Genomic DNA, 115,343 nt, shown 5'->3' with positions numbered 1-115,343 from the left:
AGAATGTTCAAACCGCTAATACCGCTTTAGAACAAGCTAGAGAAGCTCTACGTTTAGCGCGTTTGCGATTCCAAGCTGGTGTAGGCACTCAAACTGATGTTATTAACTCTGAAAACGACCTCACACAAGCTGAAGGTAATCGAGTTACAGCAATTTTGGATTACAACCGTGCTTTAGCTCAGTTACAACGGTCTGTTACCCTCAGGGCATTACGCTAGTACTGCAAGGCGGAAGTTAAAAGTCACCCATGCTTTAATTTTGGGCTTTCTGGCTGTAATGAAATGGTAAGTTTATTTCCGCCGACCTGTACTTTCAATTAAAAATTCTAAAAGCCTCATTTTTCAATAATTACATTGAAGAATGGGGCTTTTTGGTAAAAAAACCTATTTTTAACAGGAATTTTGTGAAATGATGTAGCATAACTGAGTGTCCGTAGTTTACCTCCGTAGGCATCGCTCGCCTTTTCAAAGACTCATGACTAAAGTAACATCTCAAGAAATTGCACAGTTTCGCTCTCAATTGGCAGATGATCCTAGCGATATGGAAGCGCTGGATTTGATTGAAGACTGTGATGGAGATTTAGAAGATGCGGCGATGACGCTAGCTATTCGGGCGGGACAGCAACCAGAAAGAGCAAATTCCGAGTGGTTAGATGCCTTGGCTAGAAAATGGCGTGTGGTCATTTGCGAACAAGAATATCGGGAAGATTTGCTTAATACTTCACCTCAAAAGATGATGGAACATCTAAAAGCAATGCCGACGTTTCCTAAAATTTTGGCAACACCAGTTTTGATTTATGTCCTCAAGCAAGGCGTGAACAATTTTTGTGAGCCACTAGATTCGCTAAAGTGAGGGGATGTACATTTAACTTGTACTATAGCGTTTCCCGGCCTAGTGACGTACACTCGTAGGGGCACGGCACTGCTGTGCCCCTACACCTTGCGATATAATTTTGTACCTCATTTGAATGGGAACCGCTATAACTTGTGCGATCGCGGTTTGCAGTTGAGTTCAATACAGACCTAACCCCCAGCCCCTTCCCTGCAAGGGAAGGGGAGTAAGACTCCTAACTCTTGTACAGACGCGATTAATCGCGTCTCTCTTGTAGAGACGCGATTAATCGCGTCTCTACTCCCAATGCAAGATGATTTGACAAGGACTGATACGCTGTTAATTAAGGCAAAACTTCTATTAGACAAATTGTACAATCAATGAATTACCTTGTTGCTGTATTACCAGACCGCATTCAAGCCGAAGCTGCTTACTTAGCTTTAGAAGAACAAGGCATAAATAGCACTATCCTTGGGAAAGGATATAAAACAGCTGACGAGTTTGGCTTAATTGACCCCAAAGACCAAGCCAAAAAGCAAGCACAACTGATGGCAACCTGGCTGATACCATTTGGATTTTTTGCAGGTTTTACATTCAGCCTGATCACTGGTTTAGATACTTTTGCCTGGGCGGGTGAAATTGGCAATCACATCGTTGGCGGACTGCTGGGGGCTGCTAGTGGTGCTATGGGTGGTGTGCTTGTCGGTGGCGGAGTCGGTTTACTCGTAGGAAGTGGTGATGCTTTACCTTATCGCAACCGCTTAGATGCGGGTAAATACTTAGTTGCCGTTCAAGGTTCCGAAACTCTCACTCGGCAAGCAACCCGAATATTACGTCAGTTTGATCCAGAAAATATCCAAGGTTATGCTGACACAAATACTGTGTATTGAATGAATCATAGTTTACACATCACAACACAGCGACTTGAGTTACTTCCATGTTCTTTGGAGGTGGCGCAAGCCGTTGTGACAAGAAATAAACCCCAAGTAGAGAGCCTTTTGGGGGTACGGGTTCCTGATGATTGGTATGGATCTGAGGTGCTAGATATTTTCCCAATGTATGCTCAGATGCTAATAGATGATCCTTCCCAGTTGGGTTGGGGTGTCTGGCTAATGATTCACATTGCCGATTCTACTTTAATTGGCGATTTAGGTTTTATTGGCAAACCCGATCAGACAGGAACTGTAGAAATGGGTTATGAAGTGCTATCAGCTTATCGCCAGCAGGGATTTGCTTTTGAAGCAGTAGAAGCACTGGTCGATTTTGCTTTTACTCAGCCAGAACTCAAAAGAATTATCGCTCATTCTCCAGACGATCATGTTGCCTCGATTCGCATTTTGGAAAAACTGGGAATGCAACAAATTGCTAAGGATGAAAACCTGCTGGAATGGGAATTAAAGTTAGAATCAAGATACTTATAGCAGATTAATTCTCAATTCATAACTCATAATTTTTAAGAATGTTGCCACGAGAAGAACTTTTAAAAGGCGTTGAAAATCGAGATAGTGTAGCTCGTGTAATCGACCAAGCGGAGCAAGCCATCAAAACTTGGGAAGTGGTTTTGACTGATTTTCTGTCTCCCCCAGAATTGGCAGAAATTCAACGGGTGTTTAACCGATTAACAGAAGTGCAATTAGTTGCGTGGGGCGGATATCCGCAAGCTGAACGCCAAAGAATAGCGATCGCTCGTTCAGAACTTCCCTTAGATCAATCTCAAGTCAGCCTTGTAGCTGTAGAAATTGCTGGTAATTTCCTGTTTGATACCGCCTCTCACCGCGACTTTTTAGGCGCAATGTTGGGGACGGGAATTGTTCGTGAAAAGACGGGAGATGTTATTGTCTTGGGAGAACGAGGGGCGCAGGCGATTGTTGCACCAGAGTTGGTGGAATTTTTGGAATTGAGCCTGAAACAGGTGCGATCGGTTCCTGTGAAAACTCAGCGAATTGAGGTAAGTGAATTAAGGGTTAGGGAACCAAAGAAAAAAGAATTAACTACTGTGGAGGCTTCTTTAAGATTAGATGCGATCGCATCTGCTGGTTTTGGCATGTCCCGCAGCAAAATGGTTGATTTCATTGATGCTGGTGATGTCCGCGTCAATTGGAAGGAAGTTACTCAAGCTAGTTCTCAAGTCAAATCAGGCGACTTAATCGCCATTCGCTCTAAAGGACGTTTAGAAGTTGGGGAAATCGCCGTTACAAAAAAAGACCGTTACCGAGTTCAATTAACAAGGTATATCTAATAAGTGAGGAGTTAGGAGTTAGGAGTTAGGAGTTAGGAGTGAAAAGTTAGGAGTTAGGAGTTAGGAGTTAGGAGTTAGGAGTTAGGAGTTAGGAGTGAAAAGTTAGGAGTTAGGAGTTAGGAGTTAGGAGTTAGGAGTGAAAAGTTAGGATTTTTAAATTCCCCCCTTTCTTTAACTCCAAACCCCCAACTCCCAACTTTTGTACAGACGCGATTAATCGCGTCTCTCCTAACGCGATTAATCGCGTCTCTCCTAACTTTTAAACATATACTTAGGATTTGAAGTGTTTTGCTAACATATTCAACAGAAGTTTGCGCGGTACAAGTCGAGATAATTTGCTTCTAATTTGAGTGCTAGTATCAGAACTAATAACAGTTGGATAGCCTTTTTCCAAAGCGTCTAAACACTCCCAAACAACTTTTTGGGAAGAATACACTTTATCTGTAGTACTTGCCAGCGCTGGAGGAAAATTAGCTTCTGCAAAAAAGTTTGTTTCTATTGGCCCTGGACAAGTTACTAAAATACGGACGCCATATTGATTATTTTCTGCCCATAGTGCTTCACTAAAGCTGAGAATAAAAGCTTTACTGGCAGCATAAACAGAAAGGTATGGTATCGGTTGAAATGCGGTAATAGAGGATACGTTAATAATACTTCCAGAACGACGTTGCCGCATCAAGGGGAGAAATTTATGGGTTAAATCTACCAATGCCAAAATGTTTAATTGTACAATTTTGACTTGTCTTTCTCCATCCCCTTCGGCAAAGTCGCCATAGTAACCAAAACCAGCATTATTGATTAATAAGTCAATGGTTAATCCCCTTTCTTTAGTGACATCAAATACAGCAGATGCTGAATTAGGTTCTGTGAGGTCTTTGACTATAACCTCTACTTGAATTTTGTGTTGTTCTTCTAGTTGTTTAGCTAATTGGCTTAGTTTCTCTTCCGAACGAGCAACGAGTACAAGATTTGTCTTGCGTGCAGCTAGTTCCTCGGCAAAAGCTTTACCAATACCACTAGAAGCACCAGTAATTAAAGCAGTAGGCATTATACATATTCAGATAGTTTTTAACCAGCATTAAAATCTTAGCTATGCTGGCTATAAGTTTTAACTACCCAAAGTGATATACTCAAAAGGTGAAAAGTAGTATTTAGTACTAAAAAGAGGGTCGTAACCAAACTCATAATTTTTATCATGGCGATTCAAATTCAAAATGAAATTGTTAATTACCATTTTTCAGACCAATAGATAATTTCTGAGGCGGAACTATTAATAGCGACGCCGTAGCTATTTCCATGATTCCACTTGAAACTAGGTCTACCTTTATCCTCTGTATTTAATACCAATATTTCATAACTAGGTGGAAAAGATTCTGTATGAGAGTCACTGGTGTAGAAAAAAGTTGTCGGCACACCATTAGGTTGATTTATGTGGTCGTTTGTGCTACCACCCCTATATTTGTGCTTTGCACTACTTCTATATTGTGAAAGTAATTTTTCTATCTTGTTTGGCGGCTGTTTCAGTCTAATTTGAAAAAAACTACTTCCTTGCGAAAATTCGGGAGAGTAAGCAATGCGAACATCTTTGCCATCAGTGGGAATCTCATTAGGAAAATGTTTTACTTGGTCATTATCAGACCATAGTTGATTACGAATTTCTTTGTAACGTGATGTATCAGTTATTATTTTAGGTTCCCTAGTACTGCTAAAAGTTCTTCTCAGAAAAAAGCTTCCCCCGACAATACTAAAACTAGCAAGGGCTAATAGAAACTGCGATCGCTTCATTAAGTTGGGTGCGTCTAACTTTCATAGTCATATACCCAACTAATAAACTAAATTAGTACTATTGCGGATATCCCATCAGAGATATTAACAGAAACTTTGTGTATCTAAAGGAAATTCGGGATATTTGTAAAATTACTGTAAAGTTGGTCAATGATTACCTAGTCAAATACCGTAGGTTATCCTCGTTGATATCAGTACTAACTTTGTAGCTAACGAAATCAATTCTACAGCCATCTATTTTTTTCAATTCTTCCTGATGCAGCAAGAACTAAGACGGATATATAAATAGTAGATGCACCTTAATTAAATCACAGCCCTCAGCTTTTAGTTGGGGGCTTTTTTTGTTATTGACATTTTCTGATTTGAAATTAAAATATTTTTTTATAACGTTAAATCTTCCCGGATATGGCAACCAATAAAGCGGATTAATAAATGGTAGATGCACCCTAATAATTCATAGCCCTCAGCTTTTAGTTGAAGGCTTTTTTATTGTTTATGTTTTTTTAATTTAATAATAAAATAAATTTGCTCAGAGGTTAAATCTTCCCGGATATGGCAATTAATAAAGCGGAGTAATAAATAGTAGATGCACCCTAATAAATTACAGCCTTCAGCCTAAAGCTGGGGGCTTTTATTATTTAAATATAGATGGCAGCAAACCGGGAGCTAACCATACTGCGTAACCAATAAATCCAAAGAACAAGGTAATTAGGACAGTAATACCGTAGCTGATGCAAATTAATAAACCGTCAGATTCAATGGTGGCAACAGTCAAAAGTAAAATACCTACAGTGGGGATGGGATTTGTCAAGGGAATTGGTAATATTAGTAATATTGTTAACAAAGAGATACAAAACCCATTAATTCGCCAAATCAAAGGATTATGGGCTATTTTTGCCAATCGGGGACGGGCGATTTTCTGTAACACTTTGGTAAGACGTCCCAAATTTTGCAAAAGTAACTGGGCAAAGGGACGAGGAAATTTGTAGTTAGCAATTCTTTTTGGCAGCCAAGGCTCACGCCTCCCTAAAACCATTTGGGCTGACAACAGTAAACAAGCAGCACCAAAAGGGCCAGTTAATCCCGGTGGCATAGGAAATAAAAAAGGCAAAATTAATAATGTAATTACCAGGCAGAACCCCCGTTCTGAGGTTTCTGCCAAAATATCACCTAGAGTTAGCGGTTGTTGAGCTAGGCGTTGCAACAGGGACTTTATATCTTGAGAAAATCTCAGATGCATTTGGTGCGAGTTCCCACATTTTTAGCAGAGGAAGATAAGAGAGAATAATACTCCTAACTCCTAATTTCTGGGGGTACTAAAACAGCTATAGCTTTAGGTATAACCCGAAAATGAGCAGGAGTGTAGGTAGTGATTTCACCATCTGTATTGATAGGGCGCGGTTTGCGAGTATGCACCTCTATTTCTTGACCTTGAAGAGAGCGTACACTCTCCCAATGTATATGTCGCCCTTGTCGCATTGCAGGGAGTAATAGTATAATCTGCCACCAGTGTTTAATCTCCAAGCTATAGAGGTCTAACCTTTGGTCATCTATTGCCGCATCGTCAGCCACTGCCATACCACCGCCGTAATAGCGGCCGTTACCCACAGCAATTTGCACTGTTTTCACGCGAACTGATTCACCATTGATTAAAATCTCCGCAGTAAAAGGTCTAGCTTCCCAAATCACTTGCAATGCAGTGGCGGCATAAGCAAATATTCCCCAACGGCGTTTGGCTTCTTTGGTAAGTCGCTGGGTAATTTTTACACTCAATCCCAGACTGGCAACGTTAAAAAAGTGCTTGCCGTTCACGCAACCCAAGTCGATGCGGTGTAAATTTCTATATGAAATAATTTTGCAAGCTTCGCTGAGGGAATTCGGGATTTTCAAAGTTCTCGCTAGGTCGTTGGCAGTTCCTAAAGGCAAAATTCCCAAGGGTAACTGAGTATCAACTAAAGCATCTACTGCGGCATTAAGAGTCCCATCTCCCCCACCAATGATTACCAAGTCAACTTGATGCTGATAGCGAAGTATAACTTCAGCAAGATGTTTAGGGTCTTCTGTAGACTCCTCAATTAAATCAAAGCCAAGTGTCTTCAGATATTCAATCGCTTCCGATAGACCCTTTTGCCCCTGGCGGGCATGACGATTTACTAACAGCAGTGCGCGAGAACTCATGGGTAGTACCTTTTGTAGTTGATATGTCCAATTATCCGCATCCATATATTCTGCTTCAAGTTGACTATCAAAAAGTGTTTAATTTGTTATGACAGTTATCAAAAAATCATTTCGTCAATAGTTATTATGTTGTGCTTACGAATTTTTAATTTCTATTTTATCTCTATTAGCCGTCGGTGTGTTGATAGTCAGTAAATATGCTTTTTACTTACTAAATGACTGGATTTACGTATTTTGTTTCTAAAATAGATATTTATGCTATTATAGCCAGGAAATAATGCCTAACAATACAATAAAATATTTTTTATTAGTATAGATAAGATACATATTTTTAGATAAATTTTGTATAACTACTATTAACAAGTTCCGTGGGTTTAAGTTACTTGAGCTTCTGATAAGCTGCAAGTATGTCATTCTGGTTCTAAATTCCCATTAAAAAACTTAATTACTAATTACGAGCTACGAATTATTTTAATGGCTGAAATCGCTAGTGCATATTTAGTATTTTATGTCCAAAAGCAAGATTTATATTATTTAACTAAAGAAAATTGATGTATAGTTCCAACTCGAAATCTTTGCTTGAAGAGGCATTCCGAATAGAGGCTGATTTTTATTTTTTAAAAGAATAAAAGCCAGATCAAATATGTAGCTGAAGTGGTAAGATTTTCTGGAATAGGCTTTTCTGCATTTGTAGCTTTATACAGATAGTAAATAGTTGAAAGGCATAAAATTATGGAAAAACTTAGTTCAGTTGTTCTGGCAGTATTTTTGTTTATCAGTACATTGTTTTTTGGAACTCCGAATGCAAACGCTCAAACTACCTTTCCCCTTATTTATGGAGGAACTTACTTAGTTCAAAATGGCTATAACAACTGGGAAGGAGGCTATTTAGATACTAATGGTATAGACTGTGAAGGAAACTTACTTTGTGTATCCACAGCTGGTAGCTCCGACAGAGCGAACGTACAGACTAGGACGTGGAAAATAGTTTCCGCAACTGGCAAGCAAAATGGTACTGCTGTTCTAGTCAATGATGAGATATACTCGCAGAATTTATATCCATATCGTATTAAACCAATTAAAACGGATTCTATAGCGTTCTCAAAAGCCATAGCCCAGGCCCAAGCTACATTGGATAACTTTGCTGCTGCTAATTCAAGCACTACTAGTGACTCCTGTAAAAAGGATGTAGCTAAGGCCCAATCTTTTTTAGAGGATGCTCTTACTTCTATAAGTGGCAAACAAGCAATTCTTGATTCGCTACTCAATGCAGAAAAAACCATTGATAAACTGTCTCTGTCTATTCTTTGTGTTCCTGAAATAGGGGACCCTCGTCCTCTCCGCACTAGAACTCTTGCTCAATTACTAGCCGCAAAAAAATCCGTGGGCAATGCGACTGCTATTGCTAAGAGCATTGCAGAATAAAAATAAGAGAATGTTTTCAAATCATAAAACAGCAATTCCCTTATGAGAATGTTTTAGATCCCCCTAAATCCCCCGATAAATTGGGGGACTTTGATTCCGGTTTTCCCCTTTTTGAAGGGGAGCCAGCGCAGGGACAGGGGTCTCCCCAAGTGGAGCCAATACGGTTCGGTTAACGTTTTCATATTTTGAAGATCCCCCCAACCCTCCTTAAAAAGGGGGGCTTCCAAGCCTCTTTTACCCCCTTAAAAAGCAGGTCGCCGTAGGCGGGGGGATCTTAACCGAACCGTATTGCAAGTGGAGCGACTGGCGTGGGTTAGGGGGGATCAATAAGTGCTTGAAATCACAGCTAACCACTTTTCAAACAACCTCTTAGGCTTCATCTATTATTTTCACCTCTAACGTATTGATAACCATTATCATAATGAGAATTGCAAGTATTCTTTGTTTATGCCTAATATCCACTGCATTCAGCCAAGCTTTACCAGCGAGAGCAGAAATTATACCCGATAACACACTCGGTGCAGAAACTTCTCAACTCAATCAAAATAAAATTGAGGGTGGTGCAGTACGAGGAAGCAATTTGTTTCATAGTTTCAGTGAGTTTAATATTCCAAATGGGGGACGAGTGGATTTTATCAACCCTACTGGAATAGAAAATATATTCACACGGGTAACAGGTGGAAATGCGTCAAATATAGAAGGGACATTGGGAGTATTGGGTACAGCAAATTTGTTTTTAATTAATCCCAATGGAATTGTATTTGGGAAAAATGCGCGGTTAGATGTAAAGGGGAGTTTTGTCGGGACAACAGCCAATGGAGTGCAATTTGGCAATCAGGGTATTTTCAGTGCTACAAACCCCCAAGCACCGCCATTGTTAACGGTAAATCCTTCAGCATTGTGGTTTAATCAGCTTAACCAAAATGCAGAGATTAAAAATAACTCAGTAGTACCATCAGGAAAAGATCCTACAGATTTCGATGCATTTGGTTTAAAAGTAGGAGATGGTAAAAGTTTGCTACTAGTGGGCGGTAATGTCAGCATGGAAGGGGGAGGATTAAATGCTTATGGTGGACGAGTTGAGTTAGGAGGATTGGCGGAACCTGGAAATGTCAATCTTCTTTTGAATGGAGATAATCTCAGCTTGAAATTTCCTCTTAATGTGACTCGTGGTTCGGTATCGCTTACCAATCAAGCGCGTGTGTATGTAGAAGCAGCTGGTGGCGGTGATATTGCGATTAATGCCCATAACATAAATATTTTGGGAGGAAGTCTGCTTTCGGCTGGTATTGCTGATTCATCTGAAACCGTTGCGGGGGATATTACCCTTAATGCTACAGAGGACATCAAAGTTGCTAGCTTCGATAGTAATATTAGTAGGATTCGCAATCGTGTGAATAAGGGTTTAAAAGGCAATGGAGGTAACATTTTTATCAATGCTCGTGACTTCTCATTAGATGACGCTAGAGTTGCTGCTTTCACTTCTGGACAGGGGAATGTAGGGAATGTGACAGTGCGGGCACTTGATGCTGTTAACCTTTCAAATAGTGACATCCTCAGCTCAGTGGAACCAGGAGGCAAAGGTAAAGCAGGCAATATCGACATCAATGCTGCAACACTGTCACTACGAGATGGCGCTCAATTATTAACCATTATTCGTAAAGCACCTGATAACCAATCTACCCAAGCAGCAGGACAGGGGGATGCCGGGAATATCAATATTAAAGTTACTGACGCTGTTGATATTACTGGAAAGAAAATGAATTTTCTCAGTGGCATTCAGACTACTGTGGGAAAGGGGACTGTTGGCAATGGTGGTAATATTACCATCGATTCTGGCTCATTCTCCTTACGAGACGGCGCTCAACTTGCTGCCTCAACTTCTGGACAGGGGAATGCAGGGAATGTGACAGTGCGTGCAAAAAATGCTGTTGACCTTGCAGGTTATCCAACTGCCATCTTCAGCAGCGTGGAACGAGGAGGTGTAGGTCAAGGAGGTAATATCGACATCAATGCTGCAACACTGTCACTACGAGATGGCGCTCAACTAGTAACCATTATTCGTGAAGCACTTGATAACCAATCTACCCAAGCAGCAGGACGGGGAAATGCAGGCAATGTCAATGTTTTGGTAACAGGTGCTGTTCATATTACTGGGGTGAAAAACGTTGATATTCCTGGGGTCAAACAGGATTCTCCCAGTGGGATTAACAGCAGTGTGCTAAAGGGGACAGAAGGTAATGGTGGTAAGATTTTTATTGACTCTGGTGACTTCTATTTAAGTGATGGCGCTCTAATTGAAACTTCAAGTTCTGGACAGGGAAAAGCAGGCAATATCGAAATCAACTCACCCAAAATTACCCTAGACAACCAAGCTAAACTCAACGCTGAATCTGCATCTGGTAACGGTGGTAACATAAACTTTGTCAATAACGACTTACTCTTACTCCGTCATGGCGCTCAAATCTCCACCAACGCAGGCACAGCCGAAAAAAGTGGCGATGGCGGTAACATCAATATCAACTCCAAATTTATTGTCGCCATCCCCGAAGAAAACAGCGACATCAGTGCTAACGCATACACTGGCACAGGTGGAAACATCCAAATCAAATCCCAAGGTATCTTTGGTATTGAGTCCCGTCCAGAATCAACCGACAAAAGCGATATCACTGCAAGTTCTAAATTCGGCGTTAACGGTGTAATCAATATTAATGTACCTGATACTAGCTCTATTCAAAACAGCTTTACCCAATTCTCACCAAACGTCCTCGATACTAATGCACTGATTGCTAATAGTTGCATTTCACGCGGCATCAAGGGACAAGAAAACTCTTTTAGAATTACAGGTTCTGGTGCTTTGACCACTAATCGTCCTGGTGTTGCGGTTTCTACCTACACGACAGGTGAGGTTAGAGGTGTCGAACCAACATCGCGCCCCTGGAAAAAAGGCGACCCAATAATTGAGCCACAGGGAGTATTTCGATTACCCAATGGGCAATTAATTTTGAGTCGAGGTTGTTAAATAGCAAGATTGCAGATATCAGAACTAGAATTATGCAGTTTTCTGCATCATATACATAGTCATGCGATCGCAGTTATATTTTTGATCAAGTATTTGAACTTCTTTGTTTTGGCATCGGTACAGCTTGGAACAATCGCGGTATCAATGCTGATAGGCAAACTCTTGCTAGTTTGGGGTTAGTTTGCATTGGCAATCTTACAAGGGCTTGGTATTGCCTCCGTACTAAAGTGTAGCATTGATGGAGACAAGCGATCGCGGTAGTTCACTGCAAGATAATGGCTTTAATTTTTCAGTCCGCTATCAGCCGTTTTGATATTAAGTAGGTCAGCGTAAATAATTAAAGCCTTGTACTCATGTTTCAGTCCTGATTACAAGCAAATTTTCCGATTTTTATATTACAAAACAATAGATAATTATGCAGTTTTCTGCATTTTCGAGGTATGAAAACTGCACTCAAATATACAGAAAAGGTGGATGTGTGGCATGAAGATGTCGGATATTCTGTAACTCATCGGCAACAGTAAAACTTCGGCATTGAACCGAGATATGAGCGAACGAATCACACTAAAACACATATCTCGGCTCAATGCCGGGTAGAGCTAGCGAGGCGTTTTATAGAAAAAAAGGCGTTGCTGATTGCGGTATGAAAAATAATTTTGCGTAATTTCAAAATCCTTGTGAAGACGTTGCATTACAACGTCTCTACATCCAGATTCATACCTCTATTTAGCAACACCGAAAAAAAGTAGGCAAAAAATCAAAAAAATAGGAATCAAAACCAATGTTCAACAAACTGGGTTTCTTAAAATCATTTGGATTCTTTACTACAACAGTCGTTTCTATTGTATTTGGCTCTGTTCCCAATGCTTTAGCTTTAAATGTAAACGCAGGACCAATCTGGAACAATGATGATGCACAAATCAAATGTCCTGTAGTTGCTGCTGTTTATGGTACTCAATGGACTGGAAGATGGACAACGACAATTTGGAATAAAATGTCTGTTTGTGATCTTAACTTGAGCTCTTTACCCGTTATATATTTACCAACAGATGTAAAGGCAGGACCAATCTGGAGCAATAATGATGCACAGTTCAAATGTCCTGTAGCTGCCACAGCTGCCAATGGAGTTTGGAATGGAGGGTGGACAACGACAGTTTGGGGACTAATGTCTGTTTGTCGTGTTGACCCACGTTAGGGCTATTGAGAGCGAAACGAACCGACGAATCCCTGCTGTCCTAGTCACATCTTATCCTTGTCGATCTGAGAGGATGTTTGAAAAGTATTTTTGGTAACATCAAAGCCTCGGAAACCTAACCCCCCTAGCCCCCTTCCCTACAAGGGAATGGGCGTTTCAAAGCCTCTCTCCGCTTCGGGGAGAGGTTTGGAGAGGGGTTTTTAGTATACTTTGCGACTTTTCAAACATTCTCTGACAATAGATATGTTCAAAAGTGTTATATCTCTACGTTATCGAACAGAATACAGGAAAGGTATTTTGTACGACTGGCTCCAGATAGGGTAATAAGAATACAGATTTTCATAGGAGAATTAAACATGTACATGAATAACTATGGGAATTGAAGCTGACGGAGCGATTAAAGGTTGTCCCTCACTGCCGACTACCGCTTACACAGGTGGTAATATTCGAGAGCGAATCGCTCCATGACATCATTGAAAATACAGCCGAATTGAGTTTCAATCTGGGAGCCGGAACATCTGAAGGCACAAAACACCTGTGGGGTTTCTGTAAAACCTGCGAATACGCTGAACTTTGTCGTGGGGGTTGCAGTTGGACTTAATTTGCATTAGCAATTATCAATTAAAGTAAGTCGGAAAAATCATGGAAAAATTATTAGGTATCGTACTTCCTGTGCCGTTTCACTGGATTCATCCAGACTTCTAAGCGACTAAATGCTTGTGAAGAAAGTAGCGTCAAACATAAATAAACCACCGCTACACCTGTGTAAATTTCAAAGGCGCGATAGTTATCAGCAACAATTAACTGTCCTTTACGTACTAATTCTTCAAACCCAATCACAGAAACTAAGCTAGTATCTTTCAACAAACTGATAAATTCATTACCTAAAGGTGGAATCATCCGCCGGAAAGCCTGGGGAAAAATTATATAACTCATTGTTTGTACAGAACTCAAACCTAATGACTGTGCTGCTTCTGCTTGTCCTGGTTCAATTGATTGAATCCCAGCACGAACAACTTCGGCAATGTATGCGGCGCTATTCAAACTTAAGGCAATTACCCCAGCAGTTAAGCGATCAAAACTAAATGTCAAACCAAGTTCTTGCAAAATTGCAGGTAATCCAAAATAAATCATAAAAATTTGCACCAACAAAGGCGTTCCCCGGAAAAAATCTACATACGCCCTCGCCAACCAACGCACAGGTGCAATATGAGAAAGGCGGACAATACCAATCAGGGAACCCCCAATTAAACCAAACACTACAGAAAGTATCGTCAATTGCAACGTTACCAACGCACCTTGTAATAAAGTTGGAAAAGCTTGCAAAATCACGCCAAATGAGGTATATATTTTAGGCGTATTAGTGTTAGTTTGATTCTCAAATAGTGATTTAGCTGGTAGTGATGGCGGTTAAACTTTAAACCATTTCTGGTAAATTTGAGCATAAGTGCCATTTTTCAGCACCCTATCCAAGCCATCATTTATCAATGCCAAATTCGGCGAGTTTTTAGGTGTAGCAATTCCATAAAACTCCTCCGTCAGCAATTTTTGTACTATTTTAATTCCCTGAAGATTGCCCGTATTAATGGCATATACAGTCATAGGTGCATCATTAATTACTGCATCTACATTGCCATTGAGCAATTCTTGCAAGGCTATGGGCGCAGAATCAAAGCTGCGAATTTGCGCCCCAGGAATACTTTTAGCCTTGATAGCCCCAGTTGTACCAATTTGTACAGCAATTTTTTTATTTTTGAGACTGTCAAAACCAGTAATATCTTGATTGTCTGCACGAATTGCGATCGCTAACCCAGACTTAAAATAAGGGCGGGAAAAAGAAATAGTCTTCGCCCTCTCCTCTGTAATCGTAATGGAACTAATCGCCGCATCTACCGTTTTGGCTCCTAAAGCTGAGATCATGCCATCAAAAGGCAGACTTTTAAAATTGAATTTAAAGTTAGCAGCAACCGCGATCGCCCCTGGTGTGCTGGAAGCAATCGCATTCATCAAATCAATAGAAAAACCTTGCAACTCACCACTTTGTGTTTGAAACTCAAAAGGTGGAAACGTCGGATCTGTAGCAATTTGCAGAGTTTTACCCGCGCTAGAGTTCACAGCACAGCCAGTCAATAACAAACAGCTAAAACCTACAACCACACACCAGCGCACAAAACTAAATTTAACCATATTATTTTCTCTCCCTCTCTGCGCCCTTGGCGTCTTGGCGGTTCGTTCAAGTTATATTTTGCAACTGTTCAATCTCCCGTCAAGAAATAAATTTCACAGGCTAATAGCTTAAATCTACTTCCAGTAGACTTAATCTATTAGCCTGTGAATTAATTCTGAGGCGTTTTTTAGGACTGCTGCGCATCTACCTTAAAACCTTACAATCAACTGTACAGCCAATACTGCTCGGTTAAGCCTCTCTTCGGCATTATAGACAACGATATTTCAAGGGTTTCAGCCTACTTTTTTTCCTTAACCGAGCAGTATTGGTTGTCACCCATGAAATGCAATTTGCAAAAGAAGTAGCCCATCAGGTGATATTTTTAGACAACGGTATTGTGACAGAACAAGGCCCAGCCTATGAACTGCTGACTAATCCCCAAAGCGATCGCCTACGTATTTTCCTTAGTCGCCTTCAAATAATTCGTAATACCTCGACTTCGCTCGGCACAAGTTCGTAATGCCTCGACTTCGCTCGGCACAAGTTCGTAATTGGGCATTGAGCATTTGCTTATTTCTGCCCCTGCCTCTCTTGCTCCTCATCCCCCATTCCCCACTCCCCACTCCCCACTCCCCACGATTCAAAGATATTCGCGCAAGAAATCAAAGGGATCATCTTCCCAACAAGGTTCAGGTATCAGCCAAAACAAACTTCTGTGGATATCCGCTTCAATTTCATCACCGTCATCTCTATCAAATAGTTCTATCAAAGCTGTCCAATCACGTTCTCTCAGAGATGTTAACGATGGGGGATATACCTGGAGATTATTTGAGTAATTCACGCGCAAAGTTGTGCTTTAGTGCCGTAAAAATTTAGTATAGAAATTTGTCAATAATCAAATTTTAGGTTAGACAACTGTAGGGGACTTCCAAGTAAAAAAAATATTCCATTGCTATTGTTGACTGTTGACCGTTGACGGTTCACGAGTTTTCAGTCAACAGTCAACAGTCAACGACTTGAATGTGGAATAATTTCTTTTTTGGAGTTCCCTAGTTAAATAGTTATTTTCATCCTATTAAATATGGGCTACTCTCATTAGTGTCTCACAATTTAAGTAGGACTGCTATAGTATTTATTACATAATTACAAGCTGAATTTACTCAGAACCGAAAAATCATTGAGGCTGCGACTCGACTAATTCCACACCAAAGACTTCAGCAAAGGACTGTGCTACATAAAAACGCACTTCTTCGCAGGTGATACCTGGAATCCATTCGGCTAAACTGCCTACAGGTTTATCAGAAATACCGCAGGGTACAATGCGCTCAAAGCCTGTCATGTCTGGACAAACATTTAATGCAAAGCCGTGCATAGTAATCCAACGGCTGACTTTAATCCCAATAGCCGCAACTTTTCGCCCTTGTAACCAAACGCCAGTAAAAGCCGGAATTCTTTCTCCCTGCAATCCATAAACTGTCAATACGCGAATTATGACTTCTTCGAGTTCGCGTAAGTACCAATGGAGGTCTTTACGATAACGTTGCAGATTTAAAATTGGATACCCCACCAGTTGACCGGGACAATGGTAAGTAACCTCGCCACCTCGTTCAACTCGATGCACATCATATATACCTTTGTCAATATCAAATTTGAGAAAATCTGAGTTGCTTCCTTGTCCCAGAGTGTAGACGGGTGGATGTTCTAGCAAAATTAACACGTCGTCTAGACTGGGATTATGGATACGCTCAGTCAGGAGCGATCGCTGCCATCCATGAGCTTCTAAGTAAGGCATCAATCCTTGGTTATACAGCAAACAACGGTTTTTGTGTGGTTCCATACTATGGATTATGCCAAAAATCAACTCTATTAAGGGCTAAATATATTTCAAATTCCACGATTGGAATCAACAAATGTCAAGATTTGCAAAGGATTTTAAAGGAAAGTCAAGGGAACATGCATTAGAAAATACAAAGTGCTAGGTTGAATATATAACCTCAATAGGTTTTTAGGAGGAATTCTCTGCAATAAGCATCATGCCAAGACGATAAAGACAAATGTACTGGCTGATGACTCTCATAACAATAGTTTGCATTTCAAACAGAATCAAATTTGCACAAAGACTTGTATTATTGAACAACAGCAAGCAAACTTCAACCGAACACAGAAGGAGCAACTATCAACAGTTTTGTAAGCGTTGTTTTAACACAGAAGGCAGTTACAGGAGCTACTGCTCAATTTTCCTCACCAAAGATTTCTAGGTGGATATCCAATTGGATATCAGCGCAGAGATAAGGAGGAAAATCAAGGGTATAATGAGCAAAAGCCTAGATGCAGTGAGTTTAGAAAAGCTTACTAGCAGTACATAGAAAGAGTTCACAATTTGTTTTGGCGGGAGTAATAGACCTTACCGCAATTTCTTTTCATACAAAGCAAATTCACACATTAAATATTCAGTGGGAGAGTTTACATGAAGCTTGTCATCCACGGCAAAAATATTGAAATCACCGATGCGATTCGGGAATATGTACATCAAAAGATTGAAAAAGCAGTTAGTCACTTTCAGAGCCTTACAAATGAAGTAGATGTGCATCTTAGCGTAGCCCGTAATCCTCGAATTAATACAAGACAAGCGGCTGAAGTAACAATTTATGCTAATGGTAGCGTTATCCGTGCAGAGGAAAGCAGCGAAAACCTCTATGCCAGCATTGACTTAGTTGCAGATAAAATTGCCCGTCAACTGCGGAAATATAAAGAACGGCGTCAAGACCAGAAAACTCAGTCCCAACCAGAAGAAGTAGTTGTTGTAGAATCGGTAGTCACAGATTTAATTGGCGATCGCACCCCCGAATTACCCAACGAAGTCGTTCGCACCAAATATTTTTCTATGCCGCCGATGACCCTTGCAGAAGCCCTAGAACAACTGCAACTCGTAGGGCACGACTTTTATATGTTCCGCAATTCTGAAACTGGAGAGATTAATGTAATTTACGAACGCAACCACGGCGGTTATGGTGTGATCCATCCCCGCAATAGTAACGGTCATACTAACGGCAAGAATGGTAAGGCAACCCACGCTAATATTGTCATGCCGGAAAAGTCGCATTCTAAATAGGGAGATGAGGGAGATGAGGGAGATGAGGGAGAAATAACTCCTAACTCCTCACTCCTAACTCCTCACTCCTAACTCCTACTTAGCCGCAATCTGTTGCAAAGTTTTCAATGCTTCCTCAACGTGACCTTTAAAGTTAAACATTGAATCAAACACGTATTGCACAACTCCTTGTTGGTCAATAACGTAAGTAACGCGACCGGGGAATAAGCCAAAGGCTGCTGTTGCGCCATATAGCTTCCGCACTTGGTCGCCTTTGTCAGTTAACAGGGTAAAAGGTAGATTATATTTCGCAGCAAATCTTTGGTGAGATTCGATGGAGTCAGAACTCACGCCGACAACTTCAGCGCCAGCACTTTTAAACACTTCATACTGATCGCGAAAGGCGCAAGATTCAGCCGTACATCCTGGTGTGTCGTCCTTGGGGTAAAAATATAGGACAACATTTTTGCCGCGAAAATTTTGGAGGCTAATTGTTGAGCCGTTTTGAGCAGGTAGAGTGAAATTAGGAGCAGTATCTCCAACTTTGATTGGCATAGCGAGTTGTGGTAATTACTATTCTGTATGAATATACGCTAAACCATATTAGGACTTAAGTATAAAGTAGTAATATTTACTCCCCCCTGCAAAATGCTCGAAATCCTTGATTTATGGTTGAGAGTTGAGGGGGAGTGTGAAAGGTTATCTAGAAGCCTGATGGAGTAGCAAGATTGCAAGACAAAAATACACTAGGATTATTTCCAACAAAGCGACAGTAATCAGCACGTTTATCCCCATTCACATCAGCAAGAAGACGAGGCAAAGTTTCATATCCCTGATCTATTCCTCCTATTGAGCTAAACTCATATTGGTTTAGACTAAAGCCTGATGGAGTAGCAAGATTGCAAGACAAAAATACATTAGGACTATTTCCAACAAAGCGACAGTAATCAGCACGTTTATCCCCATTTACATCAGCAAGAAAACGAGGCAAAGTTTCATATCCCTGATCTATTCCTGTTATGGAGTTAAACTCATATTGGTTTAGACTAAAGCCGGATGCAGTCGCAAGATTGCAAGACAAAAATACATTAGGACTATTTCCAACAAAGCGGCAGTAATCAGCGCGATTATCGCCATTCACATCAGCAAGAAAGCGAGGCAAATTTTCATATCCCTGATCTATTCCTGCTATTGAGCTAAACTCATATTGGTATGGACTAAAGCCTGATGGAGTAGCAAGATTGCAAGACAAAAATACATTAGGACTATTTCCAGCAAAGCGACAGTAATCAGCACGTTTATCCCCATTTACATCAGCAAGAAAGCGAGGCAAATTTTGATATCCCTGATCTATTCCTCTTATTGAGTTAAACTCATATTGGTTTGGACTAAAGCCAGATGCAGTCGCAAGATTGCAAGACAAAAATATACTAGGACTATCTCCAACAAAGCGACAGTAATCAGCGCGATTATCCCCATTCACATCAGCAAGAAAACGAGGCAAATTTTGATATCCCTGATCTATTCCTCTTATTGAGTTAAACTCATATTGGTTTGGACTAAAGCCAGATGCAGTCGCAAGATTGCAAGACAAAAATATACTAGGACTATTTCCAACAAAGCGACAGTAATCAGCGCGATTATCCCCATTGACATCAGCAAGAAAACGAGGCAAATTTTCATACCCCTGATCTATTCCTGTTATTGAGTTTGAAGTTGCAGTCAAGGCTGGAGAACTTGCAGTAACTATGAAAAAAATAACTGGGAGAGTAATAAAGGTAAAGTTCAATGGTTTCAGTACATTCATTTTCAGAAAGCCTTTTGGTTCATAACCTGTTTGTGTATCTGTAGCTTTAGCCTGCATCTGGTGCCACCAGAATAAATTCGTGACAGGTTAAGGCAAAATAAATTTTGATTCAATAAATTGCGATCGCTAGGTTAAAACTTGTGTTTTATAACGCAATTTTCGCCAATATTTTAAGCATTATTGGTTATTGAAAAATTGTTTATTACCTTAGAGGTTGTTTGAAAAGTCTAATTTGTTACTAGCCCTGGCACAGGTGTGCCTACACAGACGAAACCCACCAACTTGGGTAAAAATCCTTCATTGGTATTAGTCCACGCAGGCGGTCACTGAGCTTGTCGAAGTGTGGACTAAGTTTTGTGTAGTAGCGAATTTTATTCGCCCAATACTTTTCAAACAACCTCTTAACCTGTCACTAGTACAGCATGGCGGAAATAAACCCACCATTACAAACCCTGAAAAAATCAACCTTTGCAGTCTTTGAAAATGGTAGGCGTATTTACGCCGACTTGTACTAGATATTTATCACTAAATCAAGGTCATGTAAACATCTTTACTTGTAACTAATTGTAAAATATAATACATTATAAAATTAATATAATCTGAACTTTAGTCTTCGCACAGATATATTTTGTTCGCTTATTAAATATTTGATATTTTATGAAATTCCGTGTCTTTGTTGAGGAAAACACATTTTCTTTTTGTGCTAAAAATTATTATGTGATAAAGATTTTTGCAGAAATATATAAGTAGATTTTATCAATATAAGATGAGGGTATGGTATTAGATACTCATCTAACAGAAAATTCTGCTTATGCGCCTGACTTCACTGGATGTTTTTCGCGGCATTACCATCGCTGCGATGATTCTCGTCAATATGGCGGGTGTCGCAGATGATGTATATCCTCCCTTAGCCCACGCCGATTGGCAAGGTTGCACACCAACTGATTTGGTATTCCCCTTTTTTCTCTTCATTGTCGGTGTGGCGATGACTTTCTCGCTGTCAAAGTACACCGAAGATAACAAACCAACCTCAGCTGTTTATTGGCGCATCTTACGCCGCGCTGCCATTCTCTTTGCCTTGGGATTGCTACTAAATGGCTTTTGGAATCAAGGTGTTTGGACTTTTGACTTGGGTAGTATCCGCATTATGGGAGTGTTGCAGCGCATCAGCATTACCTATCTGCTGGCTTCCTTGATTGTTCTCAACCTTCCGCGCAAAGGTCAATGGATACTGGCAGCAGTGATACTCATCGGCTACTGGTTAACGATGATGTATGTACCAGTACCCGATTATGGCGCGGGAGTTTTGACACGGGAAGGTAATTTCGGCGCTTATGTTGACCGTTTGATTATTCCCAAAGCACATCTATATAAAGGTGATAGTTTCAACTTTATGGGAGATCCAGAGGGACTATTCAGTACTATTCCTGCGATAGTAAGTGTCCTCGCTGGCTACTTCACCGGTCAATGGATACGCAGTCAACCTGTACAGTCACGCACAAGTATCGGGTTAGCATTATTTGGAGTTGGTTGTTTAATTATCGGTTGGGCGTGGGGATGGACATTTCCCATCAACAAAAAGCTGTGGACAAGTTCTTATGTAATCTTTACTAGCGGTTGGGCGTTACTATTGCTAGCAGCTTGTTATGAACTTATTGAAGTCCGGGCGAATCGTCGCTGGAGTAAACCTTTTGAAATTATGGGCTTAAATGCGATCGCACTTTTCGTTCCATCCGTTTTATTGATTAAAATCTTAGTGAAAACCACTATCGGCACAGGTAAAGAGGCTCCCAGTACTTACAATTGGGTTTACCAGAATTTTTTCGTATCTTGGGCGGGAGTGCTGAATGGTTCTCTATTGTTTGCCATAGTCACCGTGTTGTTGTGGTGGGCTGTCGGCGTTCTGATGTATCGGCAACGTTGGTTTCTCAAAGTGTAAATTTGCAAGCAGACAATTATGTTTTAGTGTTATCGAGGTTACAATCTGCTACAGAAGCTTTTGCAGATTTATTTTGTCTAATTCACTCAAACTATTAATCCACAGAAAAATTGTGAGGTAATGGATGCGTCGCCTTAAATCTTGGGTGTTTTTGCCAATTGCGTTGATATTTGGCTACTCAGACCAACTGTTTCAATCTAACCAGTCTGTAGCCTACTCTAACCCAGCAGTAGTTTCACAAACTAGTCCGACATCAAAAGCGAGTTACCTTTCATCGTTGGAACAAGAGGTAATTGTTGAAACAAATAAGGTACGAACAAATCCCCAGTCATATCTCCCGATTTTAGAAAACTATAGAAAGCGCTTTGAGGGAAACCTAGTCAACATTTCTAATAATACCTATTGGCAAACTCAAGAAGGAGTCAAAGCAGTTGATGAAGCGATCGCATTTTTGAAATCAGCACCTCCTGTAGGAACATTGAGTCCATCTAAGGGTATGTCTTTAGGAGCAAAAGACCATGTTAAAGACCAAGGCCCAAAAGGTGCTACAGGTCATGATGGTAGCGATGGTAGCACCCCCTATACTCGCATCAGCCGCTATGGTAGATGGCAAACAACCGCAGGCGAAAATATCATTTATGGCTATAACACTGCTCAAGATATGGTCATGCAATTAATTATTGATGATAGTGTGCGCGATCGCAGTCATAGAAAAAACATTTTTAACGGCGCTTTTAAAGTGTCTGGTGTTGCTTGTGGAATTCACAAATCATATAGGACAATTTGTGTAATTAACTATGCTGATGGGTATAGGGATAAATAATTTTAGTTAGGAAGTGGGGACAAATACCGAAGGTTCTGAATTATTGCACATTTGGGATGCTCGCGGTTACAACAGGTATTAAGTAATCCTTTTTTAACAATCGAGGAACAAACACGAGCGCAGCGTTATCTATACTCTTGATCAACTCATTTCCGTTCTTGTTAGGGGAATGATTCAAGTTCTGATGTCTGATAATTCTGAATCAAGAAGCGTCTACAAACTTCTGTGTGTGTTGAAAATTATTATTTCTTCTAATTCACTAAATTAATCCATAGAAAAAATTGTGAGGTAATGAATGCATCGCATTAAATTTTGGTTACTTTTGCCAGTAGCCCTGATATTCGGTTGCTCAAATCAACTGTTGCAATCTAACCCATCTGTGGCAAACTCTAACCCAGCAGTAGTTAAACCTAGCAGTCCAACTTTATTAGCAAAGGCAAGTTATCTTTCACCGCTAGAACAACAGGTAATTGTTGAAACAAATAAGGTACGAACAAATCCCAAGTCATATCTCCCAATTTTGGAAAACTATAGAAAGCGCTTTGAGGGGAACCGAGTCAAAATTTCTAATAATACCTATTTGCGAACTCAAGAAGGAGTCAAAGCAGTTGATGAAGCGATCGCATTTTTGAAATCAGCACGTCCTGTGGGAAGGTTGCGTACATCTAAAGGTATGTCTTTAGGCGCAAAAGACCATGTTAAAGACCAAGGCCCAAAAGGTGCTACAGGTCATGATGGTAGCGATGGTAGCAACCCCTTTACTCGCATCAACCGCTATGGTAAATGGCAAACAACCGCAGGCGAAAATATTAGTTATGGCCCAAACACCGCCCAAGATATCGTCATGCAGTTAATTATTGATGATGGTGTGCGCGATCGCGGTCATCGAACAAACATTTTTAACGGCGCTTTTAAAGTGTCTGGTGTTGCTTATGGAACTCACAAAGTATATAGAACAATCTGTGTAATTGACTACGCTGGTGGGTATAGGGAAAAATAATTTGAGATGAGGGAATGGGAGAACAGGGGGCACAGAAGCAGAAAAGCAGGGGGAGAATTAACCAATGCCCAATGCTCAATGCCCAACAATGTTGAGATTATCCTAAACTGAATAGCTTGGCGATCGCAGGCAATAATTTATTACCCGGTCAAACGCTCACTGTTATAAATTTAGGAATGGCCGCATCATTTTAGATTGTGGCAATCATTTTTCAAATTGGTATTAGTTATTTTTCACTGTCGAGGTTCAAAGACGCGATAAATCGCCGTCTCTACAATAATTAGTCGTTTGTAGAGACGGCGATTCATCGCGTCTCTTGCCTTACGATTCATCGCGTCTGTTGCCTTAAGCGAATAGTATTGTCTACCTAACTTATTCTCCCGCAACCCAGGCACCATGAAATCCATAAGGCACTCGTTGAGGAATTATCACCCGCGCTACAGGTTCAGCCGTTATATCTTGGGCATTCACCACTACTAATTCTGAAGTATCTGAACCCTCATCGTGAACGAAAGTCATCAACCAACCATCATCCTCAGCCGTTGCACCAGGACGCGGCGCAAACACAGCTTCACCGCTATAGCGCCCCTGTCCAAATTCGTGGGTTTGGGACTTTCCATTGCTGAAGTCGTACTTAATGATACCTTCAAATAAAGGTAGCGGATTGTTTGCCGCTTTGTTAGTGTAGCCATATCGGTTTTGCCGCCCCAACAAATTTTCGTTGACGCGGGGAAATTCAGAAGCGACATCATCCAACATCTCCTCACGCACTGTCCCTGTGTTGAGGTTAAATCGCCAGCGATACAAGCGCGGGATATTTGCATCTGGGTCGGGTTGCGAATCATCTAAACTTAAAACAGTAGTAGAACTCATGCGACAGGCAATCAGCACTACTTCGTCTCCCTCTTCGTAAGCGTTGAGGGTATGGAAGACGTAGCAAGCGGGACTCTCAAACCATCGGATATTACTGTTGTTACCGTGACGTGGTAGAATGCCAAAACGACTTGGGCGATCGCGCTCAAACATCATGACAGGTTCTCCCCGTTGCGCTCTTTCTGGGTTAATAGTCAACGGCAAATCCATAAAAATGGTGTAGTTTTCAGTAATAGCGAAATCGTGCATCATCACCCCCATTGGCAGGTCAATTGGCACTGTCCACAACAGTTCGCCTTGTGCTGAAACCAGACTATATTGCAGGTAAGGTGGCGCAAAGAAAGAGTAGCCAAAGAAGATCATTTCACCTGTAACCGGGTCTACTTTGGGATGGGCTGTGAAGGCAGAAACCAGCTTGCCATTGTAGGTATACTCGCCAATGGTATCTAATTCAGGAAGCTTGATGGCGTGAGGTTTACCCCCCTCATTCAGCGCCAACATCTGTCCAGCGTGCCACACTAAAGCAGTATTGGCAGTATTTTTGTAGCCACCGTAGGGGTTATCTATTCGTGGTGGTTCTAACAACCCACTCCAGAGAGCCTTACCTGCAACTCGTTCTTTTTTCCATCCGGCTGTCTGGACGTAACGGTTGCGATAAGTAGCTACGCCGTTGCTAATTTGCACACCATGCAACATCCCATCTCCATCAAACCAGTGATATTCACCGATGGGTTTCCATTGAGGGTTAGGGCCATTTCGGACAAACATCCCCGATAAGTCAAGGGGTAATTCACCGATGACTGGCAATTTGTCGGTGGTGATTTCTTCATGAACTGGAGCAAAATTGCGATCGAGATAAGGATTGACTGCTGTTGTTACCATTACCTTGATTTATCAGAGTTACACAAAAACAAGCTAGTGGTCTGTCCCATTAGTTATGAAGGGTTTGTAGTGGGCGATTTATCGCTCAAATCAAGGACTAAAGTCCTTACTACGAACTTTTTTACCCATCCTAACTCAATACGGTTCAGTTAAGCGCTACTTCTACAAAATCGTGGGTTTTGAGACGCGATAAATCGCCGTCTCTATAAGACGCGATAAATCGCCGTCTCTATAAGACGCGATAAATCGCCGTCTCTACAAGTGTTTTGGTCTTATCTGAACTGTATTGCATCCTAACTTAATGGGACAGACCACTAGAGCCAACGGTTTACTGTCTTTGAGATGCTGGAGGTTCTGGTGAAAACGCCCTATAGTATAATTTTGAGCCTGTGGACGTATCTAAACAAAAGATACCCAATCATCCGAAAGAAGCCTGTTGAAACAGGAATGCCCGTCGCTTTAGTGCTAGGGAGTGTCAAAAAATTTGATAATTTGATGCATAAGGCTTTTGGTGAGTGATAACATTGAGCGCTATCTTCAACCAATCAATATAAGTCTGTTCTCTTCGGATCACCAACTCCAGCACAAGCCTTTGCATTACTTGCTCGCGGTTGGCAGACTCATCACCAAGTGAGGGTAAATCAATAATTTCACATTCAGCAAGCTTTTTGCTTCGAGCCGCTAATTGTTGCTCTAGTAAATAAATGATAGTTTCATTCGGCAACTGATCTGCAAAATGCAACTGCACTAGCATTGGTTCTCGTACAGTCGGTAAAGGCTGATGAGTTCCAAGCCATCGGGCGAATTCGGCTTTCCCTGGCTCCGTTACGCTATAGACTTTTCGGTTGGGGCGATCGCGCCCAATCTCAATTGTACAGGTAATCCAGCCTTGCTCAACTAGCTTATCGAGAGTTCTGTAAATTTGTGCCTGGTCTGCTGGCCACAAATGGGCAATACATTGATCAAAGCAGCTCGTTTTGAGGTCGTAGCCCGTCATTTCCTGCTGCTGAAGAAGACCTAGAATTACGTATGCTAGCGACATTAAGACAGTTTTCCCATAATTGATATTTTCCCGATAGGTTCTACACTATGTACTTGTTATAAGTTTATGCTAATATATGAGTAATCAAATATAAGATACAACAGTTATAAAAAGATATGTTGATTGTCATGCGTCTTAACAAGGAAACCGAATACATGAACTGAGGTTGGGCAGATGGCTAATGATGCTGTTTGCACAAGACAGTGAGGAAGTGGCGATGGATTTTGAGTGCTGCTCCCGTAAACCTGCGGGGAGCTTGCTACGCCATCATTGGATATGCTCCTCATCGCTAGCGTATCGCTCAACAAACCAGTTGTTCGCTACAGTCTATTCGTGATGAATACTGACGCAGCAATTATTTAAGCCATTGAAGACTATCGTAACGAAAGGATGGGTAACATTGACTTCTAACACACTTTCACAAAGAATCCGTCAACATCAATATCTGCGTGATTTACGAAATAAATTACTCCACCTTCATAAGATGTTGCTGGATACAGAACGCATTGCCTACGAACAGGTTAGTGGACGAGTATCAAGCGGAGAACTACTTCAGCTAGTTATCGCTCATGAACAATTTGCTTGGCTACATCGCATTTCTGAGATGGTTGTGCAAGTTGATGAAATGCTCGAAGCAGATGAACCGATAGCAATAGAGGATTTTGAAAAGTTGATTGCTGATGTCCGTACGCTGATTATACCCTTAGAGACGGGCAATACCTTCGAGAGAAAGTATTACAACGCTCTCCAGCGTGAACCTGCTGCTGTGTTGGCACATGCGGAGATATCAAGATTTCTCACGTCTAAAGTTTAAGGTAGTTCTTTCAAGGTGACATGGCAAGACTTGGGGCTTAAGCCCCAAGTTCTTAAGTTTTCTGGCGTTAGTTTCGGTAATTTAGGTAATCTGCATCGACTGCATTACCCGCCTGGGATTGAAATCCCAGTCTAATAGATTTCAACATATCCTTGGGTAAAGACGCGATGAATCGCGTCTCTACAAATGGTCTATTTGTCGGACAAATTAATTGCGATCGCACCGTGGCAATCTCAAACTTTACCATTGCGATCGCAACACCTGCTGTTTAGATTTATTTCCCCTGTCTCCGTTGTTTAACAGCATAGCCGTAAGGCAAAGCCCAGTTAGGTTCCTCATCCAAATGGGAACGCGCATGAATTGACCAATATGGATCGCGGAGCATTTCTCGACCGATGAGAACTAAATCCGCACATCCACGAGTAATTACTTGGTTGGCATACTCAGCCTCCTTGATCATCCCCACAGCACCAGTCCTAATCCCAGCCTCTTCTCGGATTTTGGCAGCAAAAGGCACTTGATAACCTGTCTGCACGGGAATTCTGGCATGAGGGACTAAGCCTCCTGTGGAAACATCGATTAAATCAACGCCTAATTCCTTTAGTTCACGGGATAATATAACTGACTGCTTGAGATCCCAACCTCCCTCCACCCAATCGGTAGCAGAGAGGCGCACAAAAAGCGGCATCCCTGTTGGCAGAATCTCTCGGATTCGTCTTGTCACTTCCAGTAACAAACGCATTCGGTTTTCCAACGAACCTCCGTAACGATCTGTTCGTTGATTACTTAGCGGCGAAAGAAAAGAATGCAGTAGGTATCCGTGAGCCGCGTGGATTTCGATAATCTGAAAGCCCGCTTGAACGGCACGCTGGGTTGTGGCAACAAAGGCTTCAATCACCTCTCCAATCCCAGCATCATCAAGGGCTATGGGAACGGGGCCGCCCTCTTGAAACGGAATTGGGCTTGGCCCAATTACAGGCCAACCGCCTTCTTCAGGTGTTAACGGTGTACCACCCAGCCAGGGAAGATTGCAACTCGCCTTCCGGCCAGCATGGGCTAATTGAATCCCTGCGATCGCTCCCTGCTCACGAAGAAAGCGGACAATACGAGCTAGTGGCTCGATGTGCATGTCGTCCCAAAGACCAAGATCGCCGGGGGTGATTCGCCCTTGGGCTGTCACGGCTGTAGCTTCCACTACAATCAGATGAGTGCCTCCAGTAGCCCGACTCCCCAAATGGACAAAGTGCCAATCGTTTGCGAATCCATTTTCTGCCGAATATTGACACATTGGTGACATTGCGATGCGATCGGGCAGGGTGATATCTCGAATTTTCAGTGGACTAAACAAGTCCACTTCCGGTACATCCGAATCGTGCAGACTTGTTGATTGACAACCGGGCGAATCTATGAATTCTAATTCGGTCTGGGCTGGAGATGATGGCAAGGTAGTTAGGTTCTCTGTAGTCATGCTGTTACTTTTCCGTACTTTGTGGACTAAAACCCGTGTCCTTTGAGCTTTTGCAAAATCAATTCTAGATAAGGAGTTTCAGATATTGGGTGTCTGATTTTTTGTCACTTCCCAAACGATTTTTAACTAATTCCCATAATTCCCCATCCCTCTATAGTGTAGAGATGTAAGGAACTTCCAAATAAAAACATCCCATTGCAAAGAGACAACGGGGATAAGGAGAACAAGGTAAAATTTTCTTCCTCATTTCCCCCTGCCTTCCCTGCTCCCCCTACGGTGTACACACAAGTCGGAAATAGGGGACTTCCAAGTAAAACAATATTCCATTGCTATTGTTCACTGTTGACCGTTGACGGTTCACGAGTTTTCAGTCAACAGTCAACAGTCAACAGTCAACGACTTGAATCTGGAATAATTTATTTTTTGGAGTTCCCTAGTAGTCTGTCAAGGAATAATTGATGAGTACATTCTCTCTCAGGACGGCGATTTATCGCGTCTCTCTAACGTGTCAGTCTTTTAGACGCGATAAATCGCGTCTCTACATGAGGGCTTTATGGCTTATGCCAAGCGTATTAGGATAACATTGGATCTGACTTCATAGCCTGCTCCCCTCATAACCCTGCAAACCACTCATAGCCCTGATCCTCCCAATAGCCTTTACGAGGTAACAAATTGCTGACGAATGTAATTTGAGTCACCCACTTGCTTTGCTTGTAGCCCAGTTTAATTGGGGATGCTAGACGCATAGGCGCACCATTATCAACTGATAAAGGTTGTCCATTCTTTTGATAAGCCATGAGAGTTTGGGGATGTACAGCAGAGGCAATATCCCAGCTTTCATAGTAGCCATCAGCAGATTTGAAGTAGACATAGCGGACATTTGACTTAGGCTGTACCAGCGCTACTAAGTCTCGTAATCGCACGCCTCCCCATTGAGCGATCGCAGCCCAGCCTTCAACACACACATGGCGAATTACCATTGAAGTTAAGGGAAGTTTTTGAATATCTGCCATACTCAATTGCATCGGGTTACTCACCTCGCCATCAATCTTCAGGCGAAACTGTGCTGGATCAATTTGCGGCGTGAAGTCAAAGGTATTAATCAGCAATTTGTCTGGTTCTATGGCACTGACAGGAAATTCTGGTACTGGTTTTTGATTTAGCAGGAGTGCTTCAAGACTTTGATTTAGTGGCTCAGATATTTGCCGCAGATTATCTGAGAACAAATTTGTCCCACAGCCACCTAAAAGAAAGCCTACCCCTGAAAGTCCAGATACTTGCAGTAACCGCCGACGGGATAGGGTGCGTTTGGGAAGAATCAGACTCATAAGTACCTCTACAGGAACATAGACTTAATTAGACGGATGCTTCCTATCTTCAGGACAAGTAAGGAATGAGCAATGTAATATTTTGTTGTTGAAGAATATCTGCGCTTTGATGCTCCTGATACTATAGCGGTGTGCAGTTCAGTGAGATACAAAAAAAATGCTGGAATGATTTGACAGCAAGGACTTTGGTGTTCTCATCCAATCGATAACCGCTATAATCTATGGGCAACAGAGGAACAAAGCGACTTTTAAGCAACGCCTGGGACATGCGATCGCTAACTAGCTATTAGGGTGGGCATTGTTACCCACCCTAAACACTCTAACTTGCTACTGCCTCAGCAGGGGCTGGTTCAGCAGCAGTTATGGGTAAATAAACACTAACTTTTTTACGGGTTTTGCCCTTTCTCTCAAACATTACAACACCGTCGATTAAGGCAAACAGAGTGTCATCGCTACCAATACCGACGTTGTTACCAGGGTGGAATTTGGTACCACGCTGACGCACGAGAATGTTTCCTGCACGTACAACTTGACCACCATAACGCTTGACACCCAGACGTTGGGCATTAGAATCACGACCGTTGCGTGTACTACCTGTTCCTTTCTTATGAGCCATGATTTCCTCTTGTGTATCTTCTTATTATTATTCAGCAGCAGTTTCAACTTCTTCGGCAGGAGTCTCATCTAAAACGGGGGTTTCCTTCTCCGTTTCTCCTTCAAAAGCAAATACTTCGCCGTTAAGGGTGATGGAGTCAATCATAAGTCTGGTAATTTCCTGACGATGCCCCCGCTTTTTGCGGGTTTTCTTTTTAGGCTTCATCTTGTATACCAGAACTTTACGACCTCTGTAATGTCGCATTACAGTCCCTTCTACAGTCGCACCTGTCACTAGTGGCTGTCCAATGGTGACTTCACCATCGTGCTGCACGAGTAATACGGAGTCTATTGTAACTTTTTCATCTGGTTCGATCGCAAGCAGTTCAATATCATAAAACCGGCCTGGCTCTACTCGTATTTGTTTGCCGCCAGTTTCAATAATCGCGTAGGTCATGGAATTGTCCTTGAGGTTGCCGTACAGGTAGCTGGTTTTTATCTCGTGTAGAGACGATGCAGCCAGCTTTTGTAATATGTCTACCTGATCCGAGCAGGAATTAGACAGACAATCTAATATATTATTTTATGAACAGGTGCTAAGTCAAGCTTTTATTTGCTAAAAATCGTTATGGCTGAATCACCCACCCAAAGAATCTAAAATGCATTTATAATTCAAACTCAATGTTATTTAGTTAAATACTGCTTCCATCTTAGGGCTGACTTTTATAAATTAGCAGAAATATTTAGACTCAAACTTATATTTTCTTATCAGAATCTACACATTTTTCTTCTTTGTTTTAAAATTAAACTTATACTCTTAAATCGTAAGGTTCTTCAGAAAATTTAGTGATTCCACAGGAGTCAAATTACTAGATTGAAACCTGATATTAAAACAGGAGATAAACTGTCATGACACAGCAAAATGCTACCCGACTTTTTCAAGCCGTAAAACAAGATCAAGCACTACAGCAAAGACTCAAAGCAACAGCTAATCCAGAAGCCTTCGTCAAGATTGCTCAAGAGCGTGGCTATGATTTCAGCGTCGAAGAACTGGAAAGTGAAATCAGCAAATTGTCTGAAGAAGATTTAGCCGCCATTGTTAATCCAGGATGGGGAAATAGACGGCACATTTATCCTAGATAATTCCTGTTCTAGCAAAGCGAAAGTATAGGAACAACTAAATTGACAAGTTTTGCTCCTTAAGGGGATATCGTTGCATCATCTCTTTTAGGGGCATTTTCTTAGACTAAGCAACTCTTGGTATTATACCAATTCACAAAAATCCTGATACATATAGATTTCTCGTAGGGGCAAGGCGCAATGCCCATAGGTGTCAACTTAACGTGAAAGCTATGTCCCGCAAGGAACTAAAGTTCCTTGGCTTTTAGCGAAAGTCATCTGAAGATGACTAAATATATATCCAAAAATCTTTAGTCTACTTGAGTAGACTTTAGCTATTAGCCTAGAACTTCAGTTCGAGGCGGGCGAGTCAGCTAACCTGAGTTGACACCAATGGGCAAAGACAAGCCCCAAAAGAGTGTATTTGTATCATTATTAAAGTGAAATGGTATTAGTCATTGGGTATGGGATTGTTATTATTATTCTGCTCCTCTGCATCCCCATTGCCCACTTCCCACCTGCTTAACTCATGAGTTAGGATGACTATATTTTAATCAGATGATATGAAAAGAATAGAAGTTGAGCAAAGAACTATTTTAATTGGTTTGGCGGGTAGCCACGGCTATGGTTTAAATCGTCCTGATTCAGACTTTGATTATCGGGGAGTATTTATCGCACCCAAAAGGTATTACTTGGGATTTGATCACATAGAACAAAAAGATGCTGGTTGGGATGAACCAGGTATATTTCCATTCGTTGATGGCAACAAAGACACAGTTATATATGAATTAAGAAAAATCCTCCAGTTATTAGCGGGCGCAAATCCCAATGTTTTAGAATTGCTCTGGTTAAATAACTATCCTTTTGTAAACGCAGTCGGACAGCATTTAATTAATCATAAGCAGTTATTTTTGAGCAAGAAGGTAAAACATACTTACACTGGTTATGCCTTTGCCCAAATCAAAAAGATGGAAACTCATCGGAAATGGTTGTTAAAGCCACCGCAAAAAAAGCCAATACCATCTGATTTCGGCATAGAAGACGAAGCACCCTTAAGCAAAGATGAACTAAATGCTTTTCTGGAATATCTTTATAACTTAATCAGAGGACGGATTGAGTTTTTGGAAGAAGCGGAACAATTATACCAATTGCTGACGGCAGATATTGATTTTAAAGGTGTGTTGAAACAATACACTTTACCAGATGAAACTTTGGAATATACCCAAAAGTTAACCAATAGCCGTAAAGATTTTATCCGCCTGCTTCAGAAAAGCCAAAGTTATCAAATAGCTTTAAGAGAATGGAAGGCTTACTTATCTTGGCAGGAAAATAGGAATCCGGCTAGGGCAGAAATGGAAAGAAAATCGGGTTTTGACCTCAAACATGGGATGCACTGCATTAGATTGTTACGCAGTGGAGTAGAAATATTGCGGCGAGGTGAAGTGATTGTAGATAGGAGAATAGCTGGTGATTTTGAGGATTTAAAAGCTATTTTAAAAGGTGAGTATTCTTATGAGGAGGTGATGAAAAAGGCAGAAGATTTGGTAGCCGAAATGGAAATTGTTTACGAACAATCTACCCTACCTCACAAACCCGATTTAGAGCAAATTAATGATTTATGTATGGAATTGGTGGAAATGCAAAATTGGTAAATTATTGGGCATGGGGCACTTGTACTGAGCGACTTGTACCGAGCGAAGTCGAGGTAAGCCGAAGTATTGGGCATTGGGCATGGGAAATTGTTGATTAAGTTTCTTCGCTATTCCCTATTCCCTATTCCCCACTCCCCACTCCCCATTAAAGAGCGTACATTAAATCAGCAAAACCATAGAGGCTGATGACGAGCAATAGAGATGCTGTGAGTTGGGTAATTCGCGTCTGGGGTGAAGGCGCGATCGCTTCTCGCACTAAGATAGAAATAGATGCCCCAACTACTAAGCTCAAGCCTAAAATTAAATAAGGTCTATCGGGTAAAATACTGGCTATTGCAAGCATAGCGATCGCTAATAAGAGCATCAATAATTCTACAAATCTGGGCGGGTTGTATTGACTAGATAGAACAAAGCTGTTAAACCAAAAAGACCAAAATCTCATAATCAGTTTTGAGTACTAAATGTTGAGTTAGACTCTGCCAATTTTAGATTTTGAATTTTCGATTTTGGATTGAAGGAAAAATCCAAAATCGTTCGACTGAGCGAAGTCGAAGTCCAAAATCTAAAATCGTTCGACTGAGCGAAGTCGAAGTCCAAAATTAATTAGCTCCTAGCCCCTAATTTTTGACCTGTGCCGTTTTTTTGTGCAACATCACTTTCTGGTAGTTCGACACCGAAGATGCGGCTAAAAACTTTGGCGACTTTGTAGCCAGAATCAATCGATTCTAAGGGGTCTTTCCGCAGTCTGTGACGCAAGCATAGCGTAATTACCCGGTGGATATCATCAACTGTAACTTCTGTACGTCCTTCATAAGCTGTTAAGGCTTTGGCGGCGCGGTTACTAACAATGTCACCCCGCAAACCATCTACATCTAGTTCTGAGCAGACTTCAGAAATTTTTACCCGCAGTTCATAGTCAAGCTTCACTTCTGGCAAAAGCTGTTGAGCATTGACAATTTGCTGTTGTAGTGCTTCTTGCTGGGGTTTGTAGTTTTCGAGAAATACTAGAGGATTTTGGTCAAAATCTGCCCGTTGTTCTACGATTTGCACCCGCAAGGCTGGTTCCTTTACAGTGTGAATTTCTGCGTGCATCCCAAAGCGATCGAGCAATTGCGGGCGTAGTTCGCCTTCTTCCGGGTTTCCAGAACCCACAAGAACAAAACGCGCTGGGTGACGAATAGAAATACCTTCTCGTTCTACAGTGTTCCATCCACTCGCGGCGGAATCTAGTAGCACGTCTACGAGGTGGTCATCTAGTAAGTTGACTTCATCCACATAAAGAATGCCCCGGTTAGCCTTTGCCAGCAGTCCCGGTTCAAAAGCTTTGACACCTTCCGATAAAGCTTTCTCAATGTCGATTGTGCCACAAACTCGGTCTTCTGTAGCTCCTAGCGGCAGGTCTACCATTTGGACTTTTTTGTGAGCTACAGGAATTTCGGCCCCTTGTTCTAACAATTGGCGGACTTCATCGCTCATCAAGTCGGGGTCGCTAGGATCGCTACTGAAGGGATCATTGGCAACCACAGAAATTTCTGGCAGCAGATCCGCCAGCGCCCGGATAGTTGTGGATTTCCCGGTGCCGCGATCGCCCATAATCATTACACCACCAATTTTGGGGTCAATCACGTTCAATAGGAGCGCCAGTTTCATTTCTTCCTGGCCCACAATTGCCGTAAAAGGAAATACCACGCGACGCGCACTTGCCGTGGATTGAGCAGTTGGACTCACTAAATTACCTTAACAATATTTTTCTTATTACAGTTCTCTATTGTGACACAGGTGGGGTGTGGGGGAGTGTGAAGATCGGGGGCAGGGGGAGATGAGGGAGATGAGGGAGTGAGGGAGTGAGGGACAAGAATTAATAACCATTCCGCATTCCCTATTCCCCATTCCCCATTCCCCATTCCAATATCTATTGGGCACAAATGCTTATTAGCTGCGTCAACTATCTTAATTTGTCTGCTTTAGTTTTTCTGGTGCAAAAGTTCCATAAGCAGGGAACGAACAACTACCAACTCATCAATTATGTACTAAGCATAAATACTTGTAGACTATATGGTTAGTAGATTCAATCGTAAAAACGAGCAATGGCGTGTGTGGGTAGTTAATGCATCATTCAAATTTATGAAATCACCTTTTATTGTTCAAAGTTGGCGGCGACTACTCAAGTTTCTTTTTCCGATTCTCATTTTAATATCCTTTTTTACTGTATTATTGGTGGACAGTTTCACTCCTGCGATCACCGAAGGTGGGCGCTTGGGCGCGATCGCACAGATACCCCGTCAGGAAATTCGCGGGGTTTGGATGACCACTAATGATTTTGACACCCTTAAAAATCGGGACAAAGTGCAGGATGCGGTGAGTCAATTACGGCGGATGAACTTCAACACCATCTATCCTGTGGTGTGGAATTCTGGCTATGTGATGTATCCTAGCGCGATCGCACAACGTGCAAATATTCAACCTTTTGTCTACAAAGGTTTAGATGGACATGATATTCTTGCAGACCTGATTACCCAAGCCCATCGCCAAGGATTGCTAGTAATTCCCTGGTTTGAATTTGGTTTTATGGCTCCCCCAACCTCAGAATTGGCAATGAATTATCCTGATTGGTTCACACAAAAGCGGGATGGTAGCCAAACTTCGATTAGTGCGGCGGGTGAAGTTATGTGGCTCAATCCGTTCCTTCCAAAAGTGCAACAGTTCATCACTAATCTAGTGCTAGAAACTGTTACCCAATATGATGCCGATGGTATTCAATTTGACGATCACATGAGTTTGCCTCACGAATTTGGTTACGACAAATATACAGTTGCTTTGTACACCAAAGAAACGAAGAATCCTCCCCCAACTAATTCCCAAGATGCGGCATGGGTAAAGTGGCGGGCAGATAAAATTACGGCGTTCATGGTACAACTTAACCAAGCTGTGAAGCAGAGAAAACCCCAGGCAATTTTCTCTGTTTCTCCTAATTACTATGATTTTGCTTATAAGTTTCACTTGCAAGATTGGCTGAGTTGGATACGGCAAAATATTGTGGATGAGTTAATTGTGCAAATTTATCGTCCGAATCTACAAAGTTTTGTGGCTAATATTTCTCGTGCAGAAATTCAAGAAGCGCAAAAAATAATTCCAACTGGAATTGGCGTTATGACAGGGTTACGAAATAATCCAGTTCCCATGCAGCAAATTAAGTCTCAGGTGCGGGCTGCTCAAGAACGCGGTTTAGGCGTAACTTTCTTTTATTATGAAAGTCTTTGGAACGATGCTCTAGAACCTTTAAATGAGCGCCAAGCTGGATTTGCAACTCTCTTTCGCTCTCCCGCACTCCGCGCCAAAGTTGAATAACTTTTCTGTTGAAAATGATGTTATAGCAAGTAGGGGCATGGCATTGCCATGCCCCTACGATAATCTAGTTATGTATCGGGGTTTTCGTAAATTGGTATAAGAGGATGTTTGAAAAGTCCTTCAGCGTGTGTTTCACTACCCTGGCTACCGAGAAACTGCTACGAGAGAATAGGAGTTTTGGGATTTGAGATCCCACCCCTGAGTCGCACTTGAGGCTCAAGCCGACCCTTTTCAAACATCCTCTAAACAGCAAGGGCTTTCTGTTGAAACATATACTTTGCAGATATTACAAGAATATATTCTGCTAAAAGAGAAACAGTCTAAATTGGACAACTCAAAAATCTATTCATCGTTCACATCTGCAAATATAGATTTTAAATCTCGATAACCGCTAATTACCCGCACAATCACAACACTATCTTCAAAAACTCGATAAAAAATAATGTAGCCATCTAAGGGTATTCCTCTAAGGCTTGGATCAAACTTGGCGTAGCTTCGTCCTATATTCGGGAATTGGGCTATATTTTGGCACTTCTTATTAAATTCTTGAATAAATCTTTCCCCTGCGTTGATATTGCGAACTAAAAAATAATCCAAAATTTCATCTAAATCTTGGCTTGCTTCTTTGGCAATAAAATATTCCATTATCCTTGAGTCTCACGCGCTTTGCGTAATTTTTCTGACAGTCGCGCCATCACCACTTCACCATCTATTACGTCTCCACGTTCAATAGAAGCAAGCCCAACAGCTATTTTTTTATGGGTTTCTTCTTCCCATTCCTGATAACCCTTCTCCCATTCTTCCAGCAGTTTCAATGCTTTAGCAATAACATCTTCAGCATTTTCATATCTACCTGTAGCAATTCGGGTTTGTATAAATTGCTCGTATTCAGCCTTAAGTTGGATGTTCATAATTTTTATCCCTAGTTAGTTAAGAGCATTCCCCCAAACTATGCTCTAAAATTTATCTAAATTCATTAAAGCCTTAACTTATGCTTCTTACCGAACTCATGCCGCTAATTAAAGAATTATCCCACACTGATAAACTCTTACTAATACATTTCCTAGCAGGCGAATTATTGAAGGAATCAAGTTTAGTCCCATTGGATGCTGAGGACAAAGTAGCAAGTCTTGGCTTATATGATTCTTTTGAAGCTGCTGCTGTTTTAGCGAAGGCATTAGCAGAAGAAAAAGCGGCAACACATGGTTGATAAAGTTAGATTTGCATTTACTGAGGAAAATCCAGATTAGCGTTTGATGTGTGCTTCTATCGTTCTGAATTAGTGTTTGAGATTAGCCCTAAAATAGTCTGATGGAAATAGTGAAACCCAACATTATATTAGGTTAACGCTGGGTTTCACTACATTCAACTAGTTTGATTAGGCTGTATTTCTTCAGGTGGTACTTCCGCAGGGGGAGCGAGTACCGCATCGGGAGCAATTTCTTCTACGGGAATCGGTTGCTTCTCCTCAATTTCAAAATCTGGTTGCGCTGCTTCCACCAATTCAGGAGATGGGGGATGTGGTGGAATCGCTTCCGGTACACTCTCGGTTTTGGCTTCGGTGTCAGTAGTAACTGTCTCCTCTGCTGGTTTGTCTGGTATGGGAGTAGTTGTGTCGATAATCTCAACAGTAGGTTTCTCTGCTATTACAGAGGTAATGTTTTCAGGTTTGGGGGTTGTGGGTGTTTTTTTACTCCCAGTCTGTTGCACCTTGTCTTTCACGCCACTGAAGGTACTACCAAGACCTTTTTGCAACTGGCCCAGCCGTTCCTGAATAGACAACTTATTCACCTGTTCTTGAATGCCAGTTTTCACCGTCTCAGCACTGGGTACTTGGGTTTGTTGTGCTTGGGGGGTCAATTGGCGACGTAATGATAGAGTTTGCCAGCCAAACCAGACCAAAAGAGCCACACTAGCCACATGACCCAGCAACAAACCTCCAGTAATGCGTGGTGCAAACACCCATAAGACTAATGCATAGAACAATCCTACACCACTCCAGATAAAGTCATTCTTGCGGTGGATTTCTGGAAAAAAGAAAGCTGATATATAAATGGCTAAACTACCAACACCGACCACTAAAGCTAGGACAAATGCCAGCATTCTTTGGTTACTCCTTACTACGTCCTTTGATTATTTCAATTTTGCAAATTTTGCCAGTCAATTGTTGATTTAGATACAATTTAAAATTAATTATCCGTGTTAGTTGTGGATTTTTGTCATTTATTCAAGTCTTAAGGTCTTCTTTAGGGGAGAACGGAAAATATCGGACTACCCTTATAGGTAAAGGATCTGCAAGAGAGTTAGCCAGAAATTTTTTATGACACTACAAAGCTTTGGTGTGATTGGATTAGCCGTTATGGGTGAGAACATCGCTCTCAACGTGGAGCGCAATGGCTTCCCAATTGCAGTTTACAACCGCTCCCGCGAAAAAACGGATGCGTTTATGGCGCAGCGTGCTACAGGACGGAACGTCAAAGCCGCCTTTACTCTAGAAGAATTCGTTGCCTTATTGGAACGTCCCCGCAAAATTCTAGTAATGGTGCAAGCTGGTAAACCAGTGGATGCGGTGATTGCTCAACTCAAACCCTTGTTAGAAGAAGGCGATATCATTATCGACGGTGGCAACTCTTGGTTTGAAGATACGGAACGACGCACTCAGGAATTAGAACCCGCAGGGCTTCGGTATCTTGGTATGGGTGTCAGTGGCGGTGAAGAAGGAGCGCTAAATGGGCCTTCACTGATGCCTGGAGGTACAACAAGCTCTTACGAGTTTCTATCACCAATTTTCAACAAAATTGCTGCCCAAGTCGATGATGGCCCTTGTGTAACCTATATTGGCCCTGGTGGTTCTGGCCACTATGTCAAAATGGTACACAACGGTATTGAGTATGGCGATATGCAGCTAATTGCTGAAGCCTACGACTTGCTGAAAAATGTCGCTGGATTAAACCCCAGTCAGCTACATGATGTGTTTGCTGAATGGAATACCACCGATGAACTCGATTCATTTTTGATCGAGATTACGAAGAATATCTTCCCATATATTGACCCAGAAACAAAAAAACCCCTGGTGGATTTGATTGTTGACGCAGCCGGTCAAAAGGGAACTGGACGCTGGACTGTGCAAACTGCATTGGAATTGGGAGTTGCTATTCCCACAATTACAGCAGCAGTTAATGCCCGGATTATCTCTTCGATTAAAGATGAGCGGGTTGCAGCATCTAAAGTCCTCACAGGCCCCAGTGGCAAGTATGATGGGCAAACCAAGGACTTTATCAATAAAGTACGCGATGCTCTCTATTGCTCAAAAATCTGTTCTTATGCTCAAGGGATGGCGTTGCTATCCACAGCTTCAAAAACATATAACTGGAATTTGGATCTGGGCGAAATGGCGCGGATTTGGAAAGGTGGTTGTATTATTCGCGCTCGCTTTTTGAATAAGATTAAGAAGGCTTTTAGCGAAAATCCAGCTTTGCCTAACTTGCTGTTAGCTCCCGAATTTAAGCAGACAATTCTCGACAGACAGACTGCTTGGCGGGAAGTGATTGCGACAGCTGCAACAGTAGGAATTCCAGTACCCGCATTTAGCGCATCCTTGGATTATTTTGACAGCTATCGCCGCGATCGCCTACCTCAAAACTTGACTCAAGCACAACGCGACTACTTCGGCGCACATACCTACCTGCGTCTTGATAAGCCCGGAAGTTTCCACACTGAATGGGTACCCATTGCTGAAGCTAAGAAGTAAATTTTCACACACCTACATCAGGATATTGTGAAAAGTTAAAAAGTTTCAGAATACAGTTTTAAGGGTGGCTCTGAGTTTCAGAGTCACTTTCTTTTTAAGGAACTCCAAAAAATAAATTATCCAATTTTTGGAATCAAAACTCAATCCGGTTCAGTTAAAAGTTATTGGTGTAGATAATTGGTCTTTGAAGACGCGATAAATCGCGTCTCTACATGAGGGTTTTGTTGCTCATTCTGAACTGTATTGAATCAAAACTACTTTCCCTCCCCCTGCTCCCTTGCCTCTGGCTCAACGGATACGCACAAATCCTGCTTCATTCATCAGTTTTTGTCCCTGATTTGTTAGTAGCATATTGGCGTATACCTCGCCCACTTGTTGTTCTAAACTGTTATTATTATTCTGCTTAACGATGACAAACATCTGGCGTGTAATTGGATACTGACCTGTTTTGAAAGCATCGATGTTTAACTGATTCCTTTGATTGGGACATTGATCGGCTTTAATCAAAGGTTCTTTATAAGGAGCTACAAAATTGTTCCCTTGTTTAGCGATCGCCAATGGTTTAATCTGACATTGGGGGACAACTTCTGGAGCCGAAGCGTAGTAAATACCACCGCGATCGCTGGCTAATTTTCTCAGTCCGTCTGTTGTATCGTATACGTATACTACGTTACTTCCCAGTTTTTCTTTACCAGTAACATTGTCAACTAAGAATTCTACAGTGCCTCCGTCTTCAAGGCGACGGGAGTAAGCAGTAATTTTAAGGTTAGGGCCGCCAACCTGATTCCAGTTGGTTATTTTACCAGTGTAAATATCTTTGATTTGCCCCAAGGTTAGCCCTGGAATTTGCAGAGTCGGGTGAACAGCGATCGCTAATCCTTCCAAAGCCACTGGAATTTGTTTCAGGCTCAATCCGCGTTGTTGAGCTTGTTGATACTCTCTGTCTGCGATCGGGCGGGAAGATTGAGAAAAGGTAAGTTGTCCTTCCAACAACATCCGAATTCCCGTACCGGAGCCTGGTGTAGCATTAATCGCATCTGTATAGCGTAATTCAAACTGCGGATGTGCTTTTTTGATTTCAATATCTACATGTTGCCGAACTGGTGCCCAAGATGTGCTACCACCATAAAGCCATGTTCCTTCAGGAGCAGCTACCGAACTAAAATCGGAGTTGACTTTTTTCCCAACTAAATAGGCTACACCACTACTGATAACCACACCAAGCAAAGCAATTAATAACCACGGCTTGATATTTTTCTTTGGTTGATGAGTTGAATCCTCTGGCTTGATGGGAGTCGGCTTTGGCGGAGAACCTTCGCGCAATCCTTGCCAAGTCAACGGTTCAACATTAGCTTCAATACAAATTGTTGGCAACCAAATTGCACCAGGATAATCAGATTTAAAATGTTCTAGGCGTTTCCGAGCTTTTTTTACAGAAGTAAATAGTGACTTATTATTATGAGTAAATTCTTGGAAAAAATACCTTAAAAAATCTACTGCTACGGGGTCTGGTACAGGTTCCCGCATGATAATAACTTGAGGTAAATGTATTTGGGCAAGTTGGTTAGCTAATCCTAAACCATCACAAGAATTAAAAATTGCTAACTGTAATCCTTTATCAATAGCTTGCTTCAAAGCCTCCTTAAATTCCTCAATAGTCAAACTTTCTTTATCGTTAAGTTCAATCCAACCTATCTGCCCATCTTCTTGACTTCCACTATGTCCCGTAAAAACAAAAATATGGTAGCCTTGTTCTTCCCAAAGAGCATCAGACAAATCCCGACGGCTAGGCTTAATTAAACAGCGTACTTCTACCCCATCTGTCTCTAAGTCTTGAATTACTTTTAAGTCATCTTTTGTATTAATGCCGTCACTTCTGCCCACAGCAACTAGAATTCTGACTTTTGTACTTTTAGGAACTAGTTTATTTATCTTAGTATTGGAGCTTTTGGGCGCACTGAGGGCAACTTCGGCGTTGGGATAGTGTTCTTCTAATAAATTCCATGCTTGCCAAGGAAGGCGGCGTAAATCGATATCTTTGGCATCAATGATTACACGAATTTCATCATTTGACTGATTTAATTGTTGAGCGATCGCAATTAATCTATCCCGGATTGGTTGCCACCTGCTATCTCCAGAGTTGAGCCATTGATTTAGATAATCTTTGACTGCTCCCGTATATTCTCCGTGGGAATGAATCGTCACACTTTTGGGTGTAAGACGTAACCCTGGTGCGGGAGCAACACAAGAGCGTACAGCTTCGATTTGACGATAGGCTGATTGCCATTCATTAAAGGATGATTCTAAATTTGGTGGTAACGGAGGCAAAAATCCTTCTGTTTCTTCATCCAAGTTCTTCGCTGTTAGAATTACCAAAAATCCATCTGTTGAATTGCGTCTGAGTTTCAACTTGACGATCGCCATTCCTGTCTCCTTTTGTTTGTCTTAAACAACAAACTCTTCCATCAGACTTGTTTCTCCTAACACTATTTTGACACTGAATTTTTCCTCGTGCTGGCAGCTAAACTCTAGTTGCATCCAGTCATCTGCACTTCTTGCTTGCGCTTCCATGCCAGTGTTTCCGGCTTCATCAACAACAATCAGTTGTAAATCTGGTGGTAGATGAATCGCATCATCACCTGGATAAATTCGTAGGCGAATATCAAAAACTTCGCTATCTGTGGGAGTTAACTGCACTAACAACAGTAGTTGGCTTTCCAATTTAATCGCCTTTGCCCGACTGATAGAGTTAGTTGAAGGGCGAGTCATTGTGCTACTGCTTCTGAAATTGTTAGCAAACACTAACTCTGGGGGTTGCCAATCTTGCTCAAAGATTCCCGTAACCCATTGACGCAGATTTATTAATCGCGTTCGCCTATGGATAATTTCCAAAAGAGAATCAAATGATTGCAGTTGTGCTATTTGCAGTATTGCTGGTGATTCATTCATCTCCCTTGCTGGGAGAAATCCCAGTAATTCTACGTAATCTAATTGCTGACTAAACTGAACTCCTACATAACCAATGCGTTCTTGTGTCATAGTTGGAGGCAACACTATAGCAGTTTCACCCGGTAACACTGGACGACATTCAAGCTTACCAACACCCGGCAAGACTAAATCAGCAACATCAAAAATCGCCCTTAAACCACGATGCCAACTGTCGCCTTGATTTAGTGCTGTCTCAATGTTCAGCCATTTGAGATAACTGTGAACGGCATAAACAGCCAAAGTATTCAGATAAACTTGTTTTCCCTTTTGGGGGTTATCTTGCTGGGTGGCAAATTCCTCAGCCCAACGGTGGGCATTTTGGGGGAGAGGGACACTTAAAAGATGTGGTTGTGTGTTAGTCATTAGTCAGATCCGAAATTCATACCAATTTCTCTTAACAGGGGAAGACAATTTTTCTTCCAGTGGGAGTAGAGAGTTTGATTGCTTATATTTAACTCTCTAGCAATATCGGCGATTTTATGAGGTGGTTCTTTCAGAAGTAAGCGCATTGCCAATAAGTGACAATGGCATTCTGGATTTTTGCGGGGATGACTAGCTGTTAATTTACCCTCTTCGTCTTGCTCAATATATTGCCAGATGCGTTTACCAAGGCATTGACGCTCAGTTTCCTGGATTTGGGCAATTTTGATATCCAGCAAATCTAAAGAAATAGTTTGTGACTGACGGTCTGGCAAAATATTGAGCAGGGTTGTTTCGTCACCCTCATCGTTACGGGTAAGCCTGTCTAAACTGATGGTATAATTGCTATCTGGTAGATATAAATCTTTAATGCGCCACTTGAGATAGCCATTAATCCAGATTACTAGGCTTTGTTGGAAAGAAGGCGATACTCCTTCCCTTCGGGACGCTACGCGAACGGAGTCACTTCGTGAACGCGCTTCAAAAGAGCAAATCTTCCGGCTCACCCATTCCCAAGTTTGATTTAAGGCTTCTAAATAGTCTTGGTGTCCAGACTTATAAATGCCAGGGAGTTGTTGAATCACCATCAGCAGTCTATTTAATGCTTTCTGCCTTTCTAGACTGGGGTCTGGGTAGCAGCATACCTCATCAATCAGTTTTTTAAGTTGTTCATCCACAACGGTTTTGCTCCCAAGCTGCTATGGCGCTGTTAACAAGTGGTGGGGGTTTAAGTCCCCTGCTTCTATCAAGCAGTGCGAATTGAATGCCTAAATCTAAATCCCCGGACGCTCGCAGACTCGCTAACGCTTCGCTAACACAAAACGTAATTGCGAATTGCGAATTGCGAATTGCGAATTGTTTTAATTGCTTACCTGAAAGACAATAAAGCTTTTGCTGCTTGAGTTTACCTGATTTTTAATTGACTTATTACGTGTGAATGTTACAAATATCAACAAGTTTTTATTACTCTTGCTAGAGAAAATTCATCAGCGAATGGCACGCAGTTAAGCTAAAGCCCAAAACGCTTTTATATGAAATATTTTCCTTGATTTTGCCGTGAACAACAAGATGCCTGACTTCTCTAAGAAGTTGGGGATCTTAGCTTTTGGAGTAAATAATTTCATAAAGATAGGAATACTTGATGTAAATAAAATAGCTGTCATTAACAGCATAGATAAGGCATCAATGTCAATCTCAAATTGAGTTCAGTTAGATAATGATCTGAAATTGACCTGGATTGATTCAGATTAAATCTAGTCTAATTAGGTTCATACAACGGTTTGTTCGCGGTAGTAGCGACGCACTGTTAAGTCCCTAAGTTTGAACGCAGGAGGCTAAATCAACTGATTTGATCGCCTGAAAGCCTTATTCTCTCATTACTACCCTGAGCGCTTACTCTTCATACTAGTACCGAAAAGTCTGCATTCTCGAAGATTTACGCTAATCGAGCGTACCACTTGTCCACAATACAGAAAATTTACTGAACAAAAACAAGGAGCAAAATATGTCAGAGATTTTTTTACCTACTGATTTATTCGATTCTTCTGGATTTCGTTGGGATATCCAAGGAGATGGGAATATTAATAATGGCACTGTTGATGCCTACGATGGTGGACTCATTTTAAATAACTTCTTCCCTTTCTTGAATACTGCTCAAACCGAGGATAACGGACGAGAAGTAGTTATCGAGCCAGTTTTCATTGATCAAGTGCAAGTGCAGCGGAAAATATATGTGCCAGAAGACCAGTCTTGGGCTAGATTTCTCGAAATTGTCACAAATACTAGTTCTGCAACGGTCAATTACACAGTTAACCTCAATACTAATCTCGGTTCTGACGATTCAACTGTTTTAGTTAGCACTTCTAGTGGTGATAATGTCTTTAACACAGACGATAACTGGCTGGTTACCGATGATTTTGATGGTGGAGGCGACCCTACGCTAGTGCATGTAATAGCAGGGGAAAATGGAAGTCTTAGACCTGATGCTGCATCTTTGAACTTTGATAACGTTAATTTTGCATACAATCTCACTTTAGCTCCTGGTGAAACCCAGATTGTGATGCATTTTGCGGCTCAAAATTCTGATCAAGCGACAGCACTGGCTAAAGCAGCAGATTTAACATCCCTTGAGTTGGATGCATTGGCAGGGATAAGTTCAGAAGAACTACAGCAGATAGTTAATTTTGCTTTGACTCCTCCACCCACTTTGAGAGGGAGTCAAAATGACGATGTATTGACAGGTTCTAACAGCCGTGAAATCATTTTCGGTTTAGGTGGCAATGATGTCCTGGAAGGACTTGGCGGTAATGACAAAATTTTCGGTGGTAGCTGCAATGACCTAATTAGTGGCGGCAATGGTCAGGATACCGTGGAAGGAGGAAGTGGTGAAGATTTGATTTTTGGTGATGCTGGCAATGACATTTTAATCGGTAATGGAGGCCGGGATGATATATCCGGTGGAGATGGCAACGACAACATTGATGGTGGTAAAGGTAGCGATCGCCTTAATGGAGAAATAGGCAATGACACCATCAGTGGTGGGAATGGTGACGACAACATTGATGGTGGTGAAGGCATCGACTCTATCTCTGGTGGTGAAGGTAGCGATCGCATCTTTGGCGGCAATGATGATGACATTCTCAGTGGTGGGAATGGCAACGACATTATTGATGGTGGCGAAGGCATCGACTCCATCTCTGGTGGTGAAGGTAGCGATCGCATCTTTGGCCGTAATGATAATGACATTATCAGTGGTGGAAATGGCAATGACATTATAGATAGTGGTGATGGCGACGACTCTATCTCTGGTGGTGAAGGTAGCGATCGCATCTTTGGCCGCAATGGTAATGACATTATCAGTGGTGAAGCCGGAACAGACACTCTCATCGCTGGATTGGGGAACGATTCTCTTGATGGCGGTGAAGGTAGCGATCGCCTGATTGGAGTGGAGAATGGACTGGGATTTGGTACTGGTGAAGTTGATATTTTAACCGGTTCATCCGGTAGCGATACCTTCGTCCTTGGGGATAGTAGTTTTGTCTACTACGATGATGGTCAGTCTTTGACTACAGGGGAGTCTGACTATGCCCTAATTACTGACTTTGACTTCAATCAAGATTTTATTGAACTCAAAGGCTCAAGGGATTTCTATAGCTTAGACCTCTTTACTTCTGCCACTGGCACGACTGATGCTGTACTAATTTACGATCCTGGAGTAATAGCCAGAGGTGAAGTGATTGGCCTTTTGCAAAATGTATCGCTAGATTTGAATATCTCTAGTAGTGCCTTTACCTTTGTGTAGAAAAAATTCTCCAGGGTAAACAAGCTAAAAACAACACGCAATCGCACCAAAGAACTTTTTAACAGGTTTTAATTCTTTGGTGCGATCGGACTCTATAAATTATGGCATGAAGTTAAGCTAAAATCCCAAAGCCTCTTAGCTCAAGGATTTACGTTTATTTTCGTGCCATTTGTACTCACTCATTTCATAAAACTAAAAATACTGGATGTAAATCTAATAAGAGTCGCAAGCATAAAACTTGCCGTATCCGATCTTAGTGAAATAGGTGTAATGTATGAAAAAAGCTATGTACTGGTTAATGGGTGAAAAAGCAGGAAGAACTATAGTTGGTACTTGGAATTGGCTATGGGGAATGCCGGTAGAATCTGGTGGTAAGGTAGCTGTAGCCGTAGCTGAAGAATCACTGCAATCAATGCAAGAATCGGTACAAAAGCTAGCTCAAGCTGTTGCTATGCAAGAAGGTTCTTACAAAACAGCCAAAAATAAATACGAGACAAAAGTTAAAGAATTACGGACTTTGGAGCAGCAAGCAAATATTGCCCAGCGCAGTGGTAATCCAGAAGCAGCAAGGATGGCAATGGCTAAGGCAATTCAGACAGAGCAAATTTTACCTAAATTGGAGGAAATGGTCAAACAAGCTGAGACATCTGTAAATGCTTCTAAAGACAAACTGAACCGGGAGCGCATGAAGCTAGAAACCTACAAAGCTGATATGCAAAATATGAAAGATATGTCAGAGGTGAATGAAGCACTAGCGATGATTGCCAAAGTCAATAATGAATTTGATATTGGTTCAGCAAAAAGTGACTTTGAAAAAGCTAAAAGTGCAGTTGAACGCCGAAATTTCCAAACAGGCGCTTTAGCTGAAATCTCTGAAAACCCAACTGAAAAACTTCAGGCTGAAATAGAACGCATGACTGTAGATGATGAAGTTTCTCGTCGTTTGCAAATGTTAAGTGAATCGAGTCTTGAAAAATTACCAGAGTAAAAAGTTATGAGTCAAAAAAGCGCTCCTCCTCCAATTGTTTTTATCCTGATTTTTCTAGCTTTAATCGGTGGTGGTTACTGGTTCTTTGTAATCAGGCCAGGTAATGTTACCCCTTCAGTTAATACACCCTCTGCTGGTAATTCGACTTTTTCGCCCCCAAGTTCAGTAGCAAGCGGTACTACTGTGAGAATAGACGGATCTACGAGCATGGTGACAATTAACCAAAATCTCAAAAGAGCTTTTGAGAGGCAGTTTCCTGGGACAAATGTTGTCACTAGTGCTAATGGTTCTCAAAATGGGATCGCGGATTTGATAGCCGGTAGAGCAGATATTGCGGCGGTATCGCGATCGCTAACTGCACAAGAACAAAGTCAGGGATTGATGGCGGTGTCTGTGACAAAAGATGCGATCGCGCTTGTGGTTGGTAAAGCAAATCCTTTTAATCAAGGATTAACTAGCGCCCAAGTAGCAGATATTTTTCAGGGCAAAATTAACAACTGGTCAGCCGTAGGTGGTAACAGTGGAACTATCCGAGTCATTAATCGACCGGCAATTAGTGGAACGCATCAAGCATTTCAGGAAATAGTGTTGAAGGGAGCTAATTTTGGCACAACATCAAACATTGCAACACTACCACGAGATGCCACAACTCCTCTACTCCAAGCTTTAGGAACTGATGGCATTGGCTATGCAACCTTTGCACAGGTTGCCAATCAACAAACAGTACGATTTGTTCCAATTGATGGATTGACTCCCGATGCAAGTAGTTATCCCTATCAACGGCAACTGTTTTATGTCTATAAAAACCCTGCTAGCCCTGGAGTTCAAGCTTTCTTAGGCTATGCAACTTCGCCTCAAGGGCAGCAAGCTATGATACTGGAAAATTAATTAATCTAGAGGACGATTAACGAGAATTGTAGAATTGTAGGTTGGGTTGAGGAACGAAACCCAACATTTATTTTCGGTGGTTTGTTGGGTAACACTAAAGTTCAACCCAACCTACGCAGTTTATGGTTTTTGACTAACGTAGTAAATTTTTAATATATAAGCCTCACTTGATGAAGTTTTGATTCTCATACATCAGGTCTGGGCTTAATTAACCCTCTTTAATGACTTAAAGAAGAAAATAATTTAGGCTAAATGATGTTAAGGATTGTTATTACCAAGATATTTGGCTTTTAGCTCTTCTAATTCTTCATCTATTTTATTTTTACTAGTAGTCCCAGATGTAGGGTTTGGTGGTTGTATTTTATTTGGTTGAGGTTTGTTACTACCCAAAAACTGGGTTTTCATTTGTTCTAATTCTAGATCAACTTGACTAGGAGATGGCGATACAAAAGCAGGTGGAGAATTGGGTGGCGATTGAGGGATAGGTTTTGCTGCAATCGCTGGCGTGGCTGCTACTTGCGACTGTTGATTTAAGTCTTTGAAAACTTCATCTACTGTTTGATAACGCCGAATTGGAATACTTTCTAACATCTTGTTGAGAATGCGAATCAACTGATTACTAACAGGAGTTTTCAAGTATTGCTGCCAAACCCAAGTATCGTTGTTGGTATTGTATGAATCGAAGGGCGATCGCTTAGTTAATAAATTAATACAAGTCGCACCCAAACTGTAAATATCACTGGCAAATACAGCCCTACCTCTCATTTGTTCAGGGGCAACATATTCTGGACTACCAATACTTGTACCAGTTTGATTTAAGGCGGCGCCAGTGGCAGATTTAGCAGCACCAAAATCTACTAATACTAGTTTGCTATCACCGCTACGTAAAATAATATTTTCTGGCTTAATATCGCGGTGAATTACGTGTCTAGCATGACAAAATTGCAATACTGACAATAAATCATTTAATAGTTGCCGGATTTGGATTTCATTGAAAGCACCTCTATGTGCTAATTCCTGGGCTAAGTTTTGCCCGTCGATAAATTCTTGTACAAGATACTGCCGGTCTTCTTGGGTAAAATATGCCAGTAGTTCGGGAATTTGAGGATGTTTGCCCAATTCATCTAACTGCACAGCTTCTTGGTTAAATAACTCTACGGCTTTGGCAAGAGTGTTAGTGCCTTGGGCTTGGGGATAAAATTGCTTAATTACGCAGCGTGGTTTTGAGGGTTTATCTTCATCCACAGCTAAGAAGGTTTTGCCAAAACCACCTTGTCCAATTGGTTTGATAGCACGGTAACGTTCTTTGAGGAGTAACTTGGAACCACAAGTCCGGCAAAACTTGACATCATGAGGATTTTCCGGCTTGGGACAATGGGGATTAAGGCAGTAGCTCATATAGGCGATCGCTCTTATATCTCTTTATTTTACTGGCGTTGAGGGTGGAGACTTCCGCGAATTCGTTATATGAGCGATGTCTACGACGGGCTATTCGGCGTCGCACTACTAACTAATACAGCGCGGCGGAAATCAAGCTACCATTTTAAAACTTGCAAAAGCCTTGATATATAAAACTTTTGACTTTTAACAAGTGGTAGGGGTTTAAGTCAAGAGCTTCTATCAAGCAGCGCGTGAAAGTGTCGGGGTCTAAATCCCCGTCACAAAACGTAATTGCGAATTGCGAACTTGTGCCGAGCGAAGTCGAGGTATTGCGAATTGCGAATTGTTTTAACTTCCCTAAAGGGGCTGACTTCCGCCTTGCGGTACTACCCGATACCTTCTATAACTGGATGGAAGTAGAAGGCGAACCCCAACACTGTATAGGCAGCTAATAATAAAGTACCTTCTAACCAATTGGACTTACCATCAGAACTGATACTGTTTGCAATCAAGACTGACGCAACCACAGCTACTAATTCAAAGGGTTGGAAATCCAAATCCATTGGTTTACCTAATACCCGCCCTGCTATCACCAACACGGGAGCAACAAATAAGGCAATCTGCATACTTGATCCCACTGCTACCGAAAGGGAAAGATCCATCTTATTTTTCATCGCCACGGTGACTGCTGTGGCGTGTTCAGCCGCGTTACCAACGATAGGAACCAAAATTACCCCTGTAAACAGCGCCGTCAAACCTAGCTGAGATGTGGCCACTTCCAGAGAATCTACTAGCATTTCTGACTCAAGTGCCACTAGTAAGGTACATACTAGCAAGACACCAACCCACAACATCATATTTGGTTTCGCGTGAGGGGTTTCCTCTTCTTCTGTCTCCGCTACACCCACATCATAAAGATAGGAGTGGGTTTTCATTGAAAATAGCAGTGTTAGAGCATAAACCAGAATTAATACTACAGCAACAGCAATAGAAAAATTTTGCAGTGTTTCTTCGTTAATTCCTTGAGACGTGTAATTCATCGCCGTTGGCATCAAAATGGCAATCACGGCTAAATTCATCGAATCAGCATTCACCCGCGCCACAATTGGCTGAAATGTCTGTTCTTTGTAGCGTAATCCCCCCAAAAGCATGGAAAAACCCATCACCAGTAGTAAGTTGCTAATAATCGATCCCGTGATACTGGCTTTCACTACATCTATTAACCCAGCGTTCAGCGCCACTAGGGCGATGATTAATTCCGTAGCATTGCCAAAGGTGGCGTTTAACAAGCCCCCTAACGATGGCCCCACTACAACAGCAATTTCTTCTGTGGCTGTACCCATCCAAGCTGCTAAGGGCAGAATTGCTAATCCAGCTGTAATGAAAACTGTCAATTCTCCCCATTCCAGAAAGTGGGCTGCTAGGGAAACTGGGATAAATAGTAATAAAACCAGAAGAATAATGTTTTTAGTTGACATTTATTGTCTTGAGTTGAGGGTATTTTACGGAGTTATGAGTTAGGAGTTATGAGTTATGAGTTATGAGTTAGGAGTTATGAGTTAGGAGTAAAACTTCTAATCACTCTTCACTTCTTAATCCTCACTCTTCACTCTTCACTTCTAAATCCTCACTCCCATAGGATACTCTCAACCGTCTGTAGACCAATTCAGAGATTTTACTGTTTTCCGTTCACGGCTGCGGATGTTGTGTAAAATAAGATTGCGATATAATAAGTTTTCGTAATATTTTGTAGCAAAAGTATGAATTTGAGCCAGAAGATTACATCAAAAATGGGGTTTAATATATTAAAAGACAATTAAAATTTTGATTGACGCCCAAGAAAAGAAAACCCCTAACTGAGGCTTTGTTCAATGGCTAATTACTTTAAGCCTTCAGGGAAAGGGCTGTGCGATAACGCAGATTTCCCACTACAATGAAACCGCCTTGTCGAAAATTTAATTGGTATTCTATAGTTGTTATTTATACCGGATTTTGTGTTCAAACTATTGTAGTAAGGTTTACGCACAATGTTTTCGGTGCAACTGCAAGTTTTTTGTTTTGGATAAATATACATGACTTCTGCTGCCCAAATGCCAGCTAGCTCTGGCTCAACGTTAACATTACATTCAGATCCTAATAACACTAAAGAAACCGATCCCCTGAGCAAGGCTAATGGTGTTTATGTGACGGTGCATGGTCATTTTTATCAGCCACCAAGGGAAAACCCTTATCTGGACGCAATTGAACGCCAACCGAGCGCTGCACCTTTCCATGACTGGAATGAGCGGATTCACTGGGAATGCTATCGTCCAAATGCCTTTGCCAGAGTCTTAAATGACCAAGGCGAAGTGGTGGGGATCGTCAACAATTATGAGTATTTCAGTTTTAATATCGGGCCAACGCTGATGTCGTGGCTAGAACGCTACGATGTGGAGGTTTATCAGCGTATTTTAGAGGCGGATGCTAAGAGTAGCGATCGCTTGCATGGTCACGGCAATGCGATCGCGCAAGTATACAATCACATCATCATGCCTCTGGCGAATGAACGCGACAAATATACCCAAATTCGCTGGGGTAAAGAAGACTTCCGCTCCCGCTTTGGTCGTGATCCCGAAGGGATGTGGCTAGCAGAAACTGCTGTAGACTACGCAACCTTAGAAGCTCTAGTTGCTGAGGGTATTCGCTTCATTGTCCTTGCACCGTCTCAAGCATTGCGTTGCCGTCCCCTCCCCACTCAAGATCATCCCCATTCTGAATGGATCGAAGTCGGCGGTAGTCAGATTGATTCTACCCGTCCCTACCGTTGTTATTTGAAGCCCACACTAAACACTTCATCTTCACCTCTGAGTGCGATCAAAGAAGGGAGTAGGGAATTGGGAGTAGGGAATGGGGATAGTAACCACTCCCCACTCCCCACTACTTCGGCTTCGCTCAGTACAAGTCCCCACTCCCCCCCTTATATTGATATCTTCTTCTACGATGGCCCGATATCGCGGGATATGGGTTTTAGTGATGTCGTTTATAATTCTAGTCACTTTGCCGGACGTATCGGTTCGGCGGTGCGTGGGGATCATCGTCTGGCACAGTTGATTTCTGTGGCGACAGATGGTGAAACCTTCGGACACCACAAAAAGGGAACTGAGAAAACTTTAGCCTACGCCTTTACTAAAGAGTTTCCTCAACAGGGTTGGACGGTAACGAACTTCGCCCATTACCTCAGCTTAAATTCTCCTGGTTGGGAAGTGGAATTAAAGTCAGTCACAGCCTGGAGTTGCGCCCACGGTGTCGGCAGATGGGAGGATGACTGTGGTTGCGGTGGGGAAGGTGGTGTTTGGCATCAGAAATGGCGTCGTCCCTTGCGAGATTCCCTAAATTGGCTGCGGGATCAGCTAACTGAGGTGTATGCAGAACATGGTAAGCAGTTATTCCGTGATCCCTGGCTAGCACGAGATGAATATATCCAAGTATTGCGCGATCGCTCTGCTACCAATGTCAACCGTTTTCTCGCCCGTCATCAAACCCACAAACTAACCGCAGCCGAACAAGTAGACGCTTTGCGCCTATTAGAAATGCAGCGTCACGCTTTGTTGATGTTCACTAGTTGCGGTTGGTTTTTTGAAGAAATTTCCCGTCCAGAGGGGACACAAATTCTGCGCTACGCCGCCCGTGCTTTGGAATTGGCAGGGGATGTGGCTGGTGTGCAGTTGGAAAAAGGCTTCGTCAAACGTCTTGGTTTAGCCCCCAGTAATGTGGATCAGTTCAAACACGGTGGGGAAATTTATCGACAACTGGTGTTAACTGCCCAACTTGGCTTTAAGCAAGTAGCAGCCCATTACGCCATTACTTCCCTATTTACCAATCAGAAACCAGCAGAGGCGCACAATTCGTTACCGAGAAAAGATGCTGCTGATAAACAGCCTCAGCGTTACCACAAAAAGGTTTATTGCTACGCTGCTAATGAGTTAGATTACCAAATGCAACGGATGGGATCGCTAACTCTAGCTGTAGGAAATTTAAAGCTGGTATCAGAGATTACTTGGGAAAGTGAGCATTTGGTATTTGCGGTTCTGCATTTGGGAGGCTGGGATTTCCACTGCGGCATTCAGCAATTTACCGGGCGGCGTGACTACAGCCAATTAAAAGAAAAACTGTTTGGGGCGCTAAAACAAGCTAGCGCGGCTCATACCATCTTGGCGATGACACAGCTATTTGGCGAAGAGGCTTTCAGCTTACAGAATCTATTTGCTGAAGAACGCCACCGGATTATGCGGCTGCTGAGTGAGGAAACACTGACACGTTTAGGACAGTTGTATACCCAAGCGTACCGTGATAATTATGGTGTGCTGATGGCGTTTCATCGAGATGAAATCGCAGTACCGCAAGAGTTGCAGGTTGCAGCAGATATTGCTTTAGGGCATCGCTGTCTGATGACATTACGATCGCTAGAGCAAGATATCGCTGATCCCCAAAAGAGTTGGAGTCACATCTTAGAATTAGAGGCGATCGCTACTGAAGCAAAACATCTGCGTTGTCGGCTGAATATTCCCGACGGTAAGCAGATGTTAGAACAGTTAATTGCGCGATCGCTTTGGCAATTGTTGCACGATGCCAATGGTAGTTTTAATGCAGATATCCAACTATTAGAACGATTGATTGATGTCGGGGATCAACTAAATATTGATGTTTCCCTACAGCGATCGCAGGAACTATACTTTAGTTGTCTGCAAAGTCAGATAGCGCCGGTGTGTATAACTAGCCTTGATAATGAAGCAGATAATCACTGTCTTCAGTTGCTCAAGTTGGGCAAAAAGTTAGCCGTTGATGTCAGCATGATCTCAAGTCAGTTGGGATAGATGTAGCGGCGCACAGCCGTGTATTAGTGTCAACTTCAGCTATAATAACCAGTTTTTAGTGGGGACTTCAGTCCCCCAAGCCAGGACTAAAGTCCTTACTACGAACGAAAATTTTTTATTCAGCTTGATTAACCAGACATGATATTACTTAACGTGGGAGCGATCGCAATGGTAGGGATAAAGCCACTCACATTTGAAGAGTCCGTGGGTATGTTTCTCAAAAAAGGTTCCTGCATGGCGTCCAGGTGATATATCGATCCCAGCTTTCGTTTTAATCTCATATAACCAGGGAAAGGCTACTATTAAAACAGCTATGACAGGGAAGAGGTAGAAAATTGTAGTTCTAATATTGAGAAATCTTAGGGAATTGCTATTGTGATTTTGTGGCATAGATAATCAGAAACTAATAGCCCATCCGATCCTAACCTAAAGCTCAAAATATCGCCGGAAGCGGGGATCAATGTTGTCTGTTTTCTGCTGGTTGCAGTTAAGACACAGGGTTTGTAAATTGCTGATATCATTTTGACCGCCACGGGCGAGGGGAATGATATGGTCAATGCTGAGGTTAGTTTCTATAGTAGTTTTACCGCAGCTTTGACATTGGTATTTGTCACGTTGAAAAACGTATTTTTTTACTTCCGGCGGGATACGAATCCGGGGAGTTTTGCTCATTTTATCTCTAGTTGCGAAGAAATTCTTCCAAGCTTGGTACATCTACCCAACTCGCTTTTGCATGAGATTCATGGGATAAATCCATCAACAACTGAGAATAAATTCCTTCTCGCAGCGATGGTATAATTTCCTGATTGTGGTTAATTCCTTGTACCCATTGGTCTACTACGCGGATAAATGCCGAAATGCGCCCATCAGCATAATTGTTCGGAAAAATTAATCGATTTGGTATTTCTATTTCTGTCAAAGGTTTACCTAGCTGGGAAGCCCAAACACGAAAACCATGTATATAATCTTTTTGATTTTCACTGCCCACAATTAATGTACCGCGATCGCCATATACTTCTACCCAATGAGTTCTTGGTGCATGAACCACCGCACTGATAGAAAGTTGGCAAGGTGTACCATCTGCTAATTCCAGTGTTAATATACAGTTGTCATCTGTATTCACTGGCTTAGATTCCCCACTAACAGGGTCAACTCGTGTAGGAATAGCAGTGGTTAAATGGGCGTTTAATCTACGGACTGGCCCGAATAACCAGTGAATGTAATCGAAGGCGTGGGAACCCAAAGATCCCAATGCACCGCCTCCTTTCTCCTGGTCAGAATACCAATTCCAAGGGCGTGAAGTATCAGCACGAGAAGAACCCAACCAATCGATTTTAATTAGGCGCAACTTTCCCACATAATCTTCTGACAATAATTCAGCAAACAACTGCCATCCTGGTACAAAGCGAAATTCAAAATCTACAGTCGCAATAACACCTTTTTCTTTAGCTAACTGATAAAGTTCTTTAGCCTCAACTGCATTTAAAGTTGTCGGTTTTTCTAATAATAAATGTTTCCCAGCTTGCAAGACGGTTTTTGCCATTTCATAGTGCAAAAAAGGCGGCGTCGAGATGCTGACTGCTTGCACTTCTGGCAATGCCACAATATCTGTAAGTGAGTCGGAGGCGTGGGCGATATTATGGGATTCTGCTATGGCTTTAGCTTTATTTATATCTCGATGATAAACAGCAACTACCTCAGTTTGAGGATGTGCTTGGAATCCAGGGATGTGGACTTTTTGACCAAATCCAGTGCCTGCGATCGCAATCCCAATCATATCATCATTTACTCCCATCCTTATACAATTTCCTATTTATTTAATAATATCATTTCATCTAACATATCTAATATATCCGAGTCTTTACTTGTATCAAACTTTCTAGCGAATAATTTTTCTGATTGCCTGATTTTTTCAATATCCTGTTTCTCTAAAATTCTTGGATGATAGGCATTAACGTCACCCCAGTCTATATATCTCATGTGATCGTTAACTACCTTATCTTTAAAAGGTGAATTTAAAATAAGTATTTGGTAAAATAGCTCATCTGCCAGTAAAGTGTAATTAAAACGATTAACAAACTTAGGGTTTTGTTTGACAAAATCATTTATATACTTTACACATTCTCCGGTTAAGCACCAAAATGCAGAACCTCCATAAAGAGCAAACCCTTTACTAAATTTGCGTTTTTTAGGTAAAAGCAAAATCAAAAATGAATAAAAAAAAGATGCAATAGGAGATTTAAATTCCTGTTTTTCAGGAATACAAAAATAATCATTTTTCCAACGAATGTGCCAATATTCTATTCTTCTCAAGCCACCACCTCTCCATTTACTACAAGGTAGCGGGAAATATTCGATAAATTCTCTGCCTTGATTATTTTGGAGAAATTTACGTATTTCTGTATTGGACTTTATCAAATAATCTTGACCAGATAAGTGAATAACATAATCAAAGTAAGTACCTGTTTCGATTATTAATTTTATTCCTTCAAGAGTAGCTCTAACAGCATCAAAACTTCCCCATCCTGAATTATATCTCTTGATAAAAAACACATTCTTAAAGTCATTAAATTGAGTCCATATATGATCATATATTTTACTATCTGCTTTTTGATCTATATGGATAAAAAATGAAACATCATCTCTATTCAATTTAGAAAGAAGACGCCCCAATTGTTGGGGATAATTATGCGCTAAGATTATATATGCTATTTTCATAAAACTTATCTTAGAATCTAAATAAATTTGTTTGTTCCCCTTTATTTTATAATATTTAAAGTAACATTCTGAAACGTTGAAGAAGGCAGAATGCAAAGGGCTTTTACATTTTACCTCAGATGGGGATTCAGACCCAGGTGAATATAAAACTTACGCACAAAATATCCGTTCTATGTTGTAAACTTAATAACACTAATGAATTTTCAATATGCGAGTTCAAATAGCTGTAGTTGCGTTGCTTGCCGCCGTAGGCATCGCAGTAATGTTAGTGGGTGGGAAAAATCCTTACGCCATTGCAGACTCGCAATCTTCTACTCAGGATGGGTCTAGTGGTATTATTACCCCGTTAGCTACGATCCATATAGGAGAGTATGCGAAATATGGTGATTATATTAGTTTTTACTTTGCGTTCCTCTGCGTTAACCTCCGCCGTTCCTCTGCGTTTAAATCTTCTCTTTCCAATCCCTATTAGAGATTGAAACTGGGTAAAACAAAAATAGCAAGAGAGTGTCAATTGCTCAGTCTTAGGAACGATTTTGAGGGAACAGGTAGGCGATCGCAGCATAACCCGAAGCACTGAGTAAACTAATCAAAAAAGCAGCCAAAATAAAAGTAGACATAATACTCAAAATCTCGGCATTCACAAAAAACAAAGACTTTGGATACTTTTAAATTAGCAATTGGGTATGACACAGCAGTGACTACATTGTGTCAATCCTTTATCTCAAGCTAAAGGCAGAAAAAACCGAAACGTACTGCCAACTCCCAACTCGCTTTCTACCTGAATCTGACCGCCTTGTAGTTCAACTAAACGACGGGAAATAGTTAAGCCAATACCAGTACCTCCCGAATGGCGATCGCGCGACTGATCGGCTCGCCAGAAGCGCTCAAACACATGGGGGAAATTTTCTGGAGCGATACCAATACCTGTATCTATAACGGCAATCGAGAGTTGAGAAGCTTCAATCGCAACACGAATAGTAATTGAACCTTCATTCGTGTAACGCACTGCATTACCCAGCAAATTAACCAACACCTGTTCTGTGCGGTCAATATCTGCTAATACAGGAGGCAGTACAGATGGACATTGCAATACCAGAACAGGCCCATCCTCCAACAGCTGGTCGGTGAATTTCTCCACTAACGACTCTAACAACGGACGCAGATTTACCAGTTGGATATTAATTGGCAAATAACCAGCTTCTGCCTTAGACAGTTCTTGTAAATCGTTCACCAATCGCTCTAAGCGCCTAGTTTCTCTAGCTAAACGCCGATAAATTTCAGGAGACGCTTCAATTTCCCCATCAGCCAGTTCCTCCAAGTAACCACGCACCACTGTTAACGGTGTTCGTAACTCATGGGTCATGTCTCCAATCACTTCTCGCCGCCGCGCTTCTACCCCTTCTAAACTGGCTGCCATCCGGTTGAAACTAGCACCCAGTCCATTAAGTTCTGGAATATCAGACATCGGTAGTCGTGCATCCATCTGACCAGCAGCAAATTTTTGGGTAATTTGTTCCATCTCGGTCAACCGCCGCATAATCCGTCTGGACACCCAGTAACTCAAACCTCCGGCGGCGGTGGTGCCAACTAACACTGACCAAATAGTGCTTCGTTGCCAAGCAAGTTCAAATCCTGTAACCAATTTAGTACGAACATTGATTAAGTTGAACCCCTGATTTTCTAATCGTTCCAAATGCAAGACAAACAAGCGAGGGGAAGAGATTTTGCTGATGCTAACCAGACTAGCTACCCCCACGAGCATTACTACTAAGTGGGAGAGAAATAGGCGCTCTCTCAGCCCCATTTTCATAAGATTTACCCTACCAGAGAATCTTCAAATTTATAGCCCACCCCAACAACAGTTTTAATAAAAGTAGGATTTGCCGAATCAGGCTCAATCTTTTTTCGCAACCGAGCTACATGAGTATCCACCACTCGTTCATCGCCAAAAAAGTTATCTCCCCAAAGTTTATCAATTAGTTGAGTGCGGTTCCAAACTCGACCAGGATTGCTGACAAAGGTAGTTAGCAAGTTAAATTCTAGGGTAGTTAAGTCCAAAATCTCAACCTCTTTGGAATCCATCTGACGACTGGCAGTGCGCTGGTCTACATCGACAATAAAATGTTGGGTACGATTGACTTGATGTTGTCCCCCTTGGCGGAGGCTACGCCGCAATAGTGCCCGCACCCTAGCTACCAACTCTCTAGGGCTAAAGGGTTTTACCATGTAATCGTCAGCACCAGTAGACAGACCAATGACGCGATCGATTTCCTCACCCTTAGCCGTAAGCATTAAAATATAAGGATCTTTTGCACCTGGTTTCTGGCGAATTCTCGCACAAACTTCTAACCCATCCAAACCAGGAATCATTAAATCTAGAATGATTAAATCAGGTGGTTGCTCCTGAAACATTCGCAAAGCATTCATGCCATCACGGCTAGTGCGACAAAAAAATCCTTCTTTTTCTAAAGAGAGTTCGATTAAATGAGCAATTTCTGGTTCATCTTCAACGATTAAAATATCCATTTCAATTAGGGACGAGCAAAATACGCAAATAGAACTGGGGACTAGTGGTCTGTCCCATTAATTTTGCTGGGTTATAGAGACGCGAAATTGTACTTCGTCCCGCTACGCTAACGCGTCTTTACAGGGTTTTGGTAACAAACTAATCAATCAGAATTAATGAGACAGACCACTAGTATGCTGTGGGGGAAGTTTACCTACCTTTAACAAGAGTTTTAAAGGTTTGAATTTGACGGCGTGCGATAACTATAGCCAACATTAGAATCTTTTTGAATGTGTGCTTTAATACTATCGAGGTCAATGAAGCAGTCAGCAACATCAATCAAACTTTCACTAGTGGTATTTTGTAGACTCACCACTTCCACCCGAACCCCCATTCTGCTGACGGCGTTCACAGCGTATGCTAGATCCCCATCGCCACTGACTAAAACCGCAGTATCATAATAAGGGGCTAAAGTTATCATGTCTACAGCAATTTCTACGTTCAGATTTGATTTTTTAAAATTTTCTGCTGCCAGAACTAGCTCTTTGGCCACTACACGATAGCCATTACGACGCATCCACAATAGAAAACCCTGTTGCTTTTCATTGCTGATATCAACCCCAGTATAGAAGAAAGCACGCAACAGTCTTGAACCATTGGTTAAATGATAAAGCAATTTAACGTAGTCAATTTCTATACCGAGTTGTAAAGCTGTATGAAATAGGCTTAAGCCATCAATAAAAATAGCAACTCGACCACGATTCAAGTTATTTAAAATAGAACTATCAGGTGCTGTATCTTCCGTCTTAGTATCTTTACCTTTGACAGAAGTATCGCTCAAATTTTGCCCTTGCCAATGTGGTTTAGCTTTGAGTATTTTAGGTTCCTTAAATTCATTTCTTTGTTTGCTAAAATTAGTTATAATCATTGATACCTCTGATTTTAAAGCTGGAAAGAGTTTTGGGTAAATTGTTTATACTATAGTCTAGTCTGTGCTGATTTATAACCCTAGCAGGTAATGGTCTTAAGTCACTACATGCAGATAAACTTAACTGACGCTAAACAGAATCGAAACTACACAGCCCAAGGGTTTTTCACTGTTGTCAGGGTTGGTTTGAGGACATATTGCTGTCTGCCCACAGATTATGTTAATCTTTACCGACCAAGACAGCAAGAGTTTGGAGAAATGACACTCTCAGGTCTAAAGACACGCTCGATTCTTGATTCAACCAAGTCACTTGCTTAGGCAGGATTGCTCCAGCAAAAGTAGAGGTGTCTTCTGCACAACGGCAAAAGAGCGTTTAGCGCAAAGCTTCCGATATACCCTAGAATCGGCGATCGTCATCTATCTATATTTTATTTTACCTCTGTATTTTCATAACTTTACAGCTAGTAGGGCTTGGACAAAAAATACCTAAAAAAGAGCCTCAAGCCTGTATAAAGATAGACTTTGACATCGTTTTGCTTGGTTAATTGATATATCTGGGTTTGGGGAATTTTTGAGGATTTGGTGTATTGACCTTACCCTGCATGGGCTTGAGGCTTGTTTCTCCCTCAAAAATGTTTAAGTCCATATATAGCGGTTCCCATTCAGATGCGGTACAACATTATATATCGAGGTGTAAGGGCGGCACTGCCGTGCTCCTACGGGTGTACCTCACGTAAACGAGTTTCAAGGTAGCGATGCCTGCGGCGGTAAACTACGCATTATCTCACCTCTTTTCCCCGAATTAAATTTAACCGCCGAACAGATTTTTCAAGCTGGTGGATACCCTGTATAACTCTTACACTATTAGAAAAGAGCAATTTCCGTTACAGACGAAATTTGTTGTCGCAAACTCTTTAGTAAATCAAGAGTTTTTTCGTAGGCAACTTTTTTTCCTTGGTTTTCAAAGTACTTAGATGCTTTTTGCATATCAGCGATCGCTCCTAAATGATATCCTAAGCGATATTGAGCTATTCCCCGATTAACATAAGCTTGGGCATTGCTGGGGTTAAGTCTGATAACTTGAGAAAAATCACGCACTGCACCAAAGTTATCTCCATTTCTGCCGCAAGCACAAGCCCGGTTAAAGTACGCTCTATAATCGTTAGCATTGAGACGAATTGCTAGATTAAAGTCGAGCATGGCTGCTTGGATATCTTGCAAGGCAAAATGCGCTAAACCTCTGTCATTGTAGATATCTGCAAGTAATAAGCTGCTGATTCTCTTAATTTGAGTTAAAGCTAAATTAAAGTCAAGAATTGCCTCAGAATCTTTCCCATCACCAGCACGGGCTAGCCCTCGATTGTAGTAAGCTCGAAAATCGGATGGTTTAAGTGCGATCGCTCGATTAAGATCGACAATGGCAGCAGGATAATCCCCTTGTCTGTAGTGTGCTACTCCCCGGTTCAGATAAGCCTCAGAGTTATCCGGTGCAAAATTTATGGCTTGAGTACAATCTGTGACAGCTTGATGGTAATCTTGTAATTGGAGATCAGCTAGACAGCGATCGCTATAAGCTACAGCAAAATCTTTCTCAACGTCAATTGCCTGGTTAAAATTCTCTATTGCTTCCTGGTAATTACCCCGCCGCATCTTATCTATACCCAATTCCAAGAAGTTACTTGCTGTAATTTGGGTAATTAAAATGGGTGCTGAATGTGCCGGTAAAGTCAGAAAAGTAAGCGGTAAAGCAATAACTACACTGAGAAATAATCGCCACAAATAACTCATAATACCAAATGAGGATAGGGAGTATTGTTTGATATTCTTGGAACAGTCTTTTTGTAAAAACCTTAATCCAAAATTCAAAATCTAAAATCCAAAATTGGTAAAAGCATCCTATTTGACAATTTCGGCAACACTAAAATTAGCGGGACAAAAAGCCCCGCAAATTGTTAATTACTGAAGTGATAAGCTGATGTGCGCCTAAATTGTATAAACACTCTTTACGGTCGTTAACTGTTAACTGTTGACAGGTTTTCGGTTATCAGTCATCAGTCATCGGTCATCAGCCTTCATGTAAATGTTCAAGTTAAATGCGTAACAGCTTATTTTAGTCTACTTCCAGTCCTTATCTGCTTGTGAAAGCACATAAGCAGCTACATCTTCAATTTTGTCAGCCTTCAAACGGTTGCCGAAGGCGGGCATAGCACCTTTACCTTTTGTAACCTGAGCAATAATCTTGTCTGCTGAGTACAAACCATACTTTTCCAAATCCGCTTTCTTCAGGCTTTTGGCAGCATTAACCAGATTTTTCCCTCCCGCATGACAAGAGGCACAATTAGCACTAAATACTTTAGCTCCACTAACAGCATCTGCTGCCAAAGCTGGACTACTGAAGGCAAAAGTAAAGATTGCTATGCCTAACAGCATCACTGTAATAATTTTTTTCATTTCGTGTTCTCTCTCTCCAATAATAGCTTATTCGCTGCGATATCCTCCATAATTGTCAGTTGAGGTGCTGCTATAGTCAAATGACAAGCTGTCAAACTTCGCTATCAAGTTTTTTGATGCTGCACTAAACCCTCTTAACTTCTTCTTTCTTTGTGTCCTTTGCGTTCTTTGTGGTTCGTTTTTCTTTTTTGTATTTAAGTATGGTTTAAATTATCCAAATAAACGAACCACAGAGACACAGAGAACACAGAAGAATAAGGAAAAGAGAGTTTTTTCCCCAGTTTTTTGAGTATTTTTTATTTGGAAGTCCCTTAAAAATAAGGACTAAAGTCCTTACTACGAACTTGCTTACTGCTATTATTAGGAATTACGTTAGCAAGGTAAGAGCGTCATTCTCAATTTATCAATTGTGAATTCTTTTAACAGCCCCTAACTCAGTAAGCGCATCTCCTGTAACACGACAAATTCGCCAATCATCTAATATAGATGCTCCCATACTACGGTAGAATTCTTGGGCTGATTCGTTCCAATCCAACACACTCCACTCTAAGCGCCCACAATCACGTTCTACAGCTATCTGAGCTAATTTAGTCAGGAGAGCCTTACCAATACCTTGCCTACGATATTCTGGTAAAACAAATAAGTCTTCCAGATAAATTCCTGGCTTAGTCAGAAATGTTGAATAATTATGAAAAAATAGGGCAAAACCAACAGCTTGACCCGCAGATTCTGCTAAAATCGCTTCTATATATTTGTGCGCTCCAAATAAATGCTCTTTAAGTTCGAGAGCATTGCCAGTGACAGCGTGAGATAATTTTTCATACTCAGCCAGCCCCTGAATTAATTTAAACAGTACGCTGTAATCAGTTGGTTCAGCAAAACGCACAATCAAATTGCTATGCAAAGTCATTAGTCTATAGTCTATAGTTGATAGTCCATAGTCTATAGGCAACTGTGCAAGTTTTTTTGACTAATGATTAAAAAAAAGCTGAAAAAAGGTACAAAACGCCCTGTTTATGCAATTTACAAGATAGTACTTGGCCTTCATTCATGAGGCATGTGGATTTAATAAAGAGCAACTTTTGTAAGGTGTGTTAAGCGCATTTGTCCTAACGCACCTAAAATCTAGTAGGGTGCATTATCGCGTAGCGTAACGCACCATCCTAGATTTAAAGTTTTGCACTTTATTTGATCCATGTTCGTTAATGAAGCTAATCTATCTTCGTAGATGTAATTAAATCAACCAACCTTTTAAACGTTTGGCTATGTGGGGACGGCGCAATTTTCGCATGGCTTTGCTTTGAATTTGTCGCACTCGCTCACGAGAAAGATTGAACATGTTGCCAACTTCTTCTAAGGTACAGGGTTCGCTGGTTGTCAAACCATACCGCAGAGAAATTACATCTTTCTCCCGTGGAGTTAACACGTCACCCAAGACTTCCCAAATCTCCTGACGCATCATGTTTTCATTCATTTTTGCTTCTGGAGACAGGTTATCTTCATCTTCTAGCAAATCCATTAATTCCGTGTCTTCTTCTTTACCTACACGGTGGTTGAGAGAAAGTGCTTGACGCCGTAGTTGTTGTAGCTGGCGTAGTTGTTGCACACTAATTTCCAAACTTTCTGCCATTTCTCCTTCGGTAGGATTGCGACAAAGTTTTTGCTTGAGTTCTCGTTGTGCTTTTTTTAGCTTGTTAAGCTTTTCAACAATATGAATAGGTAGCCGAATTGTCCGCGCATCGTTAGCGATCGCCCTGGTAATCGCTTGTCTAATCCACCAATAGGCGTAAGTAGAAAACTTATATCCTTTATCTGGATCAAACTTTTCTGTAGCGCGATTTAAACCCATCGCTCCTTCTTGAATTAAATCCAGGAAAGGCACTCCCCGATTTAGGTATCGTTTAGCAATAGAAACTACCAATCTCAGATTCGAGCGAATCATTTTGCGTTTCGCTACTCTACCTTGATACAAGCGACTTTCTAATTGCTTTTCCGTCATTTCTAGCTCGGAAGCCACCTCTACCTTGCTAGGTTCCTGTCCCAGTTTTAATTCTAAGGCTGCTTGTAATTCCCTAACTTCTTCTAGAAACCTAACTCGCCGCGCTAACTCTACCTCTTCATCAGCTTTTAGAAGGGGATAACGCGCCATTTCTTTAAAAAACGCGCCGACGGCATCATCATGCTCGGTTTTATTGTATCCCGAAGGACGAGCCGCAGCCATATCATCCCCGTCGCGTTCGTCTGATTCCAGATTTTCTACTACAATTGGAGGTTCTTCATCTGCCACTGCTTCTAAAATATCGAGTAATGGTTCTTCAATATCAGCAGTGTTCTCCAGTATTTCCATTTCTCCTAATTCAACAATATTCATAGTTTCCTTTAGGGATTGTTGCTTTGTTTGGTACATAATTTAGTTACAGCTACTCCTTTGAGGCTTGGTAGTTTTCCCTAAGGGACGAATGCACCCGTTTATATAGCGAAATTCAGGCTTATGCTAATTTTTCTTCAGGAATGAAAATCGGCATCTACCTAACACATATACGTTACAGTTAGATACAACCTATAACTAAACTGGCCTTCGCACCCAACAAAACTTTCTTCTCAGGCTCCTAACAGATTATATTCTTCATTTTTTTCTTAATTACCAAATATGTCAAACCCCCTCAAACTTTCTCAACCTTAACAAACATAGAATTCTCAGCTAACCATCCAAATATCTTAAACTTTCATATATTTTTATAAATATTTTTAATGTTTATCTCTTGGAAATCACTGGATAAATTAAAAACTTGGTGCTGGAGTTATGCATTCCTGATTTCAATTTACCCAGATGAGAGAAATTATAATAATGGCAGCTTAATTTCAAGATATTCTTATTTGTATAAAAGCATCTCATATACAGAAAGGGTTGAATATCTATCGATAGGCGGATAAAGGCTACTCCCTATTTAGTAGATGGAGCAACTGTTGCAGGAAGGGCTGACATGGTTTTATTTGTATAGTGGGTACCAAATATTTATTGCATGTACAGTTGATACGAATTTGTCTAGTAGATTACATAAGAGGAAACTTATCAAGTATTATGAAGGATAACAGTATTGGGAAATACCATTTAAGTCTAACAAAATAAAAAATTAGACTTAATTAAGCTAGGTTACTTTTAACCAGCTATGTGAGGTAAATATCTAACTATAAAGTCAGAAACTATGTATATTAATGACGTAAAATTATCTCCTTTATTAGTATCTGAACCTAGTGAATCATACAAGTCAGGTATAACTGTTAATAGGTGGGTTGAAGTACTGGTAGACTGTCCCGGAAGTACAGGACTATTTACTTATCGATTGCCAGCCCAGTTAGAAATAAAACCAGGGGATATTTTGAGCGTGCCATTTGGGGCACAACAATTAGGAGCGATCGCAATTCGGTTACTGGCACAACCAAATGTCGATTTACCACCAGAAAAAATCCGGGAAGTAGAAGATATAGTCAGCGTTGGATTTTTCCCAAGTGCTTATTGGGAATTACTCAATCGAGTTGCTGCATATTACTATACGCCCCTAATTCAAGTAATCCGGGTTGCTCTGCCACCAGGGTTACTGGGGCGATCGCAGCGCCGCATCCGCCTTGTTGGAGGCGGGGGGGCAGGGGGGCAGGGGGGCAGAGGAGCGGAGGGGAGTCGTTATTTACTAGGATCTGCTGATCCTTTGGCTTTTTTGACTCCTACTGCACGGCAAGTTTGGGAAATTTTACAAGGGCAACCGGCGGGAGATTACAGTTTTGTCTACATCCAACAAAAAGTCAAATCTGCCTATCGAGGAATTCGGGAGTTGCTGCGATTTGGTTTAGTAGAAAGCTACTTAGAACCACCGCGATTAACTCGACCAAAGTTGCAAAAAGCAGTCACGCTTACAGGTACAATTGACCACGACTTAACTACTCGCCAAAGAGAGATTTTAGAAGTGCTGCGGCGGCATGGTGGAGAGTTGTGGCAAAATGAATTACTACAAATTTGCAATGCTAGTTCTTCTATACTCAAAACGTTGGCACAAAAAGGTTACATCGTCATCGAAGAACGGGAAGTATTGCGAACCGAACAGGGGCCAGCATTAGCAGGCGATGGGGCTAAATCTTTAACTGTTGCTCAAGCTAGCGCCTTAGAAACAATCCAAACACTAGATGGATTTGCTGAAGTTTTATTGCATGGGGTGACAGGTTCAGGAAAAACCGAAGTATATTTGCAAGCGATCGCACCTCTCCTCAAAGTCGGCAAATCCGCCCTTGTTTTAGTCCCCGAAATTGGACTAACACCCCAGCTAACCGATCGTTTTCGCGCCCGTTTTGGTAATAAAGTCAGCGTCTATCACAGCGCCCTCTCCGATGGTGAACGTTACGACACTTGGCGACAAATGCTCACAGGAGAACCTCAAGTTGTCATTGGTACGCGCAGTGCAGTTTTCGCCCCTTTGCCCAACCTGGGTTTAATTATTTTAGATGAAGAACACGATAGCAGTTTTAAACAAGACTCCCCCATACCCACCTACCACGCCCGTACCGTCGCCCAGTGGCGAGCAGAGTTAGAAAATTGCCCCTTAGTGTTAGGTTCCGCGACGCCCTCGTTAGAGAGTTGGGTAAGCGTGAGGAGGCAGGGGGCAGGGGGAGCAGGGGAAGAATTCGTAACTCATAACTCTTGTACAGACGCGATTAATCGCGTCTCTACTCTTTACCTCTCACTCCCCGAACGCATCAACTCCCGCCCTTTACCGCCGGTGGAAATAGTCGATATGCGGCAAGAGTTGCAGCAGGGAAATCGTTCTATATTTAGTAGATCGCTCCAAGTTGCTTTGCAACAGTTGCAAGAGAGAAAACAACAGGGAATTTTATTTATCCATCGGCGGGGACACAGTACTTTTGTATCTTGCCGCAGTTGTGGATATGTATTGGAATGTCCTTACTGTGACGTGTCGTTAGCGTATCACCACACCGAAGAAAAAGCACCGGAATTATTGCGCTGCCATTATTGTAACTATGCGCGATCGCACCCCAAATTCTGCCCCGATTGTAGTTCCCCTTACCTGAAATTTTTCGGTAGCGGTACTCAGCGAGTAACGCAAGAACTAGCGCGACAATTCCCAGAGTTACGCTTGATTCGTTTTGATAGCGATACCACTCGTAACAAAGGCTCACACCGTACCCTACTCACCCAATTTGCCAACGGCGAAGCAGATTTATTAGTCGGTACGCAAATGCTCACCAAAGGATTAGATTTACCACAAGTGACACTTGTGGGCGTTGTCGCCGCCGATGGATTGCTAAATTTATCAGATTATCGCGCCAGTGAACGGGCATTTCAAACCTTGACTCAAGTCGCTGGACGTGCTGGTAGAGGCGATGATCCGGGGAGGGTGATTGTACAAACTTATACTACAGAACATCAGGTAATTGCAGCAGTGCGATCGCACGATTATCACTCTTTCTCCCAAGCTGAATTAGAACAACGCCAAGCCCTCAATTATCCCCCTTATGGGCGGTTAATTTTATTGCGCTTAAGTAGTCTCGATCCCATTCAAGTGCAAAACACCGCGCAAATAATTGCCACAACCTTGAGTACAGAAGAAGAATTCGAGATATTAGGCCCAGCACCAGCAAGTATTTTGCGGGTAGCTAATCGTTATCGCTGGCAGATATTGATTAAATTTGCCCCCGATGCTTTACCACAATTGCCAGATTGGGAAGAAGTGCGATCGCTTTGTCCTTCATCTGTTAGCTTGACAATAGATGTAGACCCATTAAATATAATGTAGAGACGCGAAATTTCGCGTTTCTACAAGGTTTATCGAGAGCTAAAAGTCAAAGGTTTAGCGGTCATCATTTATGATAGTAGCGACTCCTTGGTTATTAGCGAATATGGCGTTTGCTGCACCATAGAGATTGACAAAAAATGTCTCGTTACCTTCAACTTTTCTATCACCTCTGACACCAATGCTTAGAATTTTGCTGGTTTCGCCAGGGTTAAAAATAATTGCCCCCATTCCGGAATTGTAATCAGAGTCAGAAGTTTTGGCAGTGCGATCGCTCGTACTGTAATTGACAATAACCTGTTGATAGATAGCATTGGAAAGGGTAACGGCAAAGTTTACGTTAGTTATCATACCTGTGCTGCCTTCGGCGACCGAGACATTGGAAATCTTGATACTGGGAATTTGGTTAATGTCATCATTAATGATAGTAGCAACTCCCAGGCTATCGGTAATCGTAGCGTTTGAGGCACCAAACAGATTGACAGAAAACGTCTCATTGGCTTCTGGTTTGTCATCGCCTTTAATGCCAAAGCTAACGGTTTTGAGAGTTTCGCCAGGATTGAAAATGAGTGTCCCCAGCCCAGAATTATAATCAAGGTCAGAAACTTTAGCAGTGCCATCATTAGTGTTGTAATTGACAATCACCTGCTGATAGCTGGCATTGGAAAGAGTAACGTTAAACTTGCCATTAGTTGGTAAGCCTGCGTTGCCTTCAGAGAGCAAGACATCCGAAATACCGATAGTGGGTTGCTGATCATCGTTGATGATATCTACTGTAGCTAAACTGGCAGCAATTGTGGAACTTTGCGGCGCAGCTGTCAGGTTGGGGTTACTCAAGGTGACACTAATGTTTTCATCGAGTTCAAATTGTTTGTCAGCTAAAATATCAACTGTAATTGTCTTTGTCTTTTCCCCAATGTCGAAGTTTAAAGTCCCGGATAAATCACTATCTATAAACTCACCAACTTGACTAATTTCTCCACTTCTAATTAGAATGCTCTTATAGTCACTATCAAAAATTGCTGTGCCAGTAATGGCATAATCCACTGTACTTGCTACACCAATACCACCACTGCGGGCAACGGTAAAGGTAACAGATTGAGTGCCGCTATTACCTTCAGTCAAAGTTAGGGTATTAGTAGAAATTGCGTATTGAATTAAATCGTTAGCACTAATAACAGAAACATCGTCGATCGCAAACCCATGATCAAAGCCTGCGTCATTGAGGTCTTCCCAACGTAATATAATCTCTTCGCCTGGAACTATTGGGGTAGCTAGGTTAAAAACTATAGGTGTTATGGAAACTCGATTTGCAGCCGCATTCCCATCTAGGGAACCTGGTGTTGCAGTTGCAATTGGCCCAGTAAAATCCAACGATGTTACAGGTTTCCATGTTCCTGTTGTTAGGCTTGTGAGAGTTAACCCAGTTTGATAGCTAAAGTTCAGCTCTTGCTGTGATAGGTTATTACCATTACGCCATTGTTCACCTGTGTAACCGACTTTCAACGCAGTAATCGGTGAACCTGTGTTGTTTGTAAGGCGTAACCCATAGTAAATAGTTCCTGTAGTACCAGAAGCTATTGAACCAAGCGATCGCTCAGTCGCAGAAGTCGAACCAAAACTGTACAATCCATCTGTGTTATCACTGCCAATACCAGCGTCGTAAATTGTTCTTGTCGCGTACCAACCCGCAATGGTTGAATCATCAGCCCAAGGAATAGATGTTCCAGAATTAGCTAAGGAGTTAAAGTTTTGAGAGTAGGATATGCCAGTAAAACTCGCTGGCAGGATAGAGTTGTAAGCCTGTATTACTTCAGGCTGAAATGCCAAATTAGCCTCAATTTTTCCCGTCTTCACCTCTAAATCCCAGTTGCCACCTAACGCTGCACTTCCTGTTTTGTCGGTGGAAGCGGCGACATCTGCTCCAGTAATTTGGCTAAAAAGCTGTACAAATTTCGTGCCTTCTCCACTTGCCACATCACAGCCATAAAGTAGAATGTCAACATTATCAGTTAAAGCATTTCTCCACTTTTGTAACTGATTTGTGTAGCTATTCAGGTTGGTGAGGTTGAGGTCAGTTGACCCTAATTGCAAACTCCCCACGCCGCCGTGGGAGACAATGTGAACTGATTGAACCGAATTGGATTTACGTCCTGCGAGAAACTCGGTGATTTGTGTTAAAGCATCTTGATTATGGTCAAGGATAACAACTTCACTGCCGAGTATGATACCAGCTAGCAGGCTTTGGTAATCAATAACTGCTGTATCTATAAAAACAATATTTGTGCTTGCTTCTTTTAACGTCATAATTCTCGTCCTTTAATAAAACTTTAGATTGAATAAAATACTTGTTGGCTCTAAACATTTAGCTTGTTAGTGTTTGTCACCCAGCACTAAATAGGAAGCGAATGTTGAGCCATTCGCTTCCATTCCCAAATCGAATTGACAACAAAACCTCTTCTTGATTGGGAAAAAGTGCAATATTTATACTGGTTACCCCTCTTCTGTCACTCTCCGGGAGGGCGATCGCTAGAAGCCTCATGAGGCAATCAATACAAGCTATACTATTAGAAAAAAAATAGGTCTTGTATTTCTTATTAGAAAAGAATCGCGCGTAGGCGTAGCCCGTCGTAGACATCGCTTGCTATACAAAAGCTCTAGATTTTAGAAAAGGCAAATGTTTTCGGAGAGTGACAGAAGAGGGGTATATGACCAAGTACACCCTAGAAAAACTAAGCTATGTTCTAGTTATATTTTTCTAAGATGATACAAATTTATACTTTTAAAAGTAGCCAAACAATTGTATTTATACTTAAATAAATTCAGAGTGAATCCAATACAGTTGGGAAATTTCGCGTCTCTACTAATTAATTAATCAACAATTCTGGTGCTACTAATCCTTTTTGGATAGCTAAGACTGCGGCTTGAGTGCGATCGCGTACTTCTAGTTTCTGTAAAATAGTATGGACATGAACCCGCACTGTACCAGGGGCAATGTAGAGAACCTCGGCAATTTCTTGATTGCTTTTGCCAGTTGCTACGAGTGCCAAAATTTCTTGCTCCCGCTTGGTTAGGGGATTTTCTAAAGATTCCTCAGTTTTTGCAGGCAGCACCATAGTAGAATTGCCCTCAAAAGCTGCTCTAATTTCTGTGGTTGCCGTTTGATCCCACCAAGAAGCCCCTGCTGCAACCGATCGCACTGCTAATATCAGAGACTCAGCCGGAATACCTTTGAGGCAGTAACCTTGCGCTCCGGCGGCAATTAACCGCGAAATCAGGGGTTTTTCAGAACGAGAGGTTAAAACAAGAATTGGTAAATTTGGGTGCTTCTGCTTGATTTGGCGACAAGCCTCAATTCCGCCAATTCCCGGTAAACCTATATCCAGCAAGACCAAATCCAGGGGATAGTGATTTGCTAATTCTACAGCTTGTTCCCCATCTTCTGCCTCTGCGACAATCTCCAAACTGGTTTCTTGTTGCAACCGCATCCGCAGCCCAAGCCGAAATAATTCATCATCTTCAACAAGTAAGATTTTCGTCATTTATTATTAGTCATTAGTCATTAGTTAGGAGTTAGGAGTTAGGAGTTATGAGTTATGAATTCTCCTCCTGCTCCCCTGCCCCCTCATCTCCCGGTTGGTGAGCGAAGTCGAACCACATCTCCCCCTGCTCCCCCTGCCCCCTGCCCCTCATCTCCCCGGTGGTGGACAAGCTGGGAGGCGGAAACCAAAGAGTGCGCCTCGTGGTGAGCGATTCTCTGCCCAAATTGTACCCCCATGAGCGGTAATAATTTGCCTGGTCAAATAAAGCCCTAGTCCAGATCCACAGACGTGGCGATCGCTATGTCCTTGATAAAATCTTTCAAACAAGTGGGGTAACTCTTCTTCGGTAATGCCGGAACCAGTATCGAGTATTTTTACTACTTGATCGCTAGAATAACTTTCAAGTACTACTTCTACTTTACCGCCACGAGGGGTATGGTTTATGCCATTACTCAGGAGATTGGTGAAGACTCGCCCCAGTTGCAAAGGATCACCGTTTACCCAAATAAAGCTGCGAAAATCTGATTCCCCATAGTGGAGAGAAATATAAACCTGGCGCGTTCTCGCTAGTTCAGTCAGGGTGGCGATTACCTCCTCCGCCACAGTTGCCAAATTAACAGGTGATAACTGTAGTTTCAGCCCTTCGGCATCATTGCGGTATACATCTAAAAGCGTTTGGACTAATTGCAGTGTACTCCGATGACTACGAGCCATTGTTTGTAAAACTTTGGCTTGCATTGGCGTAATTTCACCAAATTGCTCATTTTGCAAATATTTCAGCGTTTCAATTGCTCCTAATAAGGGTGTTTTCAAATCATGGGTTAGGGTAGAAACAAAATCTTCACGCATGGTAGCTAGTTGTTCTTGAGAGCGTAATTGTGCTTGCGTATAAGCGATCGCTTCTTCATTGCGGTGGTTGCGATCGCTTAACCAACCTGTTACCACCAACGCCAAAACTGCAATCAACCTATTTGCCAAGGTTGGGAGATGAACTATTTCTCTTCCAGGAATAAACAAATTCAATAATGTTAATCCCGTAGCTGCAAGAGTGATCCCCAATACAGCACCCCGATTTAATCGTGAATCTGCTAACAAAATCGTCCCTGTGTAGAGGTAGCCAAATACGTACTCAGGTGGTGTTAAATATTCCAAGACTATCACGATCGCAAAGGCGATCGCTATTAGCCCATAAGTCTCTCCACGCTCGTTTATAGCTTCTTTCATAGCCACTAATCGATTTAATCTCTTCATTTCTGATTTACTAAAAAATCGTTATCCTACAATCTTTACAAGTATTTAATTCAGCGATTATGATTTAGCTGCAATCTATATCTGCAAATTTAACTCGACCATTAACCCGAAAATTCTGATTGTCCAGATCCAAAAACCGTGACTGGGGATTGATAGGGCTATTTCGTTCTAGACATAAACCGCCCAGAACTAAAGTTCCTCTCTTGCTAAAGTCCGTTAAAAAGGGCTATAACCTTTTCTCAGTCGTCTTTAGACGACTTTCGCTATTAGACTCAGAATTCATTCTGAGGCGGGCTAGATGAGAATGAAATAGCCTTGGTTAACTGAAGATTGGGGGCTAAGTAGTTCCCCTCCAGGGGTGGAGTATTTACCACAACCTTCCGAATCCGTAATCCCTTTACTAAAATTCTCTGGGATGTTTATATTCTTTGAAAGTAGCAAACTTCGATAATGTATTGTATAAACAAATAATCCTAGCTAGTGAGATAAATGAATTAATTAGGACTTACGCATTGACAGAAAAGCCAAAATAGCAGGTATAATTTTCAAGGCTTATAGCTAGATTTTTCAATGATATTTTGGCGATCGCGCCCAATCAAGGGTGATAGACAAAAGCCTGAAACAACGTATTTACGTTGGTACACAAGATAGTTATTTTGTACAGTGCGTAAGTCCTGTTAATAATAAAAAATTAAATATTCTTAACAAGAAAATTAATAAATATCTGGATAATAATAACTGAAAATACTAAATCTAGATTTAAAAATGACGGTGACATGAGATATCACCAAATCCCTCGAAATCAAATACCTCAACAGTTAATCTGTTATTTCTAAGAATTGGCTTGCTAGTACTTAAATTTAATTGAGCGCGAAATATATGGGACAAGGTTTTTTGCAAATTGGCTTAACGCTATGTATTGTCATAGCAATCACTCCGTTACTGGGTAAATACATAGCGCGTGTCTTCTTGGGAGAAAGAACACTGCTTGATTTTTTGATGAACCCCATAGAGCGAAGTATGTTCGTACTAGCGGGTGTCCGCAGGAAAGATGATATGAGGGGTTTGCAGTATATCCGGGCTGTAATTTTTACTAACTTAATCATGGGTATCTCAGTCTATTTACTGATATATTTTCAGAGACTCTTGCCCTGGAATCCTAACGGTTTAGGTGCTATCAAATGGGATGTATTACTGCACACAACTATTTCCTTTGTGACGAATACCGACCAGCAACATTATGCTGGTGAGACAACTTTAAGCTATTTTAGCCAGGTAGCGGCTTTAGGCTTTTTGATGTTTACCTCCGCAGCCACCGGGTTAGCCGTGGGAATTGCTTTTATTCGCGGGTTGACAGGGAGAAAATTGGGGAACTTTTACGTCGATCTTGTGCGTGGAATTACGCGAATCTTGCTGCCGATTTCGATTATTGGAGCGATCGCCTTACTTGTAGCAGGTGTACCACAAACATTAAAAGAGACTCTGGTTCTGAGAACCTTAGAAGGTGGAACGCAATATATTGCCAGAGGCCCCGTGGCATCCTTTGAAATGATCAAACTTTTGGGCGAGAACGGCGGAGGCTTTTTTAGCGTAAACTCAGCCCATCCTTTTGAAAATCCCAATGGTGCTTCTAACTTGATAGAAATGATCGCCATGATTTCTATACCAGCAGCCTTGATTTACACTTACGGTATATTTGCCAACAACATCAAGCAAGCTTGGCTACTTTTCTGGATGGTTTTTGTGATTTTTGTAGTTCTGGTGGGAGTGACAGCCGTAGGAGAACTCCAAGGTAATCCCCTTGTTAATAACGCCTTTGGATTAGATCAGCCCAATTTAGAGGGTAAAGAAGTTCGATTTGGGTGGGCACAAACGGCATTTTGGGCAGTTATGACTACCGCTACAATGTCTGGTGCTGTGAATGGGATGCACGATTCTTTAATGCCGCCAGGAATATTTTCGACTCTCTTCAACTTGTTTATTCAGGTTATCTGGGGTGGACAGGGAACTGGAACAGCTTACCTATTTATTTACTTAATTCTCACAGTATTCCTAACTGGACTACTGGCAGGGCGCACCCCAGAGTTTTTAGGGCGCAAAATTGAAAAGCGAGAAATCGTTCTCGCCAGCGTCGTGCTGTTGATTCACCCAATTTTAGTTTTGATTCCCAGTGCGATCGCCTTGGCTTATCCCATCTCCCTATCTGGAATTAGCAACGCTGGTTATCACGGTATTTCTCAAGTAGTTTATGAATACGCCTCAGCAGCAGCAAATAATGGCTCCGGCTTAGAAGGGTTGAAAGATAATACCCTGTGGTGGAACTTGAGTACAATAGTTAGCCTCATCGGAGGACGCTACATTCCGATAATTGCTATCCTTTTGTTAGCTGACGGCATGTCTCGTAAACAACCAGTTCCTGAAACCCCTGGTACTCTAAGAACGGATTCTCTAGTATTTACTGGTATCACTGCTGGAGTGACATTGGTTTTGGGAGTATTGACTTTCTTTCCCGTTCTGGCTTTAGGCCCCATAGCCGAGGGGATGAAACTAGCATCTGGCAGTTAGAAAATTTATGAGTTATGAGTTATGAGTTATAAGTTGGGGATATTAAGAGAATACTAAAAAATAAATTAACGTTGTGTGCGACTTTATCTCAAACCTAACCCCCAACGCCAACCCTTGTAGCGTTGGGGAGCAAGAATCAAAGCCTATCGACTTTTCAAATGGAAGCGGGGTTCTAAGAATAAGTTGCACATTGCGTTAAATTATCCGGTTTCGTAGGGTGTATTAGCGATCGCGTAATACACCTTCATCAGATAGTGCGTTATAACGCACTTTACAAATTGGATCTTTTCTATATTAGAAGTTCCAAATAACTCCTAACTCTAACCATGTCAAGGTGATATGTAGCTTAAATTTCATATTCGCTTAAACAAAATCTTCAGTTGTTCTTTTAGAATTTTGACAATTCCGAGTTCAAAGGCTCAACTTCCGAGTTCAGAGGCTCAACTTCCGAGTTCAAAGGCTCAACTTCCGAGTTCAAAGGCTCAACTTCCGAGTTCAAAGGCTCAACTTCCGAGTTCAGAGGCTCAACTTCCGAGTTCAGAGGCTCAACTTCCGAGTTCAGAGGCTCAACTTCCGAGTTCAGAGGCTCAACTTCCGAGTTCAGAGGCTCAACTTCCGAGTTCAGAGGCTCAACTTCCGAGTTCAGAGACAATACAGTTCAGTTAGCGACAAAAACTAAAAACTGCGTAGGTTGGGTTGAACTTTAGTGTTACCCAACAAACCACTGAAAATGTTGGGTTCCGTTCCTCAACCCAACCTACGATTCTGCTTAACCCAAGCGTCTTGAGTTCAGAAGCTAGTTATGAAAACAAGATTCACCTTGACAGCGCTACTCTTAACTCCTAACTCCTAACTCTTGTACAGACGCGATTTATCGCGTCTCCACAATACTCTTGTACAGACGCGATTCATCGCGTCTCTTCTAACTTTATTCATAAATCAAGTGGGAACTAACTTCAAAGCTAGACGGACAAATCCTCGTTCTGGCGATCGCCGCCAAGCACGTAAAAAGGCCAAAACAATTAATAAGTGGCTGTACTTAAGGGCAATGAAAGATGCTTTTGTCAAGCTCAACCCTAAGTATGCAATCAAAAATCCAGTGATATTTGTGGTTTGGGTGGGGACAATCATCATTTTATTGCTAACAATTGATCCCAACCTATTTGGCCCAGCCCTGCAAAAGAACCCGCAAGTTTTCAACGGTTTGTTATCGGGAATTTTATTCTTTACAGTTTGGTTTGCCAATTTTGCCGAAGCAATTGCCCAAGGGCGGGGTAAAGCCCAAGCCGATGCCTTGCGATTAACGAAATCAGAAGCGATCGCTAAAAAACTTGCTGCTGACGGCATAATTAGTGAAGTTTCATCCACCAGCCTTAGACAGGGCGATAACATCTACGTTATTGCTGGCGATATCATTCCCGCCGATGGCGAGGTAATCATGGGCATCGCCTCAGTGGATGAATCGGCAATTACTGGCGAATCCGCACCAGTATTAAAAGAATCAGGTTCCGACGTTGCCAGTTCCGTCACTGGTGGGACGCGGATTATCTCAGATGAGCTAATTATCCGCATCACTCATGACCCAGGTAAAGGCTTTATTGACAGGATGATTGTCTTAGTAGAAGGGGCAGAACGCAGCAAAACACCCAATGAAATTGCTCTGACAGTATTGCTGGCAGTTCTCAGCTTAGTGTTTTTGTTAGTTGTAGTAACTCTGCCCGCACTTGCTTACTATGTCAACAGTCCAGTTAGCGTACCAGTTTTAATTGCCCTATTAGTAGCATTAATTCCTACAACTATTGGCGGCTTACTAAGTACAATCGGTATTGCTGGGATGGATCGAGTTGCCCAATTTAACGTTATTGCCACTTCAGGACGAGCAGTCGAAGCTTGTGGAGATATCAACACTTTAGTTCTGGATAAAACAGGTACAATTACCCTCGGCAACCGTTTGGCGGAAGAGTTTATTCCGATCAACGGTCATTCAATATCAGAAATTGCTAATGTTGCGTGGGCGGCTAGTGTCTTTGACAATACACCAGAAGGTAAATCTATTGCGCGACTGGCAGAAAAGTTAGGCGCAAGGTTTGATTTCGACTTCAACCACGCAGAAGGAGTTGATTTTTCTGCCAAAACACGGATGAGTGGTACAAACTTGCCTGGTGGGTATGAGGCGAGAAAGGGAGCAGTAGAAGCCATTAAAGAATTTGTTCGTTCCCGCAACGGACGCGATACGCCAGAATTGGATGCTACCTACGAACGAGTTTCTCGCCTGGGAGGTACACCCCTAGCAGTTAGCCTAGATAACGAAATCTATGGAATTGTTTATCTCAAAGATATAGTTAAACCTGGTATCCGCGATCGCTTTCTTGCACTGCGACGGATGGGAGTGCATACCATCATGGTAACTGGAGACAACGGGATTACAGCTTCTGTCATTGCCCAAGAAGCTGGAGTTGATGACTTCATCGCTGAAGCCACACCAGAAGACAAAATCAGCGTCATTAAGAAAGAACAAGCAGCAGGTAAACTAGTTGCCATGACAGGAGATGGAACTAATGATGCCCCCGCATTAGCCCAAGCTAACGTCGGCGTTGCCATGAATACAGGCACGCAAGCTGCAAAAGAAGCTGCCAACATGGTAGATTTAGACTCCGATCCCACAAAGCTGATCGATATTATTAGCATTGGTAAACAATTATTAATTACTCGTGGGGCATTGACGATATTTTCCATCGCTAATGATATTGCTAAATACTTTGCGATTATCCCAGTGATATTTGTCGCGGCTAATTTGCAAAGCTTGAATTTTATGAATTTAACTAGCCCTAATTCTGCTGTTCTATCAGCGTTGATTTATAATGCTTTGATTATTCCCGCTTTTATTCCGTTGGCATTGAAGGGTGTACGGTTTAGTCCGCTGACAGCTAATCAGCTACTGCAACGCAATATCTTAATTTATGGCTTAGGTGGGGTGATTGCGCCGTTTATCGCCATTAAGTTGATAGATTTACTGATTACAGTTGTAGGCTTGGCTTAAGAATAGTAAAAAATAAAATATTATCAGTAATTGGAAAACTTTTTATGGCTATTATTCGAGAAACTATCAGAGCAATTTTTATAACTCTAATGCTTTGGTTGTTGACTGCAATCATCTATCCTCTGATAATCCTTGTAGTGGGTCAAGTTTTTTTCCCTGATCAAGCTGACGGCAGCATCAAGCTGGGTCAAAATGGTGAACCAATTGGTTCAGCTTTGATTGGTCAAGTGTTCACATCTGAGCGATATTTCCATTCTCGTCCCAGTACTGTTAGATATAGCCAAGGCAAAAAAGCCAAGCCAACTGGCATATCTGGAGCGAGCAATCTCGCTGCAAGCAATCCAGAATTACTAAAACGGATTTTAGAAGAGGCAGATAAATTGCGAGAGGAAAATCTTCAACCGATCGCTGATATGATTTATACCTCTGGCTCTGGTTTAGACCCGCATATTTCCTTGAAAGCAGCACGGCAGCAATTGACGCGGGTTGCTGGTGCGCGGGGAGTAAAAGAAGATGAGATTTTACGTTTAATTAATAAGTATACTGATGACAGATTTTTATGGATTTTTGGCGAACCGGGAGTCAATGTTCTCCGATTGAATTATGCTCTTGACGTGCAAGATTTTTCTCGTCAGTAAAATCAGTAAATTGGGCATTTGTCATTTGTCATTAGTTATTCTCCCCCTGCTCCCCCACTCCCCACTCCCTACTCCCCACTCCCTACTCCCTATTTTCAAATGTCAGATAATAGTAAGACTGGTTCAGCTGGCACTGTACCTTTAAATTCTGCAAGTTACTCGCTTTATCCGGTACGACGGCGGGGTAAGCATAAAATATTTATTGGCATGGCTCCTGGAGTAGGCAAAACTTACCGGATGCTGGAAGAGGGACACGCACTTAAACACGAAGGGCTTGATGTTGTCGTTGGGCTTTTAGAAACCCACGGACGCAAGGAGACAGCTGAGAAGGGAGAGGGACTGGAAATTGTACCCCGTAAGGAATATCCTCGCGGTGAGTTGACGCTGACGGATATGGATACAGATGCAATTTTAAAGCGATCGCCCCAATTAGTCTTAATCGATGAACTTGCCCATACCAATGTCCCTGGTTCCCCGCGCGAAAAACGTTACGAAGATGTAGAAGTAGTTTTAGCAGCAGGTATTGATGTCTACTCCACAATGAATGTGCAACATTTGGAAAGTCTCAATGACTTAGTAGCTAGAATTACAGGCGTAGTCGTCCGTGAGCGTGTTCCTGACAGGATTCTGGATGAAGCAGATGAAATAGTGGTAATAGATGTCACACCGGAAACATTGCAAGAACGGTTATTAGAAGGCAAGATTTACGCACCAGAAAAAATCCAACAATCTCTCGATAATTTTTTTCAACGCCGTAACCTGATTGCTTTGCGGGAATTGGCTTTGCGGGAAGTGGCAGACAACGTGGAAGAAAATGCGATCGCTACTACCCCCAATGGGCAATTTTGTAATATTCACGAGCGGGTTTTGGTGTGTGTATCCACTTATCCCAACTCAGTGCAGTTGTTACGGCGGGGTGCGAGGCTAGCTAACTACATGAACGCGCCGCTTTATACCTTATTTGTCGCCGATCCAGAACGCTTCCTCACCAAAGAGGAAAGCTTACACATCCACACTTGTGAGAAATTGTGTAAGGAATTTGAAGGTAGTTTTATTCGTGTTACCAACAGTAACGTAGCAAATGCGATCGCCCAAGTTGCCGAGAAATATCGGATTACCCAAATTGTAATTGGAGAGAGTCAGCGATCGCGCTGGCAAATGCTCCTCAAAGGATCTTTGACGCAAAAATTAGTCCGCTTGCTCAAAAATATTGATTTGCATATTATTGCCAGCGAAAAAATGGTTTCACCCAAATAGGCGATCAAATTTCCCCAAAAACCTCAGAAGTAAAGCTTCCATGCAAACCATAGGGAATATGATGCTTGAGATGTAGGCGAGCGATCGCTCCTTTAGAGAAATCACTAGCATCCAAAATTACCAAATCTGAACGGTGATAGGTAGCATCATAAACCAAAGCTAATACCCAACCATCATCTTCTTTTTCAGAACCTGGGCGCGGGACAAAAATCGGTTCACCAACAAAACCACGGGGTGCAGCACTCCAAAATTGTCTTTCAAGAGACTCTAAATCAATTTTTAGCAATGCTTGTAAGGGAGCATTACCAGTTTCCGCATGAGCCGCACCTATATATAGATATCGATAAGGGCGTCCCACATTCGCCGGATGTATAGTGGGAAATTCACAACAACGGCCATCGATCAACTCCCGCCCGACTGTTCCATCCTTTAGATTCAGAGAAAATCGCCAAAGTTGCCCAGGTGAAGAAGCTTCAAAATCAATTTGTCGAAAATCGCTTTCGGGTTCCACTTCTGGCAAATTTTGGTAACAAATGGAGTCAATCAAAACTTCCTCTCCTACCTCAAAAGCATTAACATGGTGGAAGACAAAACCAGATTGAGTTTCGAGAAATTTTATCTCTTCTTGCCCTTCTTTAGGAAAGCGGGGAATAATTAAAATTTGAGTTGGCTGATTTGGCTGAAATTTAATACATTCTCCCGCCGCACGTATTCCCAAAGCGAAAGGTATAGGATTAAAGGTAACAGGATTTTGAAAGAAGATGCAGTAATTGGGAGTAATAACAAAATCGTGAATGAAACAGAAACCTGGAACACTATGAGCGTGCTGTCTGATAATTTCACCCGATGGATTTAGCTCAAAAATAGTAATTGTGGTAGATAATCCTGGCTTAATCGAGAAATTTACCAGGCAAGGTGCGCCCCCATCTTGGTAACAATTATTTTCCACACGGGGATGTGCAGCGAAAGCTTCACCTGCTGACAAAGCACCATTAAAATATTCATTTCCCAGTGTTTCAAGAGTATAAGGATCGAGGCGATATGGTTCCGCCGCTTCCCACATTGCTAGCAGTTTCCCACCCCAATAGATAACATTTGTATTGGCGATATTTTTAAGATTGAAGTCAAAAATATTAGCTAGCCAACCGCCGGGTTTTTGAGTACCAAAAGTACCGCGATGGAGAATTTTTCCCGCCTTTTGCTCTGCCAAATAGCCAGTTGTGCGGACAAAGCGGTTGCGAAAATGGGCACGACCATTAATAAAGGTAATTTTGCTAATCATCCCATCCCCATCAAATGGGTGATGAAGAGGTTGCCCATTCACATCCAGCAAACCGGGGCCATTTCTAAACAGCGTACCTTGTAACTCTGTGGGAATTTGCCCTTCTATATCATCAATCCAATAATCAAACTCTTGGGTTAGAGATTGATATCCTCCTTGCCAGTCTGCACGGGTGTAGGATTTTTCTGCAACTTGGCTTTCTTGACTTTTTAAATGCATATACTTTGTTTTTTCTTGTTATTTTGGACGAAAAGATGTAACAGCTAAAAAGGTTTTTTTGTAACTTTAGTACAACGCGAAGGCAGGAAACCACCTCGACTTAGTGCGAGATTTATTACACTATTCGACTATTTTCGACTCTGGTTCTCTCAGTACCAACTCAGACATCAAATCTGGCAAAAACCCTTCTTCACCATCAATGGATGTCTCAGTTTGTTCCTCAGCAGCAGGTAGCCAGTTGATAAATGGTAGGGGTAACAGCGTGCTGAGGTTAGTAATTAGCACCAATAGCCAAAGTGATTCAAAGTTCGTTGCAGTGATGCCCAGCCAATAGGTAATTAATGCCCCAAGTGCATGGGAAACCGTTCCTGCTGAATTAAACACCGACATTAACAGGGCAAATAATGTCGCTTCCACACCAGAGGGACAAAGCCTTGCTGCTAGAACCATCACTTGCATAAAGGCAATTTTCCCCATTACAGAGAGAATCAGGCTATCACCCAAACTAAACCAGTGGTCATCTATACCCAATAGCCTGTTTGTGTGAGTCACTAACAACAGCATCGTCATCCCCAAAATTGAGGAAAGGACAGTACTCCAAGCAAAAATTACGCGAAAAGGGATGCTTTTGAGGAAACGTTGAAAAATCCAAACACCTGCTAAAGAAGCGAAACTTGTCACCAAATGCACCCGCCCCAAAAATTCTGGTTCAAAGTGGAGTTCGTTGGTAGCGAAGTAGAAAAAGGCTGAGTCAGCATTTGGGGTAGCTTGCCAGATGAAGATAAACGCCGTTGGTAGCCAGATTGTTTTTTGGCTAATGGCTTGGCGTAGCTGCCCCAGTTGATGTTTGATTGGTAAAGGGTTGGTCTGATTACTATCTTCAGCATCTTTGCTAACTGGGGATTCAGCAATTAACCAAGCTACCCCTGAGACGATGAGAGGGAATAAGGCGGTTATTCCAAAGACGGTACGGCTAGTAAGGTATTGCAGCAGCAGACCACTAAAGTATGCTGTTATTAAACCTCCGATCGCAGAAGCACCCCAGCACAGAGATTGTAATGAACCGGCTTTTGCTAGGGATTCGCCTCTAGCTCGTTCCACAACCAGTGAGTCAACTATGACATCACTCATGGCAACACTAAGAGAACCAAGAGCGATCGCTAATGTAGCTGCCCAGCTAGTATGAACTATTGTGGCCAGACTCGCCCAAGAAGCAGTTCCTAGTATCCCCGATAAAATCAAATAAGGACGCCGACGATAGCCAAATATAGGCAAGCCATCAGAGATGAAACCAAACACCGGCTTGATCATCCAAGGTAGGAAGACAATTCCCAACAGTGCCGACACCTCGACGGGACTCAGCAGCAGTTCATCTTTAAGGAAAAAGCTCACGGCTAGACGCGATAATCCTAAAATTCCTTGGACAAAATAAACGGTGAGAATTGCAATTAACTCTGCATTAGGTTCATTACCCAAGAAGATTTTCTGTGTTATGGAGTCTTTGACCTTGGACAAGCCAGATGATTGAAGCACCATTCGATAAATATTTTTGAAGTTTTATCTACTTTTCTATCATATCGATTCTTAAGAAGTGGGCTTTGTTTGTGTGCCCCTAAATTCCGCAAATTCCATTCGTCATTGCTCAAGTTGATACCGATAAGCATTGCTGACTTTTCACGTTATGTGCAAAAGCCAACGATTGACCTAACCCCCTTCCCGACGAAGGGGAAAAATTCAAAGTCTCTCTCCTAAGAGGAGAGAGATTTAGAGAGAGGTTTTCCAGATACCGCTGAATTGTCAGACAAGCATTGTACCCCTACCAAGGTATTTCTATAACAATCCTAAATCAAAGGATTAGGGCGAACCTACCGGAAGTAAGCTCGCCCTAACTTGTATTTAATATTCAATTGTTATCGGAAATTTGGAAATCCTGCCTACAGCACGTTACGGGAATGTGGAGCCTGGTTTTGTAGGAGACTTCGTGGCTTAGACTCTACTTATGACAATTGTAAAACTGACTTTTTCTTGACTCCACGAGTCAGAACTGAAGTAGCACCCACAAAACCAATCGCAAAAACTCCTAATACAGAAGAAGACTCAGGAACTGCTCTAATGACATTACCGGTGATACTCTTGTAACCAGTGGCGACTGTGTGATTATCTGATTCAAAACCAGTTCCGCCAATATTGGTGAATTTAACCTGATCAAAAGTTCCGGCAACATCGTAGAAGTTGATGAACGCATAGGGTTCTGTAGTATTATTATCTTTTTGCAAATTAGGATTACCCTTGTAGCCGCCTGAATTTGCTAGCTTTCCGATATAACTAGCGACATCAGCAGTAGTAATTTTTTCTACAAGATTACCTTTTGAATAAAATTCAAGTACGTTATTGGCGTCTCCTGCAGACCACCAAAGTCCAAAGTACTTTTGTTCGGTTGCCAAAGTTAAGGTGGAAAACGTTTGATTTGGTTTACCGTCCTTATCGTTACCCGATATTTTCGAGTCTACATCAAAATATTTGCCTGTTCCACCAGCCCCACCATATACGTTTTTATCCACGATTAGAGTATTCGTATAGCTACCAACACCAGTCCATTGAAAGCCTGTTGCACTGTAACCTGTTTTTAGTGTTGAAGCATCAAAATTTTGTACATGATAACTATAACTATCAAGATTTGAGTAATTTGCAATTTGTTTGCCTGCATCTTCTATTGATATCGTAAAAGACGCAGCCATTACAGGGCGGGTAAAAGTAGCTAAATACAAAACGACAGTAGAAGCGATCGCAGACTTAATTAAAAGACTTTTCATTTGACAAATCCTTCTCGTTTTTAAAATATTTCGTGTTCATGCCTCATTGTGGGATGTGATTCTAGATTCCAACATCAGAGAGATTACTACTTTTTTTATTTGATTATACTTAGATGAAAATTTAAGTTATTGGACTTTATTTAGAGGGTAATCACTGATATTATGTTCTGTGATGTTTATCGCTTTATGTAGAAAGCGCAAAGTTATCAGTGCTAAATTGTAAACAAGCTTTATTTATAAAAAGTGCCATTTTGCGATTCGCAGGCATTTCATATTTTTAGGGTTATAGGTCAAGAAAACATGAGGCATTATGCTATGCCAATTTCTTGAAAACCTGTGCTTATCCCTTGGCTGAATAGTTTTTCAACCTCACGATCAAGATTACCTTGGTTTTTCTTTATAATGCTAGAGTAATTAACTGCACAATCTCTATCTGACAACCGATTGCATCAGTGACTCACCACTAATCACTTATCAATTAACCCCGATCTAGTCGGGGAGTTAAAACAATTCGCAATTCGCAATTCGCAATTCGTAATTACGTTTTGTGACGGGGATTTAGATTTAGGCATTCAATTCGCGCTGCTTGATAGAAGCAGGGGACTTAAACCCCTACCACTTGTTAAACCCAATTATCTTAACTGATAACTGTTTAGTGGTAACTGATAACTGTTAAACTACCTCTTGCAATCAACAAAAGAATCTTTATCAATGCATCCAACCGAAGAAACTGCTGTCTCTACTCGCGTTATCGGTTTAATTAGTGGCACATCCGTAGATGGCATAGACGCTGCGTTGGTAGAGATTTCTGGTACAGAATTGGATCTCAAAATTGAGTTGCTGGCTGGGGCGACATATCCTTATCCAGCCGAACTCAGAGAAAGAATATTGGCAGTTGGTGCAGGCGTTGCCATCTCAATGGCAGAATTGGCAGAAATAGATGATGCGAATCGCTCAAGTTTTTGCCCAAGCCGCCCAAAATATTCAACTTGGTCATCAGCCAGCCACTCTCATTGGCTCCCACGGTCAAACAGTTTATCATCGACCACCTGGGGGAGCAGGGGAGCAGGGGAGGAGAGAAATTTTAATTTCTAACTCCTCACTGGCTCAACGCCCCGCTACCGCTAACAGCACTCCCTTGGGTTACAGTCTCCAACTAGGGCGCGGTGCATTAATTGCCCATCTTACGGGCATTACAACTGTGAGCAACTTTCGCGTTGCTGATATCGCTATTGGTGGTCATGGTGCGCCTCTCGTACCTAGAGTAGATGCCTATTTACTCAGTCATCCTGAAGAAGGGCGTTGTATTCAAAACATTGGTGGTATCGGTAATGTTGCTTATATTCCGCCTCGGCATGGCGACTGGCTCTCAAAAATTCGCGCTTGGGATACTGGCCCAGGAAATAGTCTGTTGGATCTAGCGGTGGAGCATTTAAGCGCTGGTGCTAAAACTTACGATGAAAATGGCAATTGGGCAGCCAGTGGTACTCCTTGCCATCCATTGGTAGAACAATGGCTCAACCAAGACTATTTTCATCTGCCGCCGCCCAAATCCACTGGAAGAGAGTTATTTGGTGTTACCTACCTGCATGAGTGTTTAAAAGATACCCAAGCGTACCAACTCAATGCTGCCGACGTACTGGCAACTCTCACGGAACTTACAGCTGCTTCAATTGTTCATAGTTACCGCACTTTTTTGCCGGAAATGCCACAAAGGGTACTATTATGTGGCGGTGGTAGTCGCAATCTGTATTTGAAACGTCGATTAGAATTGTTGTTGCCATCAATACCAGTCTTGACTACAGATGAAGTTGGTTTGAGTGCAGATTTTAAAGAAGCGATCGCCTTTGCAATTTTAGCCTACTGGCGACATTTGGGTATTCCTGGCAACTTACCTACTGCGACTGGGGCATCTCAAGAAGTGCTTTTGGGAGAAATTCACCAAAGTCAGTACTCAGTGCTAAGACACGAACAATAAACAAGATAAAAATTTCTTCTCAACACCGGCTCAACGCCCCGCTATCGCTAACACAACTTAGCACTGCTATAACTATAGTCTTGGTGGCACTCGATCAAGACAGGGAATATATAAGGTGGCTCATACTTTTTTATTGGAACCAGGACGCTGGACAATGCAAGGAAATTGGCTGGAACGTAATGGTATGCCAATCAGTGTCAAGGGTATGACCTTGGTAGCTTGGAACCGAGATAACTGGTTTACTATGGCTACAAAACTGATATTTCCTGGTAGCGATCGCTCAGAAATATCTCTACAATACAAGGGGCGGCTGCATGAGGGAGAGCGTCAGTATACTTTTTTACTCCAGCATAGTATTTTGGGGCAGATTGAAGGTGAAGGCTGGATTGGTTTAGATACTATTGTGCAGCGTTATTGGGTAATAGGCGATCGTCAGCGTCGTAGTGGCTTTGAAACCCTACACCGAATTTCAGAAGATAGATATTACCTCAGTAGTGGCATTTTGGCTGGTCATTTTTTAACTAACACAATGGAAGTTAGCTTAGAGCGTCAGTCAACCTAAAGGTAGCGCTGCTGTCCGTCTAGGCTGGAAGCTTGCCGCTCAAACAATGCCAATGCACTGCTTCCTCAACGCCCAATGTCTCATGCCTGATCTTAAGGAGTCATCGTTTATTCTTGCTGACCTACTGAGTTGTATACTAAATAAGAAATTATCAAATTATCGTTAGACTTTTAGTGTTTTTACCGAACCGTGTAGTCTGGAGTCCAGTTTTATGAATCCTAAAGTCTCTGTAATTATCCCTGCTTACAATACTGAAGCTTATCTTGCGAAGGCAATAGAGTCAGTTTTAGAGCAAACGCTCACAGATATTGAAGTTATCATAGTCGATGATGCTTCAACTGATAAAACTGTAGAAGTCGCTAAAAGTTTTACTGACCCACGTCTCAAAGTAATAGTTAATCAAGAAAACCTTGGGGCTGCTGCTGCGCGTAATCGTGCCCTTAGAGCAGCCCAAGGAGAATGGATTGCTGTGCTTGATTCAGATGATTGGTATGCTCCCGAAAGATTGTCCAAGCTTGTGTCACTGGCAAATGAAAAAAATGCAGATATGATTGCTGACGATCTTTATTTAATCAACGATGGCGAAACATCTCCTTGGAGCACATTGATTCAAGAAAGTGAAGAACGTATAGATAATATTCTCCAAATTGATATCGTTTATTTTGTAGAAACTGATATCTATGGACAACCAGGGTTGCATCTTGGTATAAGTAAGCCTCTATTCAAACGAGAATTTCTGGTTAAGCACGGCATCGAGTACGATGATGCCATCAGGATGGGTCAAGATTTTTGGATTGATATGAAATGCTTAATCAAAGGAGCTCGCTTTTTCCTTGAGCCAAAACCCTATTATTTTTACCGCTCACGCCCCGGATCTCTTGTACATAAAAGCCAATTGTCACGTCTAAATCAATATTTGAATGCTAGTAATTCTTTCATGCAACAAGAAGTTGTGAAAAAAAATCCAGCTTTAATGCGTGCTATGTCTTATAATAATTCAGTGTATAAAAAACATCTAGCTTACCTTCAAGTTGTAGAGCCTCTCAAGGAAGGTAAATGGCTAAAAGCATTGACAGAAATGGCTAAAAATCCGTACTTCTTTTATGATTTTATTTCCCGATTGAACAATATTATCGAACGTCGGATTCAATACTATGTGATGGGTAATAAATCAGTTTTTGAGATTTCTTATAACATACAAAGAGAACGAAAAACTACCAATTAGTACTATCATCTTTTCCTCAAAAAATAATCCATCCTTACGTAGTCAGAATCAACCTGAAGGTCAAACTAATTGATAATTGATAATTCATAATTCATAATTTAAAGACGCTCTCTACGAGAGGCTAAAAGCGTAGCTTGCTTAAGAGTAAGGGTACGAGGACTCGCTTGCCGCCGGCGCTATCAGTGGGAGCTAAGAAATGCTCCGCTGTCTTTTTGACCACTGATTTAAAAATTCATTGTGGGCTGCTGTACCCATTTTAAAATTTATGAATTATGAATTATGAATTAATAATTATTTGGTCAAAAACCTGGTAAGGCAATAAGTAAGTAATCGCACAGAATTATTTACACATGAGATTCTAGTGTAGATAAGGGTTTCATATAGGACTCATATTTGATTTTTGAACAAAACTCAGTACACCTTTATTCTTTCTTCCCAGTCCCCAGTCCCCAATCCCCAGTCCCTTACCTCTACAAGTGATTCAGAAATCAAATCGGATTGCTATAGCTTAATTTTGTGTAGTTAATTTTGTTTAGCTACTTATGTTTAATTATCCCTATGCAGTTCTCGTTTACGTGAGGTACACCCATAGGGGCACGGCAGTGCCCATAGGTGTCAACTTAAGCTAAAACCCTTTTCAAATCTCGTTTCCAGCCTCCGGCTGGAAATGCCGATCGTTGCGGCTTTGCCGCCAGAAAGGGAGGCGGAGCCTTTAGGATGGCATTCCCAGTCAGAGACTCTTAACGAGGCAACGAGGCAATCGAGCAAAGGTCTGTCTAGGCTGGCTTTTACGTTAAGTTGACACCAATGGGCATAGAGTAATCTATTTAGTCAAAATTGGGCAAACTAAAATTACACCACAATGAAAGTGCAAAATGGTACAAAGCGTCATTATAAATCTACCCTTTCTGCTTGTTTGATCTGAATAACTGCCTTACGGTATGAGCCTAGAAAGTCATTGATTTATGGGCGCAATAATCAGATATCAGTTTCAATGCACTTTTCTTCCTAAACACTTACAACCTGCTTTTGGATTCAAATTCTCTATGTCAGACCCCAACATTGGTCGCTTACTAAGCAAACGCTACCAACTCCAGGAGTTAATCGGTACTGGAGCAATGGGTCGGGTTTATCGTGCTAAAGATACTTTGTTGGGAGGTGTACCGGTTGCGGTTAAATTTCTGGCGCTATCAATCCAAAATGAAAAGATGCGATTGCAAGACCGCTTTGAGCGAGAAGCAAAAACCTGTGCTTTACTAGGGCAAAAAAGCATCCACATTGTCCGAGTCATGGACTATGGCGTAGATGACAATAACACCCCGTTCTACGTCATGGAATACCTACAAGGACAAAGCCTGAACAATATTATTCGCAAGGAACGGCTGCCTTTACCAAGATTTTTGAGTATGGCGCGTCAACTCAGCCTGGGCTTACAGTGCGCTCATGATGGCATCCCAGTTGAGGGACATATTTGCCCAATTATCCATCGCGATGTCAAGCCAAGCAATATGCTGGTGATTGAAGATCCCAGTTTCGGAGAATTGGTCAAGGTTCTAGATTTTGGTATTGCTAAATTATTACAGTCAGATGGCGACCATACAAAATTCTATTTGGGGACATTGGCTTATTCTTCTCCCGAACAGATGGAGGGTAAAGAATTAGACAATCGTTCTGATATTTATAGTTTGGGCGTCATGATGTTTGAGATGCTCACAGGCAAAATGCCACTGGTGCCACAGATTCACTCTTTTGGAGCATGGTATAAAACACATCACTATCAAAAACCACGTTCTTTTGCTGAGGTTGCGCCACGATTAGAATTACCAAAAGAAATCGAAAATTTGGTGATGGGTTGTCTAGCTAAAGTACCACGCGATCGCCCCCAAAGTATCACTGAAATCCTCAAAGTTTTAGCATCTCTAGAAAAGCCTGAGCATTCACGCAAAATTAAGCAAGATAGCCAGGCGCTAGTTCCTGCTACTAGAGTGAGCAATGAGCTTGAACAAAAGACAAAAGGCGATTCGCGGGTTTCCTCGTCAAATGATGAAATCGCTCGTGGCATTTCCTGGCCTGACAATAAACCAGTTGCCGATATTGTCTTTCCCCAGCCCATTTATACCAATGGGGAGGTTTTACCAGCTTTGTGGGTGATGCTACCGCAAGAGGAAATTCAAAAGCGCTTACTCTGTACCCGCTATAACCAATTTCTCTTCATCTCTGTTCCCCATCCCATACTGCTATGGATTACTGTCATCTACAACCGCAAACATGGCGCTAAATGGTTACCTTACTACCTCGATCTCAAAACCAGTCTAGGTCTTGAAATTGCCCGGTTACTAAAGCACACAGGTTATTATCGTCTGTTGTTCTTTGCACGAGAAACACCAAATCGCTGTACCCATATCTTACTTTCCAGCGTCGCTTCTGCCCAGCGCCAACGACTGCAAGAGTGGATTGCTATGAGCAACACATTGATATCTTCTGCCGACCCGCAAATTAGTAAAAGCTTACTCAAAAGTGAGTACGAAAAGATTAAGCCTCAAATTCTCGCAAAACTGGAAAGTATTGATACAGATTCTCCATACGATCTTTCCAGCTAAAAATAATTTCTTTATGTTACATGTCTTATATGTAACTAAGGGGTGATTTCTGGAATAATGTAAACTTTTATAAACAAAATATATATAAAGATGTAACTTCTAGTTAGATGTATAAAGAGTGAAAAAACTAGCTGCCAAATCACGGCTATTTAAATTCTCTCTCAATCCTTCTGTGTTTATATTCCGGTGGATTGTAAATTTACGCAGGTTAATTCTCACACTAGACGAAGCAAAAGGAAGTCTGTCTAAAGCCAAAAGTAGATTTGTACTACAAAATTAAAGTAAGTTTAGACTCTAGCAGATGTATCGTCGAAAAGTTTACTCCTTGTTAGTTTTTTTAATTTAATTTTTGTCCAACCTTTGCAAAATTAGTTATCGAAGTTGACGCCCCGACATCCCCAGCTGTTTTCCTCCTTGGAACCAAGCAAGAGAAGGAGGTCGCCCACTGCGACAGTAGAACGACTCTATGCCATAGTGGAACCGGAATCTAAGCCCCACTGGTGCTTAAGAAGCTCTTGATAAGTTGCCTCGCGCACGACCATTTGCTCATAGAGCTTTACTAAAAAGTCTTTAGCTTGATCGTGGCTCATATTTTGCACCTGAGTAGCAAATGAGCAGATGCTGAATTGCTGTTCCAAGGATAGTTTCATTGGTTGGTTCATAATTAACTCCGAAAAAACAACGAGTAAAGGTGATATCGCTTACAGAAGTCCAAATGGGAGAATTGGACTGATATCTGTCCAACATTTGTTCCTCCGTATTAAGAAAGATAACAAGTGTTTGACACATTGCCCACATCCGAAGTGTGGACTTTTTCTGCTCTGATATCTTGCACCTAATCCTACTGATATACCACCCAAGTCAGCCAAGCCATATTCCGGAAAATATTCTCTTTTTGGTCTTGGATAGGTATAACTACCTCTTGATTCCTTTTTGCTTTGCATAACTCTCCTTTGAGGAGATGAGCAAATTTTGTCCTGAATCCTACATAGTTTCCCTGTTTGAGAAAAACTAAGATGCTGTCTCCGCCCAATATGGAGAAAGCTTTGGAGGATTGGACTTTAAGGAGGTTGGAGAATGGATGGTAATAAGCGTGAATTATAGTCGCTTTACCTTATGACGTGCAAGATGTAAATCTACCAATTTATGCAAATTTACCCTCTTTTAAGTCACTTTGGAGGCTAAAAATATTTGTATCAAATTGTAAAAAGTAAAAATGCTCATGCTGAACAAATTGCTGAGTATATCTACCAGATTTGTCATTTGTTATTTGTCCTTTGTCCAATAGCTGGTAACTCTTAACCAATGACCAATACTTCGGCACCGCTCAGTACAAGTGACCAATGACCAATACTTCGGCACCGCTCAGTACAAGTGACCAATAACCAATAACTATTTAGTCGAGTGAGACGATGATAACTGTGATGTTATCGTGCCCTCCTTGGTCTTTGGCAGCCTCAACTAGAGAGATGGCGGCTTTATCAAGCCAAGGAGTGTCTTGGAGACAGCTAGCAATCTTGTGTTCGACAAGTTCTTCTGTTAGACCATCACTACATAACAGGAAGCGATCGCCAGCTTTTACATCTAGTGGTTGCACATCAATTTGATGCAAGTCTTCACGTCCTAAACAGCGCGATAGTACATGACGAAAAGGATGCGATCGTGCTTCATCTAAGGTGATGTCACCGATTTTGATTGCCCGTGCTACCCAAGTGTGGTCTTCTGTTACTTGTTCTAAGTGCGATTCTCGGAAGCGATACAGCCGCGAATCGCCAACATGAGCGCACCAGGGCGTCTCTGGGGCGCGAAAAATTACTGCTACAACCGTTGTACCCATGTCGGCGCGTTCGGGATGATTTTGCTGATCGTGCAAAATCGCTTCATTCGCACCCCACAAAGCTTGCTCTAGCAATTCTTGGGAAGACTTAGGAGATTGCCAATTTGCCAGCAAATAGGCTTGAATTTCCGTAGTGGCAATCCGACTTGCTTCCTCACCTCCCGCATGACCACCCATACCATCGGCTACAACAAAAAACCGCCCTTGTGGGTCGATATAATAAGCATCCTGATTATTAGAACGAATAAGTCCCGGATCGCTAAAACCCGTGAAATTAAGTTTCATAAATTATTTTTGCAACAATTAATACATACGATCGTAACGGTCAAGGCGTAAAAGTAGTCTGATTAGGATCACTGAAAGCCCTGCTGCAATTAAACCAGGCGCTAGTGCCCACCATGCATAATTGGTAACGACTAAGATCGTAGCTGAAAGGGTGAAAGCACTGATTAACAGAGCATAGCTTATTGAGAGCTGAATACTGCTCTGTCGGCGTAATAGGCGTTCAGTTTCGATAGACCGAACGCGCAAGCGCATGTCTCCCCGTTCTAGCTTCTCTAAGGTATCCTCTAATCTACGTGGTAGACCAAACGCGGTACTACTTACCTGAGCTGCTTGACGACTTAATTCGTTAATAAAGCTATTCCCCTCAGAACCATTCATATCGGTCATAAGCTGCATTGCATACGGTTTGGCAACTTCCATAAAGTTAAACTCTGGATCTAAACCTTTGCCTACCCCTTCTAAGGTAGAAAAGGCTCGCATCACAAAAGTGAAGGTTGCTGGAAATCTAAATGGCTGATTATAAGCTATTTCGTAAAGATCGTCACTAATTGCTGCTACTGATTGGTTTTCAAAAGGCTTATCCATGAAATGATCCAGCATGTACTGGACGGAACGCCGGACTGGGCCCATGTCATCGGTTGGGGCGATCGCGCCTAAATCGATTAGAGATTGGACAACGCGATCGCCATCTTTTTGGGCAATACCAAACAGTGTTTGCATTAGTCCTTCACGGACATTTGACTTAATCCGCCCCATCATGCCGAAATCGTAGAATATCAAAGCACCAGTTGCACTAATAGCAATATTGCCTGGGTGAGGATCGGCGTGGAAAAAGCCACTATTGAGTAATTGTAGTAAGTAAGCTTGAGCGCCTTGACGAGCGATCGCCTTTCGATCCAAACCGGCTGCTTCTAAAGCTTCGTATTGGCTAATTTTAATTCCAGGGAGATATTCTAAAGTCAACACTCTAGACGAGGCGTAACGCCAGTATACTTTTGGGACGTTCACCCAATCGTAGCCGCGAAAGTTCCGGCGAAAAGTATCAGCGTTACGGCCTTCGTTGAGATAATCAATTTCTTCCCAAAGAATGCGACAACATTCTTCATAAATACCTAACCAATCTCGCCCCCGTCCCCATTTGGGATGGTTTTGAAAATAGCGGGTAATTCCCTTAAGAATTTGTAAATCTATTTCAAATAACTTCTTTAATCCAGGACGTTGCACCTTGACAACAACCGATTCCCCACTATGCAGCACAGCTTTGTGTACTTGCCCCAAGCTAGCAGCTGCCAAAGGAATCGGTTCAAAATTATGGAAGAGTTCAGGAATTTTCTTGCCTAGTTCTCTCTCAATGGTCGCTTCTACTTGCTCATAGCTAAATGCCGGTACTTTGTCTTGTAACTTGGCTAGTTCTTCTACATATTCAACTGGAAATATATCAGCACGGGTAGAAAACAATTGCCCTACTTTGATGAAGGTTGGGCCTAAATCTAGCAGGGTATTGCGAATCCACACCGCTTGGGTTTTGCGTCTTGTGGCTTGCTTTGCCTCAGTCACACCACCCGGATAACTCCAAGATTTGTTGTATCGCCAAAGTTTGAACAATAAGGTCAAGACAAAAGACCAAATGTCCACAAAACGCCGTCTGCTAGAGTATTTTTCCCGATTCCAACGGTATGCTTTATCTGAATAACCTTGTTCCATATACTTTTGTGTACCGTTGGTTTGCAACCGAATTCCTTGAAAGAAAAGACACTTTGATTCCTAAACTGTTTTTTTTGAAGTGTCCTTTGTCATTTGTCCTTTGTCATTTGTGCATAATTTTTGACCAATAACTAATGACTAATGACTAATGACTAAAATTTATGCAGAAGTTCTACGATAATGTTGCAATTCTGTTCGTAACAGGGCAATTTCTGCTCGTAATTCATCAATATCTGCTTGCAAGTCACCGGAATCAGAAGTGCCTTGTCTAGTACCTGTGGTACTTTGTCCACCATTAGCAGCTTCTGCTGCCCGATTTGCCCGCTCTAGAACTTCGTCTGTAAACTGGCGCAGCTGCTCTCTAGCTTCCGCATCAAATTTGCCCAGATCACTCAAAGCATCGGTCAAAGCGACCTCTAAACGCTCATTAACTACTTCAGCTACTGCTCTGCCTACGAAAAAGGCTTGCACAAGGGGGTTACTCATAAATTTTTGTTACGTTGATCCGCAAGAGAATTATAACTTGCCTGTATGCTTTACGGCTTCTGCTGCGGAGTCATAGATTTGGGTGACGTGATGTGCTAGTTCAGCCCTGGCGAATAGAAGATACTGTTGGTCGATTTACTTTCTTGTTTAACCCCCCATCCCTAAAATCCTGGTTTTGCGTTGCTTTCCCGCCCTGCAATAAATTGATTGCTCATAGCTAAAGTGCGTTTAAACGCACTGAAATTAAGATGGATTGGGGCTGATGGGTTAGACCCCCTATCAATTCGCCAACAGTCTCATAGAATTGATTCCTAAAATTGCCTTTACCAGACTCGATTTACCAGAACCGTTTGCGCCAATATAGCGGTATGCGATCGCTAGATGATACGTTAAGATTTTTAACCGCAGAGGCACAGAGAACGCAGAGGAAGACTTTTAGGGGCAATTTTGATAGAAATTTCCTCCACCTATAACTCAATACCGTTCAGTTAAGCCGAAAAACCTTGCTAGAGACGCGAAATTTCGCGTGTCTACAGGTTTAAAATCAGTACCAAAAATCTTTAACTGAACTGTATTGGCTTATAGATTTGGCTGAAGACTCATTTACAACTGTGCTGATACTACTAATATTAGGATTTGGAGCTAGTGTAGGAACTGGAATAATAGCAGGTTTTTTAAATCTATTCATTTTGTTAGCACTAACAGGAACCAGTTTACCCGCACTTTCCATGCTGCTTTATTCACCCCTAAAAACACGTAAGTTAATTACTAAATATCGCCAGTCTGAAGAATCTTTAATCCAGCCGTGAAAATGTCTGAATAAGGATTTTCAGGATAGGGACACAGGTAAAATAATCGTTTATAATAGATATTTGGTTAAGACCAGTTTCGCTTGATCAAATTAGCTCATCTTGGGTAATTTTCGGGGCTAATTTTGCAGACATTTTGCTGTTTTTAAGGAGATTAAATTATGAGTTTAACTATTTCTGATGAAATTCTAAATTCTAGTCGAATGACAGCGAGTGAACTATTAGTAGAAATTGCGGTTATGCTTTTTCAACAAGAAAGGGTTAGTCTAGGTAAAGCCAGTAAAATTGCTGAGATGAATTATGTAGAATTTCAACAATTACTTGCTCAACGTAATATCTCTATCCACTATGATGTAGAAGAGTTTGAAGAAGATATTAAAACTCTTCAAGAGACAGGTTGGCTATGATTATTGTTAGTAATACTTCACCTCTTAGCAGTTTAGCAAAGGTAGATAAATTGTCTTTGCTTGAAAATATTTATGGTCAAGTGAATATACCCCAAGCAGTATATGATGACTTAACTGATATTAGAGCAGGAGAAAAAGTTAATAACGCCCAGAAGATTTAAAATCTATCCATTTTCAACTGTTCACCTTATCAAACCATAGTTTTATATTAAGTTTGTAATAAATATTCATGTATTGTCAGAATCTAGTTTTTCCCGTCATGCTATCCAACAGATGTTTTATCGTCGAATAAGTAAAAAGGAAGTAGAATCTGTAATCGTTTATGGAGAAGTAATAGAAGAAAATCTCGATGACACACCCTTTCCCAGTTATCTAATATTTGATTTTGTAGAAGGTAAACCAATTCATGTCGTATGTTCCTACGATGAATCTACAGATACAGGATATATAGTAACTGCTTATATTCCTGACCCCAATATTTGGTCAAATGATTTTAGAAATAGGATACAAAAATTATGAGATGTGTCATTTGCAAGCACGGAGAAACTCAACCAGGTTTAGTAACTGTTACCTTGGAAAGAGATGACTGTATTATTGTAATTAAAAAAGTTCCAGCAGAAGTTTGTGATAACTGTGGGGAATATTATTTAAGTGATTCAATCACTGAACAAGTCCTAGAAAGGGCAGAAGTGGCTGTTAATAATGGCGCAGAAGTTGAGATTATTAGATATGCAGCATAGTCTCACATCCTTGAATTGTAGGATGCTTTATCCTCAATATATTCTCATATTAATAGTAAATTATGCTGTTGTTTAAAGCCAGCTACAGATTTTCAATTTAATCTAGCTAGCTAAGAATGCGATCGCATTTTTTTGCAAAGCGTTAATGTAGTGCGGTAAGCGATCGCTATGCCGTCAAGCTTATCGCTTGAACAAAAAGATTACTATATATAATAACTAACTATGAATATAGGTTAATCTATGTCTACCAAAAATATCGCAGAGTATTTCAACTTTCTCTCTTCTGAAGACATTAGACTAAAAGACTCAAGAATTGGTATTGAAACAATTCTTTATGAATACATTGATTGTGGACGTTCTCCAGAAGAAATTGCCCAAATTTATCAAACAATATCTTTAGAACAAGTATATGCAACAATTCTTTATTATCTGCAAAACAAAGAAACTGTCAGTGCTTACATCAAAAACTGGATAGAACACGGTCATAGAATTCGAGAAGAACAGAGGCTTAATCCGCCGCCAGTGTCAGAAAAACTGCGCCAACTCCGAATCGAAAGACAAGCTAACGTGAAAATATAACAGGGCTATTTCGTTGCAGACAGAAACCGCCCAGAACTGAAGTTCCGGGCTAATAGCTAAAGTCCGTTAAAACGGACTATAAACTTTTCTCAGTCGTCTTAAGAAGATTTTCGCTATAAGAGAGGTGAATTCATTTGGAGGCGAACTATATGAGAATGAAATAGCCCTGGAAAATATAGAAGAATTAATAATACCTACTTTGGCATCAGAAGACGATGAATATCAAGACAGAATAGTTTATTTACCCTTACCCTAAAAATAGGCGATCGCCTACGGTACGCTACGCGATCGCTAACTACAAAACTGCTAAAATAAATCCATAACTACTTGATGCCGTATCCATTCTATGACCATAGCTCAAGAATTAAATGATCAAAAAGGCATCTGCCAAGATGTTATATTTCCCCCTGGTGATTTATATAGTGACGAACCTCCCTTGGAAAGCGAACTGCATTTACGGCAAATAATCCTACTTTTAACATGTCTGGAATGGTTGTGGCGAGATAGAAATGATTTCTATGCGGCGGGAAATCTGACTATCTACTACAGTCCGCGCCAACGCAAATCAGAACACTTCCGAGGGCCAGACTTTTTTGTAGTGTTCGGAACTGAACGTAAAACCCGTAAAAGTTGGGTAGTTTGGGAAGAAGATGGCAAATATCCGAATGTAATTTTAGAAATTTTGTCTGACTCAACAGCGAATACTGATAAAGGTTTAAAGAAAACAATTTATCAAGATACCTTCCGCACACCCGATTATTTTTGGTTTGACCCTTACACACAAGAATTTGCAGGATTTCATTTAGTAGATGGAGAATATCAACCTCTACAACCAAGTGAGCAAGGATATTTATGGAGTCATCAACTAGGGTTATATCTGGGAGTTTATCAGGGACTATTGCGGTTTTTTACACGAGATGGTCAACTAGTACCAACACCTGAAGAAACGGCAGAACAAGCAGAACAAAAGGCAGAACGTTTGGCAGCAAAACTGCGCGAGTTAAATATTGATCCAGATACAATTTAGATTACTGCGATCGCATTATGATTATTCTTGTATTTCAAAACTAACTTCTTGATAAATATCGCTAAAGGAAATTTGAAAACCTATTGATTTTAGTGATAATACAGCATCTACTGATTCGTATTCAGTTAATACCCATTGCCCTTCAGCATTTTTATTAAACTGCTCAACAAGATATTCATATTGATTAATCATAATATATTCTTTGAGTGTCGCAATAGAACGATAAAATCTAAATTTATTAGTTCGATCGTGATTCTCTGTCGATTTAGATAATACTTCCACAATCATTATGGGATTGGTGACTGTAGTAGTGCCAGTTCCCTCATATATTGGTTCTCCCTGAATAACCATGACATCAGGATAAGTGTAGATCCGATAACGCTGTATCCACAATTTCACATCACCCATGTAGATTTTGTAATTTTTACCCCGCATTGTAAATTTAAAATTGGCGTAAAAATTACCTGCAATTTCATTGTGATTAGTTGTACCACCAGCCATAGGAATTATTTCCCCGTCTCTATATTCATTTTTGCATTCTGATGTCTCCTCTAGTTGTAAATATTCCTCTGGACTGTAGGATTTTTTCGGTGTTTGTGTTTGCATAAAAACTAGATGTGTGAAATATAAATTAATGAGGATAATGCTTGGCTAAAAACTCCCTAGCTTCAGTCTTATCTTTAATTACTCTATCCAAGGTAGCATCAAGCATATCATCTAATATTTGCCGATATTGAGGCCCTGGTTTATAACCAAGTTTCTTTAAATCATTGCCATTTAATAGTGGCTGCACATTAGCCAAAACAGTTAAATATTCCCAAATTTGATGTCTAAGCGATCGCGGACTTTGCAAAGCAATTAAAATTAGCATTGGTAAATCGTACTGTCGCAGCAACTGCACTACTTGACTGGGACTTTGACACTTAGGCAAAGATTCCTTCACTTCAGTTTGGGCAGAAGCCAAGTTTTGCAAGCGTTTTATGCTATCCTCTTGCAGTTGCAGATTTTTTGCTACTTTCCCTCGATATTGTGGTGCTAGATGGTTGATTAACGCTTCTAAGCGCATTTCCCAATGGATGAGAGTTTGTTCAGCATCAAATCGCCGCAAGCATCGTTCTAGTAAGCGTAATTGCCGCAGCAGTTCTACATCTAGCTTCAGGGTAGGATGGATGCATTGCAATGCCCCTAAATTATCGAGTAACTCTAAAGCCGATTTCCAGTAGGGCGCTTCTAGAATGTGTTTTAATTCTGTTTTCAGTCTAGTTTGCAGGGCTGGAGTTTTGCTATTCTCTTGAGCAGTGCGATCGTAAACACCACTATTGATGGCATAGCGGATAAACTCTTCAGTTTGCGGTTCTATCTCAAACCCAAAGCGCACAGCAAAGCGCACGCCACGATAAATCCGGGTGGGGTCTTCGATAAAGCTGTTGGGGTGTAAAACCCGAATATGCTTGGCTTGTAAATCTAGTAATCCGCCAAAGAAATCGAGTAATTCACCAGCACGGGGAGTAGTTAGGCGCAAGGCGATCGCATTGATGGTAAAATCTCGACGATACAAGTCTTGACGAATAGAACTCGCCTCAACTTCTGGATTTGCTGCTGGATAAGGATAAAATTCTGTTCTAGCGGTGGCAATATCTACCCATAGAGAATCTAATTCTGGGTCTTTGTGCCACAGCAAAGCCGCAGTTTGAAAAGCCCCGTGGATTTCTAAACGAGCCGCAGGGTAAACTTGTTGAAGTGCCTTTGCTAATTCCACACCAGCACCCACATCTGCTGATTTGTGAAAGCCATCAACCACAAGATCAATATCTTTAATCATCAAAGTACCCGATGCTGCTTCAGCTAGCAGTAAATCCCGCACTGCACCCCCAACAAGATAAAGATGCCAACCCCGTTTTTCTGACTCTTGCGATGCTATGGTGAGCAATTTCCAAAGTTGCGGAGCAAGGCGATTTTGTAACTCAGTGCTGAGAGAAATTTTGAATTTTGAATTTTGAATTTTGAATTTTTGCTCGTCCTCTTCGTCTTCATCCCTTTCTTGATGTAATTCCCGCAAGACATCAGTACGAGTGACCAGACCAACTAACTGCTCATTCTCCAATACTGGTAAGCGTCCGATATCATAAGTCACCATCAGCGACTCAATTTGTGGCAATGTCGTATCTGGTGCGATCGTTTTAAGATTTGTGGTCATGTAGCCTTTAACTGGCGCATGACTAAATCCGTGGTGCAGCGCAACATCAAGATCCCGGCGCGAAATAATACCTACTAGTTGCCCTTGGGCATCGACTACAGATAAACCAGAGTGTCCATAGCGTAATAAAATGCGCTGGGCTTCGGCAATTGTGGTTTCAGGTAGAATTGTGCGAACCGGAGAAGACATCAAGTCTCTTGCGGTGAGAGGATGGGGAATTTGCGCTTTTACCCCGTCCAGAAGTTGTTTTAATATTGCCTCTGAATCAACTCCCCTTAGATTTAGCGATGCGGCTTGTGAATGACCGCCGCCACCGAGAAGTTGGAATAATACGTTAAGATTTGTTTTGGGAATTTGCGATCGCCCAATTACAGTTAACCGTGAATCACTTTCATCCAAATCATATTCATTGGCCAACAGTAGGGCATCAATTTCGGTTAATTCCACGAGTTGCGATGCCAAACTCGATAACCCAGGCACAAAATTTTTAGTTCTTAGAGTTACCCAAGCAACCGTATATCCGCGTAGACAAAGATATTCTAAATTTTCCAGCGATTCAGTTAATAACTGCTGCAATTGTAAAGACAAGCCAGGGTCACGGTAGGTAGAAATTACTGATAAACTCGCACCTTGTTCCATCAACCAAGCCAAAGCTAGGGCATCTCGTGGTGTAGATTGATCATAAGTCAAAGAGCCAGTGTCAACGTGGATACCCAAAGCCATCACCGTGGCTTCAGCAGAAGTCAAGGAAATTTCCTGTTGTTGCAATTGCTCCACAATTAAAGTTGTGGCGGCTCCTACCGAGGAAAGATGCGATCGCGTGGCAGAAATATCTGATTCTTGTCCTAAGTGATGATCATAAACTATAATTTCTTTCAGATTGGGTAAATCTAACCATTCAGCAGCTTTACCCAAGCGATCGCGCTGTTGCGTATCCACCACACTCAGAGAACGAATTTTTTCTGGATTCACCGAACGGCGTTCAATTAGCGGATATTCATCCCGATGCAATGCTAAAAAATCCCGTACAGGAGGGTGAGAACCGGCAGTCAGCACAATCTTACTTCCCGGTAGTAGGCGCGTTAACCCTACTGCTGCTCCTAGTGCGTCAAAATCTGCTGTTGTGTGGCAAAGAATTAAATCCATAGTTAAGAGTCATTAGTCATTGGTACTTAGACAAAGGACAAATGGCTAAAATGTTGCAATTTCTGCTAGCTTAAAAATAATAAGAAAGTGTCAGTGTCGCCCTTTAAGGATATTCTATCCTTAGTATTTAGCTGTATTGGGAGAATCAAAAATGACCATAATATTCCAATTTGCCTTGATAAGCCTAGTTCTATTGTCTTTTGTCCTGGTTGTTGGCGTCCCCGTAGCTTACGCCACTCCCCAAAATTGGGTTGAATCTAAGAAGTTACTCTGGGTTGGTTCCGCCGCCTGGATTGGTTTGGTATTTTTAGTTGGTTTGTTAAACTTTTTTGTTGTGTAGGCGACGGCTTCACTCTGGCGCAGGCACATAATATAAGAACTAGAGGAGCAGAAAAGCCAAGGTCAAAGACCAAAGGATAAAAGGAGAAATTTTTTCCGATTTCCTTTTTTTAACCGCGCTTTCCTGCTCCTCTACATTTAAATAAGAAATGTATATTGGCCAGAACTATAGTTGATTAAGAGGCAGTCATGGCAGTTTTCGAGGGAACTTTTACCCAAACGGAGCCTTTCCGGTTTGCAGTGGTGATTGGTCGATTTAATGACCTAGTTACCGGAAAGCTGCTAGAGGGATGTCAAGATTGCTTGAAACGCCACGGTGTAGATCCTAACCCCCAAGGTAATCAGGTAGACTATGTTTGGGTTCCAGGAAGTTTTGAGGTACCTTTAGTAGCTCGCCAACTAGCACTTTCCCATCGTTATGATGCTGTAATTTGTCTAGGTGCAGTCATTCGTGGGCAAACACCCCATTTTGATTATGTATCAGCCGAAGTTTCTAAAGGTATCGCCGCCGCTAGCTTTCAAACTGGAGTGCCAGTAATTTTTGGCATTTTGACAGTAGACACTATGCAGCAAGCCTTAGAACGGGCAGGCATCAAAGGTAATCATGGCTGGGATTATGCCCTGAATGCCCTAGAAATGGCAAGCCTCATGCGGCAACTGCGTTCTAACCTGGCAGAGCCATATTCTCGTAATAACCAGTCTTTGCCAGCCTCTTTTCAAAGTGCCAGCATCGGCAATTTAACTGCGGAGTCAGAAGAACTAGGCTAAATGAGTCATTAGTCATTTGTCCTTTGTCATTCACCAATGACCAATGACCAATGACCAATGACCAATGACCAATGACAAATTAATAAATAAAGAGGTTGACAATTAAGGATAAATCTGAGATATTGATATATGGCAATTGATTGCGGGTGTAGCTCAGTGGTAGAGCGTCACCTTGCCAAGGTGAATGTCGCGCGTTCGAATCGCGTCACCCGCTTCCAACTAAAACCTCTTGAAGTTAAAAATCTCAAGAGGTTTAGTATTTTTAGGGTGCATTGAAGTTTTTAGCGATTCGTGCTGTATTCCTGTGAATCGTTCCTAATTTTTATGAATTTCATAGATAGGTAGAATATAAAGTAATTTAGATATGGTGGAACTATTTATTTGGGAATAGATTTTACCCATCTAGTAAAACTTGTTCAAACTATGGGGGAATTCAAGGGTATTAGTCTCTTAAACAGATTCATGTATGTCATAAATATCAGCAGTGTACTGACTAAGATTTCACACTGAGCCTAGCCGAAGTGTTAAATACATCTAAAGATTTTGAAACTTATGCACGGATAGCTAAATCGTGTCTCGACCTTAAGGGATAACCGCTCCTATGCTCCCTTTGAAATGTCAAATAAAATCTAGTTTTGTCTAGATTTTATCTAGTAGAAGTAAATTTTAAATAAGATTGTCAGCTTCGGGGAAAGACTAAAAATAAAAACTCCGTACTGATATGAAAATTAGGATACTTAGAGTCTCCTGCATCTACTGTTTGCAATATTATATGTATATAAAGAGAGCAATCTATAGTAGCAGAAGCTTCTATTGCATTTACCAAAAGATTATATTGTCGTAGTTCGTGTAAAACACGCTCAAGTTACTAGAACGCTTGTGCAATCTCAAAAACCCGAAAAAATAGATTTCAATGCTGAATACCCCTGTCCCTGTCGTCGCCGGGGTCAGTTAATTCCGATTACGTTGACAGAAGCATTTGGTTGCGATCGCTGTCAGCAAATCTTTGTAGTAGAAGATAATGGTCATGTCCTAGAACAGCTTTCTACCACCTATCCCTATAAGCGGGCTTGGCGTTGGATGGGAAATAGTTGGCATGTTGTCCATCCGCGCTTGGGAGAAAGCTATCTGCCTATAGCACTTGGCATTATTTTCGTGCTAGTGATTATATGGCTGCCATTAGCGCTGCGATTGGCAAATAGTTCCAGCATTGTTGCTTGGGCAATGGTGGCGGTGCTATTGGCTATTCTGCCAGCGCTAATGGTCTGGCTTACCTACAGACGTTAACTCAATGACTGTTGAAGTTTTGGATGATTACCCCGAACCAATTACTAGTGCCCAACGCGCCTATCATGCTTCCCTAAAGTTGGGGATCACCAAGGGAGCAGATCGGAGTCGTGCAGTACTGGCAATGGCACAAGCCCTTGAGCGCTCATTTGACGACATTCTAGAAGCCAATACCTTGGATTTAGAAGCCAGTCGGGAAATGGCAGTGCCTGAGTTGATATTAGACTGGCTGAAGCTGACTCCCACAAGGCTAGAGATGACCGTGGACATTTTACAACGGTTGGGGGAATTATCAGATCCGCTGCGGCGCGTTAGAACTGCTGATTATCAACTGGAAGATTCCCAAAGTTACACCCAGTTAATGCCCTTGGGAGTGATTGGATTTATTTATGAGGCGTTTCCAGATTTAGGAGCGATCGCAGCAGGTTTTTGTATTAAAACTGGCAATAGTATAATTCTCAAAGGCAGTACTGAAGCTAGCCATTCTAACGCCGTCATCGCTGAGGTACTGCAAAGTGCGATCGCCCAAGTTGGACTACCTCCAGGCTGTATAGAACTGATCACAGCAGAACATGGTGCTTCGGTTCGGGATTTAGTCACCCAAGACCAGTACGTGAATCTAGTGATTCCCTACGGACGTTCTAGTTTGGTACAGCAAGTAGTACGACAGTCAACTTGCCCAGTCTTAAAGTCAGCGATGGGTAACTGTTATCTCTACTGGTCGCTAAATTCCAGTTTAGAAATGGTGCGCTTAATGATTCTTAATAGCCATCAGAGCGAACCAGACCAAGTTAATGCTATTGAAAAGGTGCTAATTCATCGTCAAGCCTTACCATCGTCTTTAGCCGTTCTGTGGAACAGCTTGATGGAAAAAGGCTTTGAAATTAAAGGGGATGCAGAACTAGTAAAAGCCTTTCCTCAGTTGCAGCTGGTGAAAGAGGGCGAATGGGGAAACCCTTATTTAACTAGAACAGTAGCTTTTAAATTGGTGGATAGCTTAGAAGCTGCGATCGCCTGGATTAATGAATACAGCAGTGGTCATGCTGACTCTATCGTTACTGAATCCTATCAGGAAAGTCGGCAGTTTGCTTTAGGAGTTAACAGTGCTTCTACCTACATCAACACTTCCCCGCGTTTTTCCCGCAACCCCTCGCGGGGAGATTCAGTGTTTCTGGGCATGTCTAACCAAAAAGGTCATCGTCGGGGATTTATCAGCCTGGAAACATTGACCACTGTTAAGCACATTGTTCAGGGAAATGGCAGGTTTTAAATAATTCGTAATTCGTAATTCGTAATTAGAAAAGGGTTTGACAAAAGTAGCCTATAGCAGCAGTGCTGCTTAGTTGAGGTCTAAGGGACTTCCAAATAAAAAAATATCCAATTATTTATTGTGGGGTGGGCGTCTCGCCCGCCCGTAATCAAGGGCGCTCATGTTGCCCACCCCACAAGATTGTATAGTTTATTTCTTGGAAATCCCTTATACATGAGAAATCAAGACTTATGTATTTTTCTTTTTCCGTATGAAAGCACCCTGCTTTCTGTTTCCCGGAGGGAGAGGTTCATTGAACTCACGGTAAAGTTAACAAAATCTTAATTTCAGCTTGATCCAAGGTTGCTAGGTTCCTTGTATTTGGTTGAGCAGCAATTGGGAAACCAGTCAAATCAAGCATTATTTGTGCTTTTGACAACTTATTTCCCTGAAGTTTGCCAACCGTATTTACATCTGGGTAGAGGTGAATATGGAACTTATGGATGGCGGACTGCTAGCAAATCGGTGCAGACGGCGGAGTTTTTTGTTGGGTGCAGGATTCTTAACGGGGTTAACAATAGCCAGCCAATGGCATCCAGTATTGGCTAACTCCAGGTTTTCTGATTATCCCTTCAGTCTTGGTGTTGCATCTGGTGATCCTTTGCCGGATAGTGTTGTTATCTGGACACGACTGGCTCCAAATCCCCTCTCTGGAGGGGGAATGCCACTTGTAAATGTTCCAGTGCGGTGGCAAGTCGCCCTTGATGAAAACATGAGACGGGTTGTACGTCGAGGAACAGTACTGGCGACACCAGAGTTAGCGCACTCAGTCCACGTTGATGTCCGTGGACTAGACCCTAACCGTTGCTACTGGTATCAATTTCAAGCGGGTAGGGAAGTTAGCCCCATTGGACGGACTCGCACAGCACCAGCATTTTATGGCTCTATCTCACAACTGAATTTTGCTTTTGTCTCTTGTCAAGACTGGCAAAATGGCTACTATACGGCTTATCGGCATTTAGCTGAGGAAGACCTCGACCTTGTGGTTCATCTGGGTGATTATATTTACGAATACGGGCCACAACCTGGTGGGCCCCGTCAGCATAATAGTCCAGAAATCATTACTCTTGACGACTACCGCGATCGCCACGCCCTATACAAAACTGATTTGAATCTCCAAGCGGCTCATGCTGCTTTTCCGTGGATTGTCACTTGGGATGATCATGAAGTTGACAACAACTACGCCAACTTAATCCCCGAAGATAACCAAACCCAAGAAGCTTTTAAGAAACGTCGAGCTAACGCGTACCAGGCTTATTATGAACACATGCCTCTACGTCGGTTTTCATTGCCCAACGGCCCAGATATGCTGCTTTATCGACGGTTCACTTTCGGTAATTTAGCTGAGTTCAATGTCCTAGATACGAGGCAGTACCGCACTAACCAACCTTGTGATGACGGACTTAAGCCTCTCTGTCCTGAAGCTTTGGATACAAATGCTACCATGACTGGCTCAGAACAAGAGCAGTGGTTACGAAAAGGGTTAGATCAGTCGCGATCGCGCTGGAATGTGATTGCTCAACAGACTATGCTTGGCCAGTACAATTTTAATAGTAGTCCAGGTGCAGGTGTATTTAATGTCGATCAGTGGGACGGCTACGTGGCTGCACGTAATCGACTCTTGAGTTTTCTAAACCAGCGCCAACCTTCTAATCCAGTGGTGATTACTGGAGACATCCATTCTAGTTGGGTACATGACTTGAAGCTCGATTTTAATAACCCAAACTCACCGACGGTAGGCACTGAGTTCGTAGGAACCTCAATTACCTCTGACTTTCCCACCCAATTCATCGCACCAGTTCAAGCTGCCCTACCCAACAATCCCCATACTAAGTTTTTTGACGGTGCTTTCCGGGGATACGTGCGCTGCAAGCTTACCCCACAACGCTGGCAAAGTGACTACCGTGTTGTATCAAGCATCATTGATTTGAATGCCTCTGTCAAAACCTTAGCTTCTTTTGTAGTCCAAAACGGACAACCAGGAGCGCATCTAAGTTAAGGGAAGTTCGATAAACCCTCCCTAAGTTAAGGGAACTCCAAGAAATAAATTATCCAATATTGTGGGGTGGGCATCTTGCCCGCCATATAAACTGGGCGGGCAAGATGCCCACCCCACAGGAGTTAACTGGATATTTTTTTATTTGGAAGTCCCTAAACTAAAGTTCAAGTCTCTCCCTCCGACTCGGAGCAATACGGTTCGGTTAAGGTTTTTTGATGAAAATTCTAAATCACAAAGACGCGATAAATCGCCGTCTCTACAAAGGATTAATTATTGTAGAGACGGCGATTTATCGCGTCTTTTGGCTTAACCGAACCGTATTGCGAGTCGGAGAGGGACGGTTTTACGTAGTAAAACCTTCTTAGAGGTCTTTATAGTACCTCAACAAATAAATTTCCTTAACCCAAGCGTATCGGCTTACAGTAAATAAATCTTTCTGAAGAGTTATTTTGGCATTTCTTTGCAATACTTAACTAACTTCTAATTAAAAAAAGTGAATATAGATTAAAAATGATAACTAACATCATAATTTATTAAGTTATTCAGACTAATTTGAGAGTATGGTTAATAATTGAAGTCTAGTTGAAATTTTAAGTAACTAGGTGCAAGTAAACTTGAACATTTGTTTATGTTTTTGTACTTTGTCATTTGTTTGAGTGTTAAATACTAAAAAACAAAGTTTATTTGTGCCAACTTACTAACTAGGTTGTCGAGCAAGGCGGTAAAAATATTACCAGAGCCAAGTAATAACAGCGTAAACAAAAGTAAACTTAACAAAAATTACGTAATATGATAAGAAAAATTTTGCTGGCTGTATCGGGATTGGGACACGCAGAAGAAATGCTCAAAACCCTGAGAGAAATCCCATCTATTGAATCTGCAAAAGTGACAATTTTGCATGTTGTTCAGGCACAAAATACTGCTGCTACCATGACAACTAAATGGGAAAATGGTGGTAAAATTCTGGCGAATGCTATTCAAACTTTGAACTTAGATCCTAGCCAGGTTTCTTCAATTTTGCGCGAAGGCGACCCCAAAGATGTAGTTTGCCAAGTAGCTGATGAAATCGACGCTGACTTGATTGTTATGGGTTCACGCGGACTTAAACGGTTGCAATCCATTTTATCGAACTCAGTCAGTCAATATGTTTTCCAGCTATCTTCTCGCCCCATGTTGCTGGTAAAAGATGATATTTATGTCAAAAAAATTAAGCGCATTATGGTGGCAATAGACAACTCTGATTCCGCAAAAAACTGCTTGAAATTGGCACTGTTTTTACTGCGAGATATTCAGGGCGGCGAGTTAATTTTGGCAAATGTTGCCACAGATTTAGGCGGGAAAAAATCGGAAATAACTGAAGTTAGTTCAGATAAAAATCCAGTTTTGGCAGCCGCAGTTGCAGAAGCTAAAAACCAAGGTATCCAATCTCGTTCTTATATCAGCAGTGGCAAACCTGGTGAAGAAATTTGTCGGTTGGCAGAGGAGTTGAATATAGACTTACTATTGCTCGGTTCTCCAGATCGTCGTCCATCTATCGCTAAGAGTTTTGTTGATATAGACCGACTTATCGGATCTTCCTTATCTGACTATGTTCGAGTTAATGCCACTTGTCCGGTATTGTTGGCGCGGACGATCGCTTAAAGTCAAAATAGAGTTAATAATAAATAAAAACCCCTACACTACTGGTGCAGGGGTTCTTTATTTGATACACAAACTCTTAATTATCTTTTCCACCTTCGCGGCTAGCAGTTTGGATGTAAAGAATTAGTAAAAACACAGTGGGGACTAGTACGAACAAAATGCTCGCTACGAACCCCAGGTCATTAACTTGCATGGCAAGAAAACCTCTCTTAAATTTCCAGTCAACAAGATTAGGATAGCATCATCGACGACACAGTTATACCAATTCAAAATTCAAAATCAGGAAACTTAATTTTGGTAAGTATTTTGACTACTGACTGGATACAAATTGAAGCAATGGCAGATTTAACAACTTAAGGCTTGGTGACTACACTGACTGAGCCATTCACTAAAGTTTGACAGGCAAGGCGGTAATTTTCTGGCTTTTTTTTGAATTTACGGTTTTCTACGTCTGTGCGGGGGGAAAGATTTTCTAGTCCTTCGACTATTTCGACAATGCAAGTACCACACTGACCACTACCACCGCAATTGGTCATCTTGCCAATGAACTTATATATATCAATGTCATTTTGCATCGCTTTGAGCCGGAGATTGGCACCATCTGCCGCCACTACTTCTTTATTCTCTTTAACGAATTTGATATTACCCATAACTGATTCCTCCTTGACTCTAAGCTTGGCTTTCAAGGCTTCATATTGACATGGCTTGATTCATATCTTATTTATTATATTAAATTATTACAAAATATTAATAAATATTAACTTTATCAAATATAGCGCCACAAAAAAATAGAACAGGTATATGACCTGTCCTATAAATTGAAAAATAGATTAACTTACCTAAATCCCACAGCTGCTTGCCAAACGAAAGCAAGCAACAAGAAGAATACGGGGATGACTGGGAGAACGTCTACCAAGGGATCAAAGATTTGGTAAGCTTCAGGCAGTTTTGCTAATAAAAGTGCTGCTTCCATGTTTGTTTAAATCCAACTATCCAACAAAGCATTCATAATTGAGAAGTATCTTAACATGGTTTGGTCAGTTGTTAGGAGTTAGGAGTTAGGAGTTAGGAGTTAGGAGAGACGCGATTAATCGCGTCTGTACAGGAGTTATAAATATTATTCCCCTGAATCCTTACGCCCCTCTTACCCCCCCATCTCCCTCATCTTCCTCATCTCCCTCATCTTTCCTTTCTTGGTTGAGCCAGTGACCAAATTCTGTAACAAAGCGATCGCTTAATATTGCTTCTCTAATATGCTGCGTAAAGCGAATTAGTTCGGTAATGTTGTGAATGCTCAACAAGGTATAAGCTAAAATTTCCTGCGATCGCACTAAATGAGATACGTAAGCACGGCTAAAATTTTGGCAAGTGTAGCAAGGACAAGTTTCATCTAATGGTCTAAAATCTTCACGAAACTTAGCATTTTTTAAATTCCAGCGTCCGCCCTGCACGATCGCTGTACCATGTCTCGCCCAACGGGTGGGAATTACGCAATCAAATAAATCTATCCCAGATGCGATCGCGATCGCCATTTCCCGATAAGTACCGACACCCATCAAATAACGCGGCTTATCGGGCGGTAAAAGCGGTGCTGTCACTTTCACAATCTCAGCCATCATTTCTGGCGGTTCCCCCACACTCACGCCACCAATGGCATATCCGGGCAAATCTAACTTAGCCAAAGCTTCAGCCGCACGACAACGCAAATCCAAATATACGCCCCCTTGCACAATCCCAAACAACGCCTGATCACTGCGTTGATGAACCGTTATGCAGCGTTCTAACCAGCGATAAGTGCGCTCAGTTGCAGTTTCAACCTCTTGGCGAGTCGCTGGGTAAGGCGGACACTCATCAAAGGCCATGATCACATCAGCCCCCAAAGTATTTTGAATCTCAATGGATAGCTCTGGTGTCAAGTTAATAATTCGTCCATCATGGGGTGAGCGGAAAGTTACACCTTCTTCAGTAATTTTCCGCATCTCGCTTAAGCTGAAGACTTGAAACCCACCCGAATCTGTGAGCATTGGGCCATTCCAACCCATAAACTTGTGCAACCCACCACCCCCAGCCACGATCGCTTCCCCTGGTTGTAGGTGAAGATGATAAGTATTAGATAAGATCATTTGCGCCCCAGTATCTCGTAGTTGCGCTGGGGTGATAGTTTTGACATTCGCCAGCGTTCCCACTGGCATAAATCTGGGGGTTTCCACAACACCGTGAGGAGTGAAAAACACTCCTGCTCTAGCTTTGGTTTGGCTACAGCTTGCGAGACATTCAAAGGAAAAATTCGCACTCATACCATTTTGGATTTTAGACTTCGGCTTACCTCGGCTCCGCTCGGCACAAGCCGCTCAGTCGAACGATTTTAGATTTTGGATTGTGAAACGCTAATTGGTAAAGAGTTTCAGAAATCCATAAATAGTAGCCATAAAACCAAATGGTATTAGGGCAAGATTAATATTATTTGGGTGAACTACCCATAACCTAGTTACCAATTTTACGAGTATATACTGTGCTAATTGTTATTTAAAAAGAATCAGAACAGTCATCGTCAATTTCTGCATCCCACCTAGCTGAGAGGACTTGCTCCATCATCGCTTCTATGGCGCTGACATTGAAGGTTCGCTCTCGTCGCTCTTGTAGGGGGGTTGAGCGGGGAATCAACCGCAGACACACTCCTTCTTGCATCAAGTCAAAATAGGTTTCTTGTTGCGACGACTGTTTGAGTTCCAAGTAATCAAAACTACAAACATTCAGATATAGCGCGTGGTTAGCCACTAAGGTAGACCTTTCCGGATTGGCGAAAACTTCCATCACATCCCCTTCACCCTGGCTCAGTACCTTATCTTCTTGGGTGTAGATGTAGTGGACTCGACCTAAATCTGTCAGCAATCGCCGGATGTCGAGCTTATTCACAATGATGCCCGTGTTAATAATGCACGGAGCTGGTATCCTGATGTCGGGTAGATGGTGACTCATAGGAAAATAGCGATTGAGCTAAGGAGAGCGACAACATAGCTAAACTTTCATAATTGAATAGCTTGTTTACTTCCTACATTTAAAAAAATATCAATTTTGTGGGGCAATCGTCTAATAATTTCGAGTAAGTTTTTAGTTAACGAATACAAAACACCAATTTTGATGCCTGATGGAATTTTAATTTCCTGAATCATTCGTTTTTTGTATAAAAAGTACTTTTTATTATTTATTTACCACTTAGAACAGCATAACAAAATTTTGAAGAAGAATCTCTAATAGAAGTAAATCTTATCTAAAGTTTTAAAGTATGCTCATGTTGGTTTTACTTAACCCAAGTCTATTATCCAGCAATTAACCATATATTAATGTTACTAAGATGACGAAACAGCAACAGTGGTGGAAAAAGCTGCTGTTAAAGCTGGCAGCTAGTATTATATTTTACACAATTATCCCACTACCGTATTTGCACGGGTTAGATTTTCGGGGAGTGGCACGTCTTGCTTGGCTTGTAGGGTTGATAATTGGGGGGATTTTAGGATTACTGGATACGGGGATGGATTATCTGGGTATGCCAGTGTTAACCCGTAGTGCTTTAGTAGTCAGCGTTTGGATTGCCATAACTGGAGGACTGCACTTAGATGGGGCAATGGATACTGCCGATGGTTTGGCAGTGGGCGACCCAAATCGGCGGCTGGAAGTGATGACAGATAGTGCTACAGGTGCATTTGGGGCAATGGCAGCGATCGCCTTGGTGATACTGAAAATAGCAGCTTTGACGGATATGCCAGAAAATCGTTGGTTGTTGCTGATGGCTGCTTGTGGCTGGGGACGTTGGGGACAACAGCTAGCGATCGCCCGATATCCTTATCTGAAACCAACTGGTAAAGGTGCCCTTCACAAACAAGCCATTCGTTCTTACAAAGATTTGTTACCAGGATTGTTGTTGCTGTTTAGTTTGAGTGGTTTAGTTTGGTTGATAGATAAACAGCAGCTATTTCTCGCACTGACAATGATAATTGCTGGAAGTGCGATCGCTACTTTAACTGGTGCGTGGTTCAACCACAAATTAGGCGGACACACAGGAGATACCTACGGCGCAGTCGTTGAGTGGACTGAAGCCTTATTTCTCTGTGTATTGACTGTTTTTTAAGATGTGGTATTCCATTGCTATTGTTCACTGTTGACCGTTGACGGTTCACGAGTTTTCAGTCAACAGTCAACAGTCAACAGTCAA

99 protein-coding genes, 1 tRNA gene and 5 pseudogenes (1 of these 105 running past the window's edge) are annotated in these 115,343 nt (G+C 41.7%); 51 read left to right on the top strand and 54 right to left on the bottom strand.

The window, feature by feature from the left end; genetic code table 11:
- The 5 genes from D1367_RS01425 to D1367_RS01405 form a co-directional block, all read left to right on the top strand.
- Positions 1 to 218 carry the 3' end of a TolC family protein gene (locus D1367_RS01425; protein WP_118171016.1) on the top strand. Its footprint begins 2,023 nt before the window's first position, so the window shows 218 of its 2,241 coding nt (coding positions 2,024-2,241); the start codon falls outside the window, past its left edge; its stop codon occupies positions 216 to 218.
- A gap of 256 nt (positions 219 to 474) precedes the next feature.
- The gene (locus D1367_RS01420) at positions 475 to 852 is read left to right on the top strand and encodes a hypothetical protein (RefSeq protein WP_012409408.1); all 378 of its coding nucleotides are present in this window, start codon (positions 475 to 477) and stop codon (positions 850 to 852) included.
- A 359-nt stretch (positions 853 to 1,211) separates the two neighbouring features.
- Entirely contained in the window at positions 1,212 to 1,721 is a 510-nt protein-coding gene (locus tag D1367_RS01415; protein ID WP_118162028.1) for a hypothetical protein, read from the top strand.
- Positions 1,722 to 2,252, top strand: a complete 531-nt coding sequence (locus D1367_RS01410; protein ID WP_118162024.1) for a GNAT family N-acetyltransferase — start codon at positions 1,722 to 1,724, stop codon at positions 2,250 to 2,252.
- 38 nt (positions 2,253 to 2,290) lie between these two features.
- Positions 2,291 to 3,070 carry a photosystem II electron transport protein, Sll1252 family gene (locus D1367_RS01405; RefSeq protein WP_118162022.1) on the top strand — a complete coding sequence of 260 codons (780 nt, stop codon included), beginning with the start codon at positions 2,291 to 2,293 and terminating at the stop codon, positions 3,068 to 3,070.
- Between the two features lie 271 nt (positions 3,071 to 3,341).
- On the opposite strand, the gene D1367_RS01400 is transcribed toward D1367_RS01405, so the two are convergent.
- The 4 genes from D1367_RS01400 to D1367_RS01385 form a co-directional block, all read right to left on the bottom strand.
- The gene (locus D1367_RS01400) at positions 3,342 to 4,118 is read right to left on the bottom strand and encodes an SDR family NAD(P)-dependent oxidoreductase (protein WP_118162020.1); all 777 of its coding nucleotides are present in this window, start codon (positions 4,116 to 4,118) and stop codon (positions 3,342 to 3,344) included.
- A gap of 179 nt (positions 4,119 to 4,297) precedes the next feature.
- Positions 4,298 to 4,855 carry a hypothetical protein gene (locus tag D1367_RS01395; protein ID WP_118162017.1) on the bottom strand — a complete coding sequence of 186 codons (558 nt, stop codon included), beginning with the start codon at positions 4,853 to 4,855 and terminating at the stop codon, positions 4,298 to 4,300.
- Positions 4,856 to 5,489: 634 nt separating this feature from the next.
- Positions 5,490 to 6,095, bottom strand: coding sequence for an exopolysaccharide biosynthesis protein (locus D1367_RS01390; RefSeq protein WP_118162014.1), 606 nt, complete (start codon positions 6,093 to 6,095; stop codon positions 5,490 to 5,492).
- Between the two features lie 53 nt (positions 6,096 to 6,148).
- Positions 6,149 to 7,033, bottom strand: a complete 885-nt coding sequence (locus tag D1367_RS01385; RefSeq protein ID WP_118171013.1) for a lipid kinase — start codon at positions 7,031 to 7,033, stop codon at positions 6,149 to 6,151.
- A gap of 732 nt (positions 7,034 to 7,765) precedes the next feature.
- On the opposite strand from D1367_RS01385, the gene D1367_RS01380 reads away from it, so the two are divergent.
- The 4 genes and pseudogenes from D1367_RS01380 to D1367_RS01360 all read left to right on the top strand — a co-directional run.
- Positions 7,766 to 8,458: a hypothetical protein gene (locus D1367_RS01380; protein WP_118162012.1), complete on the top strand. Its 693-nt coding sequence runs from the start codon at positions 7,766 to 7,768 to the stop codon at positions 8,456 to 8,458.
- A 421-nt stretch (positions 8,459 to 8,879) separates the two neighbouring features.
- Positions 8,880 to 11,480, top strand: coding sequence for a two-partner secretion domain-containing protein (locus D1367_RS01375; protein ID WP_118162010.1), 2,601 nt, complete (start codon positions 8,880 to 8,882; stop codon positions 11,478 to 11,480).
- 781 nt (positions 11,481 to 12,261) lie between these two features.
- Positions 12,262 to 12,675: a mannan-binding lectin gene (locus tag D1367_RS01365; protein ID WP_118171010.1), complete on the top strand. Its 414-nt coding sequence runs from the start codon at positions 12,262 to 12,264 to the stop codon at positions 12,673 to 12,675.
- 369 nt (positions 12,676 to 13,044) lie between these two features.
- Positions 13,045 to 13,273 (top strand): annotated as a pseudogene (locus tag D1367_RS01360) (SPASM domain-containing protein); the annotation flags it as partial.
- Between the two features lie 56 nt (positions 13,274 to 13,329).
- On the opposite strand, the pseudogene D1367_RS01355 reads toward D1367_RS01360, so the two are convergent.
- A pseudogene (locus D1367_RS01355) lies at positions 13,330 to 14,862 on the bottom strand (ABC transporter permease subunit).
- Between the two features lie 302 nt (positions 14,863 to 15,164).
- Here D1367_RS01355 and D1367_RS01350 point away from each other — a divergent pair.
- Positions 15,165 to 15,362, top strand: a pseudogene (locus tag D1367_RS01350) (polar amino acid ABC transporter ATP-binding protein); the annotation flags it as partial.
- A 120-nt stretch (positions 15,363 to 15,482) separates the two neighbouring features.
- On the opposite strand, the gene D1367_RS01345 reads toward D1367_RS01350, so the two are convergent.
- Entirely contained in the window at positions 15,483 to 15,683 is a 201-nt protein-coding gene (locus D1367_RS01345; protein ID WP_118162007.1) for a hypothetical protein, read from the bottom strand.
- Between the two features lie 333 nt (positions 15,684 to 16,016).
- Positions 16,017 to 16,691, bottom strand: a complete 675-nt coding sequence (gene lipB, locus D1367_RS01340; RefSeq protein WP_118171007.1) for a lipoyl(octanoyl) transferase LipB — start codon at positions 16,689 to 16,691, stop codon at positions 16,017 to 16,019.
- A gap of 618 nt (positions 16,692 to 17,309) precedes the next feature.
- Here lipB and hpf point away from each other — a divergent pair.
- Positions 17,310 to 17,954 (top strand): ribosome hibernation-promoting factor, HPF/YfiA family, encoded by a 645-nt coding sequence (hpf, locus tag D1367_RS01330; RefSeq protein WP_118162002.1) that lies wholly within the window; start codon positions 17,310 to 17,312, stop codon positions 17,952 to 17,954.
- A gap of 75 nt (positions 17,955 to 18,029) precedes the next feature.
- Here hpf and D1367_RS01325 read toward each other — a convergent pair whose 3' ends face one another.
- Positions 18,030 to 18,488, bottom strand: a complete 459-nt coding sequence (locus tag D1367_RS01325) for a peroxiredoxin (RefSeq protein ID WP_118162000.1) — start codon at positions 18,486 to 18,488, stop codon at positions 18,030 to 18,032.
- Positions 18,489 to 18,636: 148 nt separating this feature from the next.
- Complete coding sequence (locus D1367_RS01320; protein ID WP_118161997.1) at positions 18,637 to 19,797, bottom strand: hypothetical protein; 1,161 nt, start codon at positions 19,795 to 19,797, stop codon at positions 18,637 to 18,639.
- 754 nt (positions 19,798 to 20,551) lie between these two features.
- Here D1367_RS01320 and D1367_RS01315 point away from each other — a divergent pair.
- From D1367_RS01315 to D1367_RS01305, 3 genes are all read left to right on the top strand, one after another.
- Positions 20,552 to 21,679 (top strand): acyltransferase family protein, encoded by a 1,128-nt coding sequence (locus tag D1367_RS01315; RefSeq protein WP_118161995.1) that lies wholly within the window; start codon positions 20,552 to 20,554, stop codon positions 21,677 to 21,679.
- Between the two features lie 124 nt (positions 21,680 to 21,803).
- Positions 21,804 to 22,502, top strand: a complete 699-nt coding sequence (locus D1367_RS01310; protein WP_118161993.1) for a CAP domain-containing protein — start codon at positions 21,804 to 21,806, stop codon at positions 22,500 to 22,502.
- 295 nt (positions 22,503 to 22,797) lie between these two features.
- On the top strand, positions 22,798 to 23,502 hold the full coding sequence (locus D1367_RS01305; protein ID WP_118161991.1) for a CAP domain-containing protein: 705 nt from the start codon (positions 22,798 to 22,800) through the stop codon (positions 23,500 to 23,502).
- Between the two features lie 233 nt (positions 23,503 to 23,735).
- Here the strand turns inward: D1367_RS01305 and D1367_RS31510 are convergent, their stop codons facing one another.
- From D1367_RS31510 to D1367_RS01295, 3 genes are all read right to left on the bottom strand, one after another.
- On the bottom strand, positions 23,736 to 23,909 hold the full coding sequence (locus tag D1367_RS31510) for a hypothetical protein (RefSeq protein ID WP_220450995.1): 174 nt from the start codon (positions 23,907 to 23,909) through the stop codon (positions 23,736 to 23,738).
- Entirely contained in the window at positions 23,875 to 25,257 is a 1,383-nt protein-coding gene (locus D1367_RS01300) for a carotenoid oxygenase family protein (protein ID WP_118161989.1), read from the bottom strand. The genes D1367_RS31510 and D1367_RS01300 overlap by 35 nt, the downstream gene beginning before the upstream one ends.
- 475 nt (positions 25,258 to 25,732) lie before the next feature.
- Positions 25,733 to 26,299 (bottom strand): PadR family transcriptional regulator, encoded by a 567-nt coding sequence (locus tag D1367_RS01295; RefSeq protein WP_118161987.1) that lies wholly within the window; start codon positions 26,297 to 26,299, stop codon positions 25,733 to 25,735.
- Between the two features lie 400 nt (positions 26,300 to 26,699).
- On the opposite strand from D1367_RS01295, the gene D1367_RS01285 reads away from it, so the two are divergent.
- Positions 26,700 to 27,113, top strand: a complete 414-nt coding sequence (locus D1367_RS01285; RefSeq protein ID WP_181373946.1) for a hypothetical protein — start codon at positions 26,700 to 26,702, stop codon at positions 27,111 to 27,113.
- A gap of 274 nt (positions 27,114 to 27,387) precedes the next feature.
- On the opposite strand, the gene D1367_RS01280 is transcribed toward D1367_RS01285, so the two are convergent.
- From D1367_RS01280 to rplU, 4 genes are all read right to left on the bottom strand, one after another.
- Entirely contained in the window at positions 27,388 to 28,581 is a 1,194-nt protein-coding gene (locus D1367_RS01280) for an NADH:flavin oxidoreductase/NADH oxidase (protein ID WP_118161984.1), read from the bottom strand.
- A gap of 611 nt (positions 28,582 to 29,192) precedes the next feature.
- On the bottom strand, positions 29,193 to 29,909 hold the full coding sequence (locus D1367_RS01275; protein WP_118161981.1) for a molybdopterin-dependent oxidoreductase: 717 nt from the start codon (positions 29,907 to 29,909) through the stop codon (positions 29,193 to 29,195).
- A gap of 319 nt (positions 29,910 to 30,228) precedes the next feature.
- Positions 30,229 to 30,525: a 50S ribosomal protein L27 gene (gene rpmA / locus D1367_RS01270; RefSeq protein WP_118161979.1), complete on the bottom strand. Its 297-nt coding sequence runs from the start codon at positions 30,523 to 30,525 to the stop codon at positions 30,229 to 30,231.
- A gap of 27 nt (positions 30,526 to 30,552) precedes the next feature.
- Positions 30,553 to 30,960 (bottom strand): 50S ribosomal protein L21, encoded by a 408-nt coding sequence (gene rplU / locus D1367_RS01265; protein WP_100903193.1) that lies wholly within the window; start codon positions 30,958 to 30,960, stop codon positions 30,553 to 30,555.
- Between the two features lie 452 nt (positions 30,961 to 31,412).
- Between rplU and D1367_RS01260 the strand changes: the two genes are divergently transcribed.
- Together D1367_RS01260 and D1367_RS01255 are read left to right on the top strand one after the other, a co-directional pair.
- On the top strand, positions 31,413 to 31,646 hold the full coding sequence (locus D1367_RS01260) for a Nif11-like leader peptide family natural product precursor (RefSeq protein ID WP_118161977.1): 234 nt from the start codon (positions 31,413 to 31,415) through the stop codon (positions 31,644 to 31,646).
- A 539-nt stretch (positions 31,647 to 32,185) separates the two neighbouring features.
- Positions 32,186 to 33,274, top strand: a complete 1,089-nt coding sequence (locus tag D1367_RS01255) for a nucleotidyltransferase domain-containing protein (protein ID WP_118161975.1) — start codon at positions 32,186 to 32,188, stop codon at positions 33,272 to 33,274.
- A gap of 145 nt (positions 33,275 to 33,419) precedes the next feature.
- On the opposite strand, the gene D1367_RS01250 is transcribed toward D1367_RS01255, so the two are convergent.
- Positions 33,420 to 33,716: a hypothetical protein gene (locus D1367_RS01250; RefSeq protein ID WP_118161973.1), complete on the bottom strand. Its 297-nt coding sequence runs from the start codon at positions 33,714 to 33,716 to the stop codon at positions 33,420 to 33,422.
- A 161-nt stretch (positions 33,717 to 33,877) separates the two neighbouring features.
- Positions 33,878 to 35,002 carry a magnesium chelatase ATPase subunit I gene (bchI, locus tag D1367_RS01245; RefSeq protein ID WP_118161971.1) on the bottom strand — a complete coding sequence of 375 codons (1,125 nt, stop codon included), beginning with the start codon at positions 35,000 to 35,002 and terminating at the stop codon, positions 33,878 to 33,880.
- Positions 35,003 to 35,329: 327 nt separating this feature from the next.
- On the opposite strand from bchI, the gene D1367_RS01240 reads away from it, so the two are divergent.
- Positions 35,330 to 36,622 (top strand): glycoside hydrolase family 10-like protein, encoded by a 1,293-nt coding sequence (locus D1367_RS01240; protein WP_181985025.1) that lies wholly within the window; start codon positions 35,330 to 35,332, stop codon positions 36,620 to 36,622.
- 342 nt (positions 36,623 to 36,964) lie between these two features.
- Here D1367_RS01240 and D1367_RS01235 read toward each other — a convergent pair whose 3' ends face one another.
- On the bottom strand, positions 36,965 to 37,267 hold the full coding sequence (locus D1367_RS01235) for a type II toxin-antitoxin system RelE/ParE family toxin (RefSeq protein WP_118161969.1): 303 nt from the start codon (positions 37,265 to 37,267) through the stop codon (positions 36,965 to 36,967).
- Complete coding sequence (locus D1367_RS01230) at positions 37,267 to 37,533, bottom strand: type II toxin-antitoxin system ParD family antitoxin (RefSeq protein ID WP_118161967.1); 267 nt, start codon at positions 37,531 to 37,533, stop codon at positions 37,267 to 37,269. The genes D1367_RS01235 and D1367_RS01230 overlap by 1 nt, the downstream gene beginning before the upstream one ends.
- Before the next feature lie 80 nt (positions 37,534 to 37,613).
- Between D1367_RS01230 and D1367_RS01225 the strand changes: the two genes are divergently transcribed.
- Entirely contained in the window at positions 37,614 to 37,832 is a 219-nt protein-coding gene (locus tag D1367_RS01225; protein ID WP_118161964.1) for a hypothetical protein, read from the top strand.
- Positions 37,833 to 37,987: 155 nt separating this feature from the next.
- On the opposite strand, the gene D1367_RS01220 is transcribed toward D1367_RS01225, so the two are convergent.
- The gene (locus D1367_RS01220) at positions 37,988 to 38,725 is read right to left on the bottom strand and encodes a Ycf66 family protein (protein WP_118161962.1); all 738 of its coding nucleotides are present in this window, start codon (positions 38,723 to 38,725) and stop codon (positions 37,988 to 37,990) included.
- A gap of 217 nt (positions 38,726 to 38,942) precedes the next feature.
- Between D1367_RS01220 and gndA the strand changes: the two genes are divergently transcribed.
- Complete coding sequence (gene gndA / locus D1367_RS01215; RefSeq protein WP_118161959.1) at positions 38,943 to 40,373, top strand: NADP-dependent phosphogluconate dehydrogenase; 1,431 nt, start codon at positions 38,943 to 38,945, stop codon at positions 40,371 to 40,373.
- Positions 40,374 to 40,661: 288 nt separating this feature from the next.
- Here gndA and D1367_RS01210 read toward each other — a convergent pair whose 3' ends face one another.
- Genes D1367_RS01210 through D1367_RS01200 form a run of 3 tightly spaced genes read right to left on the bottom strand, consistent with a single transcriptional unit; the run spans position 40,662 to position 44,458 of the window.
- Positions 40,662 to 42,797: a substrate-binding domain-containing protein gene (locus D1367_RS01210; RefSeq protein ID WP_118161957.1), complete on the bottom strand. Its 2,136-nt coding sequence runs from the start codon at positions 42,795 to 42,797 to the stop codon at positions 40,662 to 40,664.
- 21 nt (positions 42,798 to 42,818) lie between these two features.
- On the bottom strand, positions 42,819 to 43,724 hold the full coding sequence (locus D1367_RS01205) for a DUF1822 family protein (protein ID WP_118161954.1): 906 nt from the start codon (positions 43,722 to 43,724) through the stop codon (positions 42,819 to 42,821).
- Positions 43,724 to 44,458 carry a helix-turn-helix domain-containing protein gene (locus tag D1367_RS01200; RefSeq protein ID WP_118161952.1) on the bottom strand — a complete coding sequence of 245 codons (735 nt, stop codon included), beginning with the start codon at positions 44,456 to 44,458 and terminating at the stop codon, positions 43,724 to 43,726. Before D1367_RS01200 ends, D1367_RS01205 begins: the two co-directional genes overlap by 1 nt.
- Positions 44,459 to 45,285: 827 nt before the next feature.
- Here D1367_RS01200 and D1367_RS01195 point away from each other — a divergent pair.
- The 3 genes from D1367_RS01195 (at position 45,286) to D1367_RS01185 (ending at position 48,958) form a co-directional block, all read left to right on the top strand.
- On the top strand, positions 45,286 to 47,082 hold the full coding sequence (locus D1367_RS01195; protein WP_118161950.1) for a calcium-binding protein: 1,797 nt from the start codon (positions 45,286 to 45,288) through the stop codon (positions 47,080 to 47,082).
- A gap of 274 nt (positions 47,083 to 47,356) precedes the next feature.
- Entirely contained in the window at positions 47,357 to 48,070 is a 714-nt protein-coding gene (locus D1367_RS01190) for a PspA/IM30 family protein (RefSeq protein WP_118161947.1), read from the top strand.
- A 6-nt stretch (positions 48,071 to 48,076) separates the two neighbouring features.
- Positions 48,077 to 48,958 carry a phosphate ABC transporter substrate-binding protein gene (locus tag D1367_RS01185; RefSeq protein ID WP_118161945.1) on the top strand — a complete coding sequence of 294 codons (882 nt, stop codon included), beginning with the start codon at positions 48,077 to 48,079 and terminating at the stop codon, positions 48,956 to 48,958.
- Positions 48,959 to 49,216: 258 nt separating this feature from the next.
- Here D1367_RS01185 and D1367_RS01180 read toward each other — a convergent pair whose 3' ends face one another.
- Positions 49,217 to 50,356: a serine/threonine-protein kinase gene (locus tag D1367_RS01180; protein ID WP_118161943.1), complete on the bottom strand. Its 1,140-nt coding sequence runs from the start codon at positions 50,354 to 50,356 to the stop codon at positions 49,217 to 49,219.
- 368 nt (positions 50,357 to 50,724) lie between these two features.
- On the bottom strand, positions 50,725 to 51,816 hold the full coding sequence (gene cax / locus D1367_RS01175) for a calcium/proton exchanger (RefSeq protein WP_118161941.1): 1,092 nt from the start codon (positions 51,814 to 51,816) through the stop codon (positions 50,725 to 50,727).
- Between the two features lie 594 nt (positions 51,817 to 52,410).
- Between cax and D1367_RS01170 the strand changes: the two genes are divergently transcribed.
- Complete coding sequence (locus D1367_RS01170) at positions 52,411 to 55,191, top strand: DUF3536 domain-containing protein (protein ID WP_118161938.1); 2,781 nt, start codon at positions 52,411 to 52,413, stop codon at positions 55,189 to 55,191.
- A gap of 426 nt (positions 55,192 to 55,617) precedes the next feature.
- On the opposite strand, the gene D1367_RS01160 is transcribed toward D1367_RS01170, so the two are convergent.
- The 6 genes from D1367_RS01160 to D1367_RS01130 form a co-directional block, all read right to left on the bottom strand.
- A complete protein-coding gene (locus tag D1367_RS01160; RefSeq protein ID WP_118161934.1) occupies positions 55,618 to 55,863 on the bottom strand; it encodes an HNH endonuclease in 246 nt (81 codons plus the stop codon).
- Between the two features lie 7 nt (positions 55,864 to 55,870).
- Entirely contained in the window at positions 55,871 to 56,968 is a 1,098-nt protein-coding gene (locus D1367_RS01155; RefSeq protein ID WP_181985183.1) for a Gfo/Idh/MocA family protein, read from the bottom strand.
- 32 nt (positions 56,969 to 57,000) lie between these two features.
- Positions 57,001 to 57,909, bottom strand: a complete 909-nt coding sequence (locus D1367_RS01150; protein WP_118161929.1) for a beta-1,6-N-acetylglucosaminyltransferase — start codon at positions 57,907 to 57,909, stop codon at positions 57,001 to 57,003.
- A 724-nt stretch (positions 57,910 to 58,633) separates the two neighbouring features.
- Positions 58,634 to 59,722 carry a sensor histidine kinase gene (locus D1367_RS01140; protein ID WP_118161927.1) on the bottom strand — a complete coding sequence of 363 codons (1,089 nt, stop codon included), beginning with the start codon at positions 59,720 to 59,722 and terminating at the stop codon, positions 58,634 to 58,636.
- A gap of 5 nt (positions 59,723 to 59,727) precedes the next feature.
- The gene (locus tag D1367_RS01135; RefSeq protein ID WP_118161924.1) at positions 59,728 to 60,438 is read right to left on the bottom strand and encodes a response regulator transcription factor; all 711 of its coding nucleotides are present in this window, start codon (positions 60,436 to 60,438) and stop codon (positions 59,728 to 59,730) included.
- Between the two features lie 212 nt (positions 60,439 to 60,650).
- Positions 60,651 to 61,346, bottom strand: coding sequence for a LabA-like NYN domain-containing protein (locus D1367_RS01130; protein ID WP_118161922.1), 696 nt, complete (start codon positions 61,344 to 61,346; stop codon positions 60,651 to 60,653).
- Positions 61,347 to 62,067: 721 nt separating this feature from the next.
- Between D1367_RS01130 and D1367_RS31980 the strand changes: the two are divergent.
- Positions 62,068 to 62,199: pseudogene (locus D1367_RS31980) on the top strand (Uma2 family endonuclease); the annotation flags it as partial.
- 11 nt (positions 62,200 to 62,210) lie between these two features.
- Here the strand turns inward: D1367_RS31980 and D1367_RS01120 are convergent.
- The 4 genes from D1367_RS01120 to D1367_RS01105 form a co-directional block, all read right to left on the bottom strand.
- A complete protein-coding gene (locus tag D1367_RS01120) occupies positions 62,211 to 63,134 on the bottom strand; it encodes a tetratricopeptide repeat protein (protein ID WP_118161919.1) in 924 nt (307 codons plus the stop codon).
- Between the two features lie 327 nt (positions 63,135 to 63,461).
- Positions 63,462 to 63,797, bottom strand: coding sequence for a cytochrome c6 PetJ (petJ, locus tag D1367_RS01115; protein WP_118161917.1), 336 nt, complete (start codon positions 63,795 to 63,797; stop codon positions 63,462 to 63,464).
- 403 nt (positions 63,798 to 64,200) lie between these two features.
- Positions 64,201 to 64,707 (bottom strand): GNAT family N-acetyltransferase, encoded by a 507-nt coding sequence (locus tag D1367_RS01110; protein ID WP_118161915.1) that lies wholly within the window; start codon positions 64,705 to 64,707, stop codon positions 64,201 to 64,203.
- A gap of 324 nt (positions 64,708 to 65,031) precedes the next feature.
- The gene (locus tag D1367_RS01105) at positions 65,032 to 66,204 is read right to left on the bottom strand and encodes an RpoD/SigA family RNA polymerase sigma factor (protein ID WP_118161913.1); all 1,173 of its coding nucleotides are present in this window, start codon (positions 66,202 to 66,204) and stop codon (positions 65,032 to 65,034) included.
- A 799-nt stretch (positions 66,205 to 67,003) separates the two neighbouring features.
- On the opposite strand from D1367_RS01105, the gene priA reads away from it, so the two are divergent.
- Complete coding sequence (priA, locus tag D1367_RS01100; protein WP_118161911.1) at positions 67,004 to 69,601, top strand: primosomal protein N'; 2,598 nt, start codon at positions 67,004 to 67,006, stop codon at positions 69,599 to 69,601.
- A 54-nt stretch (positions 69,602 to 69,655) separates the two neighbouring features.
- Here priA and D1367_RS01095 read toward each other — a convergent pair whose 3' ends face one another.
- From D1367_RS01095 to D1367_RS01080, 3 genes are all read right to left on the bottom strand, one after another.
- Positions 69,656 to 71,905 (bottom strand): DUF4347 domain-containing protein, encoded by a 2,250-nt coding sequence (locus tag D1367_RS01095; protein ID WP_118161909.1) that lies wholly within the window; start codon positions 71,903 to 71,905, stop codon positions 69,656 to 69,658.
- Between the two features lie 560 nt (positions 71,906 to 72,465).
- Positions 72,466 to 73,140, bottom strand: a complete 675-nt coding sequence (locus D1367_RS01085) for a response regulator transcription factor (RefSeq protein WP_118161904.1) — start codon at positions 73,138 to 73,140, stop codon at positions 72,466 to 72,468.
- A 147-nt stretch (positions 73,141 to 73,287) separates the two neighbouring features.
- Positions 73,288 to 74,364: a sensor histidine kinase gene (locus D1367_RS01080; RefSeq protein ID WP_228674678.1), complete on the bottom strand. Its 1,077-nt coding sequence runs from the start codon at positions 74,362 to 74,364 to the stop codon at positions 73,288 to 73,290.
- A gap of 906 nt (positions 74,365 to 75,270) precedes the next feature.
- Here D1367_RS01080 and kdpA point away from each other — a divergent pair.
- Complete coding sequence (gene kdpA, locus D1367_RS01075; RefSeq protein ID WP_118161899.1) at positions 75,271 to 76,956, top strand: potassium-transporting ATPase subunit KdpA; 1,686 nt, start codon at positions 75,271 to 75,273, stop codon at positions 76,954 to 76,956.
- A gap of 388 nt (positions 76,957 to 77,344) precedes the next feature.
- Here kdpA and D1367_RS01070 read toward each other — a convergent pair whose 3' ends face one another.
- Positions 77,345 to 77,608, bottom strand: a complete 264-nt coding sequence (locus D1367_RS01070) for a hypothetical protein (RefSeq protein ID WP_118161896.1) — start codon at positions 77,606 to 77,608, stop codon at positions 77,345 to 77,347.
- A gap of 282 nt (positions 77,609 to 77,890) precedes the next feature.
- On the opposite strand from D1367_RS01070, the gene kdpB reads away from it, so the two are divergent.
- The 3 genes from kdpB (at position 77,891) to D1367_RS01055 (ending at position 81,891) form a co-directional block, all read left to right on the top strand.
- Complete coding sequence (gene kdpB, locus D1367_RS01065) at positions 77,891 to 79,996, top strand: potassium-transporting ATPase subunit KdpB (RefSeq protein WP_118171001.1); 2,106 nt, start codon at positions 77,891 to 77,893, stop codon at positions 79,994 to 79,996.
- A gap of 44 nt (positions 79,997 to 80,040) precedes the next feature.
- Positions 80,041 to 80,634: a K(+)-transporting ATPase subunit C gene (gene kdpC / locus D1367_RS01060; RefSeq protein ID WP_118161894.1), complete on the top strand. Its 594-nt coding sequence runs from the start codon at positions 80,041 to 80,043 to the stop codon at positions 80,632 to 80,634.
- Positions 80,635 to 80,733: 99 nt separating this feature from the next.
- Entirely contained in the window at positions 80,734 to 81,891 is a 1,158-nt protein-coding gene (locus D1367_RS01055) for a universal stress protein (RefSeq protein ID WP_118161891.1), read from the top strand.
- A gap of 4 nt (positions 81,892 to 81,895) precedes the next feature.
- On the opposite strand, the gene D1367_RS01050 is transcribed toward D1367_RS01055, so the two are convergent.
- The 3 genes from D1367_RS01050 to D1367_RS01040 form a co-directional block, all read right to left on the bottom strand.
- The gene (locus tag D1367_RS01050) at positions 81,896 to 83,392 is read right to left on the bottom strand and encodes a carotenoid oxygenase family protein (RefSeq protein WP_118161888.1); all 1,497 of its coding nucleotides are present in this window, start codon (positions 83,390 to 83,392) and stop codon (positions 81,896 to 81,898) included.
- Between the two features lie 120 nt (positions 83,393 to 83,512).
- Positions 83,513 to 84,928: a folate/biopterin family MFS transporter gene (locus D1367_RS01045; RefSeq protein WP_118161885.1), complete on the bottom strand. Its 1,416-nt coding sequence runs from the start codon at positions 84,926 to 84,928 to the stop codon at positions 83,513 to 83,515.
- A gap of 461 nt (positions 84,929 to 85,389) precedes the next feature.
- Complete coding sequence (locus D1367_RS01040; protein WP_118161883.1) at positions 85,390 to 86,205, bottom strand: Npun_F0296 family exosortase-dependent surface protein; 816 nt, start codon at positions 86,203 to 86,205, stop codon at positions 85,390 to 85,392.
- 711 nt (positions 86,206 to 86,916) lie between these two features.
- Here D1367_RS01040 and D1367_RS01035 point away from each other — a divergent pair.
- The 4 genes and pseudogenes from D1367_RS01035 to D1367_RS01020 all read left to right on the top strand — a co-directional run bounded on the left by D1367_RS01035 (position 86,917) and on the right by D1367_RS01020 (position 92,570).
- Positions 86,917 to 88,183: pseudogene (locus tag D1367_RS01035) on the top strand (anhydro-N-acetylmuramic acid kinase).
- 115 nt (positions 88,184 to 88,298) lie between these two features.
- Positions 88,299 to 88,745, top strand: a complete 447-nt coding sequence (locus D1367_RS01030; RefSeq protein WP_118161881.1) for a hypothetical protein — start codon at positions 88,299 to 88,301, stop codon at positions 88,743 to 88,745.
- 211 nt (positions 88,746 to 88,956) lie between these two features.
- Positions 88,957 to 89,970: a glycosyltransferase family 2 protein gene (locus D1367_RS01025; RefSeq protein ID WP_118161879.1), complete on the top strand. Its 1,014-nt coding sequence runs from the start codon at positions 88,957 to 88,959 to the stop codon at positions 89,968 to 89,970.
- A gap of 1,046 nt (positions 89,971 to 91,016) precedes the next feature.
- The gene (locus tag D1367_RS01020) at positions 91,017 to 92,570 is read left to right on the top strand and encodes a serine/threonine-protein kinase (protein ID WP_118170998.1); all 1,554 of its coding nucleotides are present in this window, start codon (positions 91,017 to 91,019) and stop codon (positions 92,568 to 92,570) included.
- A 464-nt stretch (positions 92,571 to 93,034) separates the two neighbouring features.
- Here the strand turns inward: D1367_RS01020 and D1367_RS01015 are convergent, their stop codons facing one another.
- From D1367_RS01015 to D1367_RS00995, 4 genes are all read right to left on the bottom strand, one after another.
- On the bottom strand, positions 93,035 to 93,232 hold the full coding sequence (locus D1367_RS01015) for an NblA/ycf18 family protein (protein ID WP_041565841.1): 198 nt from the start codon (positions 93,230 to 93,232) through the stop codon (positions 93,035 to 93,037).
- A gap of 734 nt (positions 93,233 to 93,966) precedes the next feature.
- The gene (locus D1367_RS01005) at positions 93,967 to 94,692 is read right to left on the bottom strand and encodes a Stp1/IreP family PP2C-type Ser/Thr phosphatase (protein ID WP_118161874.1); all 726 of its coding nucleotides are present in this window, start codon (positions 94,690 to 94,692) and stop codon (positions 93,967 to 93,969) included.
- Between the two features lie 18 nt (positions 94,693 to 94,710).
- Positions 94,711 to 96,396, bottom strand: coding sequence for an ABC1 kinase family protein (locus tag D1367_RS01000; RefSeq protein WP_118161872.1), 1,686 nt, complete (start codon positions 96,394 to 96,396; stop codon positions 94,711 to 94,713).
- Positions 96,397 to 96,555: 159 nt separating this feature from the next.
- Positions 96,556 to 96,882 (bottom strand): DUF6825 family protein, encoded by a 327-nt coding sequence (locus D1367_RS00995; RefSeq protein WP_118161870.1) that lies wholly within the window; start codon positions 96,880 to 96,882, stop codon positions 96,556 to 96,558.
- A gap of 611 nt (positions 96,883 to 97,493) precedes the next feature.
- Here D1367_RS00995 and D1367_RS00990 point away from each other — a divergent pair.
- The 8 genes from D1367_RS00990 to D1367_RS00965 all read left to right on the top strand — a co-directional run bounded on the left by D1367_RS00990 (position 97,494) and on the right by D1367_RS00965 (position 100,444).
- Positions 97,494 to 97,691, top strand: coding sequence for a hypothetical protein (locus tag D1367_RS00990; protein ID WP_181985024.1), 198 nt, complete (start codon positions 97,494 to 97,496; stop codon positions 97,689 to 97,691).
- Positions 97,692 to 97,852: 161 nt separating this feature from the next.
- Positions 97,853 to 98,098 (top strand): UPF0175 family protein, encoded by a 246-nt coding sequence (locus tag D1367_RS00985; RefSeq protein ID WP_118161867.1) that lies wholly within the window; start codon positions 97,853 to 97,855, stop codon positions 98,096 to 98,098.
- Complete coding sequence (locus D1367_RS30310; protein ID WP_181985023.1) at positions 98,095 to 98,259, top strand: PIN domain-containing protein; 165 nt, start codon at positions 98,095 to 98,097, stop codon at positions 98,257 to 98,259. Before D1367_RS00985 ends, D1367_RS30310 begins: the two co-directional genes overlap by 4 nt.
- A 73-nt stretch (positions 98,260 to 98,332) precedes the next feature.
- On the top strand, positions 98,333 to 98,617 hold the full coding sequence (locus D1367_RS00980; protein WP_220450994.1) for a DUF4258 domain-containing protein: 285 nt from the start codon (positions 98,333 to 98,335) through the stop codon (positions 98,615 to 98,617).
- A complete protein-coding gene (locus D1367_RS00975; protein WP_118161865.1) occupies positions 98,614 to 98,838 on the top strand; it encodes a type II toxin-antitoxin system MqsA family antitoxin in 225 nt (74 codons plus the stop codon). The genes D1367_RS00980 and D1367_RS00975 overlap by 4 nt, the downstream gene beginning before the upstream one ends.
- 240 nt (positions 98,839 to 99,078) lie before the next feature.
- The gene (locus D1367_RS00970; protein ID WP_118161863.1) at positions 99,079 to 99,417 is read left to right on the top strand and encodes a DUF433 domain-containing protein; all 339 of its coding nucleotides are present in this window, start codon (positions 99,079 to 99,081) and stop codon (positions 99,415 to 99,417) included.
- 124 nt (positions 99,418 to 99,541) lie between these two features.
- Complete coding sequence (locus D1367_RS32580; RefSeq protein ID WP_267255582.1) at positions 99,542 to 99,673, top strand: hypothetical protein; 132 nt, start codon at positions 99,542 to 99,544, stop codon at positions 99,671 to 99,673.
- A 90-nt stretch (positions 99,674 to 99,763) separates the two neighbouring features.
- Complete coding sequence (locus D1367_RS00965; protein WP_118161861.1) at positions 99,764 to 100,444, top strand: Uma2 family endonuclease; 681 nt, start codon at positions 99,764 to 99,766, stop codon at positions 100,442 to 100,444.
- 21 nt (positions 100,445 to 100,465) lie between these two features.
- Here D1367_RS00965 and D1367_RS00960 read toward each other — a convergent pair whose 3' ends face one another.
- Both D1367_RS00960 and D1367_RS00955 read right to left on the bottom strand, forming a co-directional pair.
- On the bottom strand, positions 100,466 to 101,050 hold the full coding sequence (locus tag D1367_RS00960; RefSeq protein ID WP_118161859.1) for a Uma2 family endonuclease: 585 nt from the start codon (positions 101,048 to 101,050) through the stop codon (positions 100,466 to 100,468).
- A 25-nt stretch (positions 101,051 to 101,075) separates the two neighbouring features.
- The gene (locus tag D1367_RS00955) at positions 101,076 to 103,787 is read right to left on the bottom strand and encodes a CBS domain-containing protein (RefSeq protein WP_118161857.1); all 2,712 of its coding nucleotides are present in this window, start codon (positions 103,785 to 103,787) and stop codon (positions 101,076 to 101,078) included.
- A gap of 151 nt (positions 103,788 to 103,938) precedes the next feature.
- Here D1367_RS00955 and psbZ point away from each other — a divergent pair, with 151 nt between their 5' ends.
- The 8 genes from psbZ to D1367_RS00920 all read left to right on the top strand — a co-directional run bounded on the left by psbZ (position 103,939) and on the right by D1367_RS00920 (position 111,130).
- The gene (psbZ, locus tag D1367_RS00950; RefSeq protein ID WP_100901500.1) at positions 103,939 to 104,127 is read left to right on the top strand and encodes a photosystem II reaction center protein PsbZ; all 189 of its coding nucleotides are present in this window, start codon (positions 103,939 to 103,941) and stop codon (positions 104,125 to 104,127) included.
- A 188-nt stretch (positions 104,128 to 104,315) separates the two neighbouring features.
- Positions 104,316 to 104,894: a 6,7-dimethyl-8-ribityllumazine synthase gene (gene ribH / locus D1367_RS00945; protein ID WP_118161855.1), complete on the top strand. Its 579-nt coding sequence runs from the start codon at positions 104,316 to 104,318 to the stop codon at positions 104,892 to 104,894.
- A gap of 142 nt (positions 104,895 to 105,036) precedes the next feature.
- Positions 105,037 to 105,108, top strand: a tRNA-Gly gene (locus D1367_RS00940).
- 665 nt (positions 105,109 to 105,773) lie between these two features.
- The gene (locus D1367_RS00935; RefSeq protein ID WP_118170995.1) at positions 105,774 to 106,181 is read left to right on the top strand and encodes a hypothetical protein; all 408 of its coding nucleotides are present in this window, start codon (positions 105,774 to 105,776) and stop codon (positions 106,179 to 106,181) included.
- Positions 106,182 to 106,185: 4 nt separating this feature from the next.
- Positions 106,186 to 107,451: a glutamate-5-semialdehyde dehydrogenase gene (locus D1367_RS00930; RefSeq protein ID WP_118161853.1), complete on the top strand. Its 1,266-nt coding sequence runs from the start codon at positions 106,186 to 106,188 to the stop codon at positions 107,449 to 107,451.
- Between the two features lie 469 nt (positions 107,452 to 107,920).
- A complete protein-coding gene (locus D1367_RS00925) occupies positions 107,921 to 109,489 on the top strand; it encodes an alkaline phosphatase D family protein (protein WP_118161850.1) in 1,569 nt (522 codons plus the stop codon).
- 215 nt (positions 109,490 to 109,704) lie between these two features.
- The gene (locus D1367_RS30305) at positions 109,705 to 109,854 is read left to right on the top strand and encodes a hypothetical protein (RefSeq protein WP_181985022.1); all 150 of its coding nucleotides are present in this window, start codon (positions 109,705 to 109,707) and stop codon (positions 109,852 to 109,854) included.
- Between the two features lie 424 nt (positions 109,855 to 110,278).
- Positions 110,279 to 111,130, top strand: coding sequence for a universal stress protein (locus D1367_RS00920; protein WP_118161848.1), 852 nt, complete (start codon positions 110,279 to 110,281; stop codon positions 111,128 to 111,130).
- A gap of 76 nt (positions 111,131 to 111,206) precedes the next feature.
- Here D1367_RS00920 and psbM read toward each other — a convergent pair whose 3' ends face one another.
- The 5 genes from psbM to D1367_RS00895 form a co-directional block, all read right to left on the bottom strand.
- Positions 111,207 to 111,323 carry a photosystem II reaction center protein PsbM gene (gene psbM / locus D1367_RS00915; protein ID WP_100901506.1) on the bottom strand — a complete coding sequence of 39 codons (117 nt, stop codon included), beginning with the start codon at positions 111,321 to 111,323 and terminating at the stop codon, positions 111,207 to 111,209.
- Positions 111,324 to 111,483: 160 nt separating this feature from the next.
- Positions 111,484 to 111,780: a 2Fe-2S iron-sulfur cluster-binding protein gene (locus D1367_RS00910; RefSeq protein WP_100901507.1), complete on the bottom strand. Its 297-nt coding sequence runs from the start codon at positions 111,778 to 111,780 to the stop codon at positions 111,484 to 111,486.
- Positions 111,781 to 111,965: 185 nt separating this feature from the next.
- Complete coding sequence (locus tag D1367_RS00905; RefSeq protein ID WP_006195022.1) at positions 111,966 to 112,103, bottom strand: photosystem II reaction center protein K; 138 nt, start codon at positions 112,101 to 112,103, stop codon at positions 111,966 to 111,968.
- 160 nt (positions 112,104 to 112,263) lie between these two features.
- Positions 112,264 to 113,427, bottom strand: a complete 1,164-nt coding sequence (tgt, locus tag D1367_RS00900; protein ID WP_118161846.1) for a tRNA guanosine(34) transglycosylase Tgt — start codon at positions 113,425 to 113,427, stop codon at positions 112,264 to 112,266.
- A 229-nt stretch (positions 113,428 to 113,656) separates the two neighbouring features.
- The gene (locus tag D1367_RS00895) at positions 113,657 to 114,109 is read right to left on the bottom strand and encodes a hypothetical protein (protein ID WP_118161844.1); all 453 of its coding nucleotides are present in this window, start codon (positions 114,107 to 114,109) and stop codon (positions 113,657 to 113,659) included.
- Between the two features lie 376 nt (positions 114,110 to 114,485).
- On the opposite strand from D1367_RS00895, the gene cobS reads away from it, so the two are divergent.
- Positions 114,486 to 115,259 carry an adenosylcobinamide-GDP ribazoletransferase gene (cobS, locus tag D1367_RS00890; RefSeq protein ID WP_118161841.1) on the top strand — a complete coding sequence of 258 codons (774 nt, stop codon included), beginning with the start codon at positions 114,486 to 114,488 and terminating at the stop codon, positions 115,257 to 115,259.
- The last annotated feature ends 84 nt before the right edge of the window (positions 115,260 to 115,343 follow it).

Source organism: Nostoc sphaeroides (assembly GCF_003443655.1).
Lineage (GTDB): Bacteria > Cyanobacteriota > Cyanobacteriia > Cyanobacteriales > Nostocaceae > Nostoc > Nostoc sphaeroides.
The sequence above is the reverse complement of the archived record's forward strand: the minus strand, read 5'-3'. Positions and strand labels throughout refer to the sequence as shown.

Excerpts from the sequence above, each read along its gene's own strand:
- D1367_RS01420 (WP_012409408.1), top strand. The coding sequence starts at position 475 with ATGACTAAAGTAACATCTCAAGAAATTGCACAGTTTCGCTCTCAATTG.
- D1367_RS01415 (WP_118162028.1), top strand. The coding sequence starts at position 1,212 with ATGAATTACCTTGTTGCTGTATTACCAGACCGCATTCAAGCCGAAGCT.
- D1367_RS01410 (WP_118162024.1), top strand. The coding sequence starts at position 1,722 with ATGAATCATAGTTTACACATCACAACACAGCGACTTGAGTTACTTCCA.
- D1367_RS01405 (WP_118162022.1), top strand. The coding sequence starts at position 2,291 with ATGTTGCCACGAGAAGAACTTTTAAAAGGCGTTGAAAATCGAGATAGT.
- D1367_RS01400 (WP_118162020.1), bottom strand. The coding sequence starts at position 4,118 with ATGCCTACTGCTTTAATTACTGGTGCTTCTAGTGGTATTGGTAAAGCT.
- D1367_RS01395 (WP_118162017.1), bottom strand. The coding sequence starts at position 4,855 with ATGAAGCGATCGCAGTTTCTATTAGCCCTTGCTAGTTTTAGTATTGTC.
- D1367_RS01390 (WP_118162014.1), bottom strand. The coding sequence starts at position 6,095 with ATGCATCTGAGATTTTCTCAAGATATAAAGTCCCTGTTGCAACGCCTA.
- D1367_RS01385 (WP_118171013.1), bottom strand. The coding sequence starts at position 7,033 with ATGAGTTCTCGCGCACTGCTGTTAGTAAATCGTCATGCCCGCCAGGGG.
- D1367_RS01380 (WP_118162012.1), top strand. The coding sequence starts at position 7,766 with ATGGAAAAACTTAGTTCAGTTGTTCTGGCAGTATTTTTGTTTATCAGT.
- D1367_RS01375 (WP_118162010.1), top strand. The coding sequence starts at position 8,880 with ATGAGAATTGCAAGTATTCTTTGTTTATGCCTAATATCCACTGCATTC.
- D1367_RS01365 (WP_118171010.1), top strand. The coding sequence starts at position 12,262 with ATGTTCAACAAACTGGGTTTCTTAAAATCATTTGGATTCTTTACTACA.
- hpf (WP_118162002.1), top strand. The coding sequence starts at position 17,310 with ATGAAGCTTGTCATCCACGGCAAAAATATTGAAATCACCGATGCGATT.
- D1367_RS01325 (WP_118162000.1), bottom strand. The coding sequence starts at position 18,488 with ATGCCAATCAAAGTTGGAGATACTGCTCCTAATTTCACTCTACCTGCT.
- D1367_RS01320 (WP_118161997.1), bottom strand. The coding sequence starts at position 19,797 with ATGCAGGCTAAAGCTACAGATACACAAACAGGTTATGAACCAAAAGGC.
- D1367_RS01315 (WP_118161995.1), top strand. The coding sequence starts at position 20,552 with ATGCGCCTGACTTCACTGGATGTTTTTCGCGGCATTACCATCGCTGCG.
- D1367_RS01310 (WP_118161993.1), top strand. The coding sequence starts at position 21,804 with ATGCGTCGCCTTAAATCTTGGGTGTTTTTGCCAATTGCGTTGATATTT.
- D1367_RS01305 (WP_118161991.1), top strand. The coding sequence starts at position 22,798 with ATGCATCGCATTAAATTTTGGTTACTTTTGCCAGTAGCCCTGATATTC.
- D1367_RS31510 (WP_220450995.1), bottom strand. The coding sequence starts at position 23,909 with ATGGATTTCATGGTGCCTGGGTTGCGGGAGAATAAGTTAGGTAGACAA.
- D1367_RS01300 (WP_118161989.1), bottom strand. The coding sequence starts at position 25,257 with ATGGTAACAACAGCAGTCAATCCTTATCTCGATCGCAATTTTGCTCCA.
- D1367_RS01295 (WP_118161987.1), bottom strand. The coding sequence starts at position 26,299 with ATGTCGCTAGCATACGTAATTCTAGGTCTTCTTCAGCAGCAGGAAATG.
- D1367_RS01280 (WP_118161984.1), bottom strand. The coding sequence starts at position 28,581 with ATGACTACAGAGAACCTAACTACCTTGCCATCATCTCCAGCCCAGACC.
- D1367_RS01275 (WP_118161981.1), bottom strand. The coding sequence starts at position 29,909 with ATGAGTCTGATTCTTCCCAAACGCACCCTATCCCGTCGGCGGTTACTG.
- rpmA (WP_118161979.1), bottom strand. The coding sequence starts at position 30,525 with ATGGCTCATAAGAAAGGAACAGGTAGTACACGCAACGGTCGTGATTCT.
- rplU (WP_100903193.1), bottom strand. The coding sequence starts at position 30,960 with ATGACCTACGCGATTATTGAAACTGGCGGCAAACAAATACGAGTAGAG.
- D1367_RS01260 (WP_118161977.1), top strand. The coding sequence starts at position 31,413 with ATGACACAGCAAAATGCTACCCGACTTTTTCAAGCCGTAAAACAAGAT.
- D1367_RS01255 (WP_118161975.1), top strand. The coding sequence starts at position 32,186 with ATGAAAAGAATAGAAGTTGAGCAAAGAACTATTTTAATTGGTTTGGCG.
- D1367_RS01250 (WP_118161973.1), bottom strand. The coding sequence starts at position 33,716 with ATGAGATTTTGGTCTTTTTGGTTTAACAGCTTTGTTCTATCTAGTCAA.
- D1367_RS01240 (WP_181985025.1), top strand. The coding sequence starts at position 35,330 with ATGGTTAGTAGATTCAATCGTAAAAACGAGCAATGGCGTGTGTGGGTA.
- D1367_RS01235 (WP_118161969.1), bottom strand. The coding sequence starts at position 37,267 with ATGGAATATTTTATTGCCAAAGAAGCAAGCCAAGATTTAGATGAAATT.
- D1367_RS01230 (WP_118161967.1), bottom strand. The coding sequence starts at position 37,533 with ATGAACATCCAACTTAAGGCTGAATACGAGCAATTTATACAAACCCGA.
- D1367_RS01225 (WP_118161964.1), top strand. The coding sequence starts at position 37,614 with ATGCTTCTTACCGAACTCATGCCGCTAATTAAAGAATTATCCCACACT.
- D1367_RS01220 (WP_118161962.1), bottom strand. The coding sequence starts at position 38,725 with ATGCTGGCATTTGTCCTAGCTTTAGTGGTCGGTGTTGGTAGTTTAGCC.
- gndA (WP_118161959.1), top strand. The coding sequence starts at position 38,943 with ATGACACTACAAAGCTTTGGTGTGATTGGATTAGCCGTTATGGGTGAG.
- D1367_RS01210 (WP_118161957.1), bottom strand. The coding sequence starts at position 42,797 with ATGGCGATCGTCAAGTTGAAACTCAGACGCAATTCAACAGATGGATTT.
- D1367_RS01205 (WP_118161954.1), bottom strand. The coding sequence starts at position 43,724 with ATGACTAACACACAACCACATCTTTTAAGTGTCCCTCTCCCCCAAAAT.
- D1367_RS01195 (WP_118161950.1), top strand. The coding sequence starts at position 45,286 with ATGTCAGAGATTTTTTTACCTACTGATTTATTCGATTCTTCTGGATTT.
- D1367_RS01190 (WP_118161947.1), top strand. The coding sequence starts at position 47,357 with ATGAAAAAAGCTATGTACTGGTTAATGGGTGAAAAAGCAGGAAGAACT.
- D1367_RS01185 (WP_118161945.1), top strand. The coding sequence starts at position 48,077 with ATGAGTCAAAAAAGCGCTCCTCCTCCAATTGTTTTTATCCTGATTTTT.
- D1367_RS01180 (WP_118161943.1), bottom strand. The coding sequence starts at position 50,356 with ATGAGCTACTGCCTTAATCCCCATTGTCCCAAGCCGGAAAATCCTCAT.
- cax (WP_118161941.1), bottom strand. The coding sequence starts at position 51,816 with ATGTCAACTAAAAACATTATTCTTCTGGTTTTATTACTATTTATCCCA.
- D1367_RS01170 (WP_118161938.1), top strand. The coding sequence starts at position 52,411 with ATGACTTCTGCTGCCCAAATGCCAGCTAGCTCTGGCTCAACGTTAACA.
- D1367_RS01160 (WP_118161934.1), bottom strand. The coding sequence starts at position 55,863 with ATGAGCAAAACTCCCCGGATTCGTATCCCGCCGGAAGTAAAAAAATAC.
- D1367_RS01155 (WP_181985183.1), bottom strand. The coding sequence starts at position 56,968 with ATGATTGGGATTGCGATCGCAGGCACTGGATTTGGTCAAAAAGTCCAC.
- D1367_RS01150 (WP_118161929.1), bottom strand. The coding sequence starts at position 57,909 with ATGAAAATAGCATATATAATCTTAGCGCATAATTATCCCCAACAATTG.
- D1367_RS01140 (WP_118161927.1), bottom strand. The coding sequence starts at position 59,722 with ATGAAAATGGGGCTGAGAGAGCGCCTATTTCTCTCCCACTTAGTAGTA.
- D1367_RS01135 (WP_118161924.1), bottom strand. The coding sequence starts at position 60,438 with ATGGATATTTTAATCGTTGAAGATGAACCAGAAATTGCTCATTTAATC.
- D1367_RS01130 (WP_118161922.1), bottom strand. The coding sequence starts at position 61,346 with ATGATTATAACTAATTTTAGCAAACAAAGAAATGAATTTAAGGAACCT.
- D1367_RS01120 (WP_118161919.1), bottom strand. The coding sequence starts at position 63,134 with ATGAGTTATTTGTGGCGATTATTTCTCAGTGTAGTTATTGCTTTACCG.
- petJ (WP_118161917.1), bottom strand. The coding sequence starts at position 63,797 with ATGAAAAAAATTATTACAGTGATGCTGTTAGGCATAGCAATCTTTACT.
- D1367_RS01110 (WP_118161915.1), bottom strand. The coding sequence starts at position 64,707 with ATGACTTTGCATAGCAATTTGATTGTGCGTTTTGCTGAACCAACTGAT.
- D1367_RS01105 (WP_118161913.1), bottom strand. The coding sequence starts at position 66,204 with ATGTACCAAACAAAGCAACAATCCCTAAAGGAAACTATGAATATTGTT.
- priA (WP_118161911.1), top strand. The coding sequence starts at position 67,004 with ATGTATATTAATGACGTAAAATTATCTCCTTTATTAGTATCTGAACCT.
- D1367_RS01095 (WP_118161909.1), bottom strand. The coding sequence starts at position 71,905 with ATGACGTTAAAAGAAGCAAGCACAAATATTGTTTTTATAGATACAGCA.
- D1367_RS01085 (WP_118161904.1), bottom strand. The coding sequence starts at position 73,140 with ATGACGAAAATCTTACTTGTTGAAGATGATGAATTATTTCGGCTTGGG.
- D1367_RS01080 (WP_228674678.1), bottom strand. The coding sequence starts at position 74,364 with ATGAAAGAAGCTATAAACGAGCGTGGAGAGACTTATGGGCTAATAGCG.
- kdpA (WP_118161899.1), top strand. The coding sequence starts at position 75,271 with ATGGGACAAGGTTTTTTGCAAATTGGCTTAACGCTATGTATTGTCATA.
- kdpC (WP_118161894.1), top strand. The coding sequence starts at position 80,041 with ATGGCTATTATTCGAGAAACTATCAGAGCAATTTTTATAACTCTAATG.
- D1367_RS01055 (WP_118161891.1), top strand. The coding sequence starts at position 80,734 with ATGTCAGATAATAGTAAGACTGGTTCAGCTGGCACTGTACCTTTAAAT.
- D1367_RS01050 (WP_118161888.1), bottom strand. The coding sequence starts at position 83,392 with ATGCATTTAAAAAGTCAAGAAAGCCAAGTTGCAGAAAAATCCTACACC.
- D1367_RS01045 (WP_118161885.1), bottom strand. The coding sequence starts at position 84,928 with ATGGTGCTTCAATCATCTGGCTTGTCCAAGGTCAAAGACTCCATAACA.
- D1367_RS01040 (WP_118161883.1), bottom strand. The coding sequence starts at position 86,205 with ATGAAAAGTCTTTTAATTAAGTCTGCGATCGCTTCTACTGTCGTTTTG.
- D1367_RS01025 (WP_118161879.1), top strand. The coding sequence starts at position 88,957 with ATGAATCCTAAAGTCTCTGTAATTATCCCTGCTTACAATACTGAAGCT.
- D1367_RS01020 (WP_118170998.1), top strand. The coding sequence starts at position 91,017 with ATGTCAGACCCCAACATTGGTCGCTTACTAAGCAAACGCTACCAACTC.
- D1367_RS01015 (WP_041565841.1), bottom strand. The coding sequence starts at position 93,232 with ATGAACCAACCAATGAAACTATCCTTGGAACAGCAATTCAGCATCTGC.
- D1367_RS01005 (WP_118161874.1), bottom strand. The coding sequence starts at position 94,692 with ATGAAACTTAATTTCACGGGTTTTAGCGATCCGGGACTTATTCGTTCT.
- D1367_RS01000 (WP_118161872.1), bottom strand. The coding sequence starts at position 96,396 with ATGGAACAAGGTTATTCAGATAAAGCATACCGTTGGAATCGGGAAAAA.
- D1367_RS00995 (WP_118161870.1), bottom strand. The coding sequence starts at position 96,882 with ATGAGTAACCCCCTTGTGCAAGCCTTTTTCGTAGGCAGAGCAGTAGCT.
- D1367_RS00985 (WP_118161867.1), top strand. The coding sequence starts at position 97,853 with ATGAGTTTAACTATTTCTGATGAAATTCTAAATTCTAGTCGAATGACA.
- D1367_RS30310 (WP_181985023.1), top strand. The coding sequence starts at position 98,095 with ATGATTATTGTTAGTAATACTTCACCTCTTAGCAGTTTAGCAAAGGTA.
- D1367_RS00975 (WP_118161865.1), top strand. The coding sequence starts at position 98,614 with ATGAGATGTGTCATTTGCAAGCACGGAGAAACTCAACCAGGTTTAGTA.
- D1367_RS00970 (WP_118161863.1), top strand. The coding sequence starts at position 99,079 with ATGTCTACCAAAAATATCGCAGAGTATTTCAACTTTCTCTCTTCTGAA.
- D1367_RS00965 (WP_118161861.1), top strand. The coding sequence starts at position 99,764 with ATGACCATAGCTCAAGAATTAAATGATCAAAAAGGCATCTGCCAAGAT.
- D1367_RS00960 (WP_118161859.1), bottom strand. The coding sequence starts at position 101,050 with ATGCAAACACAAACACCGAAAAAATCCTACAGTCCAGAGGAATATTTA.
- D1367_RS00955 (WP_118161857.1), bottom strand. The coding sequence starts at position 103,787 with ATGGATTTAATTCTTTGCCACACAACAGCAGATTTTGACGCACTAGGA.
- psbZ (WP_100901500.1), top strand. The coding sequence starts at position 103,939 with ATGACCATAATATTCCAATTTGCCTTGATAAGCCTAGTTCTATTGTCT.
- ribH (WP_118161855.1), top strand. The coding sequence starts at position 104,316 with ATGGCAGTTTTCGAGGGAACTTTTACCCAAACGGAGCCTTTCCGGTTT.
- D1367_RS00930 (WP_118161853.1), top strand. The coding sequence starts at position 106,186 with ATGACTGTTGAAGTTTTGGATGATTACCCCGAACCAATTACTAGTGCC.
- D1367_RS00925 (WP_118161850.1), top strand. The coding sequence starts at position 107,921 with ATGGAACTTATGGATGGCGGACTGCTAGCAAATCGGTGCAGACGGCGG.
- D1367_RS30305 (WP_181985022.1), top strand. The coding sequence starts at position 109,705 with ATGAAAATTCTAAATCACAAAGACGCGATAAATCGCCGTCTCTACAAA.
- D1367_RS00920 (WP_118161848.1), top strand. The coding sequence starts at position 110,279 with ATGATAAGAAAAATTTTGCTGGCTGTATCGGGATTGGGACACGCAGAA.
- psbM (WP_100901506.1), bottom strand. The coding sequence starts at position 111,323 with ATGCAAGTTAATGACCTGGGGTTCGTAGCGAGCATTTTGTTCGTACTA.
- D1367_RS00910 (WP_100901507.1), bottom strand. The coding sequence starts at position 111,780 with ATGGGTAATATCAAATTCGTTAAAGAGAATAAAGAAGTAGTGGCGGCA.
- D1367_RS00905 (WP_006195022.1), bottom strand. The coding sequence starts at position 112,103 with ATGGAAGCAGCACTTTTATTAGCAAAACTGCCTGAAGCTTACCAAATC.
- tgt (WP_118161846.1), bottom strand. The coding sequence starts at position 113,427 with ATGAGTGCGAATTTTTCCTTTGAATGTCTCGCAAGCTGTAGCCAAACC.
- D1367_RS00895 (WP_118161844.1), bottom strand. The coding sequence starts at position 114,109 with ATGAGTCACCATCTACCCGACATCAGGATACCAGCTCCGTGCATTATT.
- cobS (WP_118161841.1), top strand. The coding sequence starts at position 114,486 with ATGACGAAACAGCAACAGTGGTGGAAAAAGCTGCTGTTAAAGCTGGCA.